General features: G+C 34.7%; 96 protein-coding genes and 4 tRNA genes (2 of these 100 cut by a window edge). 40 read left to right on the top strand and 60 right to left on the bottom strand.

Features of this window, described 5'->3' with window-relative positions; genetic code table 11:
* Positions 1–471, bottom strand: the 5' portion of a protein-coding gene (locus R2Q16_RS10700; protein WP_316736976.1) for a DUF421 domain-containing protein. The gene continues 216 nt to the left of window position 1, outside the view; 471 of the gene's 687 nt are visible here — the first part of the coding sequence; it begins with the start codon at positions 469–471; the stop codon falls past the left edge of the window.
* 133 nt (positions 472–604) lie between these two features.
* Here R2Q16_RS10700 and R2Q16_RS10695 point away from each other — a divergent pair, with 133 nt between their 5' ends.
* The 5 genes from R2Q16_RS10695 to R2Q16_RS10675 all read left to right on the top strand — a co-directional run bounded on the left by R2Q16_RS10695 (position 605) and on the right by R2Q16_RS10675 (position 4152).
* Positions 605–967, top strand: coding sequence for a PleD family two-component system response regulator (locus R2Q16_RS10695; protein ID WP_316736974.1), 363 nt, complete (start codon positions 605–607; stop codon positions 965–967).
* A 5-nt stretch (positions 968–972) separates the two neighbouring features.
* Positions 973–1602 (top strand): hypothetical protein, encoded by a 630-nt coding sequence (locus R2Q16_RS10690; RefSeq protein WP_316736973.1) that lies wholly within the window; start codon positions 973–975, stop codon positions 1600–1602.
* Between the two features lie 147 nt (positions 1603–1749).
* Positions 1750–3123, top strand: a complete 1374-nt coding sequence (locus R2Q16_RS10685) for an exonuclease domain-containing protein (RefSeq protein WP_316736972.1) — start codon at positions 1750–1752, stop codon at positions 3121–3123.
* Positions 3124–3225: 102 nt separating this feature from the next.
* The gene (locus tag R2Q16_RS10680) at positions 3226–3642 is read left to right on the top strand and encodes a VOC family protein (protein ID WP_316736971.1); all 417 of its coding nucleotides are present in this window, start codon (positions 3226–3228) and stop codon (positions 3640–3642) included.
* A 75-nt stretch (positions 3643–3717) separates the two neighbouring features.
* A complete protein-coding gene (locus R2Q16_RS10675; protein ID WP_316736969.1) occupies positions 3718–4152 on the top strand; it encodes an SRPBCC domain-containing protein in 435 nt (144 codons plus the stop codon).
* Positions 4153–4267: 115 nt separating this feature from the next.
* Here the strand turns inward: R2Q16_RS10675 and R2Q16_RS10670 are convergent, their stop codons facing one another.
* Together R2Q16_RS10670 and R2Q16_RS10665 are read right to left on the bottom strand one after the other, a co-directional pair.
* Positions 4268–4708 (bottom strand): NUDIX domain-containing protein, encoded by a 441-nt coding sequence (locus R2Q16_RS10670; protein ID WP_316736968.1) that lies wholly within the window; start codon positions 4706–4708, stop codon positions 4268–4270.
* Entirely contained in the window at positions 4695–5681 is a 987-nt protein-coding gene (locus R2Q16_RS10665) for a cation diffusion facilitator family transporter (protein ID WP_316736967.1), read from the bottom strand. Before R2Q16_RS10665 ends, R2Q16_RS10670 begins: the two co-directional genes overlap by 14 nt.
* Before the next feature lie 111 nt (positions 5682–5792).
* Here R2Q16_RS10665 and R2Q16_RS10660 point away from each other — a divergent pair, with 111 nt between their 5' ends.
* A complete protein-coding gene (locus R2Q16_RS10660) occupies positions 5793–6989 on the top strand; it encodes a pyridoxal phosphate-dependent aminotransferase (RefSeq protein WP_316736965.1) in 1197 nt (398 codons plus the stop codon).
* A 65-nt stretch (positions 6990–7054) separates the two neighbouring features.
* On the opposite strand, the gene R2Q16_RS10655 is transcribed toward R2Q16_RS10660, so the two are convergent.
* Positions 7055–8299 carry an ABC transporter permease gene (locus tag R2Q16_RS10655; RefSeq protein ID WP_316736964.1) on the bottom strand — a complete coding sequence of 415 codons (1245 nt, stop codon included), beginning with the start codon at positions 8297–8299 and terminating at the stop codon, positions 7055–7057.
* A gap of 209 nt (positions 8300–8508) precedes the next feature.
* On the opposite strand from R2Q16_RS10655, the gene queA reads away from it, so the two are divergent.
* Positions 8509–9558, top strand: coding sequence for a tRNA preQ1(34) S-adenosylmethionine ribosyltransferase-isomerase QueA (queA, locus tag R2Q16_RS10650; RefSeq protein WP_316736963.1), 1050 nt, complete (start codon positions 8509–8511; stop codon positions 9556–9558).
* A gap of 69 nt (positions 9559–9627) precedes the next feature.
* Entirely contained in the window at positions 9628–10302 is a 675-nt protein-coding gene (locus R2Q16_RS10645; protein ID WP_316736961.1) for a 2-C-methyl-D-erythritol 4-phosphate cytidylyltransferase, read from the top strand.
* Between the two features lie 21 nt (positions 10303–10323).
* Here R2Q16_RS10645 and R2Q16_RS10640 read toward each other — a convergent pair whose 3' ends face one another.
* The 6 genes from R2Q16_RS10640 to R2Q16_RS10615 form a co-directional block, all read right to left on the bottom strand.
* On the bottom strand, positions 10324–10482 hold the full coding sequence (locus tag R2Q16_RS10640; protein ID WP_316736960.1) for a lmo0937 family membrane protein: 159 nt from the start codon (positions 10480–10482) through the stop codon (positions 10324–10326).
* Between the two features lie 152 nt (positions 10483–10634).
* Entirely contained in the window at positions 10635–10856 is a 222-nt protein-coding gene (locus R2Q16_RS10635; RefSeq protein ID WP_010603503.1) for a DUF2795 domain-containing protein, read from the bottom strand.
* An 85-nt stretch (positions 10857–10941) separates the two neighbouring features.
* Positions 10942–11490, bottom strand: a complete 549-nt coding sequence (locus tag R2Q16_RS10630; RefSeq protein ID WP_316736948.1) for a cob(I)yrinic acid a,c-diamide adenosyltransferase — start codon at positions 11488–11490, stop codon at positions 10942–10944.
* Between the two features lie 81 nt (positions 11491–11571).
* Positions 11572–12330 (bottom strand): ABC transporter ATP-binding protein, encoded by a 759-nt coding sequence (locus R2Q16_RS10625; protein ID WP_316736947.1) that lies wholly within the window; start codon positions 12328–12330, stop codon positions 11572–11574.
* A gap of 66 nt (positions 12331–12396) precedes the next feature.
* Positions 12397–12687 (bottom strand): Asp-tRNA(Asn)/Glu-tRNA(Gln) amidotransferase subunit GatC, encoded by a 291-nt coding sequence (gene gatC, locus R2Q16_RS10620; RefSeq protein ID WP_316736944.1) that lies wholly within the window; start codon positions 12685–12687, stop codon positions 12397–12399.
* Position 12688: 1 nt separating this feature from the next.
* Complete coding sequence (locus R2Q16_RS10615; RefSeq protein WP_316736942.1) at positions 12689–13414, bottom strand: lysophospholipid acyltransferase family protein; 726 nt, start codon at positions 13412–13414, stop codon at positions 12689–12691.
* A 330-nt stretch (positions 13415–13744) separates the two neighbouring features.
* Between R2Q16_RS10615 and trpS the strand changes: the two genes are divergently transcribed.
* The 3 genes from trpS (at position 13745) to kdsB (ending at position 16346) form a co-directional block, all read left to right on the top strand.
* Entirely contained in the window at positions 13745–14743 is a 999-nt protein-coding gene (gene trpS / locus R2Q16_RS10610; RefSeq protein WP_316736939.1) for a tryptophan--tRNA ligase, read from the top strand.
* Positions 14744–14809: 66 nt separating this feature from the next.
* Positions 14810–15424 (top strand): deoxynucleoside kinase, encoded by a 615-nt coding sequence (locus tag R2Q16_RS10605; RefSeq protein WP_316736938.1) that lies wholly within the window; start codon positions 14810–14812, stop codon positions 15422–15424.
* A gap of 142 nt (positions 15425–15566) precedes the next feature.
* On the top strand, positions 15567–16346 hold the full coding sequence (gene kdsB, locus R2Q16_RS10600; protein WP_316736936.1) for a 3-deoxy-manno-octulosonate cytidylyltransferase: 780 nt from the start codon (positions 15567–15569) through the stop codon (positions 16344–16346).
* Between the two features lie 80 nt (positions 16347–16426).
* Here the strand turns inward: kdsB and R2Q16_RS10595 are convergent, their stop codons facing one another.
* On the bottom strand, positions 16427–17377 hold the full coding sequence (locus R2Q16_RS10595; protein WP_316736935.1) for a GNAT family N-acetyltransferase: 951 nt from the start codon (positions 17375–17377) through the stop codon (positions 16427–16429).
* A gap of 87 nt (positions 17378–17464) precedes the next feature.
* Between R2Q16_RS10595 and R2Q16_RS10590 the strand changes: the two genes are divergently transcribed.
* Both R2Q16_RS10590 and R2Q16_RS10585 read left to right on the top strand, forming a co-directional pair.
* A complete protein-coding gene (locus R2Q16_RS10590) occupies positions 17465–18007 on the top strand; it encodes a hypothetical protein (RefSeq protein WP_316736934.1) in 543 nt (180 codons plus the stop codon).
* Between the two features lie 151 nt (positions 18008–18158).
* Entirely contained in the window at positions 18159–18635 is a 477-nt protein-coding gene (locus R2Q16_RS10585; protein ID WP_316736931.1) for a hypothetical protein, read from the top strand.
* Here R2Q16_RS10585 and R2Q16_RS10580 read toward each other — a convergent pair.
* On the bottom strand, positions 18616–19065 hold the full coding sequence (locus R2Q16_RS10580; RefSeq protein WP_316736930.1) for a hypothetical protein: 450 nt from the start codon (positions 19063–19065) through the stop codon (positions 18616–18618). The genes R2Q16_RS10585 and R2Q16_RS10580 overlap by 20 nt on opposite strands.
* Positions 19066–19380: 315 nt before the next feature.
* Between R2Q16_RS10580 and R2Q16_RS10575 the strand changes: the two genes are divergently transcribed.
* The 4 genes from R2Q16_RS10575 to R2Q16_RS10560 all read left to right on the top strand — a co-directional run bounded on the left by R2Q16_RS10575 (position 19381) and on the right by R2Q16_RS10560 (position 27344).
* Entirely contained in the window at positions 19381–20997 is a 1617-nt protein-coding gene (locus tag R2Q16_RS10575) for a CTP synthase (protein ID WP_316736929.1), read from the top strand.
* Between the two features lie 20 nt (positions 20998–21017).
* Entirely contained in the window at positions 21018–22823 is a 1806-nt protein-coding gene (gene yidC, locus R2Q16_RS10570; RefSeq protein WP_316736928.1) for a membrane protein insertase YidC, read from the top strand.
* Between the two features lie 166 nt (positions 22824–22989).
* Positions 22990–25848: a prolyl oligopeptidase family serine peptidase gene (locus R2Q16_RS10565; RefSeq protein WP_316736926.1), complete on the top strand. Its 2859-nt coding sequence runs from the start codon at positions 22990–22992 to the stop codon at positions 25846–25848.
* A 224-nt stretch (positions 25849–26072) separates the two neighbouring features.
* Positions 26073–27344 (top strand): nucleoside recognition domain-containing protein, encoded by a 1272-nt coding sequence (locus R2Q16_RS10560; protein WP_316736925.1) that lies wholly within the window; start codon positions 26073–26075, stop codon positions 27342–27344.
* 127 nt (positions 27345–27471) lie between these two features.
* On the opposite strand, the gene R2Q16_RS10555 is transcribed toward R2Q16_RS10560, so the two are convergent.
* From R2Q16_RS10555 to R2Q16_RS10545, 3 genes are all read right to left on the bottom strand, one after another.
* Entirely contained in the window at positions 27472–27651 is a 180-nt protein-coding gene (locus R2Q16_RS10555) for a hypothetical protein (RefSeq protein ID WP_316736924.1), read from the bottom strand.
* Between the two features lie 163 nt (positions 27652–27814).
* Positions 27815–28375: a PaaI family thioesterase gene (locus R2Q16_RS10550; RefSeq protein ID WP_316736923.1), complete on the bottom strand. Its 561-nt coding sequence runs from the start codon at positions 28373–28375 to the stop codon at positions 27815–27817.
* 190 nt (positions 28376–28565) lie between these two features.
* Positions 28566–31019: a TonB-dependent receptor gene (locus R2Q16_RS10545; RefSeq protein ID WP_316736922.1), complete on the bottom strand. Its 2454-nt coding sequence runs from the start codon at positions 31017–31019 to the stop codon at positions 28566–28568.
* Between the two features lie 265 nt (positions 31020–31284).
* On the opposite strand from R2Q16_RS10545, the gene R2Q16_RS10540 reads away from it, so the two are divergent.
* Positions 31285–31358, top strand: a tRNA-Arg gene (locus R2Q16_RS10540).
* Positions 31359–31876: 518 nt separating this feature from the next.
* On the opposite strand, the gene R2Q16_RS10535 is transcribed toward R2Q16_RS10540, so the two are convergent.
* Positions 31877–32641, bottom strand: a complete 765-nt coding sequence (locus R2Q16_RS10535; RefSeq protein ID WP_316736921.1) for a sensor histidine kinase — start codon at positions 32639–32641, stop codon at positions 31877–31879.
* A gap of 120 nt (positions 32642–32761) precedes the next feature.
* Here R2Q16_RS10535 and R2Q16_RS10530 point away from each other — a divergent pair, with 120 nt between their 5' ends.
* The gene (locus R2Q16_RS10530; RefSeq protein WP_316736920.1) at positions 32762–33424 is read left to right on the top strand and encodes a response regulator transcription factor; all 663 of its coding nucleotides are present in this window, start codon (positions 32762–32764) and stop codon (positions 33422–33424) included.
* On the opposite strand, the gene R2Q16_RS10525 is transcribed toward R2Q16_RS10530, so the two are convergent.
* The 5 genes from R2Q16_RS10525 to R2Q16_RS10505 form a co-directional block, all read right to left on the bottom strand.
* Positions 33421–33654: a hypothetical protein gene (locus tag R2Q16_RS10525; RefSeq protein ID WP_316736919.1), complete on the bottom strand. Its 234-nt coding sequence runs from the start codon at positions 33652–33654 to the stop codon at positions 33421–33423. The two genes, R2Q16_RS10530 and R2Q16_RS10525, sit on opposite strands and share 4 nt — an antisense overlap.
* Before the next feature lie 217 nt (positions 33655–33871).
* Positions 33872–35047, bottom strand: coding sequence for a mannonate dehydratase (uxuA, locus tag R2Q16_RS10520; protein WP_316736918.1), 1176 nt, complete (start codon positions 35045–35047; stop codon positions 33872–33874).
* A gap of 3 nt (positions 35048–35050) precedes the next feature.
* A complete protein-coding gene (locus tag R2Q16_RS10515) occupies positions 35051–35872 on the bottom strand; it encodes an SDR family oxidoreductase (RefSeq protein WP_316736916.1) in 822 nt (273 codons plus the stop codon).
* Positions 35873–35880: 8 nt separating this feature from the next.
* Entirely contained in the window at positions 35881–37359 is a 1479-nt protein-coding gene (locus tag R2Q16_RS10510; RefSeq protein ID WP_316736915.1) for a glycoside hydrolase family 30 protein, read from the bottom strand.
* Between the two features lie 83 nt (positions 37360–37442).
* Entirely contained in the window at positions 37443–39272 is a 1830-nt protein-coding gene (locus R2Q16_RS10505; protein WP_316736913.1) for a glycoside hydrolase family 2 protein, read from the bottom strand.
* 324 nt (positions 39273–39596) lie between these two features.
* On the opposite strand from R2Q16_RS10505, the gene R2Q16_RS10500 reads away from it, so the two are divergent.
* The 5 genes from R2Q16_RS10500 (at position 39597) to R2Q16_RS10480 (ending at position 54756) form a co-directional block, all read left to right on the top strand.
* Complete coding sequence (locus tag R2Q16_RS10500; RefSeq protein WP_316736912.1) at positions 39597–40616, top strand: LacI family DNA-binding transcriptional regulator; 1020 nt, start codon at positions 39597–39599, stop codon at positions 40614–40616.
* Positions 40617–40685: 69 nt separating this feature from the next.
* Positions 40686–41522, top strand: a complete 837-nt coding sequence (locus R2Q16_RS10495; protein ID WP_316736911.1) for an MBL fold metallo-hydrolase — start codon at positions 40686–40688, stop codon at positions 41520–41522.
* Positions 41523–42138: 616 nt separating this feature from the next.
* Positions 42139–48738 carry a polyketide synthase gene (locus tag R2Q16_RS10490; RefSeq protein WP_316736910.1) on the top strand — a complete coding sequence of 2200 codons (6600 nt, stop codon included), beginning with the start codon at positions 42139–42141 and terminating at the stop codon, positions 48736–48738.
* A gap of 25 nt (positions 48739–48763) precedes the next feature.
* Positions 48764–53974, top strand: coding sequence for a non-ribosomal peptide synthetase (locus R2Q16_RS10485; protein WP_316736908.1), 5211 nt, complete (start codon positions 48764–48766; stop codon positions 53972–53974).
* A gap of 98 nt (positions 53975–54072) precedes the next feature.
* Positions 54073–54756: a 4'-phosphopantetheinyl transferase family protein gene (locus R2Q16_RS10480; RefSeq protein ID WP_316736906.1), complete on the top strand. Its 684-nt coding sequence runs from the start codon at positions 54073–54075 to the stop codon at positions 54754–54756.
* Here the strand turns inward: R2Q16_RS10480 and R2Q16_RS10475 are convergent, their stop codons facing one another.
* The 6 genes from R2Q16_RS10475 to R2Q16_RS10450 are packed head-to-tail and all read right to left on the bottom strand — an operon-like array spanning position 54757 to position 60506.
* A complete protein-coding gene (locus R2Q16_RS10475) occupies positions 54757–55923 on the bottom strand; it encodes a glycosyltransferase family 2 protein (protein WP_316736905.1) in 1167 nt (388 codons plus the stop codon).
* Between the two features lie 10 nt (positions 55924–55933).
* On the bottom strand, positions 55934–56848 hold the full coding sequence (locus tag R2Q16_RS10470; RefSeq protein ID WP_316736904.1) for a glycosyltransferase family 2 protein: 915 nt from the start codon (positions 56846–56848) through the stop codon (positions 55934–55936).
* Between the two features lie 18 nt (positions 56849–56866).
* Positions 56867–57295: a hypothetical protein gene (locus R2Q16_RS10465; protein ID WP_316736903.1), complete on the bottom strand. Its 429-nt coding sequence runs from the start codon at positions 57293–57295 to the stop codon at positions 56867–56869.
* Between the two features lies 1 nt (position 57296).
* Complete coding sequence (locus R2Q16_RS10460) at positions 57297–58736, bottom strand: GMC oxidoreductase (RefSeq protein WP_316736902.1); 1440 nt, start codon at positions 58734–58736, stop codon at positions 57297–57299.
* 16 nt (positions 58737–58752) lie between these two features.
* Positions 58753–59796 (bottom strand): UbiA prenyltransferase family protein, encoded by a 1044-nt coding sequence (locus R2Q16_RS10455; RefSeq protein ID WP_316736901.1) that lies wholly within the window; start codon positions 59794–59796, stop codon positions 58753–58755.
* A gap of 11 nt (positions 59797–59807) precedes the next feature.
* Positions 59808–60506, bottom strand: a complete 699-nt coding sequence (locus R2Q16_RS10450; RefSeq protein WP_316736900.1) for an HAD-IA family hydrolase — start codon at positions 60504–60506, stop codon at positions 59808–59810.
* A gap of 46 nt (positions 60507–60552) precedes the next feature.
* Between R2Q16_RS10450 and R2Q16_RS10445 the strand changes: the two genes are divergently transcribed.
* The 3 genes from R2Q16_RS10445 to R2Q16_RS10435 all read left to right on the top strand — a co-directional run bounded on the left by R2Q16_RS10445 (position 60553) and on the right by R2Q16_RS10435 (position 63860).
* Positions 60553–62166 (top strand): glycosyltransferase family 39 protein, encoded by a 1614-nt coding sequence (locus R2Q16_RS10445; protein WP_316736899.1) that lies wholly within the window; start codon positions 60553–60555, stop codon positions 62164–62166.
* Between the two features lie 75 nt (positions 62167–62241).
* Positions 62242–63114, top strand: coding sequence for a beta-1,6-N-acetylglucosaminyltransferase (locus R2Q16_RS10440; protein ID WP_316736898.1), 873 nt, complete (start codon positions 62242–62244; stop codon positions 63112–63114).
* A gap of 23 nt (positions 63115–63137) precedes the next feature.
* Positions 63138–63860, top strand: a complete 723-nt coding sequence (locus R2Q16_RS10435) for a glycosyltransferase family 2 protein (protein ID WP_316736897.1) — start codon at positions 63138–63140, stop codon at positions 63858–63860.
* On the opposite strand, the gene R2Q16_RS10430 is transcribed toward R2Q16_RS10435, so the two are convergent.
* The 4 genes from R2Q16_RS10430 to R2Q16_RS10415 all read right to left on the bottom strand — a co-directional run bounded on the left by R2Q16_RS10430 (position 63861) and on the right by R2Q16_RS10415 (position 67858).
* A complete protein-coding gene (locus tag R2Q16_RS10430) occupies positions 63861–64706 on the bottom strand; it encodes a DUF707 domain-containing protein (RefSeq protein ID WP_316736896.1) in 846 nt (281 codons plus the stop codon). It lies immediately after the preceding gene.
* 266 nt (positions 64707–64972) lie between these two features.
* On the bottom strand, positions 64973–66202 hold the full coding sequence (locus tag R2Q16_RS10425; protein ID WP_316736895.1) for a glycosyltransferase family 1 protein: 1230 nt from the start codon (positions 66200–66202) through the stop codon (positions 64973–64975).
* Between the two features lie 4 nt (positions 66203–66206).
* Positions 66207–67322, bottom strand: a complete 1116-nt coding sequence (locus tag R2Q16_RS10420; protein ID WP_316736894.1) for a DegT/DnrJ/EryC1/StrS family aminotransferase — start codon at positions 67320–67322, stop codon at positions 66207–66209.
* 134 nt (positions 67323–67456) lie between these two features.
* On the bottom strand, positions 67457–67858 hold the full coding sequence (locus R2Q16_RS10415; RefSeq protein WP_316736893.1) for a hypothetical protein: 402 nt from the start codon (positions 67856–67858) through the stop codon (positions 67457–67459).
* A 400-nt stretch (positions 67859–68258) separates the two neighbouring features.
* On the opposite strand from R2Q16_RS10415, the gene R2Q16_RS10410 reads away from it, so the two are divergent.
* A complete protein-coding gene (locus R2Q16_RS10410; protein WP_316736892.1) occupies positions 68259–69566 on the top strand; it encodes a hypothetical protein in 1308 nt (435 codons plus the stop codon).
* 240 nt (positions 69567–69806) lie between these two features.
* Here R2Q16_RS10410 and R2Q16_RS10405 read toward each other — a convergent pair whose 3' ends face one another.
* From R2Q16_RS10405 to R2Q16_RS10395, 3 genes are read right to left on the bottom strand one after another with little or no spacing between them, the layout of a single operon-like run.
* On the bottom strand, positions 69807–71153 hold the full coding sequence (locus R2Q16_RS10405; RefSeq protein ID WP_316736891.1) for a lipopolysaccharide biosynthesis protein: 1347 nt from the start codon (positions 71151–71153) through the stop codon (positions 69807–69809).
* 27 nt (positions 71154–71180) lie between these two features.
* Positions 71181–72863, bottom strand: a complete 1683-nt coding sequence (locus tag R2Q16_RS10400; protein WP_316736890.1) for a GMC family oxidoreductase — start codon at positions 72861–72863, stop codon at positions 71181–71183.
* Between the two features lie 2 nt (positions 72864–72865).
* On the bottom strand, positions 72866–73441 hold the full coding sequence (locus R2Q16_RS10395) for a gluconate 2-dehydrogenase subunit 3 family protein (protein ID WP_316736889.1): 576 nt from the start codon (positions 73439–73441) through the stop codon (positions 72866–72868).
* A gap of 137 nt (positions 73442–73578) precedes the next feature.
* Between R2Q16_RS10395 and R2Q16_RS10390 the strand changes: the two genes are divergently transcribed.
* Positions 73579–74397: a glycosyltransferase family 2 protein gene (locus tag R2Q16_RS10390; RefSeq protein ID WP_316736888.1), complete on the top strand. Its 819-nt coding sequence runs from the start codon at positions 73579–73581 to the stop codon at positions 74395–74397.
* 10 nt (positions 74398–74407) lie between these two features.
* Here the strand turns inward: R2Q16_RS10390 and R2Q16_RS10385 are convergent, their stop codons facing one another.
* The 15 genes from R2Q16_RS10385 to R2Q16_RS10315 all read right to left on the bottom strand — a co-directional run bounded on the left by R2Q16_RS10385 (position 74408) and on the right by R2Q16_RS10315 (position 88405).
* Positions 74408–75523 carry a glycosyltransferase family 4 protein gene (locus tag R2Q16_RS10385; RefSeq protein WP_316736887.1) on the bottom strand — a complete coding sequence of 372 codons (1116 nt, stop codon included), beginning with the start codon at positions 75521–75523 and terminating at the stop codon, positions 74408–74410.
* A 1-nt stretch (position 75524) separates the two neighbouring features.
* Positions 75525–76715 carry a glycosyltransferase gene (locus R2Q16_RS10380; RefSeq protein WP_316736886.1) on the bottom strand — a complete coding sequence of 397 codons (1191 nt, stop codon included), beginning with the start codon at positions 76713–76715 and terminating at the stop codon, positions 75525–75527.
* Between the two features lie 5 nt (positions 76716–76720).
* Positions 76721–77929 (bottom strand): glycosyltransferase, encoded by a 1209-nt coding sequence (locus R2Q16_RS10375; protein ID WP_316736885.1) that lies wholly within the window; start codon positions 77927–77929, stop codon positions 76721–76723.
* A 35-nt stretch (positions 77930–77964) separates the two neighbouring features.
* Positions 77965–78585: an acyltransferase gene (locus tag R2Q16_RS10370; protein ID WP_316736884.1), complete on the bottom strand. Its 621-nt coding sequence runs from the start codon at positions 78583–78585 to the stop codon at positions 77965–77967.
* A gap of 108 nt (positions 78586–78693) precedes the next feature.
* Positions 78694–79977 (bottom strand): O-antigen ligase family protein, encoded by a 1284-nt coding sequence (locus tag R2Q16_RS10365; protein WP_316736883.1) that lies wholly within the window; start codon positions 79975–79977, stop codon positions 78694–78696.
* A 48-nt stretch (positions 79978–80025) separates the two neighbouring features.
* A complete protein-coding gene (locus R2Q16_RS10360) occupies positions 80026–82164 on the bottom strand; it encodes an exopolysaccharide transport family protein (protein WP_316736882.1) in 2139 nt (712 codons plus the stop codon).
* 15 nt (positions 82165–82179) lie between these two features.
* Positions 82180–82860, bottom strand: coding sequence for a TolC family protein (locus R2Q16_RS10355; protein ID WP_316736881.1), 681 nt, complete (start codon positions 82858–82860; stop codon positions 82180–82182).
* Positions 82861–82936: 76 nt separating this feature from the next.
* The gene (locus R2Q16_RS10350; protein ID WP_316736880.1) at positions 82937–84010 is read right to left on the bottom strand and encodes a sugar transferase; all 1074 of its coding nucleotides are present in this window, start codon (positions 84008–84010) and stop codon (positions 82937–82939) included.
* 45 nt (positions 84011–84055) lie between these two features.
* Positions 84056–84451, bottom strand: a complete 396-nt coding sequence (locus R2Q16_RS10345) for a response regulator (protein ID WP_316736879.1) — start codon at positions 84449–84451, stop codon at positions 84056–84058.
* A gap of 469 nt (positions 84452–84920) precedes the next feature.
* Positions 84921–85418, bottom strand: coding sequence for a 2'-5' RNA ligase family protein (locus R2Q16_RS10340; RefSeq protein ID WP_316736878.1), 498 nt, complete (start codon positions 85416–85418; stop codon positions 84921–84923).
* Positions 85419–85420: 2 nt separating this feature from the next.
* Positions 85421–85669: a hypothetical protein gene (locus R2Q16_RS10335; protein WP_316736877.1), complete on the bottom strand. Its 249-nt coding sequence runs from the start codon at positions 85667–85669 to the stop codon at positions 85421–85423.
* A 200-nt stretch (positions 85670–85869) separates the two neighbouring features.
* Positions 85870–85943 (bottom strand) — tRNA-Pro (locus R2Q16_RS10330).
* A 54-nt stretch (positions 85944–85997) separates the two neighbouring features.
* Positions 85998–86071, bottom strand: a tRNA-Pro gene (locus R2Q16_RS10325).
* An 89-nt stretch (positions 86072–86160) separates the two neighbouring features.
* A tRNA-Ser gene (locus R2Q16_RS10320) sits at positions 86161–86247 on the bottom strand.
* 79 nt (positions 86248–86326) lie between these two features.
* On the bottom strand, positions 86327–88405 hold the full coding sequence (locus R2Q16_RS10315) for an HD family phosphohydrolase (RefSeq protein ID WP_410478159.1): 2079 nt from the start codon (positions 88403–88405) through the stop codon (positions 86327–86329).
* Positions 88406–88523: 118 nt separating this feature from the next.
* On the opposite strand from R2Q16_RS10315, the gene R2Q16_RS10310 reads away from it, so the two are divergent.
* The 7 genes from R2Q16_RS10310 to R2Q16_RS10280 all read left to right on the top strand — a co-directional run bounded on the left by R2Q16_RS10310 (position 88524) and on the right by R2Q16_RS10280 (position 95873).
* The gene (locus R2Q16_RS10310; protein ID WP_316736876.1) at positions 88524–89381 is read left to right on the top strand and encodes an SPFH domain-containing protein; all 858 of its coding nucleotides are present in this window, start codon (positions 88524–88526) and stop codon (positions 89379–89381) included.
* 54 nt (positions 89382–89435) lie between these two features.
* Entirely contained in the window at positions 89436–89603 is a 168-nt protein-coding gene (locus R2Q16_RS10305) for an Arc family DNA binding domain-containing protein (protein ID WP_316736875.1), read from the top strand.
* Between the two features lie 123 nt (positions 89604–89726).
* A complete protein-coding gene (locus tag R2Q16_RS10300) occupies positions 89727–90902 on the top strand; it encodes an acetyl-CoA C-acyltransferase (RefSeq protein ID WP_316736874.1) in 1176 nt (391 codons plus the stop codon).
* 7 nt (positions 90903–90909) lie between these two features.
* On the top strand, positions 90910–91803 hold the full coding sequence (locus tag R2Q16_RS10295) for a hypothetical protein (protein ID WP_316736873.1): 894 nt from the start codon (positions 90910–90912) through the stop codon (positions 91801–91803).
* Between the two features lie 147 nt (positions 91804–91950).
* Positions 91951–93510, top strand: a complete 1560-nt coding sequence (locus R2Q16_RS10290; protein ID WP_316736872.1) for a peptide MFS transporter — start codon at positions 91951–91953, stop codon at positions 93508–93510.
* Position 93511: 1 nt separating this feature from the next.
* A complete protein-coding gene (locus R2Q16_RS10285) occupies positions 93512–95014 on the top strand; it encodes a peptide MFS transporter (protein WP_316736871.1) in 1503 nt (500 codons plus the stop codon).
* 130 nt (positions 95015–95144) lie between these two features.
* Positions 95145–95873 carry a polyprenol monophosphomannose synthase gene (locus R2Q16_RS10280; RefSeq protein ID WP_316736870.1) on the top strand — a complete coding sequence of 243 codons (729 nt, stop codon included), beginning with the start codon at positions 95145–95147 and terminating at the stop codon, positions 95871–95873.
* On the opposite strand, the gene R2Q16_RS10275 is transcribed toward R2Q16_RS10280, so the two are convergent.
* The 3 genes from R2Q16_RS10275 to dinB all read right to left on the bottom strand — a co-directional run bounded on the left by R2Q16_RS10275 (position 95874) and on the right by dinB (position 100813).
* Entirely contained in the window at positions 95874–96383 is a 510-nt protein-coding gene (locus R2Q16_RS10275) for a YdeI/OmpD-associated family protein (protein WP_316736869.1), read from the bottom strand.
* Between the two features lie 128 nt (positions 96384–96511).
* Entirely contained in the window at positions 96512–99520 is a 3009-nt protein-coding gene (dnaE, locus tag R2Q16_RS10270; protein ID WP_316736868.1) for a DNA polymerase III subunit alpha, read from the bottom strand.
* The gene (gene dinB, locus R2Q16_RS10265) at positions 99521–100813 is read right to left on the bottom strand and encodes a DNA polymerase IV (protein WP_316736867.1); all 1293 of its coding nucleotides are present in this window, start codon (positions 100811–100813) and stop codon (positions 99521–99523) included.
* A gap of 173 nt (positions 100814–100986) precedes the next feature.
* Here dinB and R2Q16_RS10260 point away from each other — a divergent pair, with 173 nt between their 5' ends.
* Entirely contained in the window at positions 100987–101151 is a 165-nt protein-coding gene (locus tag R2Q16_RS10260; RefSeq protein ID WP_316736866.1) for a hypothetical protein, read from the top strand.
* A 51-nt stretch (positions 101152–101202) separates the two neighbouring features.
* Here the strand turns inward: R2Q16_RS10260 and R2Q16_RS10255 are convergent, their stop codons facing one another.
* From R2Q16_RS10255 to proS, 5 genes are all read right to left on the bottom strand, one after another.
* Complete coding sequence (locus tag R2Q16_RS10255; RefSeq protein ID WP_316736865.1) at positions 101203–101850, bottom strand: response regulator transcription factor; 648 nt, start codon at positions 101848–101850, stop codon at positions 101203–101205.
* A 294-nt stretch (positions 101851–102144) separates the two neighbouring features.
* Positions 102145–102759, bottom strand: a complete 615-nt coding sequence (locus R2Q16_RS10250; RefSeq protein WP_316736864.1) for a Crp/Fnr family transcriptional regulator — start codon at positions 102757–102759, stop codon at positions 102145–102147.
* 118 nt (positions 102760–102877) lie between these two features.
* On the bottom strand, positions 102878–103729 hold the full coding sequence (locus tag R2Q16_RS10245) for a TIGR02757 family protein (RefSeq protein WP_316736863.1): 852 nt from the start codon (positions 103727–103729) through the stop codon (positions 102878–102880).
* Between the two features lie 72 nt (positions 103730–103801).
* Entirely contained in the window at positions 103802–104941 is a 1140-nt protein-coding gene (locus R2Q16_RS10240; protein WP_316736862.1) for a cystathionine gamma-synthase, read from the bottom strand.
* 84 nt (positions 104942–105025) lie between these two features.
* On the bottom strand, positions 105026–106498 hold the full coding sequence (gene proS, locus R2Q16_RS10235) for a proline--tRNA ligase (RefSeq protein ID WP_316736861.1): 1473 nt from the start codon (positions 106496–106498) through the stop codon (positions 105026–105028).
* A gap of 185 nt (positions 106499–106683) precedes the next feature.
* Between proS and R2Q16_RS10230 the strand changes: the two genes are divergently transcribed.
* Positions 106684–107712 carry a hypothetical protein gene (locus R2Q16_RS10230; RefSeq protein WP_316736860.1) on the top strand — a complete coding sequence of 343 codons (1029 nt, stop codon included), beginning with the start codon at positions 106684–106686 and terminating at the stop codon, positions 107710–107712.
* A 27-nt stretch (positions 107713–107739) separates the two neighbouring features.
* Positions 107740–109257: a hypothetical protein gene (locus R2Q16_RS10225; protein WP_316736859.1), complete on the top strand. Its 1518-nt coding sequence runs from the start codon at positions 107740–107742 to the stop codon at positions 109255–109257.
* A 49-nt stretch (positions 109258–109306) separates the two neighbouring features.
* Here R2Q16_RS10225 and R2Q16_RS10220 read toward each other — a convergent pair whose 3' ends face one another.
* From R2Q16_RS10220 to R2Q16_RS10210, 3 genes are all read right to left on the bottom strand, one after another.
* Positions 109307–111709 (bottom strand): hypothetical protein, encoded by a 2403-nt coding sequence (locus R2Q16_RS10220; protein ID WP_316736858.1) that lies wholly within the window; start codon positions 111707–111709, stop codon positions 109307–109309.
* Between the two features lie 56 nt (positions 111710–111765).
* On the bottom strand, positions 111766–113592 hold the full coding sequence (locus R2Q16_RS10215) for a UbiD family decarboxylase (RefSeq protein ID WP_410478158.1): 1827 nt from the start codon (positions 113590–113592) through the stop codon (positions 111766–111768).
* Between the two features lie 94 nt (positions 113593–113686).
* A complete protein-coding gene (locus R2Q16_RS10210; protein WP_316736857.1) occupies positions 113687–114166 on the bottom strand; it encodes a DNA starvation/stationary phase protection protein in 480 nt (159 codons plus the stop codon).
* Positions 114167–114440: 274 nt separating this feature from the next.
* Here R2Q16_RS10210 and R2Q16_RS10205 point away from each other — a divergent pair, with 274 nt between their 5' ends.
* A protein-coding gene (locus R2Q16_RS10205; protein WP_316736856.1) for a LysM peptidoglycan-binding domain-containing protein crosses the window boundary here: on the top strand, positions 114441–115343 show its 5' portion. Its footprint extends 621 nt past the window's final position; 903 of the gene's 1524 nt are visible here — the first part of the coding sequence; its start codon is at positions 114441–114443; its stop codon lies beyond the right edge, outside the window.

Here is a 115343-nt window from a genome sequence, read left to right as displayed (position 1 = left end):
CAACTCCCCTGATGTTTCAATGATCGTTAACTTAACCTGCCCTAAATGGGTAATGTTTTTCTGCCTCAATTCTGAAAAGAATTCATCCTGAGCCAAAGGTTCTTTCTTAAAATTCTCAATAGAAAATTTACCATCCCGAATTAAATACGTTGAAGTCCCTTCAACAATTTTTTCGACTTTTTTGCTCTTTCCAACTAAATATGCTGTTATTTTATAGGCTCCAACAACAATTGCGAAGACAAATATCGCAGAACCCAAACCAACTTCTTTATAAAACATTGGGTCGCCGGCGGCAGAACCTAAACTGATAATGACAACAAGCTCAAAAATAGAAAGTTGCTTCACACCTCTTTTGCCCAATAAACGCAGACTAAATAAAATAATTAGATACATAATAAGTGTTCTAATCATTATTTCGGGGATGAAACTCCAATTTTCATCACCAAGTAGCATTTTTTCAAAATCGGGCATAATTATTTATGTTTTTAAGTAAACCCATTTATTGCAATTAATGTTTAATTCTTATCAAAAAAACGCTTTACTAAAACATTATCAACAAATCATTGTATTAGGATTGTATTTAGCACATTAAAGATAATTTCCCTTGAAAAGAATACTGGTTGTAGATGACGATCCCGATATTTTAGAAGTTTTTCAGCTTGCCTTAGAAGCTGAACATTATAGTGTTTACCCACTTTTATCACCACGTTACATTTTTAAGACCGTTAAAGACTTTAACCCCGATCTAATCATTTTAGATATAATGCTAAATGGCATGGATGGAAGAGCAGTCTTTAAACAATTAAAACTGAATCCCGAGACGGAAAATATTCCTGTTATTATGGCTTCGGCAAGGTACAACGAGAATTACATTACTTCTCAAAAATATCATCCTGATGATTATTTAGAAAAGCCCTTTAACATGAATACCATGCTACAAAAAGTAAATGCCTTAACTCAAAATTAAAATATATGAAATTTAAAATCCCAAGCTTAATTGCAATATGCTTAATAGCTTCTTCTATAAATCTTAAGGCGCAAACCAGCAGACCAGATAAGCTTTACTCTATGAGTGGTATCGGCTTTGCCTTCCCAATGGGCGAAACATCCGACTTCTTAAAACCAAAGTTCTCAACCTCTTTAGGCTTAAACCTTGGTTTAGGCAATGGCGGTTTGTTTTTATATCCGAAGGTAAGTTTACACGCTTTTGCTTTTAACCAGATTACACCAGATGCGGGGTTTAATTACACACTTCAAGACAGCCGTTCTACTACATATCTGCTAAATGTAGCTTTGGGCTATCGTAAGATTGTAGATAAGTGGGCCTTTTATGGCTTTGCTGGTGGCGGCGGTGGTTTTATATTAACACCGCAGGCAGCAGTTAATGCTCAAAGTTTACAGGTTACCATGAGCAATAAATCGAACACAACCGGAATTATCGAAGCTGGCGGAGGTATAGAATACAATTTAGGTGGCGCAGCATTATTTGTAGAAGCAAGTTATATGTACGGAACGGCAAAAATACAAAACCGTACTTTTAACACTGTTCCAATAGCAATCGGTATTAAACCAAATTTGAGTAAGCTTTTGAACAAATTATAATAGCAAAGCATATAAAATATTCAAGCGACTGCGTTTATACGTTAGTCGCTTTTTTATTAGGTTATATTTTAAAAGGCTAAATAAATTATCTTAAAAAGTATTTTATTTACTAATTATTTTAGCATAAATTTGCTTCAAATCAATTCAATGTTATACGCAATTGTCGATATAGAAACTACCGGAGGCCATGCTTCGGCCAATGGGATAACCGAAGTTGCCATCAACATACATGATGGTAATCAAATCGTTGAATCCTTTTCAACATTGATTAATCCTAAGCAACAAATACCAACATACATCACCGCTTTAACAGGTATTGATAACGAAATGATTGCCAATGCCCCTACTTTTGAAGATGTTGCCCTTCAAATTTATCAGCTTTTAAATGATAAGGTTTTCGTAGCACATAACGTAAACTTTGATTATTCTTTCCTCAAACATCACCTAAATTACGCTGGTTACGATTTGCAATGTAGAAAACTTTGCACCGTAAGGATGAGTAGAAAACTTATTCCGGGCAAGCCATCTTACAGTTTAGGCAAGTTGTGTAGCAGCTTAAATATACAGATAGAAAATCGTCACCGTGCAGCTGGAGATGCAAATGCAACCAGTATTTTATTTAACATGCTTTTAGAGGCTGATGATACAGGCGTTATTGCCGAGATGTTAAAGAAAACATCAAAGGAACAGGTTTTACCACCAAACCTCGATAAAGCCGCAATTCTCAAACTCCCAAATAAGCCCGGCGTTTATTATTTTAAAGATAGCAAAGGGAAAATAATTTACGTTGGAAAAGCAAAGGACTTAAAAAAACGCGTCACCAGCCATTTTAGTGGTAACCGACCAAATAAACAACGACAAGATTTCTTAAAAGGCATTTATCATGTAGATTATGTAACCTGTGGAACTGAACTGATGGCTTTAATTCTCGAAGCCAACGAGATTAAACGCTTATGGCCAGAGAATAATCGGGCAATGAAACGTTACGAACATAAATACGATTTATATATTTTCGAAGACCAAAATGGCTATCTGCGCTTAGCAATTGATAAACACAAGAAAAACAATAATACTTTGCAAAGCTTTAATAATTTGCTCGATGGTTATAATTTTTTAAACCTTTTGGTGGAAAAATATCAGCTTTGCGCAAAGTTGTGTTATTTACAGAAAACAATAACAAAATGTGCTGCACACGAAAATGGACAATGTTTTGGCGCTTGCAGCGGTATCGAAACTGTTGCAGTTTATAATAAGCGACTAAACAAAGCATTGGAAGAAATTCAGGAATTGCAACCTACCTTTGCTTTGGTTGATGATGGCAGACAAGATGATGAATTGAGTTGCTTGGTTGTAGAGAAAGGTAAATTTTATGGAATGGGTTATTTTACCGATAAAAATTACTTGGAAGCTGGTTTAGCTCCGCTAAAGAATGACTTACCAACATATCAGTCAAACAGTTACATCCTTAACTTGATATTAAACTATGCAGAACAAAATCCTCAAAAATTATATAAACTGTAGTTTACTATAAATTAATTTGGCTGAAATGACCTTTAATATTTCGTTTTTCACTATTTTAATCAAGCTATTAAGCTTTTAATTTTATAACCAAAATAGAAAATTATGATAAAATCAATCTGGATAAATCTCCCCGTAAAAAATGTCAACAAATCAAAAGACTTTTTTGCGAAACTTGGCTTCGCTCAAAATTTGCAGTACGGCGTTCGTGAAGATTCGGCTTCATTTTTTGTAGGGGAAAACAATCTTGTTCTAATGCTTTTTGAAAAATCATTGTACGAAAGTTTTGCAGATAGTGAAGTCGCACCAAACATTTCAGGTAATGAGGTTTTGTTTTCATTCGATGCTGAAAGCCCTGAAGAAGTAGATGAAATTGCTCAAAAGGTTTTAGATGCTGGCGGAACACTTTATGCTAAACCGGGATATAAAGATGGTTGGATGTATGGTTGCGGTTTTGTTGATTTAGATGGACAACGCTGGAATATCCTTTACATGGATATCAGTAAAATGCCTTTAGGTTAACTCCAATTTGATATTTTTAAAACAAAACGGCTTCACCATTGCTTATTTTATTAAGCGAAATCAAAATTTATTATCATGGATAAGAAACCTTTAATTGTAGAAAGAGTGTACAATGTCCCGGCTATTAAAGTATGGGAAGCAATAACCAACATCAACGAAATCAAAAAATGGTATTTTCAAATAGAAGATTTTAAGGCTAAAGTTGGCTTTAAATTCGACTTTGTTGGCGGTCCGGATGAGGGGCCACATTACTTACATTTATGCGAAGTTACTCAGGTTGAAGATGGTAAAAAATTAGCCTACACCTGGAAGTACGATAACTACCCTGGCAATTCAGAAATTACTTGGGAATTATTTGAAAATGGCGATAAAACAAGATTAACACTTACGCATAATGGTTTAGAAACTTTCGAGGAAAATGGTGAAGATTTTGCCAAAGAAAGTTTTAAAAGCGGCTGGACATATTTCCTTAACGAAGCACTGAAAGGATATTTAGAGCCGAATACATAAGCTGTTGCTTTCGTCATGCTCAGCTTTACTAGGCATCTTAATACCTAAAAAATTTTATTAAGATTATGAAGTATTAAGATGCCTATTCTTTATAACAATGTCACTTCTTTTACCACTAAAACTTTTCCTTTAAGAGTTGAGCTACTGTTTTGTCGGTCTTGAACGTGATATCTTCTATATTTAGGTTTTCGATTTTCACCCACCTAAATGCCTGTAAAATTTCGCCCTCAGCATCAAAATCATAAATCTTTGTTTTAAATGAAAGTGCCAGTGGTGCTGTTTCTTTTACTAAATAATAAATACTAATAACCTGACTGTCATTAAATGATGATTTCTCAAAAAAATCAGTCGTGTAGAAATGAGAAATTACATTAATTTCAGCATTGCACTCTTCCACAAATTCGCGTTTTAATCCATCGATTAACCCTTCCCCAAATTCTAAACCACCACCTGGAAATTTACTAAAACGAAAACCATGTTCTTCTTCATCACTCACTAAAACCTCGTTTTTATGGTTAACCAATAAACCATATACCCTTACATTAAAGTAGCTCATTTTCGAAATGCTTTTTATTTCTGACCACGATTTCAGGTGTCCAGATAATTTCTTTATTAAATGCTTGCTTTCTAACCGGACATTCACTCATATGGCAATAATGGCAACATTCTGGCAAGCATGGGTCGGCATGGATGAAAAGTTCTGCCTTTCTAACTCCACTTTTATTTATCAGTTCGTCAATTTGAGAAATCTCACGGTGTACTTGATTTAAATCGAAATAGTATGGCAAAGTTACATGACAATCAATATGAAACTCTGGCCCGTATTGCTGTGTACGTAGGTTATGTACATCAATCCACGGGTTATGTCTGTTCTTTTGTAAAACCTCAACAACTTCTTCCACCAGGGTAAAATCGCTTTCATCCATTAAACCACCAACCGAGCCACGCGTAAGTTTATAGCCCGAATAAACAATATAAAAGCCTACCAAAACAGAAAGTAAGCTATCCAACCAAATTATATTTGTTATTTGAATAAGAATTAATCCAACAACAATTGCAACACTCGTATAAGTATCTGTTAATAAGTGCTTTCCATCAGCCTGCAATGTAATTGAATGCTCCGCTTTTCCCACCTTTATTAGATACAAACCAACAATCATATTAATAAGTCCGGTTATTCCGATAATTAAAGTACCCTGCAGGAGCTGCCCTACTTCATGTGGATAGATTAAGTTGTATGATGATTTAAAGATGATGATAACACCTGCAATCAGAATCAATATCCCTTCAACAAATACGGAGAAAAACTCAACTTTCCCATGTCCGTAAGGATGGTTTTCATCACGCGGTTGCGTACTTAAATAAATACTATAGAATGCAAAACTGCCCGCAATTACATTTACAATGCTTTCGGCGGCATCGGTTAGTATAGAATTTGAGCTCGTTATAAAATACGCGACAAATTTGGCAAGCATTAGTATAACACTCACCACCAATGATAAAATGATAGCTTTCTTTTTAACTGTCACGGAGATTTTTTTTCAAAAGTACGGTTAATGGAAAAATTAATTGATAAAAAAACTCGTTTTTTAGTGCAGAATAATATTTGGTTTATATATTTGCGCACAAAGTAATTAACCATGAGCATCTTATCAAATAGAATCAATAGCTTATCAGAATCTGCAACCCTTAAAATGACTAAGCTTGGCCGCGAACTTGCAGCTAAAGGCATTAATGTAATCAGTTTAAGCGTTGGTGAACCCGATTTTAATACGCCAGACCACGTTAAAAATGCTGCTAAAACAGCATTAGATGAAAACTTCACTCGTTATTCTCCTGTACCAGGTTATCCGGACTTGCGCCAGGCGATTGTGAATAAGCTTAAAACTGAAAATAATTTAGATTACGATGTTTCTCAAATCGTTGTTTCAACAGGTGCAAAGCAGTCTTTATCAAACGTTATTTTAACTTTAATTAATCCTGGCGACCAGGTTATTATTCCAACGCCTTATTGGGTAAGTTATTCAGAAATGGTAACACTTGCAGAAGGCGAATCTGTTTTTATTGATACTGATTTAGAAAGTAATTTCAAGATTACACCAGAACAATTAGAGGCTGCAATAACGCCGAAATCAAAACTATTCATGTTTTCTTCGCCATGTAACCCAACTGGTTCGGTATATAGCAAAGCAGAACTTGAGGCATTAGTTAAGGTTTTCGAAAAGCATCCAAATATTTATATCCTATCGGATGAAATTTACGAGCACATTAATTTTGTTGATAAACATGAATCTATTGCTCAATTCGATAGCATTAAAGATAGAGTGATAATTGTAAACGGTTTCTCGAAAGCCTTTGCAATGACAGGTTGGAGATTAGGCTACATCGCTGCAAATAAAGAAATTGCTGCTGCTAATGATAAATTGCAAGGACAAACAACATCTGGAACTTGTTCTATTGCCCAAAGAGCGGGTATTGTTGCTTACGAGCAAGGCTTAGAAAGTGTTTTAAAAATGAAAGAAGCCTTTCTTCGTCGCCGTGAACTCGTATATAATTTATTGAACGAGATACCAGGTGTTAAAACCAATTTACCTGATGGCGCATTTTATTTCTTCCCGGAGATAAGTTCTTTCTTTGGTAAAAAAGATGCTGATGGAAACGTAATCAAAGATTCATCAGATTTAGCACTTTACTTACTTAATGTTGGTCATGTTGCAACTGTAGGCGGAGATTCTTTTGGTAATAATAATTACATCCGTTTATCATATGCAGCATCAGACGACAGTTTGGTTGAAGCGCTTAGAAGAATTAAAGAAGCTTTAGGAAAATTAAGCTAAAATAAATTTTACATAAAAAAACCTCGTTAAGCAATTAACGAGGTTTTTTTTATAGCAAAGATTTTTTAACTTCTAATCGCTTCTACAGGGTCTAACCTCGAAGCAGAGTAAGCAGGCCAAAAACCTGAAATTGTACCTATTATCACTGAAATACCAATTCCTAAGGTAATATTATTCAGACCTAAAATAATGTGAAAATCGGTTATTGCTCCAATAGCTAAAGCGAGTAAATAAACTAAAACCAACCCTAATAATCCTCCTAAAATACAAAGCAAAATGGCTTCAAAAATAAACTGAAGAAGAATGAAGTATCGCTTTGCGCCCAATGATTTTTGAATACCTATAATATTAGTACGCTCTTTAACCGAAACGAACATAATATTAGCGATACTGAAACCGCCAACCAAGATTGAAAAGCCTCCAATTACCCAACCGGCCAACTTAACAACATCAAACATTTTATCTAGCTGATTTGATAAAATCGTAGTTTTATTCAATGCAAAATCGTCTTCCTGATTTGGTCGCAATCTATGAATCGACCTCATAACGCCACGTAATTCACTTTCCACTTCTTCTAAAGTTACATTTGATGTGCCACGAACAGTAATCTGCGGGTCGTATCTTTCATTCTGAATATCTAAAATTCCCTTGGCAAAATTTATAGGAATATTTACACTTTTATCTAACGAAGTGCCGAGCATGTCTTCGCCTTCTTTTAGGTATACGCCAATAACCGTAACGCGTCTACCTAAAATTTGAACCTGTTTACCTACAGGATTATCACTACCGAATAAACCGTCGGCAATTTCAGCACCGATTAAACAAACAGGGGTTCCATTATTACTTTCATTTTCGGTAAAATATCGACCGGCTTGCAATTCAAAATTCCATGTTTTATTAAAATCTTGAGAAACTGCAGAAACGCTAATCCCTTCTACAGAACCACTTCTATATTTTATAGTCCGGTTACTGGTAAAAATTTCGAATGTGATTCCATCAGCATTTTCAAGTCGCTCTTTTAATGACTGGAAATCTCTGATTGATGGTTGTGGACGGTTCATGTATTTCCACCAAGGGTAATTATCGCCAAAACTCCAGGGCCATTTTTGCACATATATGGTATTTGAACCCAATTTATCTACACTTGATTGCAGTTTTGCCCTGAAAGTATCAACGCCAGAAAAAACGAAAATGATTACAAAAATACCTATAGTAATCGCCAGCAGCGATAACATTGTACGTAATTTATTTTGTCGTAAAGCATCGAGCGCAAAACGAAAACTTTCACCAATTAGCCTGAAGATTATCATAATTAAGGGTTAGACACAAAGATGTACAAAAGGTTACAGCTATTTAAAACATAAAAATACTTTATTTATAATTTAGGTTGAAAGGTTAAATTGGCACCATACTTAAGAAAAAAATATTAGCTAAAACATAAATAAGTTTATTGCGTTGCTTAAAATACTGAAAAGAAAAATTAAATTCGTATTTTTGCACCTCAAAAAATTCATCAAGAATGAAATTATCACAATTCAAATTTAACTTACCAGAGTCATTAGTTGCCCACAATCCATCTGAAGAACGAGATGAAGCTCGTTTAATGGTTTTGCACAAAGACAGTGGTAAAATTGAGCATAAAATATTTAAAGACGTTTTAGGTTATTTCGACGATAAAGACGTAATGATCTTAAATAACACAAAGGTATTTCCTGCTCGTTTATATGGTAATAAGGAGAAAACTGGTGCTACTATCGAAGTTTTCTTATTAAGAGAATTAAACAAGGAATTACGTTTATGGGATGTTTTAGTAGACCCGGCTCGTAAAATTCGTGTTGGAAATAAATTATACTTCGGTGATGATGATTTATTAGTTGCTGAGGTTGTAGATAACACTACTTCTCGCGGACGAACTATTCGCTTCTTATTCGAAGGTACAGATGAAGAATTTAGAAGAAACGTTGAAATTTTAGGAGAAACTCCACTTCCTAAATACATTAAACGTAAAGCAACTGCAGAAGACAAAGAACGTTATCAAACCATTTTCGCTAAACACGAAGGTGCAGTAGCGGCTCCAACAGCGGGTTTACACTTCAGTCGTGAGTTAATGAAGCGCCTTGAACTTAAAGGTGTTGAATTTGCCGAAGTTACTTTACACGTTGGTTTAGGTACATTCAGAACTGTTGAGGTTGAGGATTTAACCAAACACAAAATGGATTCTGAGCAATTCATCATCGAACCTAAAGATGCTAATATTGTAAATAAAGCGTTAGAGGAAAAAAGAAAAATTTGCGCTGTTGGTACTACGTCAATGCGTGCTATAGAATCTGCAGTTTCAGCTAACAGAACTTTAAAAGCGGCGAATGATTGGACGAGTAAGTTTATCTTCCCTCCGTATGATTTCAGTATTGCAAACTCGATGATTACAAACTTCCATACACCAGAATCTACATTATTAATGATGATTAGTGCTTTTGGTGGTTACGAAAATGTAATGAATGCTTACGAGGTTGCCGTTAAAGAGAAATACAAATTCTACAGCTACGGCGATGCCATGCTAATTATATAGATTCAAGTTTTTAAGTATCAAGTATCAAGAATTTTCTCGATACTTGATACTTAAATCTTGATACTTACAATGAAATACTTCGCAATAATTGTTGCAGGCGGTAGCGGAAACCGGATGCAAACCGAAACCCCAAAACAATTTTTATTGCTTAATAACCTTCCGGTGTTAATGCATACCATAAAGGCATTTGCATCAAGTGAGTTTCAACCGAAAATTCTGGTAGTACTTAATCAACAACAACATTCATATTGGGCTAAACTTTGTCGGGAATTTAATTTTAATGTTCCACATGAAGTGATTGCTGGTGGCTCAGAGCGATTTCACTCCGTAAAAAATGCAATTGACACTATTTCCGAAGAATCGGTAATTTCAATTCACGATGCTGTTCGTCCGGTAATTTCCAAAAAATTGATTGACAAGAGTTTTCAATACGCGTTGGAGCATGGTAATGTAATAGCCGCAATAAAGCCTATTGATAGCATCAGAAAGCAAACTGGAGAAAATACAGAGGCGGTAAATCGAGATGATTTCTTCATGATTCAAACACCGCAGGTTTTCAAATCCGGAATTATAAAAAAAGCTTATAATTTACCTTTTACACATCATTTTACAGATGATGCAAGTGTTGCAGAAGCAAGTGGCATTAAAATAAATTTGATTGAAGGCGAAAGAAATAATATTAAAATAACCTACCCTGCCGATTTAGAAATTGCAGAATGGTTCTTAAAAAAAAATGCCCTCTAAAATAAAGGGCATTTTGATTATTTAGGCTGCTCTGCCAATAATTTTTAGCAAAATTGCGATTACCGCAATCACTAATAATACATGGATGATGTTTCCTACATCGCCAAAGCCATGAAATAAAAATCCTATAACCCAGAGTATAACTAATACCACTGCGACTAAATACAATAAATTTCCCATCGTGTTAATTTTTTTAGTATGTAAATGTTGATGTAATAACAACGACGGAATACTTTTGTTTAAAAATTGTAATTATTTTATTCGATAAGGCTATAAATATTTTTGAGGATTAGCGTAAAAAAAAACTCCCAACTTTCGGTTGGGAGTTTCAATTAATATTCATCTTCATTAAAGAAGAAATCTTCTTTAGTTGGATAATCAGGCCAAATTTCTTCAATAGTTTCATAAGGCTCGCCATCGTCTTCTAATGCCTGTAAGTTTTCAATAACTTCAACAGGAGCACCTGAACGAATGCCATAATCGATCAATTCATCTTTAGTTGCTGGCCATGGTGCATCTTCCAAGTGGGAAGCTAATTCTAGTGTCCAATACATATCTTTTATTCAGTTAATTCTTGTTTCGTAATTATGCGCAAAGTATATTAAAATATTCGAGCAAAACAAACTTATTTTTCAACGATTACACTCTCGGTATCCAAATGTTTTCTTCTGCCTTGAAATCCATATTCAGTTTTCGTGCCAAAACAAATAAATAATCGCTTAAACGATTTAAATAAATGGTTACCTGCTCATTTACAAAGCTATCCTCTGCAAGTTCCACTGTCAGTCGCTCTGCTCGTCTGCAAACACAACGGGCAATATGACAGTACGAAACAACCGTATTTCCGCCAGGCAAAACAAAATGCTTCAATGCTGGCAAAGTTTCATTCATGTCGTCCATCTCTTTTTCGAGCAACTCTATATCATTATTATGCAAATCAGGAATTTTCATTTTAGATTTCTCAGGGTCTGCCGCTAAAGATGCCCCTACTGTAAATAACCTATCCTGAATTTCTTTTAATAATTGCTTCTGATGTGAATCAATATCCTGACACATAATTAAGCCAACATACGAATTTAATTCATCAACGGTTCCGTATGCTTCAATGCGTAAATGATATTTTGGTACCCGAGTGCCTCCAATTAATGAGGTTTGACCTTTATCGCCAGTTTTTGTGTAGATTTTCATTTTGAAAAGTATTAAGTTTTAAGTTGTACGTTTTAAGTATATTCAAAACGTATAACGTATAACTTACAACCTAAAGCTTCTTTAATTTATCTTTTCCCAATCGCTTCCGCTGTCTTTTAAAGCTTGCAAACGCGGAGATACATTTTTAACATCAGTGTTAATGTAATCGTTTTCAATTAAACCATCACGCATACGTACAATTCTGTGCGCATGTTGGGCAATATCTTCCTCGTGTGTTACCAAAATAATGGTATTTCCTTTGCTATGAATTTCTTCGAGCAAACCCATAATTTCGATTGAGGTTTTAGTATCTAAGTTACCGGTAGGCTCATCTGCAAGAATAATTGACGGGTCGTTAATTAAGGCCCGTGCAACGGCTACACGTTGGCGCTGACCACCAGAAAGCTCGTTTGGTTTATGGTCCATACGATTACCTAGACCGACATTTTCTAAAGCTTTTGCAGCTCTTGCATCGCGTTCTTTTTTACTATTGCCTGCATAGATTAATGGCAAAGCCACATTATCCAAGGAAGTTGAGCGTGGTAAAAGATTAAAGGTTTGAAAAACAAAACCAATTTCCTGATTACGAACTTCTGCCAGGGCATCATCCGTCATGTGACTTACATCAGTTCCATTTAAAATATAGCTACCGCTCGATGGTGTGTCTAAACAACCCAAAATATTCATCAATGTAGATTTACCAGAACCTGAAGGGCCCATCAACGCTACAAATTCTCCTTTATTTATATCTAAACTAACAGATTTTAAGGCATGGATAACTTCTGAACCGATAACGTATTTACGACCAATTTCTTTAATGGTGATGAGTGGTTGCGACATAGTTTTTATTTTTTAGACAAGGGCAATGGTCAAGATGTTACAAGCTTTTTGAAATTTCCAATAAATCTATTTCTCAATAATCTTTGGAACCATAAAAAACTCATCGCTATGTTTAGCAGCATTTTTTAAACCATCTGCTGTCGAAATTTCTTGCTTTACAACATCTTCTCGCCAAACATTTGTAGCTTCATTCATATATACCAAAGGTTTAACGTTCGAAGTATCAAGTTCGTTTAGCTTCTCCATAAATGATAAAATCTTATTCATTTCCGGAATTAAGGTTTCAACTTCCTTTTCATTTACATGAATTCGGGCGAGGTCGGCAATTTTTTGTATCGTTTTTTCGTCTAAATTCATTTTACACTAATTTACTTTCTATCAATTTAAAAACCTTTTCTTTTAAAACATCACTATCTAAGTCGTTCAATGTTTGCGTTTCTATAGGTTTGTGGACGTAAATATCGCAAATTCCGGGCTTACTTCCATATTTAGCGCCATCATCCCAATTAATTTTCCAGACATTAGTAATGCTAACCGGAACTAACGGAATGTTTTTCTCTATTGCCAGTCGAAACGGACCGTTTTTAAATTCCCCAAGTTTTGGTGGATAATGGTCATCAATTTTACCTTCTGGGAAGATGACCAGACTCATGCCCTTCTCCAGATTTTCTCCTGCCTTTTTAAAAGCTCTGAAAGCTGAAATTTTACTGTCGCGATTTACAGAAATATCAATTGTGCGAAAGAAAATGCCCAGAATAGGATTATTTAGTAATTCATCTTTTCCCATAAAATGATAATTACCATGACCCATTATGCAGAAAACCATGATATCCAAATTGGAGGTATGATTTGCACAATAAATGTAAGTTTGCTTCGGATTAAGCTTTTGCTCAAAAGTATAAGAGAAAAAAATACCCGATAGCAGACTGCTTAAAAAGCTATTCGCCTTTCTGAAAAAGTTTAAAATACTGTAGTACCTCGGATGGCTTGCCGTTAAATAATATATGGGATAAAATAAAGCGAAGAAAAATAGTATCCAAAAGAGATACCAAACTCTGTGTAACTGCCTTAAAAACTTGGTCATAGCCATCAAAAATATAAATTACTGACATATATTTTCATGCCATAAAACTTTTTTATTTTTAATTTATGAATTTGGGGATTTATACCTAAGTATTTAGCACAAACGGAAGTGTATAAACCCGATAAAAGCGAGCACGAATCCCGATTTAAGCACAGCATTTATTTTTAATTAAGTGCTTGGTTGTTTCACAGGCTTTTTCGGGATGAGTAAAGCGGTTAGCGGGAGCATACACTAATATTGATTGTGCAATTGCTTTTATAAAAAAACTTGCAATATAAATTGACACGATACTATAGATTGATGCCATTTTATTTTTAATTTCGTGCCATTATGAAAGAAACAGTGGTGAGTGGCATTAGGCCAACAGGAAAGCTACATTTAGGAAATTATTTTGGTGCGGTAACCAATTTTGTGAAGATGCAGTACGATTATAACTGCTATTTTTTTATTGCCGATCTTCATTCGTTAACAACTCACCCAACACCTGGCGATTTGCATGGCTATGTACGCCATGTATTAGTAGAATATTTAGCTTGCGGAATTAACCCGGAAGAAACAACAATATATGTACAATCGGATGTTCCGGAAGTTTCCGAACTGTATTTGTACTTAAACATGAATGCTTATTTAGGAGAGCTTGAAAGAAGCGCATCTTTTAAAGAAAAAATAAGAGCAAACCCTGATAATGTTAACGCAGGTTTATTAACCTATCCTACTTTAATGGCGGCAGATATTTTAATTCACCGTGCAACAAAAGTACCGGTTGGAAAAGACCAGGAGCAGCATTTGGAAATGACACGTAATTTCGGGAACAGGTTTAACAGAATGTATAATGCTGATTTCTTTCCGGAATCTTTTGCATTTAATTATGCGGATAACCTGGTTAAAGTTCCAGGCTTAGAGGGAAAAGGTAAAATGAGTAAATCAGATGGCGATGGAAACTGCATTTATTTATCTGATAGCCCGGAAATTATTCGTAAAAAGGTAGCCAGAGCAGTGAGCGATAGCGGACCAACTGAAGAAAATCAGGAAAAACCAGAAGCCATTCAAAACCTTTTCGATTTAATGAAAATTGTTTCTACCGCAGATACAGTTGAACATTTTGATGATTTATATAACAAAATGCAAATTCGTTATGGCGATATGAAGAAACAGTTGGCTGAGGATATGATTGTTTTTAACTCGCCAATTAGAGAACGTATTGAAGAGCTTTCGAAAGATGATTTATACTTGAGACAAGTTGCAAAACACGGTGCTTTAAAGGCCAGAGAGAGCGCTCAAAGAACCATTAAAGAAGTTCGCAACTTAATTGGTTTTAAAAGTTTTTAATTTAGCAAGCTTGAGGTTTTGATTAAAACTAACCTAAGCCTCAACCTTAATTTAATAAAGAAAAGAATGCACATAGCAATTGTAGGAAATATTGGTGCCGGAAAAACAACTTTAACCGGATTATTAGCAAAAAATTATGGTTGGGAAGCACTTTACGAAGCTGTAGATAATAATCCTTATCTGGAGGATTTTTATAGTGATATGAAAAGATGGAGTTTTAACCTTCAGATATATTTCTTGAACAGCCGTTTTCAACAGATAACTGATATCGAGGTAAATAAGCGCAATGTGATTCAGGATAGAACGATTTACGAGGATGCACATATTTTTGCTGAAAACTTGCATGACATGGCTTTAATGACTACCCGCGACCATGATAATTATCGTGCTATTTTCGATAACATCACTTCGTTTATTAAACCACCTGATTTATTGGTTTACCTACGTGCATCCGTTCCTACGCTTGTAAACAACATTCAACGCAGGGGAAGAGAATACGAAGCTGGAATACGTATCGATTATTTATCAAAATTGAACGAAAAATACGAAGCTTGGATTAAAGGTTACAACCTTGGCAAATTATTAATTTTAGATAAGGATAAATTAGATTTCACTAACAATCCGGAAGATTTGGGCAGTGTAATCCAATCTATCGAAGCGGAGATTAACGGATTGTTTTAAAATCTGGAAAGCTGTTTGTTTATTTCTCGTCATTGCGAGGCACGAAGCAATCTCATTTGCATATTTTTACTAAAAATTGCTTCGTGCCTCGCAATGACGGAAGCGTAAAATATTTTTAAAACATCAATCTGTAAACCCTAAGATGAGCAATACAAACCCAGAGTCTCCAGTAAAGGTTATTGGAATAATACCTGCCCGTTTTGCATCCACTCGTTTCCCCGGAAAACCTTTGGTAGATATTGCCGGAAAATCGATGATTCAACGGGTTTACGAGCAAGCCTCTAAAGCAGAAAGTTTATCAAAAGTTGTGATAGCAACCGATGATGAACGTATTGTTGAGGAAGTGAAAAGATTTGGCGGTGAATACGTGATTACGGCATCAACACACCAAAGCGGGACAGATAGATGTGCTGAAGTTATTGAACAAATGCCTGACTTTGATATCGTAATTAATATTCAGGGTGATGAACCTTTTATAGAACCTGCTCAAATCGATTTATTGGCAAGCTGCTTTACCGAAGAAAAAGTACAACTGGCAACGCTAATCAAATCAATTGAAAGTCAGGAAAGTATTTACAATCCAAATAGTCCAAAGGTAGTTATTGATGTTAATGGCAGGGCGATGTATTTTAGTCGCAGTCCGATTCCTTTTATTAGAAATGGTGAGCCCGGCGTTTGGGCCGAAAAACACCAGTTTTATAAACATATTGGAATTTACGGTTATCGAACAGAATCGTTAAAAGAGATTACCAAACTACCACCATCCTCTTTAGAAATTGCCGAAAGTTTAGAACAGCTTCGCTGGATAGAAAATGGCTATTACATTCAAACGAAAGTAACCGATTTGGAAACAGTGGCTATTGATACGCCCGAAGATCTTAAAAAGTTGAATAAATTACTGAAGGCTTTAAAACTGGAGTAAATTATTCGCCACAGATTTACAGATTATTTCTTACCGTTAGCTAAGGCAATTTTTTAATCTATAAATCTGCGGCAAACCCATTACAAAACCAACTCCATCTGAATATTACAGCGTGTGTAAGGCGTTGGCTTACCCACCACCTTTTGAAAACCTAATTTATGATAAAGATTAATTGCAGGTTTTAAAATTGTATTGCTTTCGAGGTATATTTTACCAGCGCCTAAAGATTTAGCCTTTTCGATAATTGCAGTTGCTAATAAAAACCCAATATTTTTCCCTTGAGCCTTTGGTGAAACGGCCATTTTAGCCAGCTCAAAATCATATTCTCCATCATTCATTTTTATCAAAGCACAAACACCCATTGGTTCGTTTTCATAGAGAGCGATTAAAATGTGACCGCCCTTATCTAAAATATAACCTTGCGGATTATCTAATGCCTTGTAATCAGATTCCTCCATTTCAAAATATTGCGAAATCCATTCAACATTTAATGCTTTAAATACCTCGCTATACTTGACGTGGTATTCAACAATTTCGACTTTCTGAGCATCTCGCTCTTTCTTTTTTTCCATCACTCGTCTTAGTAAATTCTTTTGCTCCAGTAAAAATTCCCACTCGCCTATCGCTTCCCAAAGATTATTTTGTGTTTGTGCGGATAAATCCTCAATTGCGGCATCAACATCAATAAGTTGATCCTGAATTTTCTCGGCAATTTTTAAACCTTTTTTAGTTAAAGAGACCGTATTTTTACGGCCATCAACTTTATCTTTTTTATCAGCGAGATAACCTTTCTTACTCATCTCACTAAAAATTTTACTTACAGAAGGATGCGAATGGCCAATTTCCTTTGCCACCTCGGTTACCGTTTTTGACTCTCCATTAATCAGCGCATACAAAACCGGAAACCACTTGGGCTGCATATCAATTTCGTACAGCTGATAAATATTTGCTGCATCCTCTGTTACCCGGTCTGTTAGCATTCTTAACCTGCTACCAATTGCTACCTTACCAACTTTATTAAAGAAACTCATAATTAATTACGTAATCAGTTACGCAAATTTAGATTATTATCTGATTATTCCAAAATTTTATTACTTTAAGGGCATTCAATCTTTTTTATGAAAAAAACAATCTATATATTTATTTGCAGCATTTTAATACTGACAGCCTGCCAGAACGATAATTCTGAGAAGGCATCGGCACTGGAATTTAAAAATGTGAACCAGATTTTAACAAAGTCTTTTTCAAATTTAAATACGCTTGATACTTTTAAAATTGAGCTCACCGGTAAAAAAGCTGCCGATATCATTTTACATTTCACGATAAAAAATAATGAGGGTAAAGAAATATTCAGTGAGGATTTAAAAGGCAAAGATTTAGTAGATAATACTGACCCCAACATAGATTTATCGAAGGAAAAAGCGCAGGTTCTTTATCTTAAAACGATTGCCAATGATTTCTTTGCTGAAGATAACTTTCTCGAGCCAGCCGTAATGCCAGACGATAAGGTTGATAATAATGCGCCGGATAAAGCACTATATGAAGAATTGAAAAAATCTGGCCTAAATGGTTTTAAATATCGTTTAGGCAAGGAAAGCAATCTATACATTGCCTGGAGCGAAAAAGAACAAAAAGTTAAGGTGTATTATAAGTGTTGTTAGACTTAATGTTATACTCCACGAGAGTCATATTGATATTCCCCACAAAACGCTGATAAACAGAATTTTAATTAAAACTATTTTGCTTATGAATGGTTTAATATAAAGAATCTATCATTTAATAATGATGATGTATTTATTTTAAATCATCGCCATGAAAAAAATATTAATATTCCTATTAGTTCTAGGTACAAGCTATTCATTTGCTCAACCTTTAACAAGTACACCGGCAGGCTGTGCGATTACCAATGGTGGTAGATATAGGGTCTATCAAATCGTTACAGCATCTAACAATGGTTTACCCACATATGAAGGTTCAACTCTAGGTGTAAGATATTCTGATTGGACGTTCAGTAATGGAAATGGCATTGATAAGACCAGGTTGCCATGTCTCACCTTAAATACCGGTTCATCAAATAGTTGTTATGTGAAATTAATAGGACCAACTTTCGTGTTGGGCACGAGCACAACCTTTACCGTTAATTCCGGAAGTATTTATCAAGAAAATACCCTTGATGCAAATTTGTTTTTAGGAAGATGTGTTACCGTACCTGTTGATGATTACGCATGGATTCTACTCTCGGTAGCAGGCTGCTCTGGTTTTTTATTCATTAGAAGAATAATTCTTTAATGAAAAAAAAAACAACCAAACCACAACCTATCACCAAAAAAGAAACATAATCATCAATTGGACAATTTATTGTATCTGTCCAATAACCATAATCGCCCCATGTATGCGTAAATGAAGGGGAAGTACCTCTTCGAACATAGCAACCTCCCGCGGCTGTAACAACGAAAGTAAAACATTTGTTTGCCGGCGTTAATTGGTCTATATTCCATTCTGAATAAGGAGCAGCCTGAGATTGGAATGTTGGTTTACCAGAAAAATTTGTTCCTGTATTTTGGTAATATATACGTTGAGCATTACCGCCTGGAGCAGCATTACCATTACCACCTCTGTTTACGTCTCTACAGCCATATTGATTATTTGTTGCTACGAATTGAGCTCTACAAAAAAATGTCAGAAAACAGAACACCCCTATTAAGATGATTTTAATCATAATTTATCAAATTATGGGATGTTAAAAAATAGGGAGCGCAAAAGTAATAGTATTTTTGTATTTCACAAACCGTAAAAATTATGCGCATACCGTTTAATCGATATTACAAAACACTCAAAAGCAATTTAATTTAACTGAATAACTCGAGCAAAAAATATAAAAATCATGTTTCAAACATTTAAATAATTGCATCACAAAGGTTTGCAAACTAAAATAATCTTCACTTATTAGCTTATAAAAGCAACTTATTATTCCTACCTTTGTATCCCGTACAAAAAGCAACATTTATTGCATTTGTTGTTAAAAATCACAATCATGACTAAGTATATTTTTGTTACGGGCGGTGTTACTTCCTCTTTAGGAAAGGGCATCATCTCCGCTTCTTTAGCTAAACTTTTACAAGCACGAGGTTATCGTGTAACCATTCAAAAATTCGATCCGTATATTAATATCGACCCGGGAACTTTAAATCCTTACGAGCACGGCGAATGTTTTGTTACCGAAGATGGCGCTGAAACAGATTTAGACCTTGGTCACTATGAGCGTTTCTTAAATGTTCCAACTTCACAGGCAAATAACATTACCACTGGTCGTATTTACCAAAATGTGATTAACAAAGAACGTAAAGGCGAATATCTTGGTAAAACGGTTCAGGTTGTACCGCACATTACCGATGAAATTAAACGCAACATGCGCATTCTTGGCGAAAGCGGCGAGTTTGATATTGTAATTACCGAGCTTGGTGGAACAGTTGGTGATATTGAATCTTTACCTTTTATCGAGGCAGTTCGTCAGTTTAAATGGGAAGAAGGCAGTTCAAATGCAATTGTAATTCATTTAACCTTAGTACCTTACTTGGCTGCAGCTGGCGAGTTAAAAACAAAACCTACTCAACATTCTGTTAAAGCTCTATTGGAGTACGGTATCCAGCCTGATATTTTGGTTTGCAGAAGCGAACACCACTTAGGTGCTGATTTACGAAAAAAAATCGCACTATTTTGTAACGTTAACATCAATGCGGTAGTCGAATCGATGGATGCATCTACAATTTATGATGTTCCGTTATTGATGCTAAAAGAACAATTAGATAAAACGGTATTATCAAAATTGAAGTTGCCAACTAAAAACGATCCGGACATGGAAAGCTGGAAGGATTTTCTTGGTCGCTTAAAAAACCCAACGGCGGAAGTTAAGATTGGTTTAGTTGGTAAATACGTAGAACTACCTGATGCTTACAAATCAATTATAGAAGCATTTGTACACGCCGGTTCAAAAAATGAATGTAAAGTTAAGGTAGAGTACATTCATTCGGAAAGTATTTTCCCAGATAACGTAAAAGAGAAATTAGGTCATTTACAAGGTGTTTTAGTTGCACCAGGTTTCGGAAGCCGAGGCATCGAAGGAAAAATCGATACCATTAAATATGTTCGTGAAAACAACATCCCTTTCTTCGGTATTTGTTTAGGTATGCAATGTGCGGTTATTGAATATGGACGTAATGTTTTAGGTTTAAAAGGTGCACATACAACAGAAATTGATGCTGAAGCTGCAAATCCGGTAATTAATATGATGGAAGAACAGAAAAGCATTGTAAACATGGGTGGTACCATGCGTTTAGGTTCTTATCCTTGCGATATTAAGAAAGGAACAAAAGCATTCGCAATTTACGGCAAGCAACACATTAACGAGCGCCATCGCCATCGTTATGAGTTTAACAACGATTATTTAAAGCAATACGAAGAAGCAGGAATGATTGCTTCAGGCATAAATCCTCAAACAAACTTAGTAGAGATTGTTGAGCTTAAAAATCACCCTTTCTTTGTTGGCGGACAATTTCACCCGGAATTAAAATCAACAGTAGCAAATCCTCACCCACTTTTTGTTAAATTTGTGGCCGCTGCAATGGAGTATGCTAAGAAGAAAACAAATTAACAGCAGCATAAAAACAAATAATGGATAGAAATACCTTTACAGGATTATTCCTGATTATGATCATTTTGGCAGGATCATTCTACTTCTTTAAACCAAGTGAAGCAGAATTAAAAAAGGCCAAAGAAACAGAACAATTAGATTCTCTTAAGAAAGCTGGTGCTGTTGTCGCAGCAAAAGATACGGCTAAAAATACGGTGACCTCTACCCCTGCGGTTGATTCATTAGCATTAAAAGGTCCTTTTGGAACTGCTTTGAATGGTACACAAGCCAACACGGTATTAGAAAACGAAAAGCTAATACTTACTTTAAGCAATAAAGGTGGTAAAATATCTTCGGTAGAAATTAAAGGACAAAAAACCTTTGACGGCAAGCCTTCTATTTTATTTCAGGGCGATGCAAATAAATTTGGCTTGAGCCTTAATGCTGCTGGTAAAGTTATCAATACTAACGATTTATACTTTACTCCAACAAAGGCTGGCAATACAATTACCATGCGTGCTGATTATGGCGCAAATGCATATGTAGAGTTTGTTTATGATTTAAAAGCCGGAAGCAATAAAGTTAACTTCAATGTTAATTTAGTTGGTTTGCAACAAGTAATTGCTGGTAATACGATAAACCTTAACTGGGATACCACCTTATTACAGCAAGAAAAATCGCTTGAAAGTGAGCACCGTTACTCTGCACCATATTACAAATATTTAGATGGCGATGTTAACCATTTAAGTGTTTCTAAAGATGAAAAAGAAGAACTTACAAAAGGCAAAATCCAATGGGTTTCCTTTAAACAGCACTTTTTCTCGGCTTCATTAATTTCTAAACAAGCTTTTGATAAAGCTACTTTAGAGGTTAAGGTTCCAACAACTCCTGGATTAGTTAAAAACTATAGTGCAAGCATGCAATTGCCTTATACACATCAGGCAAACCAGGTTTACGAAATGGAATTCTATTTCGGAACAAATAAGTTTTCAGAACTAAAAGCTCAAGGTTACGATTTAGAGCAACAAGTTGACATGGGTTATTGGCCGTTAAAATACATTAACCGTTTCATCGTATTGCCTGTATTTAACTTCTTAAATAGCTTTGGCTGGAACTACGGTTTAATCATTCTTGTATTAACCATTTTATTAAAAGTGGCTTTATCACCATTAACTTACAAGTCATATTTATCAATGGCTAAAATGAGGGTTTTAAAACCTGAAATGGATGAAATTAAAGAAAAAGTAGGTGAAGATAATCCAACTTTAGTTCAACAGGAATATTTAAAGCTGTACAAAAAGGCTGGTGTAAACCCACTTGGCGGATGTTTGCCAATGGTTTTACAGTTACCCTTAGTAATGGCTTTCTTCTTCTTCTTCCCTAACTTATTTGAGTTAAGACAAGAAAGTTTCCTTTGGATGACGGATTTATCAACTTATGATGAATTTATCCGTTTCGGCTTCAAACTACCATTTATTGGCGACCACTTAAGTTTAATGTGTGTATTGATGACCATCTCTACCTTAATTATGACTTATTTTAACAACCAGGTTTCTGGTGCAACAGGTCAGATGAAATACATTGGCTACATTATGCCAATCATTTTCTTAGGGGTATTAAATAGCTATCCGGCAGGTTTGAACTATTACTATTTCTTAGCCAACTTAATGACTTTCGGACAGCAGTTCTTAATCCGTAAAATGGTTGATGATGATAAAATCCATGCTTTAATTCAACAAAATAAAGCTAGACCAGCTGATGAGAAAAAGAAAAAATCTAAATTCCAACAACGTTTAGATGATTACATGCGTCAGCAACAACAAGTTCAACAAAAAGGAAAGAAATAATTATTCCTAAAATTAATAAAACAGCCCGATTGCTTAATTGCTATCGGGCTGTTTGCTTTATAAATAGTTAAATATTGTAATATTTGGCGTACATCTTTCTTATTAAGGCAAAAATTTGCAATTTTTAGAAATTGAAATCTCAACCAACAAATTAATTATTCATAAAATGCAAAAAAGACTAACGATATTTTTACTTTTCGTTGCCGGCTTTACTTACGCACAAAAAAAACCTTTAGATCATAAAGTATATGATACATGGGAAGCTGTAGGCACAAAACAATTATCAAACAATGGCCAGTTGGCGTTGTATAGTGTTTTACAACAAGAAGGTGATGCAACATTATACATCACTAATTTGAAAAGCAACTCGAAATTAACCATCCCGAGAGCTTCATTAGGGCAATTTAGCAACGATTCTAAATTTGCTGCATTCTTAATAAAACCAGCATATAAAGATTTACGTCAGGCTAAGATAAAGAAAACAAAACCTGATGCGATGCCAAAAGATACTTTGGGGATTGCCAATTTAACCACAAATGCAATTACTAAAGTGGCCCGCGTTAAATCATTTAAATTTCCTGAAGATGGAACAGGCTTTTTAGCTTATCAATTAGATAAATTAGATACAGCAAAAAAGGCAAGTCCAACTGCTCCAAAAAAAGATTCGGACTTCGATTTTGCGGATGATGAACCAGCAGGCGGCGCTAAAAAAGATGAAGGAACAGATTTAATTGTTAGAAATCTTTTAACAGGAACAGAACAAACCTACAAATTTGTAACAGAATACGCCTTTAGTAAAGATGGTAAACAGTTAGTTTTCGCTTCTAGCGGTTCTAAAAAAGATAAAGCTGCGCCACAAGGTGTTTTCTTATTAAACACGGAAAAAGGCACTTTAAAATCACTTATCAAAGGAAAGGGTACTTTCAAAGGATTTACATTTGATGAGGAAAGTGAACACCTGGCTTTTGTTGGAGAACAAAGTCCTGAGAAGCAAGAGGTGAAAGACTATAACGTTTATTACAATTCTTTATCATTAGATACCGCACAAACTATTGTAGATTTTGATATGCCAGGTTTACCTGCAAAATGGTCTGTTAGTGGCGATGGAAGAGTTTCATTTAGTAAAGATGGTAAAAAATTATTCTTCGGCATTGCACCAATAAAAAAGGCAAAAGATACCACAATAGTTGATTTTGAAGTTGCAAAAGTTGACGTATGGAATTACAAAGACGATTATTTACAACCAATGCAATTAAGAAACGCGGATAGAGACGGTAAAAAAAGTTTTCTATCGGTAATTGATGTGTACAGCAGCGACCCGAAAGTGATTCCGCTTACGGATTTAAAATTACCAGATGCAAATCTGATTAAGGAAGGTGATGCTGATTATGTTTTGGCTTCAACAGATTTCGGCAGAAGAATCGAATCGCAATGGAGTGGTTCAACAACCAGAGATTATTATTTAGTAAACACCAAAACGGGTGAACGTAAAAAAATAATCGATAAGTTAAATGGCAATGCAATGGCATCACCAGGCGGAAATTATGTAATTTATTTTGATGAAAATACCTCAAACTGGTTTACGTATAACATTGCTTCAGGCAAAGTTGTACAGCTAAATACGGGTTTAACCGTTAAGTTCGCTGATGAAGAAAACGATGTACCGGATAATCCAAGAGCTTATGGTGTTGCAACCTGGACTGAAGATGATAAAGCGGTTCTGATTAACGATAGATATGACATCTGGTCGTTTTCACCAGATGGAAAATCTCAACCGAAAAACATTACCAATAATTTTGGTCGCCAAAATAAAATCACCCTACGTTACCACAAAACACAACAAGACAATCGTTTCGAGCGTGGTGTAGATAACAAATTTGTAAAAGCAAACGAATTAGTTTGGTTAGATGGTTTCAACACCCTAACTAAAGAAAATGGTTTTTACCGTAAGAATGTTGGCACTGTTAAAAACCCAGATTTGGTTGTGATGGGCAAAAACAAATACTCAAATCTGTTAAAAGCTAAAGATGCTGACGCTTACATTTTCGATAAAGGAAACTATGTAGAATCGCCAAATATATATGTTACTACTGATTTTAAAACGGAAAATAAGTTAACCAATACTAACCCGCAGCAGCAGAATTACAACTGGGGAACAGCAGAATTGGTAAAATGGACTACACCAAAAGGTTATCAATCAGAAGGTATTTTATACAAACCGGAGAATTTTGACTCGGCCAAAAAATATCCGATGATTGTATATTTCTACGAGAAATTATCTGATGGATTATATGGCTATCAAGCGCCTGCGCCTACTCCATCACGTTTAAATATTTCATTCTTCGTAAGTAATGGCTATTTAGTTTTCGCACCAGATATTTCTTATACAACGGGTCACCCGGGACAATCTGCAGTAGAATTTATCAATTCTGGTGTAGAAAGTTTGAAGAAAAATGCTTGGGTTGATGGTACGAAAATTGGTATTCAAGGACAAAGTTGGGGAGGTTACCAGGTTGCCTATTTAATTACGCAAAATGATATGTATGCCGCAGCGTGGGCTGGTGCGCCGGTAGTTAACATGACTTCAGCTTATGGCGGTATTCGTTGGGAAAGTGGTATGAATCGTCAGTTTCAATATGAAAAAACACAAAGCCGTATTGGCGCTACACTTTGGGAGAAACCTGAGCTTTACACAGAAAACTCACCGTTATTTATGTTCCCTAAAGTGAATACACCTGTTGTGGTGATGGCTAACGATGCTGATGGCGCTGTGCCTTGGTATCAGGGTATTGAAATGTTTACAGGCTTGCGTCGATTAGGTAAACCAGTGTGGATGTTAAACTACAATGGTGAAGCGCATAATTTGGTTCAACGCCAAAACCGTAAAGATATTCAGATTAGAGAACAACAGTTTTTTGATTATTACTTAAAAGGCGCAAAAGCACCAGCCTGGATGACAAGTGGTGTACCAGCAACTGAAAAAGGAAAAACCTGGGGTTTTGAATTGACAGACGACAAACCTTAGTTGAAAGTGTAAAGCTGAAAGACTAAAGCTGAAAGACCAAAGCTGAAAGTTTAAAGTTAAAAGCTCAAAATAGAAATCCGTAGTTGGAAGCATTGCTCCCACTGCGGATTTTTTTATTATACAATCTAAATATCTCGATGTAAGTTTCTTGTGAAACCACTTTTCCTCGATTATGTTTCTTGAGAAAAAAAATCTATTTTCACCTAACAAACTAAACAACACAAATGGCATTAAGTAGAATTTGGTCGGCATTTATAATTATTGCAATTGTTGTAGCAGCCGTTAAATGTTTCTTTTTCGGGCAAAGTGATATCTTTAACTGGATGGTGGTTGGAAAGGCTGATGATGCCGCAAACCCGCTTAAGCTTGATGGAATTATTGAGACCTGTTGGGTTTCGGTAGAATTGTGTTTTAAATTAGTTGGGATTTTAGCTTTGTTTATGGGTTTCATGAGCATTGCAGAAAAAGCTGGCGGTATTCGTTTATTATCGCGTATTGTTGGTCCATTTTTCTCAAAACTATTCCCTGAAATCCCAAAAGGACATCCTTCTATGGGGCATATGATAATGAACTTTTCGGCTAATTTATTAGGCTTAGATAATGCAGCAACGCCATTTGGATTAAAAGCAATGGAGAGCTTGCAAGAACTGAATCCGAGCAAGGATACAGCCTCAAACTCACAAATCATGTTTCTTTGTCTGCATGCTGCAGGTTTAAGTTTAATCCCCGTTAGCGTTATTGCTATCCGGGCATCACAAAATGCTTCAAACCCAACTGATATTTTTATCCCATGCTTAATTGTCACCTTTGTAGGTACAATTGCGGCCATGCTAATTGTCTCGTTCAAGCAAAAAATAAACTTGTTACAGCCTGTCGTTATTGCATGGATTTTTGGCCTTTCAGCAATAATTGCGGCCTTAGTGCTTTACATCACTTCATTAGATGCAAATGGCATAAAGTCATTTTCAGGAATGTTAAGCAACGGATTAATTCTATTGGTGTTCCTGCTCATCATTTTAGGCGCTGTTTACAAAAAAATTGATGTATTCGATGCTTTTATCGAAGGTGCAAAAAATGGCTTTGAAACCGCGATCAAAATTATTCCTTACTTAGTTGGTATGTTGGTTGCAATAAGTATGCTGCGTACAAGCGGTACTTTTGATGTTGTGATTAGCGGAATTAAAACACTTTTTGCTTATTTAGGCGCTGATACCAGATTTGTTGAAGGTTTGCCAACAGCTTTAATCAGACCATTAAGTGGTGGTGCCGCCCGAGGAATGATGGTGAGTACTATGGAAACTTACGGAGCAGATTCTTTCGCCAGCCGCTTATCTGGAATTTTTCAAGGCGCATCTGATACAACCTTTTATGTTATTGCGGTTTACTTTGGTTCTGTAAGTATAAAAAATACAAGGTATGCTATTGGTGCAATGTTACTGGCCGATTTGGTTGGCGTTTGTACCGCTATTGGATTAGCTTATCTTTTCTTTGGATAAAATTTATCGGCAGACAAAAATATCAAAAACTCGTAATTCCCGTGAAAACGGGAATCCTAATAAAATTGTTATAAATATTCAACTAAAGCATTAAGATGCCCAGTCAAGCTGTATGATGAAAACCTATTTAAGAAACTTGTGGAGTTATCGAAATTCTGCTAATGATTTCATCAAGCGCATCAGCTTCGATTGCGATATTTTTAGAAGCGCACCATTTTTCACTTTTGTTATCTAACCAGATACAAAAAGAATGATAACCATCTAAAACAACGGCATAAGTTTCATGAAAGTCGTCTTGTATTCGCATGCAGAAGCCTTTAAAACTTTTGCCTCGAACAATAAATTGCAGAGTTGAATAATTTTCTAACATGGCTCATTATATTTTAGGTTAATTTACAACATCGAGATAAGGAGAATGTTTTGTTAATTTAAAGGAATTAATAAGTTTTCCTAAAACCTTTAAGAATAGCTTAACCTATGTTTAACATATTCGAATAACCTTTAGCTATTAATCTGTTTTTTGATGGCAAAAATACTTCACATTGAAGGTTTAAAATCGTTCTCCCCTTTTTTACAATTGATGTTTCTGCTAAAACTTCATCCCCTTCACTGGCTGGCGCAAAATAATCGATATAGTTATTAACGGTAGTATAACGCTCGTTTAAACCCATTGTAAAAACCGTTGCCCCAATTAAATCATCAATAATTCCGGCAGTAACGCCACCATGCAAAATTTGAAAGGGATTTGTCATCTCTTTTCTCACTACATATTTACATACCAAAATTCCATATTCGGCTTTAACCAAAACCGGCGCCAGCCAATTCATATAGTTTGATGGCGAATTTGAAATTACATCCCCTACAGATTTACGCAAAAAATCAAGTCTTTGCTCACTTAACGATTGTTCCATATTTAAAGATACATAAAATGGAGGATGAGAAGAGACTCCTGTTTCGGCTATCATTGGGCGAAGACCTACTTTAAAAGATTTCTCCGCTACGGTCGAAATGACGGATAGTTTTACCTGCATTAATTTTATTTAGCCTAACCTTGCCATTTAAACCCGACAGTAGCGAAAATCCTTTTTGTTAATCTTTCGTTCGAATTCCTGTACCTGCCGTCATTTCGAGCGAAGTCGAGAAATCTTTGTCACTCGTTAATATACTATGCTTGGTATGTTGCGTAGCGCCTTTTAGATTGAAATGACCTTCGCGTTTACCTTAAAACGGAACTATTACTTTAAAACTAAAATTCCTGCCCATATTGTAAATACCGCTTCTGCCATTTGGCGAATTAGTATAATATTCAAAATACTTCAATCTATTTAAATGCGCTTGGTAGGCCACATTAAAAATATTATCGCATTGAATAAATAAATCCATAAGTGTTTTATTCGATTTCGATTTAATTCCAGTTCCAATTCCTGCATTTATAAGTGTATAAGCCGCCGTGAAAGTTTCAGTATCATCTAATGCATAAAACTTATTTTGATTGGCAGCAATGGCTGCATCGACCTTAAAATACGGCTTACTAAAAATTCCATGTTCATTCGTAGCGGTTAATTTAAGTTCAGATCGGATTTGCAATGGTGGAATAAATGGCAAATATTTAGCTTCGTCTCCGTGTTGATTTAATAAATCCTGATTTTTATTCAGTCCAACAACATAGGCAATACTGTTATTAAAGCTTAGCCATTTTAAATTGGCAGGATGAATATTCAGTGCGAACTCAGCACCATAAAGCCGGGCTTTTGATTGCTGATATTGATAAGTTAAATTTCCCGGAACCACGACAACCGGATTTCCATTATCATCCGTTAACCTCGATTGATAGATGTAATTCTGAATATCGTTATTAAATACTTCCATGCTTATATCAGCATCCTTCAAATAAGCAATGAAACCTAAATCTTGTTGTAAGTTAAATTCTGGCTTAAAATTACGGTTACCAAGGTAAACGATATGTGCGCCCGGGTCTAAACCGTTCGAGCCAATTTCTGTAATGTTCGGGGCACGATAACCTCTGGCAATATTCGCTTTAATTAAAAATCGCTCGCTAATGTTATAGGTTAGGCCTAAACTTCCCGAAAGTCCATAATAGTCTTTTTTAAAGTAAGGAAACTGAAGGTCTGCACCAGTTGTATTGCCTTCCACCTTTTCTCCAAAACCCGTCTGCGGATTTGTACCCACATAAAAATTAGTCCAGCTGATGTTTCGCCTATCCAATCTAATGCCTCCTGATAAATCGACTTTACCGAAACTTTTTTTGGCGAAATAGAAAGCACCAATATCGAACAAATCGTAATCAGGAATCGGGAAATCGGTTGCATCCTTACTCCTATTGCCTTGCAACATCCCATTAACGCCAATTGTACTCTCGATAGCTCCAAAATTTGGCAAATTGTACTTTACATCATAATTTAAAGTATTTAAAACCACATATAAACCAGCCTGCCCCGGCACAGTTGGGTGGTTATATTCACGCCGCACACTTTGTTGCCCGCCAATCAGAAAGTTCAAATCGCTGTTTGCAAATTTTACCTGGCTCGAATTGTAAAACCTGAAATGTTGAATATGCTGATGTAATGGATTTATATTATAACTTGTTAACTGGTTTTCAGCAACAATCGGACGGTTTTTAATGTCGTCGCCATCGTCTAGAATCTGCCGGGTAAATTTCCTGCTCAAAGAATCACGACTACCATCCGGAATTTCCATTAAATTATCATAGTAGGTTATTGCTGTTTTAGAAAAGCCCCATTTTTTATCCAGCTTTGCTGAAGCCGATAGATTCAATTCTCGAAATGCGGTACCATAAACATAACCATCAACTTTATTGTAATAATTGTGAGCAGCTTTACCAGTCGCTCTGAAACTGTATTTCCAATCATTTTTGGCATAGTTTAAGCCTAATGATGTGCCAATCATACCGTTGTTGGTTTGATAATTGGTGGTCACATCTCCTTTGAGCTTGCCCTCCTGAATATCTATGTTTCCTGGAATCATGTTAATTACACCCGCAAGCGCATCAGAGCCATAAGTTAAACTTGCCGGACCTTTCACTACTTCTGCCCTGCTAATGCCATATTCATCCACTTCAATACCGTGCTCGTCTCCCCATTGCTGACCTTCCTGCCTTAACCCATCATATAAAGTTAAAACCCGATTATAGCCAAGCCCCCTGATAAATGGCTTTGAAACATTCGGACCCGTTGTAACAGCCGAAACACCGGGAATGCCTTTTACAATGGCATCAATTAGGTTGGTATTTACGTTTTGGTCCATATTGCTTTTACTGAGCACAGCAATTGGTACCGGGCTTTTACGCAATTCAGTAGCCCGATTAACACCAGTTATCACGACATCGTTAAGTGTTGAGGTATTTTGCTGCAGTTCAATTGAAATGGTTGTATCAGATTTCAAATCAATTTTAATTCGTTGTGATTGATAGCCAACGGCAGAAAATAATAATTGATGATGACCAGGCTTAAGTTCATCTAACTGAAATTGCCCAAGTGTATTTGTTTTAATAACTTTTTTTAAGGCTGGTAACTGAACAGTAATACCTTCAAGTGGGATGCCATTACCACGCACCAAACCATCTATTTTTTGAGCATAGCTGATGAATGACAGTAATGAAATTGATGTTATAATGATTAGGGACTTTATGGGCATAATATTTATCTAAATATATTTTTAGACAAATCTAAATTTAAATTTAAATAAATCAAATTATTATTTTTTATCTGCATAAACTATGCTTGATAAATTGCTTCAGTGCGGTTCAGGCTAATAATCGTAGCATTTGAGTAAAAAACACATGCCCATTTGAAAATTAATAGACTAATTATTAAAGAGTTAAATTTTTGATTAGATTTTCTTCAAATATATTTCTCCTTATTCGGAAGAACTTCTATATTTGCACACACAAAAAAAATGGGCCTCGGTAGCTCAGTTGGATAGAGCAACGGTTTTCTAAACCGTGGGTCAGGGGTTCGAATCCCTTCCGGGGTACAAAAAAAGGCTTTCAGTGAAAACTGGAAGCCTTTTTTAATTTCTACAGATTATCTTTATTGATAAGTTGATAATTCTATCACAATAAGTCCCCTCTGGTTTATTGTTCCAACGGTTCAATAAAACCTTTTTGAAAACACAGATCTCCAGACCTAACTCGCTTTCTACATTATCATTATCTTAAGTCTTTTTTCTTTTTAGGCTTTATTGACCAATTCGCTCAAACCAATTTATTCAAATAAGTCATTTCTTTTCACTACACTTTGACTAACTGTACTACCACGAGTATAAAAGAATGATAATAAATTCGCTTTAGCGCCGGGGTTTGTGCGGCTTCAAGCCAACGGTTTCCCGAACAGCTCCCGAAGAAGTGTCGAAGCGAAGCAGAATAAAACAGGAATAAATTGATTTGGATGTCTTTTCCTTATATAGCTATACAGGCTATTGATTTAGTTTTAAGCTAACTATACACCCAAATTTGATAATTCTTTGTACACTATACAAGTTGAAGTCAATTGCTAATTAACATTAGCCATAACCTTCGCCAGGGGTACTTTAATTAGCACATTTGTTTCTTTATTGTTTTCTATACTGATACTGCCACTCAAACGCTCAATGCGTTCTTTAACGTTATTTAAACCCATTGCATTTGGTTTGTTTATATCCAAAGTAAAGCCAATGCCGTTATCTTTTATCTTAAAACAGATAAATTCAGCTTCTAAGGTAATGATGAGGTAGATTTGCTTGGCTTTTGAGTGTTTCAACGAATTGTGTATTAATTCCTTTATCAATAAGTAAACATTTCTTTTAACAAAATTACTGATTTCGATTACAGGAATAACCCTCGGAATACTCACTTTAAAAGAAATACCTGAATGGGCCAATAGCTTTCTGGATTGTTCACAGATAAAATCTATTAAGCTTTCGAGTTTATCTCCATCCAGATTTAAATTCCAGGTAACCTCAATAATTTTCTCATTAAGCTCGTTCATCATTTTGTAAATCTGATGAATCTCTTCTGTATTTGTTCCTTTTTTAAGGGCCAGTTCACAATATAACTTTAAGGCGGAAAGATTAGGCCCGATTTCATCATGCAACTCTACACTAAACCTTTTTCGCTCTGCGTAAAGGCAATCTTCCTTTATAGAATCTATCAGTTTTATTTGCTTTTTATTGAAAATCTGATTGAAAACGTAATATTCTATTAACAAAATACAACAAATTAATATCGTTAATGCACACCAGGTTACAGGCGTAAACGCTATGATTGATGAGGCTTTCAATTTGCTAAAATCATTACAAAATATCTTAAAAAATTTCTTCCATAAATGTAGTATTAAAAATGCAAAATTATAGTGTTTTGTTTAATTATTTTATATATTTATTCTACAAAATTTTAGCTTATGATATCTATTTCTATAGTTGAAGACCACGAAAAATATCGTGATGCTTTGGTTTCTGCCATTAACCAGAATAGGTTATTTAAAATCTGTAGTGTATATACTAATGCGGAAGATGCAATCGCAAATTTAAGCAAGCATGCGCCAGACATTGTGATACTGGATATTAAATTGAAATCGCTATCGGGAATAGATATTATAACCCAGACAAAGGCTCATTTACCATCAACACAGTTTTTGATGTGTACAGGATATCAAAACAATGAACATGTATTTAATGCCTTAAAGGCCGGTGCTTCCGGATATATTGTGAAAAGTGCAAGTCACTCTGAAATTCAAGATGCAATTATTGAGCTTTATAATGGGGGCGCACCTATGAGCCCATACATTGCAAGAAAAGTCATCAATATGCTGCATCAAAAAACCGATCTAAACAGGTTCGGCTTAAGCCAACGGGAGCTTGAAGTATTATCTTTGTTGAGTGAGGGGCTTTTGTATAAGGAAATTTCAGATAAATTAAACATCAGCCAAAATACGGTAAAGAACCATTGCAAGAACATATATAAGCGCCTTCATGTTCAAAATAAGATTGAAGCGCTAAATAAATTTTCACAATATAATCTGAGCAATCATTTAGGTGAGGAAAGCCTTACCGTTTCAAATTAAGCGTCTTCACCATTCCAAACATCATCATCGGCATGCTTAATTTCATCATGGCTGCCAGTTAGCGAATGAATTTCTTCATGATGGTAATTTCTTTCCGGATTTTCAGGAAGCATATCCTCATTATCTGTAGGATGTTTTCTTAAATGCTCGGGCTTTTTTACTTCCGGTAAATCATCGTGGATAACCGAGGGTTTTAAGATTTTCTTGGTAGGATTGTTATATGCTTTCATAATTATTTAAATTAACTGAACAAGCAAAATTTTGTTAGACTGAAATTATCTGCCTTATCCTTTATATTAACAAAGTTAAAGCTTAGGTGTTTCAAACATTAAGTTTTCTCGTCATTCCCGCAAAGGCGGGAATTCTAAAGCATCTACAAATCGCTTTAGGATTACCAATTAAATTGAGCATGACGACCGTTCATTTTAAAACAGTCGTTTTAAAAACTTAATAATTCCCGGTAACTCCGACTTCGAGACCACGCAATTCAGCCAAACCACGCAAACGCCCAATTGCAGAATAACCTGGATTGGTTTGTTTAGCTAAATCATCTAACATTTGGTGACCATGGTCGGGGCGGAAGGGAATCGATTTATCACGAAGTGCGTTTTCATCAGATAAGGCCTTCATAATTTCGTACATATTTACATCGCCGCCCAAATGGTCAGCCTCGTAGAAACTACCATCTTCATCTTTAGTTACATTGCGTAAATGTGCAAAATAAACCCTTTCCTTAACCACATCGAAGATTTCTAAAGCATTATTATCAACACCAGCGCCTAAAGAACCGGTACAAAAACATACACCATTAAAAGGTTTATCTACGTTTTGAAGAATATAATTAAAATCATCGATGGTACTGGCAATTCTTGGTAAACCCAAAATCGGGTAAGGCGGATCATCCGGATGTATCGTCATTCTAATCCCCTCGCTTTCGCAAACATCAGCGATAGCGGAAAGAAAATAAACTAAATTTTCTCTAAGGCCATTGAAACCAATTTTTTTGTATTCACTGATGCTGTTTCTAAGCGTTTCCAACTCGATTTCCTTTTCATTTGGAATGCCCATTAAAACATTAATTCTCAAATCATCAAGCTGCTGCTCATTTAAAGTTTTAAATTTTGCTTCGGCACGTTCTAAAACTGATTTCGGATAATCCGCATCTGCGCCTGCCCTTTTCAAAATATACAAATCGAAAACAGCTAAATCAATCCAGTTAAAATATAAAGCTTTAGAGCCATCGGTCATTTCTAAATCCAACTGCGTCCTGGTCCAATCCAACACAGGCATAAAGTTGTAGCATATAATTTTAATGCCACATTGCGCCAGATTTTTTAATGAAGTTTTATAATTTTCGATGTATTTATCGGCATCTGCCCTGCGGGTTTTAATGGCCTCATGTACCGGAACACTTTCGACCACCGACCAGGTCAAGCCTGCATTTTCAATAATGGCTTTGCGCTCCAGAATATCTTCTACAGGCCAGATTTCGCCATGCGGTACATGATGCAAGGCTGTAACAATTCCAGTTGCACCGGCTTGTTTAACATCTTGTAATGAAACCGGGTCGTTTGGACCATACCAACGCCAGGTTTGCTCTAATTTTTTATATTTTTTTTCCATAAATTATACTCCAGAATAAGCACAAAACCCACCATCAACCGTTAAACTTTCTCCATTAACAAATTTTGATGCATCGCTAAGCAGGTAAATCAAAGCGCCAATCAGTTCATCAGGATTTCCGAATCTTTTAAAAGGTGTTTTATAGATAATAGCCTCACCCCTGGCCGTTAAACTACCATCCTCATTTGTTAAAAGCTGGCGGTTTTGGTTGGTTATAAAAAAGCCGGGCACAATTGCATTCATGCGTAATTTTTCGCCATAACGATTGGCCAATTCTACAGCCATCCACTTTGTGTAACTTTCGATAGCAGATTTTGCTAATGAATAGCCCAAAACCCTTGTAATGACTTGAGCTGCTGAAACAGAAGAAATATTTACAATACTGCCGCCCTGTTTTGCAAGTGCTTTGCCGAATATTTGAGTGGGCAGAATTGTGCCGAATAAGTTCAAATCAAAAGCCTGCTTTAATGCATCAATATTCAATTCGAAAATATCTTTACCAGGTTGAACAACGGCCTCTGCTACATTTCCACCTGCAGCATTGACCAAGGCATCTATTTTCCCGAATTCTGCAATAATTTTAGCATTGGCATTGCGCAAATCTTCTTCATTAAGAACATCAGCGATGATGTAAATGGCCTTGCCCCCGTTTTTAGTAACCTCATCAACTCTTAAGCGAGCAACCTCTTCATTTCTGCCAACTACTACGATTGTTGCTCCGGCATCTGCAAGTCCATTTACGAATGCTTCACCTAAAACGCCCGTTGCCCCGGTTACCACGACAACTTTATCCTTAAGGGAAAATAAATTTAATTTTTCCGACATGATGCTGATTAATCAATTACTAATGTAGTGATGGAACGAGGCAAACTTGTAGTGGTTGCTGCCTGACCTTTAATCCACAAACTATATTTTAATTTTTCGTCGGACTGATTCATGACAACAACAGCAATTTTACCGTCTGTATTGATAAAGGCAGTCGTTTGTAATTTGTCGCGACTAGAAGCTGAACCAATTCTTTTTGCACCCGGGCGGATGAATTTAGAAAAATGTCCCATGTAGTAAAAAGCATTGGTATAAATCAATTTGTCGGATTTAGTATCGGCATGCACAGGTGCGAAGCAGAAATTCCCAACATGGTTCGGACCGCCATTTTCATCTAAAAGGATGTTCCAATCTGTCCAGGCAGCCGTTCCGCTATTGAAATCATTAATCATCGAATAGCCGTATCTTTCACCTAAAGTCCAGTCGTCTAATTTATTCACATCATATTTCTCTTTACAACCTTCAGTAAAAATTAATGCCTTATCAGGAAAAGCTTCGTGTGTTTGTTTTACATTTCCAAACTGCATTTCGCTACCCGTCCAGGTTTCATACCAATGAAAACCAATGCCCCAAACATATTTGGCGGCATCTTTATCATTTAAAATTGTAGTTGCTCTTTGAAATATTTGGTCACGGTTATGATCCCAGGCAATTAACTTTTTGGATGATAAACCAGATTTTTGCAAAGTTGGACCTAAGAAATTTTTAATAAAATCTCTTTCTTCTTCTGCCGTATATACACAAGATTCCCATTTTTGCTTGGCCATTGGTTCGTTTTGAACACTTAAGCCCCAAATTGGAATACCAATTGATTCGTAAGTTTTAATAAATTTCACATAGTGATTTGCCCAACTCTGGCGATAAGCCGGAAGCAAATGACCACCTTGTAGCATGCTGTTATTATCTTTCATCCAGGCTGGTGGCGACCACGGACTTACATATAGCGGCAATTTCCCGCCTGCAGCATTAATTGCCTTTCTAATTAAAGGAATTTTAAATTGCTCATCATGTGCTACACTGAAGGTTTTTAGTTCTTTATCATTATCCTGAACATAGGTATAACTACCGCTTGAAAAATCACAGCTAGCAATATTTGTGCGTGCTAAGGTATAGCCAATTCCGCTAGTTGGGTTGTAATATTTTTCTAATAGCTCTTCTTGATTTTTCTTTGAAAGCTTTGCAAACGTTTCTGCTGAAGCGTCTGTTAACGCACCCCCAATACCTACCAATGTTTGGAATTTTAGCGTTGGGTCTATAAAAATACAAGGCTCTGTTTCAAAGGGTTGCTTATTCGTAGTAAAACTTAAGGTTTCCGTTTTACGGATTCGATAATCAGAATTTTGAGCTGTAACGTAAACGGAAACTTTCTTATTTGCTGCACTGTAAGTTTGTGGTGCTTTGGCAATTTGTTTTGTTGCTTTTTTAGTTTGAGCTGTAGCAGAAAATGCTGTAGCCAAAATTAAAATTAAGCCTAGGTTATTTTTCATTTTATATTGCTGTTAATTATTTGGTTTTAAAAGGTCTGGTGTTACGACCGAATTACGGCGCCACCAATTTGGCTTAATTTTTTTTATTTATATTTTGCTTGCATTTGATCGTAAAATCCTTTCAAAACATAAAAAGCTTTCTTACGCTTTCCGGTTTCGCTAATTAAACCCTTTCTATTCCAAAAGTTTTGATAAACCGGGTGCTGTCTTCTTGGCGAGCGGAAATCAGCTAAAATCCATGGCGTCATTCCACGGAGGGCGGCAATTTTGCTCAGCATTGTAATTTGATTTTTATACAAGGCTTCCTGATATTCCTCACTCCAGCGGGTATTTTCATCAGCGTGAAAACCTGCTAAAGCGTCGCCACCAAATTCGGTTACCACCACAGGTTTTTTATATTTTATGTTGAAATCATATTTCGTGATTTCGCCAGGTGTACCACCAAAATACCAACCGGCGTATTCATTAAAACTTACCAAATCAATTTTCTCGCCTAAAGGGTCATTTAAAATCATGGTATTTCCTTCTCTATGAACTTCTAAAGCCGCAGCAATAAGTCTGGTATCGTCCAATGTTCTTGCGGTTTCGGCAAGGTTACTCATAAAATTCAAACGGGCATCACTTAAAGGCGTTTCATTTCCTATTGACCATACAATTACACTTGCTCTGTTTTTATCACGCAGAATTAAATCGGTTAGTTGTTGTTTGGCGTTTGCATAAGTAACCGGGTTTTCCCAACTAATGGTCCAATAAACCGGAACTTCTGCCCAAACCAACAAACCCATTTCATCAGCCAAACGAAGCATTTCTTCATTGTGCGGATAATGCGCCAGGCGGACGTAATTACAGTTTAAATCTTTTGCCCACTGCAACATCATACGCATATCGCCCTCACTTCTTAACCTTCCGGCAAGCAATGGGTTTTCATCGTGAAGGGAAATCCCTCTTAAAAAAACAGATTTTCCATTAAGCATAATACTATCACCCAGAACTTCTATCGTTCTGAAACCAATCTTATCTTCAATGGTTTCGTTTGCCGATTTTATGCTAACTGAATACAGTTTTGGATTTTCAGGCGACCAAAGATTTAGGTTATTCCAAACAAACTGGTCGGTGATTTTACCTTCATTATCGGTTTTATATTTTTTTTCGAGGTTGAGTTCCGGAATTGAAACCGAAACATCTTGTCCAGAAAATGAATCGGCAAGTTTTAAATTGAAGTTGATTAAATTTTTGCTCCCTTTTTCAAGCTGAAGCTTATAATCGCTAATAAAATGCTCGGGCAGTTCGGCTAGGTAAACATCCCGGGTAATGCCGCCGTAATTCCACCAATCGGTATTTACTGTTGGGATTTCATCTTGTTTACGCACATTATCTGCCTTCACAACCAAAGAATTATTTCCAGCTTTTAACTTTCCGGTCACATCAAACTGGAAAGGCGTAAAACCACCTTTGTGAACGCCTAATTTTTTCCCGTTTAGGTAAACATGGGCTTCGTAATTTACCGCAGCGAAATAAATTAAGTAACGCTTATTTTTCTCTGGTTGTGCATTGAATTTTTTACGCAACCACACGGTTCCTTCATAAAGTTCTAGTTTTTCGGATTGAGAATTCCAATCGCCGGGAACATTCATTTGCGGCGAACCATCAAAATTATATTCAATTAATTCTGATTTATCTTTTTGTTCCCTATCATCAAAGAAACCACCTGTTGCTGTTTTAGATTGGTCGAATGGTTGATGCCGATAATCGTAAAAACCATTTTCATATGGGTCTATAATGTAGTCCCATTTACCATTTAAGCTTTGAATTTTGCGGGCCTGAATGTTTTGAATGGAGTTTTGCTGGGCATAACTAACAATGTAAAAAAGCGAAAAGCAGATTAAAAGTACTCTAACTTTAAAATTTGGCATAATCAATTTAAATTTTACGAACTATCTTTTCCAAACAATGATAATTCTAAGGATAAAACAACAAATCTGTTAAAATCGGTGCATCCTATTACCGATATAGTAATCCGGATAAACTATTCAAATATATTGATTTATTATTTGTGGGGCTATTTACAGTCAAAGCAAATGGTTTTGGTTAGCTAAATTTTAATGAAAGCGAATGTAGAAAACCAAGTCATATAAAACCCAATGCCCGCTAAAAAAACACATTAAAATTTGATGTGATTGTGTTTCAAACGTTTGAAATAATTTACTTTTTTTCTTAACTATGCATAGCAGAAGGAAATGAAGATGAACAATAGCCCTATTACATTAAAATTTTTGGCTGAAAAGCTAAAAATGTCAGTTTCAACGGTATCAAAAGCATTAAATAATTATCCTACGATAAATGAATACACCAAAAAGCGTGTTCAGGAAATGGCGAAAGAACTTCATTTCACCCCAAATAAATCTGCAATAAATCTTAAAGAGCGTAAATCCAGAATTATTGGCATCATCTTACCCAACTTACTCGACCATTTTTTTACCAGAAGCATTTATGGTGTTGAGCAATTTGCAATGGAGAATGGCTATAATGTAATCATTGGGCAATCTCAGGATGATTTGGAAAAAGAAATTCAACTGGCCAACATGCTTTTAAAAAGTAGAGTTGATGGATTAATAGTTGCCATTTCAAAAAACACACAAGACTTTTCGCATTTCGACCAATTTGAAGGCATTGGTACGCCGGTTGTGTATTATACCCGCAACCCAAGTTTCAATTTAAAATGTCATAAAGTTTTAGGCGATACCTTTCAAGGCTGTTACCAGGCAACGAAATTTTTAATCGAAAGAGGCCATAAAAAAATAGCCTATCTGGGCGGCCCGAAAATGAATAATTTTACGCATGACCGATTTAATGGTTACATAAATGCATTAAAAGACCACAATGTTCCTTTTAATGCAGATTTTGTAGCTTATACCGATTTCGATAAAGAAAATACCATTTCCGCCATACAAAAATTATTCAAAGACAACGAAAACACACCAACAGCGCTGGTTGCTTTTAAGGAACCGATTTTATTTGATGCAATTAAATACCTCCGAAGCATTAACCATCCAAAAGTTAGTGAAATTGAATGTATTGGTTTTGGGAACAGTTCTTTCATCAATTACCTCGATTTACCTCCTATTGCCTCTATTGAAGAAAATCCTGAATCTGTAGGGGAAAATGCAATGAAGCTACTTCTAAAGCTAATTAACAAAGAAATCGATATTGAAAATTATCAAAAGATAATGGTTGCTTCTAAATTAGTGGTGCACTAAACTCCGTTAAATTTTCGGTGGATAAAATTCTTTGCCAGACATTTTAAATTGCCTTACCTTGCAAGGTAAATGGCATTATACTTTTCTTCTATAAATTCTGGCAGCAATGGAAATTGTTATTACATCGGCAACGAAACGGAAGCCGTATTAATCGATGTTGGCATTTCTTGTAAGGAACTTGAAAAAAGAATGTATAGGTTGGGGCTGGATGTTAGAAAAGTTAAAGCAATTTTCATCTCTCACGAACATAGCGACCATATTAAAGGGCTTGCAGTATTTTCCAAAAAATATAGCTTACCAGTATACATTACGCCGAATACTTTAATCAACAGCAGGTTGGTTTTAGATACAAATAGAACTTTTTCTTTCGTACACCAGCAAACGATAAAAGTTGGCAGCTTAAATATCCTGGCTTTTTCAAAACATCATGATGCTGCCGATCCTTTTAGTTTTACCATAGAATATAAGAATACCAGAGTTGGCGTTTTTACAGATATTGGTAGTGTTTGCGACAGGTTAATTACGCAGTTTAAAAGTTGCCACGCGGCATTTCTTGAAGCAAATTACGATACTCAAATGCTACAGAATGGAAGTTATCCATATCATTTAAAGCGAAGAATAACCAGCGGTAAAGGTCACCTTTCAAATGCAGAAGCTTTAAATCTATTTACAAAATATAAATCGGCTGGCATGAGCCATCTTTTATTAAGCCATTTATCAAAAGATAATAATTGTCCCGAATTAGTAGAGCAACTTTTTAAAGCCGTTGCAGATAAAACATTTGTTGCGGTTGCTTCACGTTATCACGAAAGTGAGGTTTATTTCGCAAGTAATGCGCTTTGCAGTGAAGAAAAATACAGTTTTAATCCCCTGCTCCACCAGCCCGAGCAACTTAATTTATTTTAAAAATACCAATATTTTAGTATTGTTTAACCGTTCCTATTTTAGGAGGTTTGTATTGTTACTAAATCAACGGGACGATTTAAATTAACGCATGAAAGAGATTAATTAATTTTAATCTCTTTTTTTAAAACAAATTATTTTGTTGTTGGTTATATATAAACTTCATAAATAGTTTGTTTGGTTTATTGGGGCTTATGGATTTAAGCCCCTTTCTCATTTGTACCAACATTAAACAATTATATTTTCATATATTTGGAATGTGCAAGTATTTGCATAACCAGATAAAAAACCGCAGTTAGCTTGATATACAAATAAACTAATTGTAAAAAATTACCCTATTTAAAGCAACTTAAACTGTAATTGATTAAGAAGCAAAAATTTAAGTCAACAACTCTCAAATCATGACTGAAAGCTCAAAAAAAAATGAGCATAGAAAAATAAACTTTTTTCATGCTCCGCCTTTAAAAGATTCCTCATTAAATCTTAATGATGTTTTGTGGTTAAAACCATGCTTAATTTTTACCCCCTTAACTCCTTAAAGTTTTACACTAATCTTAATCGTATTTAAAAGTTTTAGATATATATTTAATCCGTCATAACTAATTACCTGCACTCTACCATGAGTAACACAATAACAAATATATTTTCTAATCAGGTTCGAAACTACCCTGAGAGAATTGCTATTGTTTTCGAGAATACAAAAATCACATATAACGATTTAGATCAACTTTCTACCCGAATTGCAAACCACTTAATATCGTTTGGTATTGGTGCAAATAGTATCGTACCGGTTTGTTTAAACAAATCGGTTGATATGGCTATTGCAATATTGGCAATTTTAAAATCTGGTGCTGCATATGTTCCGATAGACCCGGAATTCCCTGCTAACAGGATAAAATTTATGCTGGAAGATACGGCTGCATCAGTTGTTATTTCAGATAATGTTTCATCTCACTTTTTAGCTGCTGCGCAGGATAAAATAATAATAAATGCATCTGATAATTGGACAGAATCTCTAAATTTTCCTGAACACCTAGATGTTTCAACGGTACAGCCTGAAAATCTGGCCTATATCATTTATACTTCCGGCTCTACTGGTAAACCTAAAGGTGTACTAATTAAGCATAGAAATCTTATTGATTACTTTGAGGGACTGGAAAAAAGCTTATCGATTTCAAAGTGCAATACATTTGCTATCGGCGCAACTTTGGCTACGGATTTAGGAAATACCATTCTATTCGGTGCGCTGTTATATGGCAAAACACTGCATCTATTTACTAAAGAAAATTTTAATAATGTAGATTACATTCATCATTATTTCAATGAACATGAAATAGATTTTCTGAAAATCGTACCCTCGCACTGGAAATCATTAAGTTTGAACGGACTGGAACTTCTCCCAAAAAAAATACTGATGTTTGGTGGAGAAGCGCTGTACACCTCTCTTATAAAGAAAATAATTGAAAACCCAGAACGATCTTATCAAATCGTAAACCATTATGGTCCTACTGAAACTACAATTGGAAAATTAATCCATTTAGTAAAAAAGGATATAGGTTATGGTCATATCATACCAATTGGAAAGGCGTTTACTGATGCCCGTTTACACATTTTAGACGAAAATGGCATTCCTGTACAAGATGGTTTACAGGGAGAATTACACATCGGTGGTTCGGGATTGGCTACTGGCTATTTGAACAGACCAGATTTAACCAATGAACGCTTTATTGCCGATACTATAAGTAATGATGGCAATGAAAGATTGTATAAAACCGGCGATTTAGTAAAAAAACTGGCAGATGGCAATATCGAATATCTTGGTAGAATTGATGACCAGGTAAAAATTAGAGGTTACCGTATTGAGTTAGGCGAGATTGAAAACATACTTCAAAAGGCGCCAAATGTTAAGCAAGGTGTTGTTTTAGCTAAAGATGCCGGAGAAGGCGACAAAAGATTAATTGCATATGTTGTAACCGAAGGTACTTATGATAAGAAAGCTATTATCAGCTTTCTGGAAAGCAAACTTCCATCATTTATGGTGCCGCAGTTATTGGTTCAGCTTAAGGAGATACCATTTACTTTAAATGGAAAAATTGATAAGAAAGCACTACCAGATCCGGATGCTTCTACTCTTTTAACAAATCAGTATTATGCTCCAAACTATGAAACAGAAACACAAATTTCTGAAATTTGGAAAGCGGTTTTAAATGTACAAAGAGTTGGTATTGAGGATAATTTCTTTGAGCTTGGAGGCAATTCCTTATTGGCGCAAAAATCTATAGCTTTATTGAAAGAACGCTTCGGTTTAGCACTACAAGTAACCAAAATATACCAATTCCCTAAAATTATAGATTTGGCTGCCTTTTTAGATGGCAGAAATAAAACCAGGAGCAACAAGAAAAAAACAACGCGTAGAAATAATTCTGATGTTGCTATAATTGGCATGTCTGGTCGTTTTCCGGGAGCTGATACCATCGAAGAACTTTGGAAAAATCTAAAAGAGGGTAAGGAAACCACACGCTTTTTTACTGATGACGAGCTTGACCCAAGCATTCCATCAAACGTAAAAAATGATGCTGACTATGTTAAAGCGAGAGGGATAATCGAAAATGTTGCCGATTTTGATGCTTCGTTTTTTGGCATAACGCCAAAATTAGCCGAACTGATGGATCCGCAGCAACGTATATTCCTAGAGATTGCCTGGGAAACCTTGGAAAAAACAGGTTATGTACCTGATAAATATGATGGCACAATTGGTGTTTTTGCCGGTGTAAGGGTAAATACTTATTACGCAAATAATGTTGTATCCAATTCAGAATTAATACAAAATGCCGGGAAATTTCAAGTGGTAACCGTTAATGATAAGGACTATGTAGCAACCAGAACAGCATATACCTTAAATCTTAAAGGTCCTGCTGTAAATGTTCAGTCGGCATGTTCAACTTCATTATTAGCAGTTGCACAAGCTGTACAAAGTATAAGAAGTGGACAATGCGAAATGGCATTAGCAGGTGGTGCAACCATTAATGCTCCAGTAAATGTTGGGCATTTATATGAAGAGGGTGCAATGCTGAGTAACGATGGGCATTGCAGGCCATTCGATGCCAAAGCGGAAGGTACTGTATTTAGTGACGGCGCAGGTGTTGTACTTTTGAAAGATAAAGAGGAAGCCATTAAAGATGGAGATGTAATTTTCGGCATCATTAAAGGCATCGGCATAAATAATGATGGCGGAAATAAAGGGAGCTTTACTGCCCCAAGCGCAGAAGGACAAGCCGCTGCAATTTCTATGGCAATTGAAGACGCAGGCGTTAATCCTGCCGATATAACTTATATCGAATCGCATGGAACAGCTACTCCATTGGGTGATCCAATAGAGATTGAAGGATTAAATATTGCATTCGGTAATCAAAATAAAAAACAATATTGTGCTATTGGTTCTGTTAAGAGCAACTTTGGCCATCTTACCTGTGCAGCTGGTGTTACCGGATTAATTAAAGCAAGTTTAGCCTTACACTACAAGCAAATTCCGGCTTCCATAAATTACGCAAAACCAAACCCAAACATCGACTTCGAGAACAGTCCCTTTGTCGTTAATTCAACATTTAAAGATTGGGATATTGATGGCAAAAGAATTGCTGGCGTTAGTTCTTTCGGCGTGGGTGGTACAAATGTTCATGTTGTTTTAGAAGAATATGAAAATGTAGAAAAGTTAAGTTCCGAATCAAAATCGCTTCAACTTTTAACCTGGTCGGCCAAGAATGAAAAGAGTTTGAATAATTATGGTCAAAAACTCAGCGATTATTTTAAACAACCTAAAGATAATGCTTTTGCTGATGTAGCTTATACTTTAAACAATTTCAAACATAATTTTAATCACAGAAGTTTCGCTGTTGCAAAAGATGGTATTGAATTCATTGAACAGATTAATAATGCTTCAGGATTAATTAATCAAACGAAAAAAAATACAAAAACCATTAGAGAAGTGGTCTTCATGTTCCCAGGTCAGGGTTCCCAATTCCTGAACATGGGAAAAGCATTATATGAAAATGAATCCATCTTTAGAAATGCAATGGATGAATGTAATGCTTTGTTAAAACTTGAAATAAATGAAGATTTGCTATCGATTATTTACCCGGAGGAAGTTAGTGATGCTGCAGAAAACAAGCTAAAAAACACAAAGTATAGCCAACCTGCCCTATTTATGTTAGGTTATTCTTTAGCAAAACTGTGGATGAGTTGGGGTGTTTATCCTTCTGCATTTATTGGGCACAGCATCGGAGAATTTGTTGCGGCATACTTTGCAGGCATACTAAACCTTCAGGATGCTTTGAAAATTATCTCGACAAGAGGTAGATTAATGAGTGAACTACCTGGTGGTAGTATGCTTTCGGTTAGAGCAAAACTTGAAGATATCCAGAACATATTACCAAAGAAAATTTCTGTAGCTGCAATTAATTCTGCTGAGTTATTAGTTTTAGCAGGTGAAACTTCTGCTGTCGACTCATTTTCTGAAAAATTAAATGAATTAGAGATTCCAAACAAATTATTACAAACCAGCCACGCTTTTCATTCGTCTATGATGGATGCTGTTGTTGAGCTTTTTAAAGAATCTTTAAAAGAAATTAAGTTAAACAAACCATCAATTGCAATATATTCAACTGTAACAGGTACAATATTAACCGACGAAAATGCAGTTGATGTTGGCTATTGGGCAAATCACTTAAGAGCAACTGTTAATTTCGAAAAGGCTGCTAAAAAGCTTATTGAAGAAAATGGTGAAAAAGCATTTATTGAAATTGGCCCTGGTAATGCAACAAGCACTTTTATCCGCCAGCAACCTTTACAAAAAAATGGTGTAATTATTACTTCATTAGATTTCCCTAAAACAAATCAAACAGCGTATCACTCTATTTTAAAAGCAGTTGGTAACTTATGGCTTAACGGATTTGATTTTAATTGGACGCTTTTTTATCGCGAAGAGGATAGAATTAAAGTTTACGATTTGCCTACCTACGCCTTTAACAAATCGCGTCATTGGGTAGAGCCAATTCAATTTACAAATGTGAGTACAAATACAACCATCCCTTATATACAAAACACTAATATTGAACAAAATAAACCTTTACCAATAATGAGAAAGCAGGCATTGATTAAGCAAGTGAAAGATATTTTGGAAGATGCATCAGGCATTGAAATGAATAATGCTACTCCAGATATGACCTTTATAGAAATTGGTTTAGATTCATTATTACTCACTCAGGTTGCACTAATTTTAAAGAAACAATTTTCTTTACCAATCACATTTAGGCAATTGAACGAGGAGTTTGGCACATTAGATTTGCTTACAAATTATCTTGATGCGAACCTACCAGCGGATGCGATAACAGTTGCACCAGAACAACCTGCCCAATTGCAAACTCAAAGTTTTCAAAACCATAATCCTGTTTCATTTAATCAACCCATTTCAAATAATACAATTGTTAATGGTTCTGCTTTGGATTTAATTGGCCAGCAACTACAACTTTTGGGTATGCAGATTTCTCTATTGCAAAATAACCAAAGTCAGGTTGTTCAAAATAATATTCAGCCAAATGTTGTGGCACAGGCACCAAAGCCAAGTGCACCAGCCGAAGTTAAACCAACATCAGATTTAACGCCTGAAGAGGAAATCGAAATTAAAAAACCTTTCGGTGCCGCAGCTAGAATTGAAAAGCAATCGGCTGCCTTAAATGATACGCAAGCTAAATATTTGGCTGATTTGACTAAAAGGTATAACGAGAAAACGAAGTCAAGTAAAAGCTACACACAAGAACATCGTCCGCACATGGCCGACCCAAGGGTTGTGTCAGGTTTTAAGCCTGCAACAAAGGAACTTGTTTATTCGATTGTTATCAATAAATCGAAAGGAAGTCGTGTTTGGGATATCGATGGTAACGAATATATCGATGCGTTGAACGGTTTTGGTTCAAATATGTTGGGTTACCAGCCAGATGTAATTAAAAATGCATTAATCGACCAAATTGAGAAAGGCTATGAAATTGGCCCTCAGCATGAGCTTGCGGGTGAAGTTTCCAAATTAATTTGCGAGTTTACTAATTTTGATAGAGCTGGGTTATGCAATACAGGCTCTGAAGCCGTTTTAGGCGCAATGCGTATAGCCCGTACGGTTACCGGACGTTCTACAATCGTTGCTTTTACAGGTTCTTATCATGGTATTACCGATGAGGTAATTGTTAGAGGAAGTAAAAAATTAAAAACCTTCCCTGCAGCACCGGGTATTATGCCAGAGGCGGTTCAAAACATGCTGATTTTAGATTATGGCACTGAAGAATCTTTAAGAATTATCGAAGAGAGAGCGAATGAAATAGCTGCCGTTTTAGTAGAGCCGGTTCAAAGCCGTAGAGCAGATTTCCAACCTATAGATTTCCTAAAAAAACTAAGAAAAATAACTGAAGACGCTGAAACTGTATTAATTTTTGATGAGGTAATCTCCGGCTTTAGATTTCATCCGGCAGGCGTACAAGGTTTATTTGGCATACAGGCCGATTTAGGCACATATGGAAAAGTTGCCGGAGGTGGTATTTCTATCGGAATTATCGCTGGTAAAAAGAAATATATGGATGCACTTGATGGCGGTTTTTGGCAATTTGGTGACGATTCCATTCCAGAAGTTGGAGTTACTTATTTCGCAGGAACTTTTGTTAGGCATCCCCTAGCCTTGGCAACCGCTAAAGCATCTTTAAATTATCTTAAAGAAATGGGTCCTCAGCTGCAAGAAAATTTAAATGCAAATGGAACTTATATTGCAAATACAATTAATGCGCTTTGCAGACGATTAAATGTACCTATGTACGTTGCACAATTTGGATCGTTGTGGAGAATAAAATTTATTGAGGAATATCCTTACACCGAATTATTTTTTACACTGATGCGCCTAAAAGGCATCCATGTTTTAGAGGGTTTTGCCTGCTTTTTAACAACTGCACATTCAAATAGCGACATCAATCAAATTGTTAAATGCTTTGAAGAAAGTTTAATTGAATTAAGAGAAGTTGGATTTATTCCTGAATATATTCATCCAGAACAGGAAAATGTTTTGGAAGACTTAAATCAACCACCAGCTCCAAATGCAAGGTTAGGAAAAGACAAAGATGGTAACCCGGCCTGGTTTGTAAAAGATGAAACAAACCCAGGTAAATACCTTCAAGTAAATTAATCTCCCAGAATAAAAACAAAACATTATGCCAAGCTTTACTCCAGTTGATTTTGACCCGTTTGGGGAGGTAAAGAGAATTGAAAAAATTACTGCCACGAATGAGCCGCAAAGAGAAATTTGGCTCTCTTGCATTATTGGTGGTGTGGATGCAAATCTATCCTATAATGAATCTGTTTCGCTTGAAATTAAAGGTGAATTAGATTTTGATGCTCTTAGCAAAGCGATACAAGACCTAGTTTTACGCCATGAGGCATTACGTTCAACCATCAGTCCGAATGGAGAATCGCTAATAATTTATAAAGACTTACCAGTTGATTTTAATTTAGTCGACATCTGTAATTTAGATGCATCTGCGCAAAAAGCATATTTAAAATCTTTTGTTAGAGAGGCTCTTGATAATCCACTTGATTTATATGAAGGACCACTTTTTAAAGTTTATTTACATAAATTAAATTCTACTGAACACTTTTTTACCATCGTTAAACACCATGCCATAGGCGATGGTTGGTCTACAGGTGTGATATTGGAAGATTTAAGTAAAATGTATAACGCTTACAGCAAAGGCGAAACATTGGTTTTAAATCGCCCTGCACAAATAAGTGATTATGCATTAGCTCAAGCTAAATTCAAAAAATCTGCTGATTTTATCGAAACTGAAAATTTCTGGCTTGATGTTTTTAAGGATAACGTTCCGGTAGTAGATTTACAAACAGATTATCCTCGTCAATCGCCCAGAACTTACAAGGGAAACCGCATCGACTATCCCCTATCAAAAGATTTTGTGAATCAAATCAAAGCCATTGGAGCTAAGGCGGGCTGTAGTTTGGTTACTACGTTGCTTTCTGCGTTTGAGGTTTTCCTATATCAAAAAACCAGTCAAAAAGATATCGTTGTAGGTCTACCGTCATCGGGTCAGTCGGCTACAGAATTATACGATTTGGTTGGTCACTGTGTTAATTTGCTTCCATTAAAAACCACCATCAATACTGAAAAATCCTTTTTTGATTATTTAAAGAAACGCAAGGGCGAAGTTTTGGATGCTTATGATCATCAAAGGTTAACTTTTGGCGAACTAATTAAAAAGCTATACATCCCAAGAGACCCATCGCGAATTACTTTAGTTCCGGTAGTTTTTAACATTGATATGGGCATGGATAATTCCGTTCGGTTTGATGGACTGGATTACAAACTTATCAGTAACCCAAGGGCTTATGAAAATTTCGAGATATTCTTAAATGCAACCGGTTCAAAAGATGGATTAATATTAGAATGGTCTTACAATTCGGGGCTTTTTAAAGCAGAAACGATTGAAACATTCAACAAAGAATTTAATCAGCTTTTAGAAAAAATTGTTGCTAATTCAACTTCGAGTATTGCAGAACTTACCGGAAAACAAAGTGTTTACATTGAACCTGCTGAAGAAGTTTTTATCGATGAAAATGAAACGGTTAATACATTAATTGCACAAGCCGTAGCAACGTACTCAGCTAAAACAGCTTTAAGTTTTAATCACATAAAACTTAGCTATAAACAGCTTGATGAGCAAGTTAATCAGCTTGCGGCTTATCTTCATGAAAAAGGAATAACAACCGGTGATATTGTCGCAATCTCTATGGAACGCTCTACAGAAATGTTAATTTCTTTATTGGCGATACTTAAAACCGGTGCTACATATTTACCACTAGATCCTGAATATCCATTAGATAGAATAGAATTCATGCTTGAAGATTCAGCAGCTAAAATGCTTCTGGTTTCTGACGAATTCAAAAATAAATACCAAAGTAAAGCAGAAGAAATTGCCATTAATAAAGTTTGGCCAAATCTTCAATCTTATTCAAAAAGCTTTCAAAATAAGGAGATTAAAGGAAGCGATTTAGCCTATATTCTGTACACTTCTGGTTCTACCGGCAAACCGAAAGGTGTTAAAATTACGCATCGTAATTTGGCAAATTTTCTAATTAGTATGAGGACTTTGCCTGGTATCAAGGAAACCGACAGATTACTCGCCATCACTACTATATCATTTGATATTGCTGGTTTAGAGCTTTATTTACCATTAATTTCGGGTGCAGAATTGGTTTTGGCAAGCACTGAAGCCACGAAGGATGGTCGTATTCTCTTACAACTTTTGGAAGATGAGCAGATCAGCATTATGCAAGCCACACCATCAACCTGGCAGATGATACTGGATTCGGGATGGAATACAAGGTTCAATCTAAAAATACTTTCTGGTGGAGAAGCCTTACCTAAAGATTTAGCTACGAAGTTACTCAGCTTATCAACCGAGCTTTGGAATATGTATGGCCCTACCGAAACCACAATTTGGTCAACCATTAAGAAAATTAAGGCTGATAATAAAGTTTTATCAATCGGCCACCCAATAAATAATACCCAAGTCTATATTATAGATGAGAACGGAAAAGCCTTGCCAGATAATGAAATTGGAGAGATTTACATTGGTGGAGATGGCGTTGCCGAAGGCTATCTAAACAGAGCTGATTTAACTTCTGAAAAATTTGTTGCCGATACATTTAGCAATAAATCTGGCAAAACGGTTTATAGAACAGGTGATTTGGGTAAAGTGCTCGATAATGGAGAAATTCAGTGTTTAGGACGAATAGATCATCAGGTAAAAATTCGTGGACATAGAATTGAACTAGGAGAAATTGAATCTATTATTTCAAAACAAGATGGTGTAAAACAAGCGGTAGTTTTGGCTCGTGAAGATGTACCAATGGATAAACGCTTAATTGCTTACATTACACTTGAAGATAGAAAAGGACTTACAAACGAGCATCCATCCTGGCGGGAGCACTGGGATACTATTTATACAACTGGTGCAGAAGATAAAAAAGATCTTGATATTTCTGAACAAAATATTGATGGTACACTATTAGAAAATTTAGAGAATAGTGAAGAACTAAAAAAACAACTTGCTGAGTGGCTTGAAACATCAGTAAGTAGAATAAAGGAGCAAAAAGCTCAGCGAATTTATGAAATTGGTAGCGGCGCAGGACAAATATTGTATGAATTAGCGCCTGAAACTGAATACTATATCGCTACAGATTATGCTCAGGCTGCAATAGATAACATTAACCTGCACATAAATGCTGAACCTGAAAAATGGAACAATGTAAAAGCATTCGCAACCCCGGCAGATGATTTTTCGGCTATTGGAGACACACCTGTTGATTTAGTGTTGATTCATAGTGTTGCGCAATATTTTGCAAATGCTGATTACCTTTTGGATGTTATTAAACAATCTATCAAATCAATTACTAATGGTGGTTGCATTTTTATTGGTGATATGCAAGGCAAAAATTCTTTGCAGATGTGCCATGCTATAGATCATTTACCAAGAGATGCTGATTCAAACACGATTGAGATATTCAAGGAAATTGTAGATAACAGAATTAGAATTGAGGAAGAGTTTGTTGCAGACCCGGCATTTTTCTATGCATTACCTAAACTTTTTCCAGAAATAAGTGGTGTTGATGTCCAGTTAAGGAGAGGCCATTCTATAAATGAAACTACTAAATACCATTACGACGTTTGGCTTTATGTAAATCAAGCAGTAAAAACTGTTAAATCTGATTTAACAAAAAATTGGGATGAGGTTAAACAACTTACTGAGCTTGAGCAAATTTTAACTCAAAACCTGAGCTCTGTTATCGAAATTAAGAACATTTTAAATTCCAGAACTGCAAAAGATTTAACGCTTCTAAAATTAATGGATTTTGCTGACCCAGAAATGCTTATTTCAGAAGTAAAATCGAAAATAGCATCGGTAAATGAAGGTTTGCATCCTAATTTATTTTGGGATTTGGGAAATAAATTGAATTACAACGCACATGTAAGATGGACAACCGATGGAACTGACGGTCTTTTTGATGTGATTTTCATTCCTAAATCTGAGAATTTAATTATTCCAGAATTTGCATCTCCTGAGGAATTAAAGAAAAATATTTACGAGTTTGCCAGAACACCAATATCTGGCAACGAAATTCACCTTTCAAAAGAAATTGTTGAAACCTGGAAAATTAATTTGAACGAACATTTGCCAGCATACATGATTCCGGAAGAATTTATTGCATTAAAGAGTTTTCCTTTAACACCTAATGCAAAAATTGATAGAAAAGCTTTACCAAAACCAGCTTTAAGAAAAATTGCAAAAAATACGGAATCAACGTCAAGAACACTTTCAATAAATGAAATCTTAGTTTCAGATATCTGGAAAGAGATTTTAGGCATTGATAACTTGAAAGCTGATGATGATTTCTTTGAATTAGGTGGACACTCTTTGTTGGCTGTAAAAGTTATGGTTGCCATCGAAAAATCGACAGGTAAAAGACTTCCTTTAGCTACGCTCTTCAATAATTCTACCATTGAGAAACTAGCAAGGCAACTCTCAGATGAAAAACCTGAATTTTGTTGGGATGCCTTGGTGCCTATAAAAACAAAAGGGAGCAAAACGCCTATATTTTTAATTCATGGTGGTGGTTTAAACATTTTGCTGTTTAAATCAATCAGCAATTATTTTGATGATGATCAACCTGTTTACGGCTTGCAAGCTTTGGGTTTAAATCATCCAACGGATGTACCACAAACTATGAATGAGATTGCCAAACGCTATGTTAAAGAAATTCTAGAAGTTTACCCAAATGGCCCATATGCGATTGCAGGATATTCTTTAGGTGGCTTTATCGCCTTTGAAATTGCCAAGGAACTGAAATCATTAGGCAAGGAAATTAAATTATTGGGTGTTATGGATACTTATGCAGGAAATAACGAAATAATTGAAGATAAGGCTAATCATTTGTTTAAAAAAGTTAAACGTCAGTTCCATAAAGTGCCATTTTTCGCAAAATCTTTCATAAATAATCCGAAAGAGGCTATGGAATATCAGTTAGCAGTTACGAAAAACAGAATTGAGAAAATTAAGACCAATAATGTAGTAACTAAAGATGTTTTAACGGAATATGAAGCTGAAATTTACAAAAACTATAATACCGCACACAACAATTATTTATTGGAGCCAGCAGATTTAAAAGTAACTTTATTCAGAGTAGCTAAGAGATTATATTATCTTGATGATTTGGTGTATTTAGGTTGGGGTAAATTTGCTAAACAAGGCGTTGAGGTACACGAAATACCTGGCGACCATAAAACATTTTTATTTCCACCAAACGATAAAGCATTTGCCGAAATACTTCAGAAAAAGCTTAATTCTATATAGTTTACCATTATACATCCATCATTTGAAACACTAAGTAATCTTTTTATTAATTAAAGATTGCTTAGTATTTTACACTTAAAATTTAATATTGCCAGTAGATGCAGAATTTTGTTAGCAATATAATTTGGGAAACAGCCAATTGGAAATGGGATTTGAATAAAATACACGTTTTCAAAATTAATGTAGCTGAGAAATTTAAAGATATTTCTACCGAGTACAATGCTATTTTATCGGATGCTGAACTTTTAAAATCATCTAAATATCTTCACAACAACGATAAAGAAAGATACATAACAAGCAAATATTTTTTAAGATTAATACTTGCCCAATTCACGGAGATTGCACCCACAGATTTGGAATTTAGCTTCCATAACAATAAAAAACCCAAATTAAATGGAATTGAATTTAATGTTTCGCATAGCGGAAATTTAATTTTGATAACAATTAGCAGCAAACCAATAGGAGTTGATATTGAATCCATTAACAGAGCTTTTGATTTTGAATCGTTATTGGAAATCTGTTTTCATCCGGAGGAAATAAAATATTTATCAAATAATAATCTTGATACCTTTTACACTTTCTGGACTAGAAAAGAGGCACTTTTAAAAGCCACCGGCGAAGGTTTAATTGACAATTTAGAATCTATAGATACCACTAAGAAATCGGACTTACGCAAGAATTATAATTACTATTGGAAAACTTTTTCTCTTGAAGAAAATTACATCGCAAGCATTGCATATCAGCCAACTGAAGAAGATCAATTTAAATTTTGGCAGATTTAATTACTTTCTTTTAGATTTTTCCCAAGCTGCACTTTGGTTTTTTCCAAGGTATCTAAAAATCCCGGCGATAACCGCATAGTTCATCACACAGAAATAATAAGGGATAAAAAACACCTTTATTTTAATGTTTTTGCTTTCAAAAAACCAACCGGCTAAACTTAGTATATAAAATAGAATTTGTGCTATCAACAGCCCTTTGTAAAGCAATAAACCTGTTTGTGCAACAATGAATATGTTTAACAGAAATGCTGCGATTAACAAGAATGGCGTAACCGTCCATCTTAATACTCTATGGGAAATGTATTGGAAAGTTAGAATAGGGTAGTAAAAAGGATTAGCCGCCTTTTTTAACCTCAATGTAGATTGTAATCCGCCAGCTGCAATTCTAATTTTGCGTTTTAATTCTTCTTTTGTGTTGGCTGATGCCGTTTCCATTGCGTAAGCTTCAGCTTCGTATGCGATTATATAGCCATTCTCGGCAATCCTCATGGCAATCATATGGTCGTCAATAATTGAATCTGATTCAACAGGTTGATACAATTTCGCCCGAATACTAAAGAGCTCTCCCGCGGCGCCAACGTTCGAATATAATTCATAATCCCACTTTTTAAGGTAAGACTCGTATTTCCAGTAAAACCCCTCGCCAGCCGAGCTTGCATCTGCAAGTTCTTCAACCATAATGCGCTTTTCTCCGGCTACCGCTCCAACTTTTTCATTTTGGTAATGTTTTACCAGCGCTTTAATTGCCTGCTGATTTAAAAAAGTATTCGCATCAGTAAAAACAATAATATCATTTAATACCTGCGGAATAGCTCGTTTAATTGCAGCCATTTTACCTGTTCTGGCATTTTCATGCATTAACTGTATTTGGCTGTATGGCTTAATTTTATCAGGTGTTGCATCAGATGAGCCATCCGTAATAAATATAATTTGTAATTTTTCCTTTGGATAATCTAATTCAAGTGTGTTCTTTATTTTTTCTTCGATAATATCGGCTTCATTATATGCAGCAACTAAAATTGTAACTGTTGGTAGTTCGGCATCATTGCTAAACACTTTCTTTTTAACAAAAAGCTTCTTAATTCTAACTAAAAAAAAGAGCAGAAAACCATACCCTACGAAAGTATAAACAACAATAAATATTGAAATCCAGAAAGTTATAATCATTGATAGAAATTTAAATTTTAATACCGAGCGTTTTGCTGTCTGTTTTATTTGTGAAATTCCAGACTAAACCTTTAAAAACCCATTTTACAAGGTCTTTTCTTCCTTTAAGAAGATAAGTTATAATTCGCTTGCTACAGGCTATAAAAATATAATAAATGCTAAACAAAAAGGTATTTAAAAACCCAGTATTTCTACGGATGAAGAGCATTCTGTTTCTTGTCATGAAGTAAGTTTTGATAACGCTTTCTTTACCAACACTCATAGATTCTTTATGGTAAATTTTAGTTTGGCCAGTAAACCATATTTTTTTACCCGATTTTTTGAATTTTTCGCACCAATCTAATTCTTCGTAATAAAGGAAAAATTCATCGGCCATTAAACCTGCAGTTTGTAAATCACTTCTGCGGCACATCATCGCTGCACCGTGGCAGAAACCTGTGGCTCTGCTATCATTATCAAATTGTCCGGTATTTGTTTCCATACTACCGATTCCAGAATTTCTACAGGTTAGATAATTCATTTCAGTAAAACCTGCGTACTGGATAACATTTGGTTCATCGTAATATAAAATAAGTGGAGAAAGCAGCCCAATTTCGGAGTTTTGTTCCAGCTCGCTAACCATTGTATCGATAAAACCTTCCGTTATTTCGGTATCATTATTTAATAACAGAAGATAATCGCCCGTAGCTACAGAAATGCCCAAATTATTACCGCCTGCAAAACCTAAATTCTTATCAGAACGGATATACTTTAAGGCTGGAAATATTGATTTGTATTCTGCTTCATGTTGCAGAACGCTCCCATTATCAACAAAGATTAATTCAACTTTATAATGATTTGAAGGATGCGATAAAACAGACTTTAAAAAATCTATGTTAACCTGATGCTGGTTAAAATTAACTGTTATTATCGATACCGAATTCATGTATTTTGAAAAAAGTGATTATGGATTTGCAACTAAGTTAGGTGGATAGAGTGTATAAGCAAAGGGATTTGGTACCGGACTTTTATACGGACTATAAAAACCTAAGTATTTAACGGGTTTACTTTCGTCCATTTTATTGATAAAAAAATCAGTAGATAGTAGAAAATATTTAATAAGCTCTTTAAGCATATTTGATTTTTCCCAGTTTAACTTTAGATAATACATGGTTTTCCATTTCATTCTTGTTACCGCGTCATTACTGTTGTGAAAGTAATCATTTACATATTGCTCAACAATTCCATTTTCTAGTTTTAAATAATTTAGCTCTCTTTTAATTAGCAATACTGCATATTTACTAACGGAACCGCTAATGTAATAGATGGATGTTGGTATTAATAAACTCCCGGCGGCAATGCCTGCAAACGTTAAAAACTTTCTTCTTTTCATATTAAAAAGATTTATCAGCGGCATACAACGACATGGCCGAAAGCGTTAAGGTTGGATTAGATGCACTATAAGTTGTAAATGCACCAGCGCCCAGTACAAACAGGTTTCTAAACTTATGATGAATCATATTTTTATCCACAACGCCCAAGTTAGGGTCTGAACTCATTCTGGTTCCACCAATAATATGCCCTTCATTAGGAAATGGAGATAGATATTCCAATTTCTCTACTGGTAAACAAGAAAGTATTGATGGTAATTTTTGCTTCATATTCTCAATGGCCCTCAATGTGTAAGGCGATCTTTCCACATGGTGAACATCTGGTACTAGTTTATTAGAAGTGTTACTGACATGGTTTACATCTAAAGGAACATCTTCAAATAACAATCTTATACTCGCAATATTTAGGTATTTACCTCTTTCTAACCGAATGTAATATGGTGCATTACTTACTTCCATTAAACAAGCGGCAAAATCTTTTCGATGTTCGCCATCATAAAGCATATAACCGTTTGCGTTTACCCAGGTGCTTCCGCCCACATTACTCATGCCATCCAAATAAATTAGTACCTGCATGCCAAGCTGTTCACCAACACCCTTTCCAAGCATTCGAGTTTTATCACCTGCGTTTAATAATATGTTAGAATTGAAAAACGGGTTTGCGCCAAGTGCAACAACCTCACCAGATACAGTTTGCTCTTTTCCATCCTGAATAAAACATACTTTTTTTACTACATCATTATCGATAATAAGATTGTGAACTTGCGCACCGTAAACCAACTCGACACGTTCATCATTATAAACACCAATGTTGGAGTTTTCTATAGTAAATTTTGCATTAACAGGGCAGGTATCGCAAGTGCTCGAAGTCATGCATCTGTTTCTACCAACTGTTGCCCTACTTGCTCTAGCCGTTGGCTGGCTAATATATTGATTACCGTAGGTTTTATGTAAAACTTTATCAACCAAACTAAATTCATGTGCAGGTAATGGATAACTTCCATTTCTGGGGAATGGGGTACCTTCCGGACCCGATACATGCATCAAATCTTCAGTTTCATAATAGTAAGGATCTAAATCATCGTAATCAATTGGCCAATCTTGTTCTATACCATACAGAGATTTCATTTTAAAATCTGACGGCATGAAGCGAGGTGTACAACCCCACCAGCAATTAGAACAGCCGCCCAAGCCCGTTGTAAAAGGCCATTTTTTATACGGGCTTATATTATTTATAGCCTTTTCCCAAGGTTCTTCAAATTTTTGATATTCAGATTTTTCGCCACGCTTGGCTTTAAGCCTTTCATCATGTGGATAAAAATGACCTCGCTCCAAAACAAGAACTTTTTTATCTCCAGATGCTTTAGATAAGTATTTTTTAAGAAAAAAAGTAGAGGCAAAACCAGTACCAACAACAACTAAATCATAGGAATCTCTCTTCATTGCTTAATAGTTAAGCCTAATAATTGTTCGCATTTTTTAAAAACCAATGCAACCATGGGATATCTACAAACATTAAAACACATAACAATATTGTAAATAATATCAGGTAAACCATAAACCATTTTCTGGTGTACAGTTTTTCCGAACCTTGAACAGGCGAATCATCAAGTAAACCAATTTTTAAATACCATGAAAACAAAAGCGCAAAAAATGGAAAACTTACCAAAAGTTCAATTCTATCTTTAACTAAAAATATCCCCATAAAAAAGGCACACGTAATTGCATAAAAAAACATTGATACTAAAAGGCTATTCTCCGTGTAAAACTTGAATGATTTTCTATATAATCCGGCAATTTGTGGGTTGTCAATTAATCTGAATTCGGCAAAACGTTTGGTGGCCATTAAAAATGCACCACCCATCCAGTATGCAATAATTATACTCACCGGCGGAAAGGTATTTATCCAGTTCAAATCCCATTTGCTATCTGGAACACCTAAAGCCGGACTAAAAATAAACCAACCTGCCGCAAAGCGTATAGGATTATTAACAGATTCGCTTAGAACATCCAAGAAAACTCGGTCTTTACTTCTGAATGGTTTTACATTATAAATAATGCCCATAAAAAGCAGAAAGGCTGCAACAGAAAAGAATTTAATCGAAACTAAGAATGCAAGGCATAATCCTATGGCAGCCAGTATTGCATATTCTGTATAAACAATAGCCGGATTTACTATAGATACAACAGACGACCGCTTATTTTTTAAGGGATGAAATTTATCAAAGCCTGCATCAAGATATTCGTTTATGACATAATTTGCTGAGGCAATTAAGCATATACTTACAATGCCAACTATAATTTTAAAGACTAAGCCAGAGTTAAATGGGGTATGAAAAATTGATAGTGCAAATAGCATTCCTGGAACCATAAAAAGGTTTTTAACCCAGTTATCTGGTCTGGCGATTGCAATATATTCTTTAATTGATGCTGGTTTAAGCTCTTTTGGGGATGAATTATCCGATGACAGGGGATCATCGGGTAATATTATTCTGTCTATCATAATTTTAGCACCTAACTTTCATTAAGTATTTTTTTTGAGAGTATTTTGTAGAAATTGTTTTTTGCTTCGTTTTTGTTTATTATTAAATAAGGTATTCCTGCATTTCTTGCACAAGCTCCATCTAATTCATCTCTATCGCCTATAAAAAGAACTGTAGATTTATCTGCGATTTTAAATTCATCAAGAATATAATTTATTGCCTTAGGAATAGGTTTCATGGCATTAATATTCAAATCTGTTGAGCTTACTATTAAATCAGCGTCTAAATTCATGCTAACTAATTTTTCATTTGCATCATAATCAGAATAGATTGCCTTTTTGATGTTTTGTTTGTTAAGCGAATCAAAGGTTTCTTTAACGCCTGGATATACGCAAGCTTCCAGGTATTTATTGGGAAAATTGAAAATCCATTTATCAATTACACTTCTTACTCTTTCAATCGGTAACTTCAATTTATCTGCGCACCACTCGTATTGTTTATCATTCAAATTGGGCGCTTCAAAACCAGCCTTTGTTTCGCGTTCTAATCTAAATTGATGTATTATAAGTAAATCTTTTATTTTCCAAGGTCTCAAAAAATAATAACCAATTAATGATTTTAACATCTTTTTTCTCAACTTTGATTGATCATACAATGTGCCGTCTACATCAAAAACAACAAGCTTTACATTCCTAAAAGGTGTACAATTCACACTAATCAATTTATTCAAGTAAAATTATTAAAAAATCCGATATTGCGAATACTTAGTTCTAAAAATGTACCCCATTCAATCTAAAGAAATTCATTCAAAAACTGCTATATATCTTTTAATTGGTATTGGAATATTAATCCGATTGTTTCATTTTTTTTATAATCGTTCGCTTTGGATGGATGAGGTTTATCTATCAACGAGCATTGTAAAAATGAAATTAGCTGATTTGATAAGTTCGCCATTATACTACCAGCAAAAAGCACCGATAGGTTTCCTATTTGTTGTAAAAATAATAACCACTATTTTCGGAGATAGAGAAACTGCGCTTAGATTAATTCCTTTAATTTCAGGAATTATTTCGATGTTTCTATTTATACCGATTTCCAAATATTTTTTGAAAGGTTTTGCACCTTTACTAGCTTTAGGAATTTTATGCCTATCTCCTGCCCTCGTATATCATAGCGTAGAAATTAAGCAATATTCTACAGAATTGCTTGGTACTATGTTATCACTTTATTTTTATATTAAGCTAAAGGATAAAAAAGAAATAAAAAGCCTAATAATTTGGGGATTAGCCGGAGCTATAATTTTATGGTTTTCTTACTCATCGATATTTATTCTGGCTGGCATTGGAATAGCTTTAAGTTTAAATTATTTATTGCAAAAAGAATGGAAAGCTTTGGGGCTTACTTTAATCCCATCTTTTATCTGGTTGGCAAGTTTCATTATCAATTACGTTTTATTTACACATAAGCATGCAGAATCTGAATGGATAGCGTATTGGTTTAGAGCATATCATAATTTTATGCCATTACCGCCAAAATCAATTTCCGATTTAAAATGGTTTGCAGTAAACATTTACAGAATGCTTGATTACCCATTGGGGTTACTCTGGAATTTCATACACATATCTTCAAATCAAACCATCAGCATGATTTTGAAGATGCCATTTTTGCCAATATTATTTTTATTTACTGGAATATATACTACAGTAAATAAAAATTTTACGGAAATGTTAATTCTATCGTTACCAATTCTATTAATGTTTTTAGCCTCAGGGTTAGAACTTTATCCGCTAACCGAACGCTTTTGGGTGTTCATTTCACCAATCTTTATTATAATAATTGCAGAAGGATATAATTTTATTTGTACTTTCTTTAATTCAAAAAAAATTAAGATTGTGCTGATAGCGTTAATACTTATTGGTCCCCTAATTCTATCGGTACAAAGCATTTTAGAGCCTCAAACGTTTTTTGTCCATAAGAAATCTTTCCAAAGGGAAGCATTAGAATATCTGAATAATCAATATCAGAATGGAGATGCAGTGTATATCTATTGGAATAATTTGCCAGGTTATAGATTATATAAAGAAATATATCACTATAAGTTTGAAGGTATTGAAGGCAGTGACCAACGTAAGAACTCAACAAATTATGAGAATTACTTTCATAATCTGAGAAATGATTTTATAAAATTCAAAAACAAAAAAAGGGTTTGGGTGGTTTTTAATTCACAGTTTTTAACAGATATTGGCGATAAAATTGATGAGCCAAAATGGTACTACAATAAGAATTCAAGTCCAAATCAACATTTAATAAACGAACTGGTAAAACAATATGTTGTAAGAAAAAAACACATAACAAAAGATGTTACTGTACTTTTATTAGAACCTAAATAAAAAACTGTAGTTTTATAACTGGTTAAAATGCAAACCCAATGTTCTTAGTTTACCATCAACTATACCTTATTTAATATGCGCATTGCTCATATCATTGTAGCTCACAAAAATCCTGATCAATTACAAAGATTGATAAAAAGACTCGAACATAATAATTTTGACATTTTTATCCATCTTGATAAAAAAACAGACATCACTCCATTTAAAAAATTGGAGCAATTAAAAAATGTTACGTTCATAAAAAACAGAATGAAATGTAGCTGGGGAGGAAATAATTTTCTCATCGGCATCTTCAATTCAATTAGAGAAGTTCTTTCAAACAACAAAGAGTACGATTTTATTAATTTAATTAGTGGACAAGATTATCCAATACAATCTGCAGATGTAATTTATAATTTCTTTAAAGATAGAAAGGGTTACAATTTTATTTCTTACGAAGAAGACCAAAATTCTGAATGGTTAAAATTGGCCGCCATGAGATACGAAAAATACCATTTGACTGATTTCGATTTCAAAGGTAAACATCTATTTGAAAGAGCTTTAAATATTGTAGCACCCAAAAGAAAGTTTCCCACCAGTTATAAATTATATGGAGGCCCGAAAGCTACTTGGTGGACAATTACAGGTGAATGTGCTGTAAAAATTACAGAATTAATGTCTACAAACGATAAGCTAAATAATTTTTTAAAATATTGTTGGGGAGCAGATGAATTGATAATTCCAACATTAGTAATGCATACATCTGATAAATCTAAAGTAGTGAATAACAACTTAAGATATATAGATTGGTCGGAAGGAAATGCACATCCAAAAATGCTAAAATCAAGTGATTTTGATAAAATTATCAATTCAAAAAATATCTTTGCAAGAAAATTCGATTCAGAAATTGACGATGCTGTATTAAATGAAATTGATAGCGCCGATTTTCAGATAGAACTTCCCCGGTAAATAAGCATCTAAAAAGCATCCCAATGAAAATTAGTGTATTAACTCCCTCGTACAACTCTGCTCAGTACATTAGAAGAGCAATAGAAAGTGTAATCTCTCAAAATTATGACAATTATGAACATATTGTTGTTGATGGTGGTTCCAAAGATGGTACTGTTGAAATCCTGAAGGAATTTCCTCAAGTAAAATATATTTCTGAAAAGGATAAAGGGCAATCAGACGCTATGAACAAAGCTTTTAGCATGAGTAGCGGAGAAATTATTGTATACTTAAACGCTGATGATGAGTTTTTACCACTTGCATTCAGCAAAATAATTGCTGCGTTTGAGCAAAATACGCAGGCAGATATGGTTGTCGGAAATTTAATTTACAAAACCGAAGATGAAAGCATAATACGAAATCCGTCATGCAAATATCGAGATATAATACTGTATTGGCTAAACGCTTTCCCAAATAACCCAGTAAGTTATTTTTATAAAAGAAAAGTGCAGAATAACATTGGCAAATTCCCTATAGATGATCATTTTGCTATGGATATTTGGTTTTTATTAAAAGCATACAAAAACAATAAAATCATAAAAATTGAAGAAACATTAGGGATTTTTCATTCAGACGGAACAAATAAAACTGCTATTGCGGATACAGGATACCACCTTCATAAAACTGTTAAGAACCATTTAATTAAAGATAATCCATTGATGTTGATTTATTTTTATTTTAAATTCTTCCGAGACAAAAAGCGATAACTATCTATTGAGCTTCAATCGGATTCTGGAGCTTAAATCATAATCCCTAATTTTACGGGATAGTGTTGACATTAGCTGATTGAGGTAATTTGAAATTTTATACACCTTATTCTTCTTAACATGTAATTTCTTCAATCTTCCGTATTCTACATAATTTTGAAGTTTAGCCCCATACTTATTTGTAATTTCTACCCACTCCTGACGAGGATCGACCCCAAGTTTTTTATAAAGTTCACCTCCTCCTACTGGCAAAGTATGCTTCATTTGCAGATCGTCAAATACAATCATTTTACTTTCTGAATAATTAAGCAATCTAGACCAGACAGAATCTATCCCCCAACTAGAAAGTGTACCAGTAAAAGTGGGTAAGCATAATAATAAGGTTGTTCTGTCAAATAATGGAGCCATAACCTCAATTTGCCCAACATACCTTAAAAAACAATGATTATTTAATTTAAAAATTGGCCAAGAACAGTACGAATCGCTTGATAGCGAGGCTTGAGAAACACTTGCATTGAATGCTTTACTCAAGTTAAACATTCGGTTTATCTCTAAAGTTTCAATTTCAATATCATCATCCAAAAAATAAAAGTACTCGTATTCAGAAATCCACTCGGGTTTAATCTCCGTTAGTAATTTGTGAAGCATCAGATACTTGAAATCTTTCAAATGAAAAAAATAATCAACGTGCTCGTAGAGCTTTGGATTATCAATATTTTCATGATAGAACATTAAGCATATATCAAAATCTCTATTTTGATTATCCTTTAACCACGAACTATTAAAGAGGTAAGATTTATTACCGCATGGCGCAATAACAATATTTTTTTTAGGCAATCTATTCATTCAATGACAGTAATTATTACTAATTCATATTTTATGCAATTATCTTATAAATAACATATAAAATAGGTTGCCAGAATGACCTAACGATAAGTATGCGTAAGGAGTTATAGAGAATACCTAACGCATTTAAAATTCAAGAATTCAATCGGGACAATTAATTACAATATACAATAAAGTATCAGCTTACAAAAATATTTAACATTTAAAGCCATTCATATATAGAATTACTTTAAATGTTCTGTGTAATTAATTGATTTTTTTAGGTTTTATTCAATTCTGAAATCAGTTCCAAATAGTTTTCGAATAGACACCAATTTAGTAAATGCTTCCTCAATTTTAGCGAGAGAATTTAATAATGTAGAAGAATTATGCTCTGTATTTTTTTTATCTGCAATATTATCAAAAGTTGAATTTAAGGCTGCGAAAATATTATCTACATCATATGGATTGATATAAATTGCATAGTCACCCAAGGTTTCTCTATGTCCTGGCATGTCAGTACAAATTACCTGACAATTTAGTGCTTTAGCTTCTAGTGGAGGCATATTTGTCGGGCCAATAACCGTTGGCATAACCAATGATATTGCATTTTTATAAAACACATTTAATTCCTGGTTGGTTACGAAGCCTCCAAAAATAATGTTGTCATTAAGGTTTAAATCATTAACAAGTTGTTTTATATATTTTAAATTTCCTTTATCACCTCCAGGCAGTAAAAGCTTAACCTCTGGGCTCTCCTTTTGAAATTTTTGAAATGCCATAATAAGGCTATAATGGTTCTTGTGCGACCAAAATTGTGCAGGATATAGAAAAAACTTGTTCGTTTTTATATTAAACTTATCCAAGACTTGTTTTTCAGTATCACCATCTATAACCAATTTGGTAATATTGCCGGCAAACATGGGAATTACAAATACACGCTCAGGGTTTATTTGTTTGTAATGACATAGTTCATTTTTTCCAGCTTCCGATTCACAAAATATCGCAAATGCCTTCTGAAGATAACGGTCATAGTACATTTCACGCATCTCATATTCACCATCAAAAGTTACTTCGGGCAACATAAAGCTACTCTTGTGACCAATATCCCAATGTGTAACTATCGTAGGAAAATTCAAATCTTTGTAAAAAGGTGTGAGCGCATACAAAACATCGATTTTATTTTCAATTAATTTTGCTTTCAACTCCTCGTTAAACCGTTTTGTGTAAGAAAATTGTATTTTATCTGATAAAGGAAAATAACTAATACCTTTAATTGACGCTAACTTATTTATCCAAAATAAGAACTTGTTATTGCTTCTCATTATTTTTTCAATATCGAGAAGAAAACTATTATCAGGAGCACTTTTATCTAAAGAATCACCAAGCGCAACAAAAGCAAATTCAAGATTATCACTGAAATTATAATCTGCTATACCTTCTACCAAAGTATTGTAGTAAGAGTGGCTTCCACCCTCTTCCTTTTTATAATTTTCTAGTAAAATTCCAACTCTCATACACTTAAAATTGATTTTTTATCACTTCCACAACTCTAATCAAATCAGCCTCAGATATTCCCAAACCTGAAGGTAAGTAGAATCCATTCCTTGCAAGTCTTTCTGCATTAGGATAGGATTCATTCTCGAAAAAACCCATTTTTTTAAACACAGGTTGTTCGTGCATGCACCAAAAAAATGGGCGGGTAGCTATTTTATTTTCAGCTAATACAGCTACTAATTTTTCCTTATCGGCTTCGGTTGGAGCTAACAATCCAAATATCCAATAAATATTATCGGCATATTCTACTTTTGGATTTGGAAGTTCAAAACCTTTATCCTTCAAAAAGCTAAGATTATCAGCATAAAATTTTCCGATTTTTCTTTTCTTTTCTAAAAAAGAATTTATTTGTTCAAGCTGCGCTAAACCTAATGCCGCCTGTAAATTAGTCATCCTGTAATTCCACCCAATTTCATTATGTATAAAACGTGGGCCATTAGGTTCAAAACAAAGGTTTCTTAGTTTTTTACAACGTTCGGCAACTTCAACATCGTTGGTTAATATCATGCCACCCTCGCCAGTGGTGATGTGTTTATTTGGGTAAAAGCTAAAGATAGATACATTTCCAAATGAGCCACATTTTTTGCCATTATAGGTTTGACCATGCATTTCTGCAGCATCTTCAATAATTTTTAAATTATGTTTTTTGGCAAGCTCAATTACCGGATTCATATCAACAGGTAAACCGTAGATATGGACAACCAGAATGGCTTTTGTTTTTGAGGTAATCTTCGCTTCAATCTGGTTTACATCCATATTCCAGGTGTCCAAATCGCTCTCTACAAGTACTGGAGTTGCTCCAGCAGTTACTATAGATTGTGCCGGAGAGATGATAGTAAATGTTGGGATGATAACTTCATCCCCTTCGCCAATATTTAAGGCTTTAACGGCAATATCTAACGCAGCAGAACCATTACTAACAGCAATGCCGTATGATGTGCCAATATATTCAGCAAATTTATCTTCAAATTCTTTAATAAATGGACCTTCACTACTAATCCAGCCAGTAGTGATGCATTCGGTTACATATTTTAGTTCATTACCTTCTAGCAATGGAACATTTACGGGAATAAAATTCATAGGTGTATAATTTAGAGCTAAAATAAGGTGATTCGAAATAGTTTGCATAAAACTATTCAAATTAACTTTATTAAAATATAAATAGATGTGATATTTTAGAGAGGATGCTTTGGTTATGAAAGTTAGAAAAGCGCCTAGGCTTTAAATCTTATTTTATCTTCTTCGCCTGCATATGGGCCTTGTTTAACCTCAATCATCTCAGAATCTTCAAGCATTTCGAAACCATGTCCACCATCAGCCAATAAAATAACATCGCCTGTTTCAACAATTCTTTGTTCTAAATAATTTTGGTCCTGATCATAAAAATTAACCAACACTTTTCCCTTTTTTACATATAAAACTTCTTGGGTGAGGGTAACTTTACGCTCCACTAAACGGTGTACGTGAGGGTCTATAACATATCCTTTTTTACGATTCATATAACCCAGTTGCTGAGAAAAATCATCAGGAGTAAAGAAGGCAATGCCTTCTTTCTTATAGTTAGCTCTTATAATAACAGCTAAAAGTTTTTCTTGGAATTCAATTTTTTCAATCATGTTTTGAGAGCGATTATCCTTATCTTTTTTACAAAGTAAGTGTTAAAACAATTAGTATTAAAATTTCTTTAAGGTAATTTTTTTGAGATAATATAATACACACTTAAAAAAGGATTCCAAATGGTTATAACTATCGCATATGGAGGAAGAATAGACCCTTTAACTCCTATTTGTTTGTCATTAAAAAGTCATTTATGTTAAAATTAACATTTTAAATTCTGACCGAATTTTGCTTAAGAAATTGCATTTAATTATCTTGCAGGCAATTAATTAGATTTTATCCCTATAATTGAAGTGTTAAGAAAAATATTTTTTTTTATTCCAATGTATAATACTTATTACAATTGTCGTTTTAGGAGCAACAAACAATTAATCATTTTATATTAAAACAGACAGAGTAATGAGAAAGTATTTAATGGCAAATTTCGTCCTATGCCTAATTATCGTTTTTAGCACAGCTTGTAAAAAAAACAGGTACCGTAATCAGGTGAGTCCTGAACCAGTTGTGGTAACACCGACGCCCTCTCCTACTAACCCTCCAGTACAAACAACACCTTCATATGAGGTAGGGACGGGGTCTGGAGACCTTTCAATTGATGGGAAATCTTTAGATTTGACAACAATTAAGTTAATTAAAGTTAAAGCTGGTACGTACAAATCTATTACAATTAGAAACATAACAGGTACAGCAGCAAGCCCAATTAATGTAAAAAATAATGGACTTGTTAAAGTAACAGAGGTAATGCTTACGAGTAATTTAGCCTATGTTAATATTGCTGGCGACAATGATGCTGCTTTAACATATGGATTTTCTTTTGAGAATATTTCATTCAGAGCCATTAAGTTAGAAGGCAAAATGAGCGGCGTTACATTGAAAAGTATGAACTTTAAAAATGTAAATGACTATTGTATTGCCGGAGAAAATAATAACGGAGCTGGCTTGAAATATGATGGAACAGCTAATACTAGAACTGATGGCTTTAAGATTTTAAACTGCTCATTTGATAATGCTGGCGCCATAGTTTTTGGTGGCAATTTGAATAAAGATACCGGTGAAGATTCAGGTTTTTTCAAAGATTTAGAAATTGCTTACAATACCTTCCAAAATACAGAGTCAGGAACGGTTTGCTCTTTTTCTAATGTTCAGGATTATAACATACACCACAATGTTGTTAACAATTTAAATAATACCAATAACAATCATAATGGTATTTTTTACATGCAGGGTAATGGAAAATTCCACGACAATAAATTAACTAACTACCAAGGAAACGCAATTAGAATGTGGGTTTATTCTAGAGGCTCATCACCGGCAACTGTAGAAATTTACAATAATATTTGCTACAACACTCGTAAATATGGAGCTTTTGAGTTACAAGGTTTCGATAGATATATTGTTTCTGGTAAAACTACGTTTGTTAATGCTAAGGTTTACAATAATACTGTTGGTAAAATGAATACAAATAAAGATTGGCAAGGACAAGTTTTGGATTTGTATAACTACGGAGGCAATTTAGAGTTCTATAACAACTTGGGTTTTGATTTATACAATAACAATGCAGCAGTTACTACCATGATTAATAACATGAGTGACGTTAAAATCATCAAGCAAGAAAACAATAAGTATTCTGCCAAATACTCAGATGTTGTTAGCGATTTAACCAAATTTGTTACAGTATTCACTGGTCTTGGTGCATCAGGTATCTAAAACAAATAAATTATAACATAAAAAAGTCCAGGGTTATTTTAAATAGCTCTGGACTTTCTTTTATACTTTGAAGAATCGTAAACACTAACGGTTTAGTGTTTCATAATTAATATCTTCCAAAATACCGGATGTAGTCTTATCTTAATGAGAAAGACTTCTGTTAGCGTTAAATATAATATCGTTATTTAAATGAATAGACACACTTATATTGTTTAAATCTATAAGTGAATGTTTGATTAATTAACCTAAAAGCCTTTGCTTTTGCTCTTTATACAACAGAATTAACTCTTTAAAACCAGTGCTAAAAATCCCAAAGAAACTGAATTTATAAAAGTCATTCAAAGGTTTATATGTCATGTAAATAGCAATCAATGTTGGTACAATTGATGCCAAGGCAATTGAATACACAGAGTGATATATCCAAACCCCGATAAATATTGCGGCCACATTACTTATCACCATAATGATAATTTTATAGAAATTAATTTTTGGTAAGTGAATCACATCTACACCTATTGCAAAAAAGCGATCGGCAGGATATAGTAATGATAGAACTATAAATATTCTAAACAAATTTGGAGCAGCATTTGACACATAATTTTTTCCTCCAACGAGCTGAATAAACGGTTCGGCAAAGATTAGTGAAATAATCACAATCGGCACAAGTGCAACAGTAAGCATTCCTATAAACTTCTTTAATGTATGAATCATCCCTTCTTTATCTCCTTGATTATAACTGGTAGAAAGCAAAGGCATACCACTTGTTATAAGACTTAGTAACGGAATTTCTACTACCTGTATCAGTTTTCCTCCTAAATTATACATAGCTAGCGCCGCAGGGCCTATTAAATAATTGATAATAAATGTATTTGTAATTCCGAATAAATTTGTACTAATATTTGTACCCATGCTATATTTCCCAAAATGGAAGAGTTCCTTTATTGTATTTCTGCTTGCAGAAAATATTGTTGAAACCATTGTCCAACCTAAAACAAGTACCATAATACTTGCAAATAAATTTGAGGCAGCGTAAGCATATATTAGGGTAATTAATGTTAATTTTTTTAATATGAAAAGTGTAAATACAAATACCGTATACGCACCTTGATTAAATATTCTTAGCCACAACATTCTATCAAATCTCTTTTGAGCCTGCACAAAGCAATCACTCATAAACCAAGGTAATGTTGCTGTTGAAATAACTGCAAAATGTTTTAAAATTAGCGATACTCCAGTATTAGATACATGATTAGAAATGAAATAAGTAACTATGTTAGCCGCAAAAAATAAGACAGCAATTATTACGGCCAATAACCAAGCTGAACCAGCAATCTCTCTACCACGCTCTGGTGTAGTTCCCGCAAAAAACTTTATAATGGTAATTGTTAAAAATCCGGCCCTTAAATTATCGATTAAACCCAAAACACTCAGAAAAATTATAAAGAACCCCATATCAACGTCCGATAGTGTTCTATATACTAAGGATAAAGTAATCATTCCAAACGCAGCCATTAAACCATTCGCCATAAGCGACTGGAAATGCATGTTTTTAAATATGGAAAATATTTGCTTTATAGTATTAATCATTAAGGATATTATTAATGGTTTTTAAAATTAAAGATTGCCATTTTTGATCTCGTTGACAGCAAAATCGCAAGCTCTGGCTGTAAGCGCCATGTAAGTTAAAGATGGATTTTGACACGCAGAAGATGCCATACAACTACCATCAGTAATAAAAACATTTTTCACGGCATGCATTTGGTTAAATTTATTCAAAACTGAGGTTTTAGGATCATTACCCATTCTCGCAGTTCCCATCTCATGTATGGTTGAGCCACCTGGTTTGCGATAATTAAACGATGAAACATTGGTAAAGCCAGCATCAGATAGCATTTCTTTACAGGTTTCTTGAATATCTTTCATCATATTCTCTTCGTTAGTTTTGAAAGAAAAATTAACTTTTATTATAGGTAATCCCCATTTATCTTTCTTTTCTGCATCAAGAGAAACTTGATTATCTGGGTATGGCAAACACTCTCCCCATCCCGCCATCCAAACGGTCCACGAGCCAGGTTTTGTAAGCTTATTTTTGAAATCTTTACCAAATCCAGGTTCGTCCTGCAAATCTTGCCATCCTTGCCTTTCCCCATCTCCCTGAATATTATAACCCCGGCTAAAATCTAAGTTTTCGTTATGTTTAATATTTCTATATCTAGGGATTAAAAAACCACAAGGTCTTCTTCCTTTATAATATTTATCTTTAAATCCATCGAAAGTTCCGTAGGCCCCTGCAGAGCTATGATGATCCATTAAGTTCCGGCCTAATTGTTCGCTATCGTTTCCAAATCCATTAGGAAATCGCTTAGATTTAGAATTTAATAATATTGCGGCTGTTGCGATAGTTGATGCATTTATAAAAATTATCTTCGATCTAAAAATTAATTTTTCACCAGTTTCCCCGTCAATAACTAAAACTCCCGCAGCTTTTTCAGTACGCTCATCATACAGTATCTCGGCAACAATTGAAAATGGCCTCAATGTTAAATTTCCAGTTTGTTCGGCAATTGGGATGGTAGCACTGTTGCTACTAAAATAACCACCATATGGGCACCCCATATTACACATGTTGCGGTTTAGGCATGGGCCTCTGCCATTCCACCCTTTTGATAAATTAGCAACTCTCGCAATTGTTAAAACCTTACCCTTTGGTTTAATTTTATCTCTTAAATGATTTTCAACACAATTTAATGGCATTGCAGGAAGAAATTTTCCATCGGGAAGTTGCGGTAAATTTTCACTCTGCCCACTTACCCCAACAAAAGATTCTACATAATCGTACCACTTTTCTAAATCTTTATAGCGAATTGGCCAATCTACGCCAACCCCATCTTTTTTATTTGCCTCAAAATCTAAATCACTCCATCTATAACATTGTCTTCCCCAGGTTAAAGAACGACCACCCACTTGATAACCCCTGAACCAATTAAAAGGTTTTTCCTGAATATAAGGTTGTTCCTTATCGCCTACAAAAAAATGACTTACAGCCGGATTACTTACCAAGCTTTTAACTGGTTCATTTTCAACATCAGTGGTTGTATTGTAGTAGCCATTCTTATATTGCCAAGGATGAAGTGTAGCCGTAGAGTAATCTATAATATGCTTAACATTCCTGCCTCGTTCTAAAAGTAATGTTTTAAGACCTTTTTTACAGAGTTCCATTGCAGCCCAACCGCCACTTATTCCTGAGCCAATAACTATTGCATCATAGATATTTTCCGTTTTAATTCGATTATCCATAATTATTTTGTTGCCCAAGATTTTTGATTCAATTGCAATGGTATACACGGCTCATAATTCACAGGAACTTCATCATAATTAAGCCCCTGAGTTGCGCCTAATTCAGATTGGCAATACCCCTGTACAGTAAGTTCTTTTAACTTAGAAAAAAAGGTAGTACCAAACATTTTGTTATTAATTTTATTTAAAATTTTCAAACTGTAAGTATTCTGCTCTTCAAAATATGCCAAAATATTAAATCTTTCTGTGCTATTACACTGAGAAAATGGTTTTTTATAGTTTTTTATAGTATATTCTTCTACATATCTCAAACCGTAAATAAACTTATTTTGCTCAACCTTAGGCGTACAATTACTAATTACGTTGATAATGAATTGTGCAACTCCAGCCTGTTTAGCACCCGGAGTATCGGTTTCAGGAATAATTGTATCAGCTAAATCAGCTATCAATTCTTTAAAACTTGCCAATTTAGCAGGATCAAAATCATGGTGTAGATAAAACCATTTGTAGACAGAAAAAGAAGAAGCACCTAGAAGACTTAAAGCTAGAATACTTTTTATGGAGGTTCGTCTTTTCAATTTGAGAGATACTAAAAGCAAGTAAAGATAAATATTATATCAAATAATTTATTGATAATTGAGAGTATTATTCTTTTTATTTATCACTTTAACATTTTTGGTATATATTTATAAAATCATACACAATACGCCGTTAAATGAGACCTGTTTTCATACCTTCTAATATTGAAAAATATAATAAAACTTCCGATTTTTTAGCTTCAGAGATACCCGGTATAGTTAGCAGATTTCAAAAATTGTATAGTGAAAATCCAGATATCTCCATCGTTATCCCTGCGTATAATGAAGAAGCCAACATTCTAAAAACATTGTTTGCCTTATCAAACACTAAAACAAAATATAGTGTAGAAGTTGTTGTGGTAAATAATAATTCAAAAGATAAAACCGAAGAACTTATAAAAGCTTGTGGTGTAATTTGTGTAAACGAAAGCAGACAAGGCATAACAATTGCCCGTAACTCGGGCCTGGCGGTAGCCAAAGGAACATATATTATAAATGCTGATGCAGATACCATTTACCCGGAATTATGGGTGGATAGTATGATAGACCCACTTCATAATAATGAAAAGGTTGCATTAACCTATGGGCGGTTTTCATTTATACCCGAAAAAACATCCCGATTATTATATTTCATCTACGAGTATCTTTCTGATTTTAATAAATTGATTATTAAAAAGTATAAGGAAGAAGCTTTAAATGTTTATGGTTTTAATTCTGCTTGCCGTAGAGAACAATGTATTAGCGTTGATGGTTTCACTCATCCTCCAGGCACAAATGAAGACGGTTGGCTGGCAATGAAATTACGAAACGCAGGTTTTGGAAATTTACACTGGGTTACGAACAAGGAAAGTATTGTTTGGACTGGAGACAGACGAATAATTATCGATGGCGGCATTTACAAATCAACATTCGATAGATTTTTCAAGTACTTCAATTTTAAGCATATTAAAAAATAACCTTAACCCATTATATAAATTCCTGATATACCTGCTCGATTTTTTTTGTCATCAAACCAACGTTGAATTTCTCTTTAACTGTATTTTCTGCAGCTAAGCCAAGTTTTTCACTCAAATCTTTATCTGCTGCTAACAAAGTGATGGCATCAGCAATTCCTTTTACATCATTGGGCTCAATCAATAATCCATTAGAATTGTGAACGATTAAATCTGTAATTCCATCAATATTTGAAGCAACAATTGTTTTGCGCATAGACATCGCTTCTAACAAGGCAATCGGCAAGCCTTCCCATAAAGATGGAAGGCAGAAAATATCTACCGCACTTAAAATTTCAGGTATATCACTTCTAAAATCAACGAAAATAATATGTTGCTCTAAGTTTAATTCCTTTGCCAGCGCCAACATATCTGCTTTAAGGTCGCCATCTCCAACAATTAAAAATTTTAAATTTTCTTTGTTATTTATGGCATCAATAGCTTTTAAAAATGTTAAAGGCGATTTTTGATGTGTAATTCTGGCAATGTAACCAACCAAAGTTACCTCTTTCGAAATCTGAAACTCCGAACGAATATTTTTAAATTCCTTATCAGGATTAAATTTATCTCTGTTAATGCCATTGGCAATAACAACTGCATTTTTCATTGGAAATTTACCTTTTCCTTCTACCAAATTGCTTTGAGATACACAAATAGTTTTATTAGCAACATTTACTAAAAACCGTTCGCTGGCACTTCTTATAAATTTAACTGCTGGATTTTGGTCTGGATGAAATGACCATCCATGAACCGTATAGAGCAATGGAATTTTCAGAGATTTTGCACTAAAAAAGGTATTTGAGTTTGCCCGAGTACCGTGTGCATGAATTAAATCAATTTTTTGCGCTGAAATTAGTTGCTTCACTTCATTCCAAATGGTAAAATTGAAAGGCTTTTCGGTGTTGATTACAAATGTTGCAAATCCATCGGCCTTTAACTTATCTACCATTGGCCCTTCGGTAAAAGAAAGTATAACCGATTCGTATTTTTCCTTGTCGAGTTGGTTTACTAAATCAAGTACATGCGTTTCTCCCCCTCCAACTTTCCCTTGTCTAATTGCATGCAGAATTCTCTTTTTTTCGATGGCCATCTTAATATTTTTCTTTATTTATTTCATCAATGCTACTATCATAATAATGAACAGTAGCTGTTGAAATTTCATTAGCTCTCTTCGCTTTAAATAATGATAATACCTGCAAAAACATAAAAGCAGGAACCTTTACTAATGCCTTATAAATAACCATAGGTGCTTTAAAATATTGGAGTGAAATTAAAAATATTGAGAAAAAGCACACCAAGGCACCAAGCCAGAAATAAAGCATATTAGGTTGAAAAAAAATATCCACAACCATACAAGCTAAAGATAAGCCCGCAATGATAAACAATGGTGGTCTTGAAAACACCAATCCGCATAAAAACTGATTCCAGTTTAAGGTAAAAATCCCTTTAAATATAAGTTGCACACCTTTACCTGCATGCTTAAACCAGGTATTAATCCAACGGGCACGTTGCTTTACCAATTGCTGCGACTTAGAGGTCTTTTCATCGTAAACAATAGCTTTTTCGGCAAAGGCTATTCTTTTATTACGATTAAGGATTTCCATCTGCAAAACTTTATCAAAACCTGCGCCTTCAATAAGTAATTTATCTAAACATTCTATATAAAATGAAGTTGTAAAGGCCATTCCAGAACCTGCAAGTGATGCAGATGAACCGCTATCGAACAATAATTTTCTATCAATAAAACGATAATAAATATCACCGGCTTCATCTAAGCAAGCATAGGCCGTATTTAAGTTTTTAGCTTTTCTAACCCCTTGAACAGCCAGAAAATCCTTCTCGAAGAAAACATTCAGTTCGTTTAAATATTCACTATCTACCAGATTATCGCTATCAATAATTGTTAAGATATCATGCGACCTCACAAATCGTTCGATAGCATAAAAATGAGATTTTGTATTACCAGAAAGTACCTCTTCCGGTCTTAGTAAAATCACTTTATCACTATTAAAATTTAAATCAGAAATATCGCAATTATCGGCAACCACATAAACCATATAGTTTTTGTAGTTCAGATTTAAAATAGATTTTACAACGCCTGGCAATAATGTTGTTTGCTGATAAGCAGTAACAATAATCGCGTAATCGTACTTATCAGCAACAGGCACATTATGATAAACTGTACGTTTTACTAAATGAGTTAAAAACAATAAAACAGGTAAAACCAAATTAAAACCTACAATGATTTGTACTATGATTGAAATAGTATATAGCGTATTCATTTAATTTATTTGTTGTTTTCTACTGTATTAATGGCATTGTAAATATCCTTTACGCTATTTTCCCAGGTATGTTCTAGAGCAAAACTGCGTCTTTTTTGTTGTAAATCAATTGAGTTTTCTGCTAAAGCCTGTTCAATCATCAATACATAATCCTCTTTATTTTCGGCTAGATAAACAAAATCAGCAAAGGTTTCCATTGCTTTTGTTGCGGTTGCAATTACTGGTTTTCCAACGGCTAAATATTCATCGATTTTGCGGGGATAATTTCCAATCGTTACTAAATTCACCAATTGAGGGTTGATGCAAACATCAAAAATGTTGATATAATCTGGCAGACTATCAATTGGTTTTATACCCGTAAAAACAACATTTTCTATCTGGTGTAATTTACTTTGCTTAAACGCTTCATCCTCTGGCCCCACTAAAACTATAGTCCATTCGGGTTTTGAAATGGCAATGTGTGCAATAATTTCAATATCCAGGCGGATGCTTTGTAAAGCACCAACATAACCAATTATTGGTTTTCGGCAATTTGCAAGTTCAGGTATATATTTTTTCACGGCTTGCTCGTAAAAAATATCTAAATCGCAGCCTTGCCCAACATAAAAAGAATTTGGATTATATTTTTTGCAATACTCTGCAAGAAAAGTAGAATTGGCAACACATAAATCATTTTTGGCAATTAATTCCGGCTCCAATTGTTCGCCATGTTTTTTCCAATAATCAACACCTATCATGTAATCCCTCGAATAATAAATACTTAAGGCAGGCTTTAAAAAATCATTCAAATAAAAAGCCTTAAACATTTCATTATCATTGAAAAGAATAACATTTTTGAAGCCTAAAGATTTAATGGCCTTTTGTATAGATTTAGATAGCTTTTTATTGTTAAAGCGATTTAAAAGATTAAACACTTTTGTACTTCCAATCCAGTTAATAGATTCCACCATACAATCAGGATAAAGATTCCAAAGATTATCTTGAACGGCTAACAATCCTTCTGCCCTTCCTTTAATTACTTCTAATCTTTTTCGAGTTTTATTATCGTTTTTAGACCTGTAAAGTGTAATTCTATCTAAAGGAGAATTTACGTATAAAACCCTATTATACTTGCTTAACTCTAAAGCAATATTTTTACAATTGCTACCAATTTCGGTATCCCAGGGTTGTTGCCCAACAATAATAACATCTCTACCTTTTAAAATATCACTCATACCAATCTATCCTATCTAATTATTAAGTTAAAGTTTTAGTATGTAACTTTCTCCCAAACCGATAGCTCGTGATTATATTTTTTAATAACTTTTGCAGGGTTACCAACTGCAATTGAAAATTCTGGGATATCTTTCGTTACTACACTTCCTGCTCCAATTATAGAGTGTTTTCCTAATGTTACGCCTGCTGTTATAACACAATTTGCACCTATCCAAACATCATCAGATATTTCGATTTGTTTACAAACAACTTTTTGAAAGGCAGGAGAAACCGTTACATCTTCATAGCCATGATTAAGACCGGATACGACAATATTTTGTGCAAACATTACATTGCTGCCAATATGTACAGGACCAATTACAACACAGCCCATACCAATAATAGTCTTGTTTCCAATAATAACATCACCAACCCCATTGTTTACAGTAGCGAAATCTTCCACTACAGAATTATGTCCTAAATCAAATTTATTAAAGGGAAAAACGTCTAATCTCGTGCTCCGCCTAACAATAGATTTTTTGCCTCTTTTGTGTTTAAATGGATTTACAAACCATTTAACCCATAGTCGAGGTCGGTTATCATTAGCTGGAATAAGCATAGATAAAGCCATGCTCTTTAACTTAGGATTAGATTTTATTTTTGCAACAATAGACATAATGATTAATTATTATCTGCTTCCTTATTCATGTATTTAAGGCCTTTAACAACTCCTAAAATAAAGAAAAGTGCAGCTGGCAATCCAAATATTTCGTATGGCATAATCTTAAGCTTCTGCTAATATTTTTTTATCCTGTAATTCTTGATCAAGTTTTGGCATTAAATAAATAAATGCTATCGACGCGTAAACAATAATTGTAGAAGGCATGGTATTAATAACTTCATTACCATAGCTACACATTAATATACCTGCAAAGCCAGAAGCCAAGGCTATTGCCTTTATTTTTAACCCTTCATCCCGTATTCGCCAAACAATTGCACAACATTTACCCAAAAGAAAAGTCATAATTGAAATCCATATGGTAAATCCAACAATGCCATACATTATCCAAACCTTAACCCAATAACTATCTGGTTGTACTTTAGATAAAAATTTATCAGGGTTGTATTCCATACCATTCGCTCCGGTTACCCCTAAGCCTCCACCAAAGGGTAAACTACTCATATATTCTCTTAAAATCCTTTGAGAATTCATCCTCACAATTAGGGATGGATCATTAGGATCTAAAGCAGATCGGAATCTGTAAATAGAATAATTACCACTTCCTATTGATGTAAATTTTAAGAAGCAGAGGAAAAGAACAGCAACAGCTCCTCCAACCATCAGAACTTTAAATTTCTTACTCAAAATTATTGCAAAGAAAGCACCTGGCAAAAGTGCAAAAAAAGCGCCCCTTGTACCGGAAATAAGCATACCATAAATCATCAACCCTGAACAGCAAAGTAAAATAATTTTGGTTTTCATTTTAACTGGCCCTAACGCAAGTATTAATGCGAAAAGACCAATATGTGCTTGCGAAGCACCAAACTGACCTGCTTCAGAATAGAAAGAAAACACCCTGAGTCTGCCCCACAGCATATGGGTTACATCTGCACCTGCTGCTAAAAACCTCCTGTCTCCCGGCGATAAACCAATATGTAACTGTCTTACACCATTTAATGCTGCAATTGTTGAGAACAATAATACAATAAAAATAAACCTGTCTAATTGTTCATTCTTATCGAATATTAATAAACAAACCATAACAATTAGCAAAGGATATTCTGCTGCACTACGAATTTCTTTCAACCACCCAATTACATTTGCTCCGGCTGGGTTTGCAACCTCCACTAAACTAATAACAAACCACAAAAGAAATAGATATACCACATCATTATTTAGCAATTTCCACCTGTCACGCGGTACAGTAATAATTGCAGCTATTAATGTAATATATAAACCTACTTCAATTAATATACCTACAGGAAAGTTCAGACTTAACTCTCTTGCCAGCAACCAATAAATAAAGCAGTATACTAATAAACCATAAAATATAACTCTGGCAGCCATTCTATATCAGATGTAACGAAAATTAAGACTATATTTTTTTTTCAAAAATTACTTTTGAAATTGAGTTTTATTTAAAACCCAACCTAAAAACCCTGGCAACTTTTTAATATAATCAATAAATTCCTTGTCTGTATCCTGTATTGATTTACCGTATTCAAAAACTGCAATATTTTTCTCGGTGAACAATAACCATTCTTTTGCAATATTGATGTCGTGTAAACTATTTACATCAATTATTATCAAATCAAATTCTTCTCTTAAAACATCAAAACCAGCCTTTAAGCTCTTAATACTCTGCATTTCAAGTAAAGAGTTTCTGGCGGTATTTTTATTCATAATTGTAATCAAATCTTCAGTATGAATTTCCTTTTTAATTAAGAAAGTTTGAAAATTTTGGCTTACAACTAATGCTTTACTTTCAGATTTTACAACTGGAGCTTCATCGGCAATTAGTAAGATTTTTTTACCCGTCATTGCAAATGCATAAGCTAAACTATAGGCAATAAAGGTTTTACCTTCGCCAGCTAACAAACTTGTAATTCCTAAAATTTTACTGCCATCTTCATCCATTTTGTTATTTACCTCAAAACGTAAAGAGCGCAGCATATCACGATAAATTTCATAGTTTGCGTTATCGTTTTTATCATTCCAAATTTCTCGAACACTTCTCTCATTACCTTCAATCTTATTTAGCAAGCCTACAACATTAGATTTTGTTGCAGAAGCAAGCTGATTTGAAGTGATAATCTTATTATCGAGAAAAAACACTGTGAAAACAAAGCCTAGACAAATGAAAAAACTGCCAAATCCTGCGCCAGCTACATACATTATCTTTTTAGACGGCTCTGGATTGCCTGGTAAGCCTAACTGATCTATCTTCAACTGCAAACCAGAAATTCTACCAGCCTCATTTTGATGATATTGATCCAAGGTAGTCATGTACTCCTTGGTCGCTAGGTCAGCCTCTCTTTGATAATTCTGAATATCTGCATCATAAGGTACCATACTACTATATCTGGCTCTTAAAACAGATAGCTGTTGTTCAACACTATTAATACTGGCTTTAGCTTGTGCTAACTGCAATTCAAGCCCTGTTTTTTGATTTGATAAGGTTTGCTTTGAAGCTCGAGGGTCGAAAACATTCTCGTCTTCATTTTTATTGCTTTTTTCTTGGATGATTTTTGTTAATGAATCGACTCTTGCCTGGTCTGATGGTTTAAAACCATTTCCAACCCAATCACTTGTAGCGGCTTCTCTCTCCCTTTTTAACCTTACAATTTCTCTGTTATCAGCCCTGTTACTACCAACAATTGACGGATCATTTCCTCTAAATTTGCTTTCAAGAACAGATAAAGCTCCCTGCGTAGATTGAATCGTACGAATTAAGTCTGCCCTTTGTCCTTCATAATTAGTGATTTGAGCATAAACAGTAGCAGATTGTTCATTTAAATTCAAAACACCCTTGTTTCTTTTAAATGCCGCCAACGAATTATTTTTTGAGTTCATCACAGATTCCTTCTGTTTTAGTATAGAATCTAGAAGTCCCATTGAAGTATTTTGATTCACAGCAATTTCACCACTATAATTCGTAATAAAATCCGAAGCAAATGTATTTACCAGATAAGCAGATAAATCTGGGTTTTCAGAAATATATTCAATATTAATATAATCACTATTATCAGTATGAGAGATATCAATTTTTTTTCTCAAAACCTCTTCACCATAACCCATTGATTCAATGAGGTCGTACATTTTGTATTTCCCTTTGTTATCGGCTAAGGTAAGAATAGATTTTGTAGCTAATTTTTCTTTAAAAAGATTTATCAATTGAGCTTTTTCGCTGCTATTTAATGAATCTAGTTTCTCGCTATAAGGCCTGAAACGTTTAGCCGGATTTTCAAGATCGTGCAACATCAAGTTATAGGAAAGTAAGTTGATGTTTTTCTTCATCTTAAACTTTTCTATAATATTGCTAAACTGCTGGCTTACTTGAAAGAAATCGGTATTCTCACTGGTTATAACTTTCTTCGATGGATCTAGTAAACCTGTAGAAATCTGAACCTCAGAACTATACTCCTTTGGTAAATTTTGAACTAAAAAATAGGTGATTATAATTGCAACAATGGGTACTAAGATAAGTACCCATTTATATTTTCCAATTACTTTTAGGAATGATTTAATATCCATGCAATATTTTGATGTTTATTTTACGTCTGTTAGCTTCATACCAATAATTTCCTCTAAAGAATCTTTTGCTTTTAGAAATGTTGATTCTGCCTGGATTTTACCTTGAAAAGCGGTAAATTGATTGATTCTTGATTGATTATATAAATCAATTGTAACCTCACTTTTTTCAAATTTGTTTCTTAAACTCTCTGACACACCTTTGTTTTCTTGAGCCATTTGAGTAGACAATTTAACCATGTTTATCGCCTGAATATAATCATAATAGCGTTTTTTTACTTCAACACCTATTGCCAGGTTATATTCTTGAGCAAGCAAATCAGCAATCTTTGCATCTGCTTTTGCTTTTTTAGCCATAAATGGTTTCTGTAAAAAATTACCAAGGTTAAAGTTTATACCAAATTGAAATCCATTAACATTATATGGATTTAATGGATCTAAAACAGCTCTATCTTGCGGACGATAAAAATATGAGCCACTGAAAATATCTAAATAAGAAAGTGCAGCCATCGGAACAGCCGTTTGCGCACCAACTTTTTGTAGGTCAAAAATTTTCTTTCTGGGAAAATTCTGTTTAGCTAGTTCAATATATTTTTCTAAATCAGAATATTTGATTTCAGGAATGATTGTTTCTTGTGCAGCAGCATTAATACTGAAAAATAGCAAGAAACCAAGCGTAATTTTTTTTAGAGTTTTCATTAATTATAGGGTTGTTTATAGTTTTTTTATTTAAGTATTGATTTTGGGATGAAATAAAAAACGCATAAATATACAATTAAACTTCTTCCTTTTGAATTAGTGCGGGAAAAGTTTTAATAATTATTTTAATATCAAGAAAAATACTATAGTTTTCGGAATAAAAATTATCTAATTCTTTGCGTTCCAATTCCGACATATCCTTTTTCCCACGCTTACTAATTTGCCAAAGACCGGTTAATCCAGCGGGACCTAAAAACCGTGTAGACCATTCATCAGTTGTTAAATTTTCTGCCTCATACAAGGGTAAAGGCCTATTTCCAACTATCGACATATTACCTGTAAGAATATTAAGCAATTGAGGCAGTTCATCCAAACTGGTTTTTCTTAAGAAAGACCCAAACTTTGTAATTCTCGGATCATTTTTAAATTTAACAAAAGTACTTTTAGAATCATTACAACCAGATGTTGTTGAGTATTGGTTTAAGTGTGCCATTGTTTGGAGCATTTTATCTGCATCCTTGTGCATAGTTCGAAACTTATAAAAATCAAAAATACGATAACCAGCGCCTACACGCTTACTTTTATAAATGATAACACCATTTGATTCGAGCTTAATAATACAACTGATGAGCAAAAACAGTGGAGAAAGCAAAATCAACGCAATACCCGAAACCAGTAAATCAAAAATTCTCTTTGACATGGGGATTTTATATCGCCCGCTAATTTTCTCAGGTAAATCGGCTATTGTAGGTTTTATAAGTTTAAATTTAACCAAAAAATTAATTCTGGTTTTGAGGTTATGAATTTGAAATGGATAAGTATAATAATCATCCACTTTAAACTCTAGCGCCATTCTCCTCCTATCCTTATCATCACTAATTCCTATTAAAATAATAATTAGCCCTTTTAGAAAAGGATGGTTACGAATGTATCGAACTTGCTTAAAGCAATCGTCATTTTCATCGGCCTCGATAATAATTACATCAGGTATATTTAGTAGCGGTTCGTTATCTAAATAATGTTTAAAATCTTCCAGATAAGTTATGTTTAGGTACTGGTTAAGTTCATCCTGAATTAAGCTTTTAAGCAAATGTCCGAAATAAACAATCTTGGTATTAATTTGTGAAGGGTTAATCGTAGATATTAACATGAGCGAAAATTTTGTAATATAATGCTGTAAATGGGATAACAGCTCCTAGGCTATTAAATGCTGAATATTTGACTTAAGAACTAAAGGATTGAAAGGCTTCCCCATGTAACCTTCAACTTTGAATGAAAATGATTGAACAACACTTTCCAGATTTTCGTTGCCCGAGATGATGATGACAGGGGTATTACCGTAATAACCACTCGCTTTCAGGTTTTTAATAAAACTAGTTCCATCAATATGTGGCATATTCAAACTTGAAATAATCAAATCCGGATCATTACCATCTGATAGCCACTGAAATGCATTAATTGCATTCGTCCTAATGGTTAAATCGTAGTCCGGTGCTAAAATATAAGCCAAAAGCTTCAATATATTCAACTCACTATCCACAATAAGTATTTTCTTCCTAATACTTATTGCCGTCAATTTTCTGCCAATCATAATTTGAGGAGATTTAGGAAATCTAACATCGAAAGCTACAGGCTTGATAAGACACAAAATCTATCGAATATTTATGTATCAAAAGACTATAAATTCGTCTAATAAAATTGACACTTCGTGTGTTTTTTATCAATAGCCCATTAGGGCTATACAGAAAGGAGCTAAGCTTATATTAATATGTTTAAAACGAGTAATTAAATAATAAAATGATTTAAATAGCAGAACAATTTTAATATAAAACAAGCAATTATAATTTGCTGAGGGTTTATTTTATCATCCAATAAATTGTTATTTAAAACCTCAATTAAATCTAAGATTCCCAAATGCTGATAATTGCCTAAATACTAATATCAAATCCAAAGATGAATCATAGACCAAGTTTGGATAAGTATTTTAAGCGTACTAAGCTGCTATTCCAAGTGCTGAAATATCAAAATGCTTTTGGCTGAATAAAAATTAACACGCCGCTTTAAGGTTGCAATTCTTCAAAAGGGAAAAACTTTAGATGCGCCCAAGGTCCACCTAAGTAACTCCATAAATCTAAACCCAATCCTTTAATTTTAAATGGTTGAAAATTTTGCTGTAGTTGCTCAAGTAAAGCTTTTGCTTCGTCCGGTTCTACTTTGTTTTGTATGGTAATGTGTGGCCTGAAACCCTGCTTATCCTGCGGTATTAATATAGCTTTGAAACGATTGACGAGTTTGTCATGCAATTTATTTAGCACATCACTTTCAACCTGATAAGCCACCCCCCTACCCAAAAACTTAAATCCGGAAACTTCGAGGAAGAATGATTGTACCTTAATTTCATCTAGCGTTTGAATGGTATCCTTATGCTCTGATAGTTTATGGAAGAGTGTTAAATGAGCATTTAAGAAATTCCTTTCTGGAGGGAAATAGGTTAATCGCTGTGCATCAAAAAATGCTTGTGCCTCATTATCTAGTCGTAATGTTAATATGTAACTCAAGCCTAGATAATGTTTGTAGGATGCTTTAACTCTATTGCTTCAGCAAGCAAATCGAGCAATTCCTTTGCTATTCTACCCGGATTTTGGCAAAGATGTAAATGATTTTGGCTATCAGGTTTGAAAGAAACAACTAAAATTCCGTTTTGAAAAACATTGTATTTACAGGTTTCGCCGTCACGATATGGATACTCGATTACTTGAAACCGTTGTAAAGGTTTATCATCCCCCAAATTAATTATGTAATTTTCCATACCATGATTCATTTAAACTGTAAAACATATTCACGAACACAAAGTTTCAATTTGGCAGGCATTGTTCACAAAAATATTTGAGTATGTACACTACATTCTACTAAAGCTTAATTATAAAATAAATTTCTAGGGAAATACAAGATAGTGCAAACGAAAAAAGAGGCTTTAGCCTCTTTTTTCAAATTTAACATTTTTTTTTGTCGGGATGGCAGGATTCGAACCTACGACCTCCTGCTCCCAAAGCAGGCGCGATACCGGGCTACGCTACATCCCGAACATTGGTATCACCATTACGATCCTTTTTACTAAAGTGGAATCAAACTTTTTGTCGGGGTGGCAGGATTCGAACCTACGACCTCCTGCTCCCAAAGCAGGCGCGATACCGGGCTACGCTACACCCCGAACTTGGTATCTGCTTCCCTTTATTGCAAAGGGTGGCAAAGTAACGGTTTTAAAATGATAATTCCGATTATTTCACCAATTTAATTTCGCGGAGAGGGCGGGATTCGAACCCGCGGTACCGTTACCAGTACGACAGTTTAGCAAACTGTTCCTTTCGGCCTCTCAGGCACCTCTCCGTTTTCCTTTCAACTTGTCATACCGACCTTGTTTTGAGGTCTGCAAATATAGTAAAACAAGTTATTCCACAAAAAAAAATTATAAAACTTGTTGATAATCTATGCGTACATGATAGATACTCATCAGCATCGTCTTGAAAATCAATTTGATAGTTTCTATATCTTTTAATGTTAAATCGCAATTATCTAACTGATTTTGCTCCAATTTGTAGTTAATTATTCGTTCAACCAGATCATTTATGCTCTGAGCATCGGGATTTTTAAGCGATCTTGACGCAGCTTCGACAGAATCTGCTAACATTAGCACACCAGTTTCTTTACTGAAAGGGATTGGACCCGGATATCTAAAAATGTTTTCATCGACAAATTTTTCGGGTGAATTCTTTAAAAAGGACTGATAAAAATAATCGACGCGAGTATTTCCATGATGCGTTCTAATAAAATCAATGATTGCTTCGGGCATTTGATTTTTTCTTAGAATCTCAATGCCTTTATGAACATGCTGAATAATTATCTGTGCGCTTTGCTCGTACGGAAGTTTATCATGCGGGCTTACCGCTGTATTTTGGTTTTCGATGAAATATTGAGGATTATCTACCTTACCAATGTCATGATATAAAGCTCCTGCCCTAACGAGTACCGAATTCCCGCCTATCTTAAATATGGCAGCCTCAGCTAAATTTGCCACTTGCAAGGAGTGCTGAAAGGTTCCGGGAGCCTTAAATGCGAGCTCTCGCAGTAATTTATTATTGGTATTGGTTAATTCGATCAATGCAACATCTGATGTAATACCAAACACGCGTTCGAAAATATAAATTAATGGATAAGCTAATAAGGATAATAAAACGCTGAATATAAAGGGCAGAAAATTTATCCACTGAATTTCGCTGAAAGAACCTTCACGCAATAAAGCAATACCCACAAATGAAACGAAATATGCAGACAGAATGAATAATGCCGAAACCAGAAAACGTTCTCTTTTTACAAAATTTTTGATGCTAAATATAGCAACCATACCTGCTGTAACTTGATAAAAAACAAATTCAAAACTATTTGCAACAAAGAAACCAGCGATTAAAATAACCAACATATGCAGGTAGAGCGCCAGTCGGGTATCGAATAAAATACGGATGATAATGGGTACTACGCAAAACGGAATGTAATATAAACTGGCGATGTTCATTTTTAATGCCCAGGTTAAAGAGAGCAACATTCCAGTTGTTACAATTAGGATTAACGAAAGCTGTCGATTATCGGAAAAAATATCCCTTCTAAAAAGAAAAAGAAACGACATTAATATTGTAAGTACAAAACTAACTAAAACCACCTGCCCCAGATAAACCAGTGTTCTGCTACCAATTGTTTTGGTTTGCGCATCGTACGTAGCCTTATAGGACTCTAGCTTTTGATAAATTTCATCATCGATAATATCGCTTTTGGCAACAATGAGTTCACCCTTTTGCACCATACCTTTAGTAGTTGATACATTATTTACAGTATTATCCCTTATAATTTCAGTTAACCTTTCGCTAAAGATCAAGTTTGGCGTGATGTGATCTTCCGCAAGATTATCAACTAAATCTTGAATAACCTGATTAGTAAGCTTAAAATTTTGCTTGAAATAAAGCAGCGCACTTTCTGCTGTGTAAACATCTTGGGTATTGTGTAGTTTGGATATATTGTTATCGAGCAAAGAAAAGTCATAATTTTTTCCTACCGTTTGATGTTTTACATTTAATCCGATTATTCCTTTAGCGTAAAGATTATCGAGCAACTTATAAGAAGAATTTCGGTACGAAAGTTTTTCCTTTTCATCTAACCCGGTCGAACGCCATTTAATATCGAACTCATTTAAATAAGCTTCCAGTGCATCTTTCCTAATATCATTATCAAATTGATAGACAGGTAAAATATCACGTAAGGCATCCTTTTTATCAGAATTTATTTGCGGATTGGTTTTAAGTATCGCAAAAGGAAAAGGAGAAATCAAATCCTTATTCATCCAAACTTTGCCTTTTTCAAATTCGTATCTAAAACGGGGTTGTTTGGGTAGGAATAGTGTAATGATGAAAACCGTAATCACCATCATTAAATATTTAAAGCTTGATGAATACTTACGATAAAGGATTTTATGTGAATTTTTCTTGATTTTAGCCAAAACGCTGCATTTATGATGTTGTCAAAAATAACATTTTTATCTAATATACATTTTACTGATTTTGTTTGCAATTACCAACATTTATATTTTAATTTATGATATCAAATTAATATCAATTATGTATCAAGAAAAAATCATTAACCCACCATCGGGTTATTTAACATTCGCATTATTTTTAGCGCTTTTAGGTGCCGCTGTCTTCTGTTTTGTTACGGAACGATTTATTTGGGGAGGAAGCTTATTGGCTTTTAATTTCTTTCTGGTATTACCCGGATTAATTATTAACAATCCCAACGAATCGAAGGTGTTAACGCTTTTCGGTAAATACGTTGGCACGGTAAAAACCGATGGTTTCTTTTGGGTAAACCCATTAACTAGCAAACGTAAAGTATCTTTAAGAGCAAATAATTTAAACGGCCAGCAATTAAAGGTAAACGATAAATTAGGTAATCCAATTGAAATTGCCGCTGTTGTTGTTTGGAAAGTCAACGAAACAGCTAAAGCTATTTTTTCAGTAGAAAATTATATGCAATACGTTACCATACAAAGTGAGGCTGCAGTGAGGCATCTGGCAAATATATTTCCTTACGACCATGCCGAAGGGGAAGAAGACAGTATCACTCTAAAAGATGGAGCTGAAAAAGTAAGCGAACTTTTAGAAAATGAGCTGAACGAAAGATTATCGAGAGCGGGTATTGAAGTTTTAGAAGCCCGTATCTCTCACTTGGCATATGCTCCGGAAATTGCAAGTGCTATGTTGCAACGACAGCAAGCTACTGCTGTAATTTCTGCAAGAAAATTAATTGTTGAAGGCGCTGTAGGAATGGTTGAGATGGCTTTGGAAAAATTATCAGAAAAAGATATTGTTAATTTAGATGAAGAATGTAAAGCAGCAATGGTTAGTAATTTATTAGTTGTATTGTGCGGCGATAGAAATGTGCAACCTGTTGTAAACACCGGAACGTTATATAATTAACATCATTATATAATGGCAAATTATTTAAATAATTAAGGCTAAGCAAATTTTGAAATGACAGAGAAAGATAAAAAAGCTTTTGTATTGAGAATAAATCCGGCATTATTAAAGGATGTTGAAACTTGGGCGGCCGAGGAATTTAGAAGCATCAATGGGCAAATTGAATTTTTACTTACACAAGCATTAAAATCGAGACGAAAAGGCAAGATTAAGGAAGAATAAGCTTAAAGGTTTGGGGAATTGTTTAATTGTTTAATTGTTATCGTAAAATCATTCAAAACTCAATAGCTAATATTAAAAATCCATAACTTAGCGGCCTAACCAAAATTCATAAAATAATTTTAAATGAGAGAAGTTGTAATAGTTTCGGCTGTAAGAACGCCTATAGGAAGTTTCGGTGGCACATTAGCTCAATTTTCTGCACCTCAACTTGGAGGTTTTGCAATTAAGGCAGCTATTGAAAGAGCAGGATTAAATACCTCGCAAATTCAAGAAGTTTACATGGGTAATGTACTATCGGCTAATATTGGTCAGGCGCCGGCAACACAAGCCGCTAAGTTTGCTGGATTGCCAGATTTACCTGCAACAACCATTAATAAGGTTTGTGCATCGGGCACTAAAGCCATCATGCTAGCCGCTCAAAGTATCGCCAATGGCGACAATGATATTATAGTTGCAGGAGGGATGGAAAGTATGAGTAATGTTCCTTACTATTTAGATAAAGCAAGAAATGGATATAGATTAGGCCACGGACAAATTACGGATGGTTTAGTGAAAGACGGCCTTTGGGATGTTTATAACGATTACCACATGGGCTCAGCAGCTGAATTATGCGCAACAGATTGTAACATAAGTAGAGAGGATCAGGATAACTTTGCGATAGAATCATATAAAAAAGCGCAAGCGGCACAATCTGCCGGAAAGTTTAATTCTGAAATTGTAAGTATTGAAGTGAAAGACAGAAAAGGTGAAGTTTCGGTAATTGATACTGATGATGAGCCAACTGCAGTTAAATTTGATAAAATTACGTCATTAAAACCTGTTTTCAAGAAAGATGGAACGGTTACGGCAGCAAATGCATCAACCTTAAACGATGGAGCTGCTGCTTTAATTTTGATGAGTGCTGAAAAAGCAAATGAATTAAATATTAAGCCCTTAGCAAAAATAATCAGCTTTGCTGATGCACAACAAGCGCCAGAATGGTTTACTACTGCACCTTCAAAAGCAATTCCGCTCGCACTGAAAAAGGCCAATCTTGAAGTTAATGAAGTTGATTTTTTTGAAATTAACGAAGCTTTTTCTGTTGTTTCAATTGCAAATAATCAATTATTAAACCTTGATGAAAGCTTAGTAAATGTTAATGGTGGAGCAGTTTCACTTGGGCATCCACTTGGCGCATCAGGTGCACGTATCGTTGTTACACTCTTATCGGTTTTAGCCCAAAATAATGGTAAAATTGGCGTTGCCGGAATTTGCAATGGTGGCGGTGGTGCAAGTGCATTAGTTATCGAAAAACTATAATATCGTAATGAAAAACATCAAATTCTATTTCCTGATTTTAATCTGCCTGCATGCATCTTTAGTTTCAGCGCAGCAAAACACAAATAAGCTTGATGTTTTTCAAGATAGTTTGATTAGCATTTCAAAAGCGATTTATGCAACTCAAAGCGATGAAGTTAAAACAGCATCGAACGGAAAGTTTGTTAAAACCTTGGTTGAAGCACTAAAAGAACCGAATTCGTTTAATTATCCATTCGATTCACTAAAAAATGTTTCGGTAGTAAAATCTGCCGATCAGGTTTTTAGAATCATCTCCTGGTATTTACCTTTTGAAAATGGAACTTATCGGTATTTCGGCACCATACAAATGAATAACAGAGGTGCTTTAAAGCTTTACCCACTTATAGATCAAACTGAGAATATTACTGATCCGAATACCATTACTAATAACCAAAAGTGGTATGGCGCACGTTATTACGAAATTATTCCAGTATCTGCTTCAGGCAAATTACCTTATTATATTTTGTTAGGATGGAAAGGCAACACAACTGAATCAACCAAAAAAGTAATCGAAATTTTATCTTTTGACAGAGACAATGTAAATTTCGGAATGCCTGTATTCGATGGCAAAGAATTAAAGGGTAAAAACCGGGTAATTTTCGAGTACAACAAACAAAATGCAATGATTTTGAAAACAGATAAAAACGCTGGTCTAATTGTATTTGACCACCTTGCTCCTTTCGACCCTGAAATGGTTGGAAGATTTCAATTTTATGGCTCGGATGGGAATACCGATGCCTTTAAAGTTATCGGAGGAAGATTAAGGCTTCAAGAAAACATTGTTATTAATAATGAGGCCAATGCAAATGATGCATTATATGCCGACCCAAGCAAAAATGTAAAACCAATCAGAAAATTTTAATACAACATTAAATCATAACGTATTCATTACTTTACAGATAAGTTAAAAATTTGTTAGAGTGGCCTCCTCTCGCTATATTGCGCCTTATTGAACTAACTTTACAACACACAAATTCTGAATTCATAAACCAAAACAAACAAATGTTTTATGCAAACATCCATTGAAACCAAAGACGATTTCTTTAGCAGTAAAGTATTAGGCCATCCGGCCGGGCTTTTTGTGCTTTTTTTTACGGAAATGTGGGAAAGATTTTCGTATTACGGTATGCGTGCACTACTTGTTTTATTCCTTACATCATCCATCGCTTCAGGTGGTTGGGAGTGGACAAAAGCTGATGCACTTTCACTATACGGCACTTACACAATGGGCGTTTACCTCACTCCAGTTTTAGGTGGTTTAATTGCTGATAGATTATTGGGCTACCGTTGGGCGGTAATTTTAGGTGCCCTAATTATGACGATAGGTCATGCAAGTATGGCCATAGAAACACCTCTTTTCTTATACATTGGATTGGGTTGTTTAATGGTTGGAAATGGTTTGTTCAAACCGAACATGACTTCAATAGTTTCAAAGATCTATAAAGATCATCCTGAAAAGAAAGATGGTGCATATTCTATATTTTATATGGGTGTAAATGCTGGAGCTTTTTTAGGTATAATGATTTGTGGCTACATCGGCGAAAAAATTTCTTGGAGCTGGGGTTTTGGACTAGCCGGTATATTTATGTTTTTAGGAATGCTTCAATTCTATTTTACAAAAGGCATATTTGGTAGCATTGGTTTATTGCCAAAAGAAGAGAAAAGGTTACAACAAGCTGAAACTAACGTTACATCTCAAATTAAGGAAGAAAAAGTTCCTGCTAACATTACCAGAGATAGATTAATCGTTGTATTTATTTTTTCAATTTTTACTGTTTTCTTTTGGGCAGCCTTTGAACAAGCCGGTGGAAGTATGACTATTTTTGCCAAAGAAAACACGACCAGAATTTTAACCGGCAGTGCAGGTTTAACATTTAAAATTGTTGATGCGTTATTAACCATTGTTCCGCTAGGAATTATCTCCTATGTTTTATTTAAGCTATTCTCACAAACCATTGCAAAATATAAACTAGGGAATTTAATTCTGGCAACTAGCTTTATTATTATTTGGGGTATTGTATTATGGAAAGTTGAACGTGAATTTTCGGCAAATACAACAGAGATTGCAGCATCGTGGTTCAATATACTTAACTCATTATTTATCATCTGCTTTGCACCGGTTTTTTCTAAATGGTGGGAAAGTAAATACAACCTCCCAGGTTCGTTAAAATTCGGTTTAGGCTTAACCTTATTGGGTATTGGTTTTGGCTTTTTAGCCTACGGTTCAACCGCAATTACATCACCAGAAATAAAAGTAAGCATGGCTTGGCTAGTATTAGCCTATTTATTCCACACCCTTGGCGAACTTTGTATTTCTCCGGTAGGCTTATCTTACGTAAGTAAATTAGTACCTGCAAAATGGATTGGTTTCATGTTTGGTGTATACTATCTATTCTTGGCGATGGGTAACAAATTGGCTGGCGTATCTGGCAGTATGATTGAAGAAATCACTCAAAAATATAGCTTAACAACATTCTTTTTAATCTTTACAATTGTGCCTATTTCTGCAGGTATATTAATTGCAGTCTTACATCCAGTGGTTAAAAAATTAATGCATGGCGTAAAATAAAATGGAAATAGCTACAGAAAAAACACCTTCTATTGAAACCTTAGAAGCGATACAAAATTTTGAAGGTAAATATCCAAAACAACTTTGGCATTTATCTTTGGTAGAAATGTGGGAACGTTTCTGTTTTTACGGAATGCGTGGTGTACTTGCATTTTTTATGGTCGACCAGTTAGGTTTAACAGACCAAAAATCTAATTTGCAATACGGCGCAATCCAGGCCTTTGTATATGCTTTTACCTTTATTGGTGGTATTTTCGCGGATAAAATTTTGGGCTTTAGAAAATCACTTTTTTGGGGTGGTTCTTTAATGATTATCGGAAATCTTATCCTTGCATTTTCTCCTCACGATTTATTTTATGTTGGCATAACGCTATCAATTATTGGTACAGGTTTCTTTAAACCAAATATATCATCAATGGTTGGCGAACTTTACCACGAAAAAGATAACAGAAGAGATGCTGGTTACGGTTTGTTTTACGCTGGTATAAATGTTGGCGGATTATTAGGCGGTGCAATGTGTATTTATCTTGGAAAATACGTTTCATGGCATTTATGTTTCCTTTCGGCAGCTGTAGTGATGATGATTGGCTTAGGCACATTTATCTTTACTAAAAAATATTTAGGTCCGATTGGTAATTCGCCACTTTTACATTTAGAAAAAACAAAGCAAAAAACCTACGAAATAGCTACTTACATCGGCTCTTTACTGTGTATTCCATTAATTTTTATAATGGTAAGAAATACAGCTTACACTGATTATTTTATGTACACAATTGGTATAGTTGCTTTAGTTTATTTCTTTTACGAACTACTTACCATAAAAGAAATTAAAGCCAGATATAAATTATTGGCAGCCTTTATTTTTATATTCTGCTATTTCGTATTTATGGCAATTTCAGAGCAAAGTGGCGGTTCACTTTCACTATTTGCTAAAGACAACCTAAATCATAATTTATTATTTTTTTCAGTCGATCCTAACGTAATCAACAATAGCGTAAATTCATTCTTTGTTATCGTTTTTAGTCCTTTAGTTGGTTTATTATGGATTGGAATGCACAGGAGAAAAATTGAACCAAACACAGTAATTAAATTTGGATTAGGTTTTGTTTTGCTTGCTGTAAGTTTTTATGTTTTTTATGCAACCAGATTTTTTGCAAACGAACAAGGGATAAGCTCGTTAAACATTTTTACCCTCGCCTATTTATTGCTAACGCTTGGTGAACTTTGCATTGGCCCGATAGGCATGTCAATCATTACAAAACTATCTCCTAAAAGGATGTTTGGAATGATGATGGGTATGTGGTTTTTATTCAGTGCATTCGGCCAGCTTGCTGCCGGTAAACTTGGAGCAGAAATGTCGAGCATTGAAAATGCATCCTTAATGACAAAATTAACATCGTATACAGAAGGTTACAAATCACTAGCTTTATACTCACTAATTGCGGGATTATTTTTAATCATCTTCTCTCAACTGATTAAAAAATTAATGCAAGAAGTTAAATAAAACATTTTTAACACATTTTAACCCGTATCAATAACCTTGATACGGGTTTTTAATTTAAAAATATTTACTTTCGCCACTTCAAAAGCTGAAAGAAATTAAACTTAAGGTTTACAATAAATAAAAGATATACGTGTCAGACAGTTTAGTTATCATACCAACTTATAACGAAAAGGAAAATATTGAAAAAATTATCCGAAAGGTATTTTCATTAACCCAACCTTTTCACGTTCTTATTATAGATGATGGCTCGCCAGATGGTACTGCTGATATTGTAAAATCTTTGCAAAAAGAGTACGAAGGCCATTTATTTATTGAAGAACGCTCTGGTAAACTAGGTTTGGGTACTGCTTATATTTATGGTTTTAATTGGGCGCTACAAAAAGAATATAATTATATTTTTGAGATGGATGCTGATTTTTCACACAATCCTGATGATTTAATTCGTTTGCGCGAAGCTTGTATTAATGGAGCAGATTTAGCTGTAGGCTCTAGGTATGTTAAAGGTGTAAATGTTGTAAACTGGCCAATGGGCAGAGTTTTAATGTCGTATTTTGCATCAATGTATGTGAGGTTAATTACAAGGATTAACATACAGGATGCAACCGCTGGTTTTAAATGTTACAGAAAGGTAGTGCTTGAAACCATTCCATTAAACAAGATTAAATTTGTTGGTTACGCGTTCCAAATTGAGATGAAATTTACAGCGATTAAATATGGTTTTAATGTTGTGGAAGTGCCAATTATCTTTACAGATAGAACCGAAGGGACTTCTAAAATGAGTACCAGAATTTTCAGGGAAGCCTTTATTGGAGTAATACAAATGAAAGTTTGGAGTTGGTTTAGGAGCTATAAACGATAATTATTTGTCTTTCCTGCTTTCTCTAATCATTGTTCCGTAATCTTGATTTTTATCCATTGCATTAATGGTTAATACTAATCTTTTTGTTCTAGTTTCTTCTGTTTTAGCTTCGTTAATCCATTTTATGAAATAATTTTGGTGAGACTTGGCAAGTTTCAAAAAATTATCTAAAAGATGTATTTCTTCTGATAGGCACAATTCCAAATCTTCAGGTATTTCAACTTTAAAATTTTTATCTTCCTCGAGGTAAATTTCTACAATTGCACCTGCCTCCTTTTTAAGTTTTTTCCTAAGCTCACTTTTAAGGGCGATAATAAAATCACCTGCTCCCGTGGGCGTAGTTGCCATTCCGCTTATTTCAACATTATCTATTTTACCTTTAACCCTAAACGAAACCTTGCAATCGGGCTTTATTTTATCGGCAATTACATTTGGAAGGAAAATGTAACTCCAACCTGTTTTATCGCCCATTTTTTCAAAACGTTCTATTTCGGCCTTAAGGTGAATCATAGATTAAATATACAAGCAACAATTTTCAATTAACAAATATATAATTAGGTAATAATAAGATTTATAGAAAATGTAAAAATTGATGCCCCTTTCTTTCTAAACACATACCATAATTTCAATACTATATTTTAATTTACAGCCACCGGATTCATATGTATATCCAACTTGGCAAATTTTAAAACCTCAATACTTTGAAAACCAAAATCTTCAACAACTTTACCTAAAATTAAATAACAGCCTTTTCCTTTAAATGGATACATGGGCGTTGTATTCGGAAAATGTGTGGTATCAAAAAAATCTCCGTTTTTATCCAAAAAAGTTCCGAACCACATTTTAGTATTTTTAATGGTGTGTACCGTTTTTTCGCAAACATAATTACCAACCATTTTTATCGTTTTTCCTACGTTTTTATGCAAATCGGCCGCAGCAATATTTCCCCGATAATTTGTTTTTAGGAAATCGAACATGTTAAAATTTAGTGGAAAGCCCAGTAATTCAAGCTCGGCGTAAGCATCTTCAATTTTAGAATTTTCTAAAGATGGTAAATGGTAAGTTTTCTGCTGAATATCAAATAACTCAGCATGATTAATTTTCTTTTGCTTGTGCCCCAAATATGTGTGAACATCCCAAAGTAATGTCTTTTTATCTTTACCTGTAAATCTCAATGCACCTAATCGAATTAACAATATAGCTTGTTCTAAGGTTATTTGTGTACGCTTTACAAATTGCTCCAAGTTCAAATAAGCGCCATTTTTTCTTCGTTCTTCAGGGATAAGTTCGATGAATTTATTTTCCAATCCCAGCACACCGATGAAACCTAAATAAGCATCGTTTCCTTTAATATTAACAGTAGCATCGCTACGATTTACACAAGGCAAATGCACATTTGCACCCGTTCTTTGAAGTTCGTGTACGTAAACCCAACGGGTATAAAAACCACCATAATTATTCAATACTGCAACCATAAACTCCTTAGGATAATAGGTTTTAAGAAACAGACTTTGATAACTTTCTACAGCAAAAGATGCAGAGTGTGCTTTGGAAAAACTGTAACCGGCAAAGGATGAAATTTGTCGCCAAACCTCCTTTATCAATTCCTCTGAATGACCTTTAGCCTTAGCTGAAGTAAAAAACTTATTTACCAACTCATCAAACGCGAGTTTAGAACGATACTTACCACTCATGGCTTTACGTAAAACATCAGAATCAGCTAAATCCAACCCGGCAAAGTAATGGCAAACCTTAATCACATCTTCTTGGTAAACCATTACACCGTAGGTTTCTTTTAGCTGTTCTTTCATCTCTTCGCACAAATACTCAACTTTTTCGGGCGCATGGTAGCGCTCAATAAAAGCTTTCATCATACCCGAACTTGCAACCCCGGGACGAATGATGGAACTGGCCGCCACTAAGGTTAAATAGTTTTCGCATTTTAGCTTTTTTAGCAACTGGCGCATTGCGGGAGATTCTATATAAAAACAGCCGATTGGTTGCCCTTCTTTTAAAATTTGATTGAGCTTAACATCCTCTTTGAAAGTTTTGAAATCATGAATATCTACAAAATCGCCTCGGTTTTCTTCTATTAAGCGAACTGCTTCTCTAATGTGCCCAATTCCTCGCTGACTTAAAATATCAAACTTTTCATAGCCAATAAGTTCTGCTTCGTACATATCCCATTGTACGGTTGGATAGCCTTTTGGCGGCATATCTAAAGCAGTATAATAAGTAATTGGTTGTTCAGAAATTAAAATTCCACCTGCGTGGATGGAACGTTGATTAGGCATTTTTTGCATCATTTGATGCACAAGTTTTATTTTTTGATAGATGGGATTTTTAGAGTTTATCCACTCTTTTGTCGGGTCGCTAAAACTATCGATTTCATCCTTTGCTAAACCTAAAACTTTACCAATTTCGCGGATAATGGCCCTATCTTTAAAAGTACTCATGGTACCTAAAAAAGCAACGTGTCCTTTGGGATATTTTTTAAAAATATATTGTTGAATTGTTTCGCGTTCATCCCAGGCAAAATCAATATCAAAATCGGGCGGACTTGTTCTCTTTTCATGCAAAAAGCGTTCGAAATATAAATCCAAATCGATTGGGTCAACATCGGTAATACGTAAACAATAGGCTACAATACTATTAGCGCCCGAACCTCGCCCAACATGGTAAAATTTACACTTGCCCATTGCATATCGAACAATATCAAAAGTGATTAAAAAGTAAGCAGAATATTTTTTAAAAGCTATAATCCTCAGCTCTTTCTCCAATCTTTCCAGAGCAACTTTATTATCATTTCCATATCGATAATTAAGGCCTTTTAATGCCAATCGCCTTAATAAGGCTACATCCGACTCTTCGCCTTTGGTATAATAAAACTTATTTTTCGATTGTATTTTTGGCTCGAAATATTCAGATAAGTCGCAATTATCAATTAATTTTTGCGTGTTTTCAATGATGAATGGATAGCTGTCAAAATGATTTTTAAGCTCATCTTCTGAAATTAGCGTTTCATCTTTTAAACATTTAAATTCATCAGGTACTTTAGTTAAAAGCGTGTTCAAATCAATTGCCCGCATGTACTCGTGCAAGCGATGCGAAACCTTACCCGAAACGGTTACTGGATGCCAAACCACCAGTTTACTTTTTTGCTTTTGTAATTGATGTTTATAGAGATGATTTAATTGAGAATGACGAATGCCAACAAACTCATTTTCGGCTAAAACATAAGTAAATTCCTTTTTAAACGGGTAAATAATAAATACATTTTTAAATTGAGGAGCTTTGCCCGGAAGTGGAATATCATAAATGTTATGATAACTCAAAAACTCATTCAGCTCCCTCATTCCATCCTTATTTTTCGCAATCCCAAAATAAAGCAGAATATTATCCTTTCTAAATTCTATTCCGGCAAGTGGTTTTATCTCATAAGGAATGTTCCCTTTTTGTATTTCGTCTGCTTTCTTATAAAAGCGTTGATTAGTGCATGTTCTGATAAATTCGATAGCGCCAGTAGAATTATTAATATCGGTTAGTACAAGCTGATGGATATTTAGACTGCGAGCCTGGGCTATAATTGCAGCAATATCCATTACGCCATATTTTAAGCTATATGAGGAATGAACATTCAAAAACATTTACTTGTCGGTTAGTTTATTTACCTGAGAAACGTCAGAATTAATGAAAGTTCTGATTCTTGATTTTTTCTTTTCTTCTTCTTGCTCTACTTTCTTTTTTAAACGTGGATTATATTTAACAGTTCTACCATTTTTGTCTTTTTCAGGTTGCTTTATAATGCAAGCTTTCACAACCGATTCTACCCCATAACTCTTTCTAACTTTATCCATCGCCTGGTACAAATCATATTCTTCTTCGGACGTATGATAAAGACCAATTTGCTCGAAACCGCTAACCAAATGAGATAATTTTACACCAATTAACCGTAGCATCATTCGTTTGCTGTAAACTTTTTTAAATAAATCGTGAGCCTTAGCAATCAAAAAGGAATCTAAAGAAGTATATGGAATTCGAGCTTGTTGTGTTACCGTTTCGAAATTAGAATAGCGGATGGTTACGGTTATACAGGCGGTTAATTTTTGCTGGCTGCGTAATTCGAAAGTTAAATTGGTAACCATTCCGGTAAGTATGGCTTTCATCTTATTGATGTCCATACTATCGTTTTCAAAGGTAGTTTGTGTACCTATCGATTTTCGCTCACGGTAAGGAACTACGGGCGATAAATCTATACCATTTGCCTTTTGCCACAAGTTAATACCATTATCACCAAGTATTTTATACATCAATTCCTGAGGAATTTGAGCCAATGTCTCTATTTTCCTCACCCCCATTTCACTAAGTTTTTTATACGTTGCATGACCAATTCCTGGTATTTTATGCACTGATAAGGGATTTAAAAAAGGTCGGACTTGTGGAAAAGGAATTTCTAATTCTCCGTTTGGTTTGCACTCGTTAGTAACTACTTTAGCAACCGTTTTATTCACAGATAAGCCAAAAGAAATTGGCAAGCGAGTTTCTTTAATTATGGTTTGACGCAATTCGGAAGCAAATTTCATGCAACCAAAAAACTTGTCCATTCCCGTCATATCGATATAATGTTCATCAATGCTTGCTTTTTCGAATAAAGGGACGCGTTGAGCTATAATTTCAGTAATCTGATGCGATGCTTCTGAATATTCTTCCATATTACCTCTAAGAAATACTGCTTGCGGACACAATAACCTGGCCGTTCTACCAGGCATTGCAGCATGAACGCCAAACTTCCGAGCTTCGTAACTGCAAGAAGTAACTACTCCTCTATCAGAACCTCCGCCAACAATAATCGGTTTCCCAATTAAATCAGGCTTTTTTCGTAATTCCACTGAAACAAAAAAAGCATCCTGATCCATATGTATAATACTCTTCTCTTGCATGGCTTATCTCCTTTACAAAACAAATTTAAACTAAAAATATTAGTAATTTAAAATACTTAGCTTCTATTTTATCAACATTTTACTAACAATTTTAGCTTTAAATTCTAAAACCTTTAGCATTCAATAGTGTTATTTACACTGATAGATTTGTTCATAACTTAAACTTTGGAACCATGGAAAACGACAAAAAAAAGAAATCATCAGGCACATCAAAAGAAAAAGCAAGTTTCGACCAAAATGGAAAAGGTACATCAGAAAAATTTGGCCAAGCTGGTGAAACACCAAATGAATCGGGAAAGGAAGGTGCAGGAACCTCAAGCAAGCTGAAAGATAAATAAAAAAGGAGCTGCAAAAAGCAACTCCTTTAATATGATTGTGAATTTTGTATACTACTTTTCGTATATGCTCATTTTTTCAGCAAGTTCTATAATGCTCTTAATTTTAAGCTTTTGAAACAGGCGTAATTTATAAGTACTTACCGTTCCCATTTGTAAGTTTAGCTGATTAGAAATTTCTAAAACACCAACGCCTTTGGTTAGCAATTCGGCAACTTCTAGTTCCCTGCCCGATAGTTTTGTGAAAGGATTATCAGCATCGTTACCTAAAATGCTGTTGAACATATTTTCTTTGACATTTCTGCTCGAATAACGGCTGCCTGCTAAAATTGTGGTAATGGCGGTAATGATTTCAGATTCTTCAGCATTTTTGGTTAAATAACCAGATGCACCAGCCTTTAGATAAGGAACTGCATAAATGTTTTCGTTGAGAGATGAAAAAACTAAAATTTTAGCATTTGGTTGGATGGTTTTAATTTGCTCGATTACCTTCAGGTTATTCCCGCCTGGCAAATTAACATCTATTATGATTAAACTCGGAGATTTTTCAATCTCAACAAGTGCTTGCTCCATTGTAGAAGCATTCAGAATTTGAACTCCCGTCCAAAAATCTGATATAAGGTTCCTCAAACCACGGCGAATAATTTCGTGGTCATCAGCAATAAGTACTGAGAGGGTACTTACAGTATTTTTCGTTTTCATTGTTTGGAATATTGGGATGGTTTAGTTACAATATTTAACGTGATAGAGATAGAATTTAGTATTGAGAAATAGACTATTTAATTATTTGGTTTGTATTTGTAAATGTACATATTTTTATTGTTTATGTGAAAGAATTTATCATACCAATCATGTCTTAATGCAGTTATAACAACCGAAACAAATTGATTTTTGTCAAAAAAACGACAATTATTTCAAAAACAAGACTGTTGAGTAATTTTAAGTACAATTTTGCTATTTAAATCACTAAAAGGATATATAATTACACAGTAAATACTAAATTTTAGCACGAATTCGACTTAATGTTTCTAACCTAATTGCTAAAAAAGAGGCAATATATTTCAAAGAAACTCTATTTATCAGATCGGGAAACGTAACTAAAAACCTTTTATATCTTTTCTCCGCTGATGATATTCTACATAAATAGGCTCGTTCTTCTGCTGATCGGTAGTAAAGTTCCATCATTTTTCGTCCAACTATATTAGCCTCGGTATAATTTTCGTACAAATATTCGGATAGTGTATGCGGAATTGCTATCAACTCTACATCTTCCAAGGCTTGCAAATATTCTTCTGATTCTCCATCAAGCCAAAGATTTCTAATTGTACCCACAACTTCATTCTCTTTCGAAATCCAAGTTGTAATTTCTGTTTTTTCATCTTTGATAAATCCCCTCACAATTCCCTTAATAATTAGAAAAAGGTGTTCATTTTTATCCAGAGGAGAAATTAGAAATTTATTCTTTTTGAAGGAAACAGGAAATGTATGCTGATTGAGTTGCGCTTCGATTTCTGCATTTAGCGGATGTATTTTTTTGAACACAGCAATAACCGGAGAAACATTGTTGTATTTTTTCCACCTATCTTTTTCAGATAAATCAGCAGCAATCATAAGTTATTTTACAGGATGAAATGGTTCGATTATGTTACGAACGGTTTATATCGTAAGTATAATAAGTTTGGATTAAATAATGAAGTTTATTTTCAGATTTAACAATATTTTCAATTGTTTATAAAACTTTCTCAACGCCCAAACCAAATAAAGCAAAATCATATTTAACCGGATCGACTGCGTCAAAAGTTTTCAAATTATCGGTCAGTTCGATTGCGGTAAGCCAATCGGTTTGTTTGCGATGGATTAAATTCAAATATCGTCCGACTCTATCTACATGAACATCACATGGGCAAATTAAATCTTTTGGTTTCAAAATTTCCCAAATACCGAAATCGACACCATTTTTATCTTGCCGAACCATCCATCTTAAAAACATATTTAATCTCTTACAAGTAGATTTTTGTAGCGGTGAAGAAATGTGCTTTTTAGTTCTATACGGATAATCGTCAAGTGAGAAAAAATAACTTCTGAAATAGTTTAAAGCCTGTTCGATAGTAAAATTCAAATTTTGTATAAAGCAATTTTCTGACAATAAATCCATTTTTTCAGATGGGACATCAGTTGATAGATAATCGTTAAGAAATAAATTTTGTGTTGGAACAAAGGCCATTTCAAGACTATCAAACTGCCTGTAGTGAGATTTAAAGAAATCAATGAAATACAGCAAATCAGTATCATTAAAAGTTCTGTGTTTGAAATTCAACAACCGTTTCAAATCGTTATCGCTGTGGTTTAGAACAAAATCATGTGGCGCATAATCCATTCTATTTAACAATTCCTTACATTTATTGATGATTGTTTTTCGCTGCCCCCAAGCTAAAATTGCAGCAAAAAAACCACTTATTTCGATATCTTGTTTTTTGGTAAACAAATGAGGGATACAGATTGGATCATTTTCAATAAAACCTGGCTGATTATATTGCGCTACCTTCGCATCGAGAAAGTTTTTGACGTCTAAAAAATCCATTCTATTTGATTAAAAAAAATCCGGTAACTGAGATAAAAACTCAATCACCGGATTTAAGAAAATATTTATCAATTATTTCAGTGCGTTTTCTAAATCTTCCAACAAATCATCAATATCTTCAACACCAACGCTTAAACGCAATAAATTATCGGTTACACCAACTTTTTCACGTTCTTCTTTTGGTATAGAGCCATGAGTCATTGTTGCAGGATGGTTGATTAAAGATTCTACTCCTCCTAAAGATTCAGCTAAAGTAAATACTTTAAAATTCGAAGAAATTCTAAACGTTTCCTGCAAATCAGCATCTTTTAAGGTAATCGAAATCATACCACCAAAACCACGCATTTGTTTTTTGGCAACCTCGTAATTTGGATGGTCTTCAAAACCCGGCCAATAAATTTTATCAACTTTTGGATGATTTTTTAGATAATGTGCAATTTTCTCTCCGTTTTCGCAATGTGCTTTCATGCGAAGGTGAAGCGTTTTTATCCCTCTTAGAACCAAAAATGAATCTTGTGGACCTGGGGTTGCGCCACAAGCATTATAAATAAACCAAAGGTCTTTATATAACTGCTCGTTGCTGGTAACTAAAGCACCCATTACAACGTCAGAGTGGCCACCAATATATTTCGTAACGGAGTGCATTACAATATCTGCACCTAAATCGATAGGATTTTGCAAATATGGAGATGCAAATGTATTATCAACAGTAAGGATAAGATTTTTTTCTTTAGTAATCTTTGCTACACCTTCAATATCAATAATTTGCATTGTAGGATTTGTAGGTGTTTCTATCCAAACCAATTTGGTTTTATCGTTAATATACGGAAGCATGTTTTCCGGTTTCGATAAATCAAGAAAATGAAACTTTATGCCATATTTGGTGAAAATTTTTGTGAAAATCCTGTAAGAACCACCGTATAAATCGTTCCCCGTAATCACTTCATCACCAGGTTGTAACAATTTTAAAACAGCATCGGTGGCACCCATTCCGCTTGAGAAAGCTAAACCATATTTAGCGTTTTCCAAAGCAGCGAGACAATCTTCCAAAGCTTTACGTGTTGGATTTGTTCCTCTTGAGTACTCGTAACCTTTATTGTCTCCCGGCGATTTTTGCCAGTAAGTAGAAGTTTGGTAAATTGGTGTCATCACCGCACCAGTTGTTGGGTCAGGCTCTTGACCTGCATGTATAGCTTTTGTTCCGAATTTCATTATTGTAGTATCAAGATATAAGTATTAACTATTAAGACTAGCGTTATTTAATCAAAAATCATAAATCTAGATTCTAAAATCTATCTAATATGCTCTTGCAAATAATACGCGTTGTGTTGATGGTTTCCCTGAATAGATACAAATACCATCTTCCAACTTATTATCTAACGGAATACAACGGATTGTAGCCTTAGTTTCTTCTTTTATTTTTTGTTCTGTTTCTGGAGTTCCATCCCAGTGCGCTGAAATAAAACCTGCTTTATCATCAAGAAGTGCTTTAAACTCTTCGTAACTATTGGCTTCGGTAATGTGTTCATCGCGATAAGCCAAAGCTTTATCAAACATGGCTTGTTGTATTTCTTCTAAAAGTTTAGCAATATAAATATCTAAACCTTCTTGCGGTACAGTTTGCTTTGTCTTGGTATCTCTACGGGCGATTTCTACCGTTTTATTCTCAATATCACGTCCACCAATTGCAATACGTACCGGCACACCTTTCATTTCATAATCTGCGAATTTAAAACCTGGGCGTTGCGTATCTCTGTCATCATATTTAACTGAAATACCGAAGCCTTTTAAGCGCATACTTAATTCATTTACGTAAGCAGTTATTTTAGCTAAATCCTCATCACTCTTATAAATTGGAACGATTACAACCTGTATTGGAGCCAATTTTGGAGGGACAACTAATCCAGAATCATCACTATGTGCCATAATTAGTGCGCCCATTAAACGTGTTGATACACCCCAAGAAGTTGCCCAAACATGATCTAGTTTTCCATCTTTTCCTGTGAATTTAACATCAAAAGCTTTAGCAAAATTTTGTCCTAAGAAGTGTGATGTTCCAGCCTGTAAAGCTTTTCCATCCTGCATTAAAGCTTCAATACAGTAAGTATCCAAAGCACCTGCAAATCTTTCGTTAGGTGATTTACGACCTCTAACAACAGGCACAGCCAACCAATTTTCAACAAAATCGGCATAAATATGAAGCATGCGTTCTGTTTCTTCAATTGCCTCTTCTGATGTAGCGTGAGCGGTGTGACCTTCTTGCCATAAAAATTCTGCTGTACGAAGAAATAATCTCGTGCGCATTTCCCAACGAACAACATTTGCCCATTGATTGATAAGAATTGGCAAATCTCTGTAAGATTGAATCCAACCTTTGTAAGTATTCCAAATGATGGTTTCAGAAGTTGGACGAACAATTAACTCTTCTTCCAATTTAGCAGTTTCATCAACAACAATATTTCCGTTACCATCATTTTTTAAACGATAATGTGTTACTACTGCACATTCTGTCGCAAAACCCTCAACGTGAGAAGCCTCCTTAGAAAAAAATGACTTTGGTATGAACAACGGAAAATAAGCATTTTGGTGACCTGTATCTTTAAACATTTTATCTAAAACTGCCTGCATTTTCTCCCAGATTGCGTAGCCATTAGGCTTAATCACCATACAGCCACGTACCGCAGAATGCTCCGCCAAGTCAGCTTTTATAACAATATCATTGTACCATTGTGAGTAATCAGCTTCTCTGCTTGTAATTTCTTTGCTCATATTATGTATTTGGAACGTAAATTGTGTGTTAAATAATGTGAAATTAAGCTACAAATTTATAAATTTATGCCTACAAAACGATTTTTGAAACCGTGCATTAATTTTTATTGTTAATTAATTGACTTACAATTTTCACAAATACCATCGTTTATTAAGTTTAACACACACAACTAAATATAAACACAATGAAACCAATTAAATTTTTACCCATTGTTATGATAGCAGCCGCTGGGTTGGTTGCATCATGCTCTACATCAAAATTGGCTCAAAATTCTTCGGCTGATGATGATGTTTACAACACTGTGGCCAAGGCCAGAGAAGTTGAATATCGGGCACCAGCACCTCAACAGCAACAACAACAGTATGCGCAAGGTGATCAGGATTATGATGAATATTACGGAACCAGTAACCCTTACTACGATATGGATTATTCTTCAAGGATAAATCGTTTTCATAACGGCTCTAGTTTTAGAGGTTACTATGATCCTTACTATGATAATTTTGCTTACGGAAATAACTTCGGTTATGGTACAAGTTATGGCGTAACCAACTATATCGGTTACGGTGGCATGGGCTGGAACAATGGTTTTGGCCTTGGCTGGGGCGGCGGCTGGTATGGTGGCGGTTGGGGCTACGGAAGCATCTGGAACAATCCTTATAACTTCGGCAACTTTGGTTACAATCCTTACTGGGGATGGAATTCTGGCTGGGGCTGGGGTATGAACTCTTACTACGATCGTTTTGGCTGGGGTAACGGTTGGTACGGCGGTGGCGGTTGGTTTGGTGTAGGTGGTGGCTATTATGGCGGCGGATGGGGAGGCTCGTTTGCAAACGGCAATAGCAGACCAAGACCAAACAGAGATGGCGATAACCGTGGTTCTTATGGAAATAACGGCTCGAGAGCTCCAATAAGCGGAGGTAATTACGGCAGACCAAACGTTTCTACGAATAATTCTGGTCGTCCGGAAAGATGGTCGAACGGAAATAATGGCTCAACTATAAATAATGGTCAAAACGGACGTACAAGCACCAGACCATCTCGTGATAATAGCTACACAAGACCACAAATTCAACAATCGCAACCACAACCACAAAGCAGACCAGATCGTGGAAGTTATTCTCCTCCTCCATCATCTTCAGGAAGCAGCGGTGGTGGTAGTTCAAGTGGTGGCGGCGGCGGTGGCGGCAGACCAACAAGAGGCGGCGGTAGATAATTATAACACAATCACACAATTTATAAGATGAAACTAAGATCAATTTTTATTGCGGCAGGAATAGTTCTTGCCAGCAATTCTTTATATGCTCAATACACTAGTGATGTGTTACGTTTTTCACAACCAGAACAAGGAACAACAGCGAGGTTCAAAGGTTTAGGTGGCGCACAAACGGCTCTTGGTGGAGACATTAGTTCTCTATCTGGCAATCCGGCTGGTTTAGGTTTTTTCACTAAATCTGAATTTACATTTACACCTGAGTTTAACAATTTTAAAGTTGGCTCAGAATATTTAAATAATAATCAATCTGATAAAAAGAGTAAAGCTGGCATAAACCAAGTTGGATTAGTGTTTTACTCTCCTACAAACAAAGCAAAAGGCTCGAGCCTAAATGATGGATGGGTGAGTGTTAATTTTGGAGTTGGTTATAACAAAACCAATAATTTCAACCAAAACATTTCATACGGTGGCAGAAATGTATCAAGTTCGATGGCTGATTATTTTGCAAACATTGCTGGTAATACAGCAACAACGAGTTTAGCTGCTGGTTCGTTAGAAAAAATGGCTTATGATAATTTTCTAATTGAATATGACCCTGCAGGATATTTCCCTACAACTGCTTTGAATAATAACCAGCAAAATATAATTACACGTTCAGGTTCTCAGTCTGAAGTTAATCTCGGCATGGCGGGGAATTATGGCAATAAGTTGTATTTAGGTTTATCATTAGGATTAACAAATATTAATTATCATTCGGATATAGCCTTTACGGAAACCGGAAATAATTTAACTTTTGCTGGTCAAGATCCTACTTTCTTAAACGGAACTTATAGCTTTAATTACAATTCTATTCAGCAAACCAGAGGTAATGGTATTAATGCGAAATTAGGCGTAATCTACAAACCAGTAAATGAATTAAGATTAGGTTTAAGTTTTGTAACGCCAACCTGGTACAGTTTGACAGATAATTTCTCAGAGAATTTGAATACCAGATTCAGAAGAGCTGATGGTACAAATATTCCTGAATACACAAATCCTTTATCAAATTACAATTCAGAATATAGCTTGAGGACACCTTATAGAGTTAATGGTGGTGTAGCTTACATTTTTGGAAATAGTGGTTTAATAACTGCAGATGCTGAATATGTTGATTATAGTAGCATTCATTTTTCATCTAATTTCTCAAATGAAACAATAAGCACAAACCGTGATATTGCAGCATTATATAAGGGTAATTTTAACTACAGAGCTGGTGTTGAATTTAAACTGGTTAATCAATTTATGGTTAGAGGCGGATATTCATATGCTGGTTCTCCGTACAAAAATCTAGATTTCACTACTCAATCTTATAGTGGTGGTTTAGGGTATCGTTTTGACAATTATTATTTGGATGTTACTTACAGACATATGAAATGGGATTCTACAAATGCTCCATATACAATATCTTCAGATTACCCTGATTATAGCTTTACAGGAGCCGGTCCTAATGCAAATTTGAAAAACACTGCGGATAACGTATTTTTAACTTTTGGTGTTAGATTTTAAATAAAATACTTTTTGAATGAATGGAAGTCCTGACGAAAATCAGGACTTTTTATTTTGTAATGCTAATTAGTTTCTCACCGTAAATAGGTCCGTTTTGCGTAACGCCCTGAATTATAATTCTAAAATCGCCAGTTAAATCACCTGTGGTAAATGTTAGCGAAGTTTTATCTTTACTATTTATAAAGATTTGGTAATTCCAATAAATGGTAGCAAAATTTATGGGTTCATTTATATTCTTGATATCAGAAACATAAAACTCCTTTGCCATTTCGATGCTATTGAGCACGAGGAAATTAGGATTAACCTTTGTTTCCATACAACCTGCATAAGTTACTATCCGTCCATTTGATGGATAATTTTTTCCTTTAATAGGCAAGGTTCCAAACGAATGATTATTGCAATTTAAAAATCCATATGAACAAACATAATCTCCACATTCATTTCTACCAATTGCAGATTGAAAATTAGTAGAATTATCTTTTGATTTGTTTATGGTTACTTCTTTAAGTTTTATGCCAGCTAAAGCTGAAATATTTTCGGTTGCCGACAACACACTGAACTTATTTATGCTATTACTATAATTAAGTTGGCTCAATACAGATTTTATTTCATCGAAAGGATCATTAATTTTAACTGTATAATCTGCAAAGTTTTTATTTCCAAGACTAAACCAAATTTTCTTTGTTGGCTCTGCAATTAAGGCTTGGTACGGCAAAACAAATTGTCCGGTACTATCCGTATTAATCAAATTTACATTGGCACCTGAAATTGCACTAAGTTCAAGCGGTATTTTTAAGGGTTTTTTACCTTTTGTTATTGCTCCAAAATACTCAATTGAAGAAATATCATGTTTAACAAAATCATCTTTCCTTTGAGGCCATTTGTACCTTCTCCATCCTTTTATCAATAAAATATCCTCTAAATAACCTGTATCGTTAAACTTTAATCCCGTTGAATTTGCTGGTAATTGCACAAGATTATTTTCGAGATAATTATAATCTACAATATTCTTTTTATTAGAAAGACTAATTCTATTTTCTTGTACAACAGCTATGGAAACCAAGCCATTATTTAAAATTTCGCCCTTCGGGAGCATTTCAATATCGAGCTTAACACTATCTCTGGTAGAGTATTGGTTTTTATCCGTAAGAAGATTAAGATTTTCAATTTCATCATAATGGGCAAAAAATATACGTTCGGCAATTGGAAGGTACATGCTATCAAGCAAGGTTGCTGTATTTAATCCCCTCGGAACCGAATCTAACTTAAGTAAAACATTTACTTGCTTTTTTGGAGACAGTTTTAGTTCGGTTATTGAATATAAATTTTCATAATTATGAATAACCAAATGCGCAACTGTATTCATGTTACTTTCTATCGAAAGTCTGAGTTCGTTATTCCCAATTGCGGAGGCAAATTTTATGTTTGTACCATTTTTCAAACTTGATGGAAATTGATATTCGCCAAAAAGACCATCATCTTTAATAAGTTTAATTGAATACTTTAGATTTTCCTTTGGCGATATGTAGAATTGCCCCATACCATATGAATTCGAAGCAATTGTATCCAAAATCTTATCACCAGCAAATAAAATAGCTTTTACGCTCATCATAGAACCTTCAGAATCTTTAACCTCCCACCCTATTTTATTTTCAATTTCTGAAACCAAATAACCGCCTTCGGGATAAAAATTAACCTGATACCGATGTGAAGTTTGAACTGGTAATTCGATTTTTTGAAAGCGAGTATACTTATCTTTTCGAATTGTAACAGAAATCAGATTATTCTTATCCGTAATTTTTCCTGTCGGATAATCAATCATAACCTCGCCAATAATGCTCGTTTTAGCTTTACCTTTTAGTATGAAATTGTTATCACGACCAACAGTGTAAATAACTTCTGCATCGGGGATAAAACGATTATCGCTTGTAAGCGCCTTTAACAAAACCGTTCCGTTTCCAGTTTTTTCATCATTAGTTTTAAATATTGACAGACTAGCCTTAAGCGGGTTAACCGTAGTTGATTTAATTACTATTGGTTGAACAAATTCTACATCTGGCTTGCCATTGAGTTTTACATTTGTATGTGCTACAAACCTGTAATTTCCGCTTTGGATAGAATCTGGCAAAACCAAACTTCCGAATGCAAAGCCCTTATCAATTAGAAATTTATTTTGCTGCACAACTGAGCTATCGGCATCATTTATCAATGATAGATATAAGGTTGTATAGTGATTTAAATCTGTAACAGTTTTAAGCAAATAGCCAGTTAACCAAACCTGGTCATTATTGGTGTAAACGTTTTTATCAAAGTGTACAAATAGAATTGATGATTTATGCCGCAGGCCATAATGTTCTAAAAGATTTGCAACACTATCTGCTTTATTTACTTGCGCATGCAATTTTATCGAACAGACGATAATTATTACAAAAGCTAGTATTTTTTTAAGCATAGAACAATTGGTCATCGCTTAAAAATGAGCATATTATTTCAAAAATTCAAGCTAAATTACGCCATACAAAGCACACCTTTTTGTCTCATTTTATCAATTTTGGTTTCTACGGATGCATCTTTTATTAATTCTGGCGCATGGTGCGGCTTTTTACGGGCATCGACAATCATCGAACCTTTACAACCCCAGTGCTTATCTATTGTAAAATCATTAATACCATAAATATCGGCCGCGGGATTACTTCTGGTAAAAGCAACCCAAACCAGATTGTTGATATTGGCTGCTGTAAATTCAGCATCATCGCAAAGTACAATAAGTGGCAAGCCCGATAAATCCTGATCAATTAAAGCCATATTAAGCTTAGCGATTTCTGCGGCAGTTTTTTCCGGGTTTAGATAGGCCTCAGTTTGTATAGCTAAAACACCAGCCATTGCTACTTTTGGATTTGAAAAACCATCAGCCAAAGTAATATCAGGAATTGTATTCCATAAGCTTCTTTTCTTATCACCAGCTGCAGCAATTACAACTTTCGAACCGCTGTTTAATCCAGCACCACTGTAATCTAGCGTATCAATTGTGGTATTTGTGTAGAAATGCAGGTCGGTTTTCAAGTCAACACGTTCCAGGATATGTTGAATAAATTCGCCAATATGATGTGTACTCAAAGCTTCATTATCTTCTCTGGCTGCAATAAAAAGATATTTAGCCAGGCTTAATTGATTTTTGCCTAAAATGTGATTAGCTATCGTTAGAATTTCCTGCGGTTTGCGTTCCTTTAAATAAGGGGTGTACCGCTCGCTTCCGATAGCAAAAAGCAACGGATGTACGCCTGCCGCATCAACAGCATGAACTTCTTTTAAACCATGAATCTCTTGAGGAATTGCAGAACCTGTTATTTCATGAATCAAAGCACCAAAACTTGTATCTTCTTGCGGTGGCCGACCTACAACCGTAAACGACCAGATTGCATCTTTTTTATGATAAACGTTATGCACTTTCATCAGCGGAAAAGGATGCGTTAAACTGTAATACCCTAAATGGTCACCAAAAGGTCCTTCGGGCTTATTTTCGTTCGGGTAAACTGTTCCAGTGATAATAAAATCAGCATCTGCTGAAATGCAAAAGCCTTCATCATCGTAAAAATACCTGAATCTTCTTCCGCCTAAAGCACCGGCAAAAGTCATCTCTGATAAGCCCTCTGGTAATGGCATAACCGCTGAAAGTGGATGAGATGGCGGTCCACCGACGAAAATACTTACTTTAAGTGGTAAACCTAAAGCGTTCGCTTTTGATTGATGCACACCAATACCACGATGAATTTGATAGTGAAGTCCGATTTCTTTATCCTGAATATAATCATTACCAGCAAGCTGAATTCTGTACATTCCTAAGTTGGCATTTAAAACGCCCGGCTTATCAACATCTTCGGTGTAAACTTGTGGCATGGTAATAAAGGGACCACCATCCATTGGCCAGTTTACAATTTGAGGTAATTTACTAATGTCTGTTTTTAAAAAATTTCGTTTCGCAGATGGCGTTTTTAATGGCAAAGCAGAAAGCGCAGTTAGAGCAGTTCCGGCATATTTAAATGGCTTTTTAAGTGCTTTCATCGGGTCTGAACGTAGGCCGACTAATTGTTGCACTTTAGGCAAAGTATCTCTGAAAATAAATTTCGAGCGTTCTAATGTTCCAAATAAATTAGATATGGCTGGAAAAGGGCTTCCTTTAACTTTCTCGAATAAAATTGCTGGTCCATTATTTTCGTAAATCCGCAAATGAATAGCTGCCATTTCTAAATAAGGATCAACCTCATCTTTTATTCTCAATAAATGACCATGCTTTTCGAGATCGGTAATGCATTCTGCTAAACTTTTATATGCCATGCCCAAAGATAAATGCTGCAAAACAAAAAAGCCACAGATAAACAGATTTAATATATAACCTGTTAATCTATGGCTTTTTAAAATAGAATAAATTTTATTTCTTACCTGCAAATGAACGAAGCATCCAGGTATTTTTCTCTTTGAATTGCATAAAGCGATTTACCATATCGTTCGAACCATCATCGCCTGCCTTTGCAGTTTCGTCCAATAATTGGCGTTCGATATCAATTAATGTAGCCATATCTTGCAAAATCTCATCAACCATATCCAAATCTTTCATTCCGATCGTATCAACTTCTTTAATTTGCGATTCTTTAATATAATCAGCAAAACGACTGTGCGGTGGTTTTCCTAAAGTTAAAACACGTTCTGCAATTTCATCAATAGTTAATTGTGCATTGGTATAAAGCTCTTCGAACTTTATGTGCAAAGTAAAAAAGTTTTGGCCTTTAATATTCCAATGGCAACCTCTTAACTTTTGATAGTGGATATGGTAATTAGCCAGATAATCGTTTAAAAGGTCAACCACAGGTTTTACTTCCTTTTCATTTAAGCTTATTTCTTTAGCGTCCATTTTTTAATTTGTTTTTAATATGTCTTTCTAACAAACAAATAATCTAAAAGTTTCGGCGAAAAGTTAATTTAAACAATACTGTAATTATATGTTCGTTTAATAGTGATGATTGTACTAAATACTACAATTAACACACAACAAAATTTGATAAATATCAAGGTAGAATCGTATCAAAATCATATTAGAAGCCACAAAAAAATCACATTTTTAGTTAATCGGTTTTATATATTATTCGTATAATTGCTACCCCTCATAAAAATTTAGATAAAAATAAATGTATAAAATAGGCTTAACCGCACTGCTTTTGCTTGCATTAAATGCGTCAAATGTTAAGGCAAATCATATAACCATCGATTCTATAGGTGTAGAAAACAGTAACGGAAAAAAATTAATTGTTCATCAAACGGCTGCAAAAGATACCTATTACTCAATCGGAAGACGATACAATGTTCCGCCAAAAGATATTATGGCTTACAATGATAACAAATACCTACAGATAGGTGTAATTGTTAAAGTGCCAACAAATATTCCATTCGCTAATTCTACTGCTTCAACTCCTACTCAAACTACCGCAAGTAATACTACTGAACATACTGTTGTTGCAAAAGATAACTTGAATATGCTTGCAGAAAAGTATGGCACAACGGTAAACGAATTAAAATCAATAAACAATCTTTCTACGATTAATTTAAGAATTGGTCAGGTTTTAAAAATTCCGGTTAAAAATACCGAAACACCAGTTCAAACGAATAATGTTCCTGTAGTTAAAAAAGAAACACCCATTGCGGCTCCAGAAACCGTTAATCCAGCTAGCGAAACCTTAATTGAGCATGAAGTTAAGCCGAAAGAATTTTTAGGAAAAATTGCCGAAAAATATGGAACTACCGTTGAGGATATTAAGAAAGCAAACAATTTAACAGGAAATAATTTACGCATTGGGCAAAAGCTAAAAATCCCGGCAACTAAAAATATTGATGAAAACAAGGTTGTAACAACTGCCGAAACTGCTTCAACACAAACAACTCCGGCGAGTAAAGATGCTGTTGGTACGCATACTGTAAAACAAGGTGAAAGCATTTTCAATATTGCCAAACAATATGGAATTACCGCTTACCAAATCCGTAAAACAAATAATCTTGAGGATAACAATTTATCAACCGGTCAGATTTTAAAAATC

It is taken from the genome of Pedobacter aquatilis (assembly GCF_032678425.1).
Lineage (GTDB): Bacteria > Bacteroidota > Bacteroidia > Sphingobacteriales > Sphingobacteriaceae > Pedobacter > Pedobacter aquatilis_B.
This window is presented reverse-complemented; position numbering and strand designations above follow the sequence as displayed.

Excerpts from the sequence above, each read along its gene's own strand:
- R2Q16_RS10690 (WP_316736973.1), top strand. The coding sequence starts at position 973 with ATGAAATTTAAAATCCCAAGCTTAATTGCAATATGCTTAATAGCTTCT.
- R2Q16_RS10685 (WP_316736972.1), top strand. The coding sequence starts at position 1,750 with ATGTTATACGCAATTGTCGATATAGAAACTACCGGAGGCCATGCTTCG.
- R2Q16_RS10680 (WP_316736971.1), top strand. The coding sequence starts at position 3,226 with ATGATAAAATCAATCTGGATAAATCTCCCCGTAAAAAATGTCAACAAA.
- R2Q16_RS10675 (WP_316736969.1), top strand. The coding sequence starts at position 3,718 with ATGGATAAGAAACCTTTAATTGTAGAAAGAGTGTACAATGTCCCGGCT.
- R2Q16_RS10670 (WP_316736968.1), bottom strand. The coding sequence starts at position 4,708 with ATGAGCTACTTTAATGTAAGGGTATATGGTTTATTGGTTAACCATAAA.
- R2Q16_RS10660 (WP_316736965.1), top strand. The coding sequence starts at position 5,793 with ATGAGCATCTTATCAAATAGAATCAATAGCTTATCAGAATCTGCAACC.
- R2Q16_RS10655 (WP_316736964.1), bottom strand. The coding sequence starts at position 8,299 with ATGATAATCTTCAGGCTAATTGGTGAAAGTTTTCGTTTTGCGCTCGAT.
- queA (WP_316736963.1), top strand. The coding sequence starts at position 8,509 with ATGAAATTATCACAATTCAAATTTAACTTACCAGAGTCATTAGTTGCC.
- R2Q16_RS10645 (WP_316736961.1), top strand. The coding sequence starts at position 9,628 with ATGAAATACTTCGCAATAATTGTTGCAGGCGGTAGCGGAAACCGGATG.
- R2Q16_RS10640 (WP_316736960.1), bottom strand. The coding sequence starts at position 10,482 with ATGGGAAATTTATTGTATTTAGTCGCAGTGGTATTAGTTATACTCTGG.
- R2Q16_RS10635 (WP_010603503.1), bottom strand. The coding sequence starts at position 10,856 with ATGTATTGGACACTAGAATTAGCTTCCCACTTGGAAGATGCACCATGG.
- R2Q16_RS10630 (WP_316736948.1), bottom strand. The coding sequence starts at position 11,490 with ATGAAAATCTACACAAAAACTGGCGATAAAGGTCAAACCTCATTAATT.
- R2Q16_RS10625 (WP_316736947.1), bottom strand. The coding sequence starts at position 12,330 with ATGTCGCAACCACTCATCACCATTAAAGAAATTGGTCGTAAATACGTT.
- gatC (WP_316736944.1), bottom strand. The coding sequence starts at position 12,687 with ATGAATTTAGACGAAAAAACGATACAAAAAATTGCCGACCTCGCCCGA.
- R2Q16_RS10615 (WP_316736942.1), bottom strand. The coding sequence starts at position 13,414 with ATGACCAAGTTTTTAAGGCAGTTACACAGAGTTTGGTATCTCTTTTGG.
- trpS (WP_316736939.1), top strand. The coding sequence starts at position 13,745 with ATGAAAGAAACAGTGGTGAGTGGCATTAGGCCAACAGGAAAGCTACAT.
- R2Q16_RS10605 (WP_316736938.1), top strand. The coding sequence starts at position 14,810 with ATGCACATAGCAATTGTAGGAAATATTGGTGCCGGAAAAACAACTTTA.
- kdsB (WP_316736936.1), top strand. The coding sequence starts at position 15,567 with ATGAGCAATACAAACCCAGAGTCTCCAGTAAAGGTTATTGGAATAATA.
- R2Q16_RS10595 (WP_316736935.1), bottom strand. The coding sequence starts at position 17,377 with ATGAGTTTCTTTAATAAAGTTGGTAAGGTAGCAATTGGTAGCAGGTTA.
- R2Q16_RS10590 (WP_316736934.1), top strand. The coding sequence starts at position 17,465 with ATGAAAAAAACAATCTATATATTTATTTGCAGCATTTTAATACTGACA.
- R2Q16_RS10585 (WP_316736931.1), top strand. The coding sequence starts at position 18,159 with ATGAAAAAAATATTAATATTCCTATTAGTTCTAGGTACAAGCTATTCA.
- R2Q16_RS10580 (WP_316736930.1), bottom strand. The coding sequence starts at position 19,065 with ATGATTAAAATCATCTTAATAGGGGTGTTCTGTTTTCTGACATTTTTT.
- R2Q16_RS10575 (WP_316736929.1), top strand. The coding sequence starts at position 19,381 with ATGACTAAGTATATTTTTGTTACGGGCGGTGTTACTTCCTCTTTAGGA.
- yidC (WP_316736928.1), top strand. The coding sequence starts at position 21,018 with ATGGATAGAAATACCTTTACAGGATTATTCCTGATTATGATCATTTTG.
- R2Q16_RS10565 (WP_316736926.1), top strand. The coding sequence starts at position 22,990 with ATGCAAAAAAGACTAACGATATTTTTACTTTTCGTTGCCGGCTTTACT.
- R2Q16_RS10560 (WP_316736925.1), top strand. The coding sequence starts at position 26,073 with ATGGCATTAAGTAGAATTTGGTCGGCATTTATAATTATTGCAATTGTT.
- R2Q16_RS10555 (WP_316736924.1), bottom strand. The coding sequence starts at position 27,651 with ATGCGAATACAAGACGACTTTCATGAAACTTATGCCGTTGTTTTAGAT.
- R2Q16_RS10550 (WP_316736923.1), bottom strand. The coding sequence starts at position 28,375 with ATGCAGGTAAAACTATCCGTCATTTCGACCGTAGCGGAGAAATCTTTT.
- R2Q16_RS10545 (WP_316736922.1), bottom strand. The coding sequence starts at position 31,019 with ATGCCCATAAAGTCCCTAATCATTATAACATCAATTTCATTACTGTCA.
- R2Q16_RS10530 (WP_316736920.1), top strand. The coding sequence starts at position 32,762 with ATGATATCTATTTCTATAGTTGAAGACCACGAAAAATATCGTGATGCT.
- R2Q16_RS10525 (WP_316736919.1), bottom strand. The coding sequence starts at position 33,654 with ATGAAAGCATATAACAATCCTACCAAGAAAATCTTAAAACCCTCGGTT.
- uxuA (WP_316736918.1), bottom strand. The coding sequence starts at position 35,047 with ATGGAAAAAAAATATAAAAAATTAGAGCAAACCTGGCGTTGGTATGGT.
- R2Q16_RS10515 (WP_316736916.1), bottom strand. The coding sequence starts at position 35,872 with ATGTCGGAAAAATTAAATTTATTTTCCCTTAAGGATAAAGTTGTCGTG.
- R2Q16_RS10510 (WP_316736915.1), bottom strand. The coding sequence starts at position 37,359 with ATGAAAAATAACCTAGGCTTAATTTTAATTTTGGCTACAGCATTTTCT.
- R2Q16_RS10505 (WP_316736913.1), bottom strand. The coding sequence starts at position 39,272 with ATGCCAAATTTTAAAGTTAGAGTACTTTTAATCTGCTTTTCGCTTTTT.
- R2Q16_RS10500 (WP_316736912.1), top strand. The coding sequence starts at position 39,597 with ATGAAGATGAACAATAGCCCTATTACATTAAAATTTTTGGCTGAAAAG.
- R2Q16_RS10495 (WP_316736911.1), top strand. The coding sequence starts at position 40,686 with ATGGCATTATACTTTTCTTCTATAAATTCTGGCAGCAATGGAAATTGT.
- R2Q16_RS10490 (WP_316736910.1), top strand. The coding sequence starts at position 42,139 with ATGAGTAACACAATAACAAATATATTTTCTAATCAGGTTCGAAACTAC.
- R2Q16_RS10485 (WP_316736908.1), top strand. The coding sequence starts at position 48,764 with ATGCCAAGCTTTACTCCAGTTGATTTTGACCCGTTTGGGGAGGTAAAG.
- R2Q16_RS10480 (WP_316736906.1), top strand. The coding sequence starts at position 54,073 with ATGCAGAATTTTGTTAGCAATATAATTTGGGAAACAGCCAATTGGAAA.
- R2Q16_RS10475 (WP_316736905.1), bottom strand. The coding sequence starts at position 55,923 with ATGATTATAACTTTCTGGATTTCAATATTTATTGTTGTTTATACTTTC.
- R2Q16_RS10470 (WP_316736904.1), bottom strand. The coding sequence starts at position 56,848 with ATGAATTCGGTATCGATAATAACAGTTAATTTTAACCAGCATCAGGTT.
- R2Q16_RS10465 (WP_316736903.1), bottom strand. The coding sequence starts at position 57,295 with ATGAAAAGAAGAAAGTTTTTAACGTTTGCAGGCATTGCCGCCGGGAGT.
- R2Q16_RS10460 (WP_316736902.1), bottom strand. The coding sequence starts at position 58,736 with ATGAAGAGAGATTCCTATGATTTAGTTGTTGTTGGTACTGGTTTTGCC.
- R2Q16_RS10455 (WP_316736901.1), bottom strand. The coding sequence starts at position 59,796 with ATGATAGACAGAATAATATTACCCGATGATCCCCTGTCATCGGATAAT.
- R2Q16_RS10445 (WP_316736899.1), top strand. The coding sequence starts at position 60,553 with ATGTACCCCATTCAATCTAAAGAAATTCATTCAAAAACTGCTATATAT.
- R2Q16_RS10440 (WP_316736898.1), top strand. The coding sequence starts at position 62,242 with ATGCGCATTGCTCATATCATTGTAGCTCACAAAAATCCTGATCAATTA.
- R2Q16_RS10435 (WP_316736897.1), top strand. The coding sequence starts at position 63,138 with ATGAAAATTAGTGTATTAACTCCCTCGTACAACTCTGCTCAGTACATT.
- R2Q16_RS10430 (WP_316736896.1), bottom strand. The coding sequence starts at position 64,706 with ATGAATAGATTGCCTAAAAAAAATATTGTTATTGCGCCATGCGGTAAT.
- R2Q16_RS10425 (WP_316736895.1), bottom strand. The coding sequence starts at position 66,202 with ATGAGAGTTGGAATTTTACTAGAAAATTATAAAAAGGAAGAGGGTGGA.
- R2Q16_RS10420 (WP_316736894.1), bottom strand. The coding sequence starts at position 67,322 with ATGAATTTTATTCCCGTAAATGTTCCATTGCTAGAAGGTAATGAACTA.
- R2Q16_RS10415 (WP_316736893.1), bottom strand. The coding sequence starts at position 67,858 with ATGATTGAAAAAATTGAATTCCAAGAAAAACTTTTAGCTGTTATTATA.
- R2Q16_RS10410 (WP_316736892.1), top strand. The coding sequence starts at position 68,259 with ATGAGAAAGTATTTAATGGCAAATTTCGTCCTATGCCTAATTATCGTT.
- R2Q16_RS10405 (WP_316736891.1), bottom strand. The coding sequence starts at position 71,153 with ATGATTAATACTATAAAGCAAATATTTTCCATATTTAAAAACATGCAT.
- R2Q16_RS10400 (WP_316736890.1), bottom strand. The coding sequence starts at position 72,863 with ATGGATAATCGAATTAAAACGGAAAATATCTATGATGCAATAGTTATT.
- R2Q16_RS10390 (WP_316736888.1), top strand. The coding sequence starts at position 73,579 with ATGAGACCTGTTTTCATACCTTCTAATATTGAAAAATATAATAAAACT.
- R2Q16_RS10385 (WP_316736887.1), bottom strand. The coding sequence starts at position 75,523 with ATGGCCATCGAAAAAAAGAGAATTCTGCATGCAATTAGACAAGGGAAA.
- R2Q16_RS10380 (WP_316736886.1), bottom strand. The coding sequence starts at position 76,715 with ATGAATACGCTATATACTATTTCAATCATAGTACAAATCATTGTAGGT.
- R2Q16_RS10375 (WP_316736885.1), bottom strand. The coding sequence starts at position 77,929 with ATGAGTGATATTTTAAAAGGTAGAGATGTTATTATTGTTGGGCAACAA.
- R2Q16_RS10370 (WP_316736884.1), bottom strand. The coding sequence starts at position 78,585 with ATGTCTATTGTTGCAAAAATAAAATCTAATCCTAAGTTAAAGAGCATG.
- R2Q16_RS10365 (WP_316736883.1), bottom strand. The coding sequence starts at position 79,977 with ATGGCTGCCAGAGTTATATTTTATGGTTTATTAGTATACTGCTTTATT.
- R2Q16_RS10360 (WP_316736882.1), bottom strand. The coding sequence starts at position 82,164 with ATGGATATTAAATCATTCCTAAAAGTAATTGGAAAATATAAATGGGTA.
- R2Q16_RS10355 (WP_316736881.1), bottom strand. The coding sequence starts at position 82,860 with ATGAAAACTCTAAAAAAAATTACGCTTGGTTTCTTGCTATTTTTCAGT.
- R2Q16_RS10350 (WP_316736880.1), bottom strand. The coding sequence starts at position 84,010 with ATGTTAATATCTACGATTAACCCTTCACAAATTAATACCAAGATTGTT.
- R2Q16_RS10345 (WP_316736879.1), bottom strand. The coding sequence starts at position 84,451 with ATGATTGGCAGAAAATTGACGGCAATAAGTATTAGGAAGAAAATACTT.
- R2Q16_RS10335 (WP_316736877.1), bottom strand. The coding sequence starts at position 85,669 with ATGGAAAATTACATAATTAATTTGGGGGATGATAAACCTTTACAACGG.
- R2Q16_RS10310 (WP_316736876.1), top strand. The coding sequence starts at position 88,524 with ATGTATCAAGAAAAAATCATTAACCCACCATCGGGTTATTTAACATTC.
- R2Q16_RS10305 (WP_316736875.1), top strand. The coding sequence starts at position 89,436 with ATGACAGAGAAAGATAAAAAAGCTTTTGTATTGAGAATAAATCCGGCA.
- R2Q16_RS10300 (WP_316736874.1), top strand. The coding sequence starts at position 89,727 with ATGAGAGAAGTTGTAATAGTTTCGGCTGTAAGAACGCCTATAGGAAGT.
- R2Q16_RS10295 (WP_316736873.1), top strand. The coding sequence starts at position 90,910 with ATGAAAAACATCAAATTCTATTTCCTGATTTTAATCTGCCTGCATGCA.
- R2Q16_RS10290 (WP_316736872.1), top strand. The coding sequence starts at position 91,951 with ATGCAAACATCCATTGAAACCAAAGACGATTTCTTTAGCAGTAAAGTA.
- R2Q16_RS10285 (WP_316736871.1), top strand. The coding sequence starts at position 93,512 with ATGGAAATAGCTACAGAAAAAACACCTTCTATTGAAACCTTAGAAGCG.
- R2Q16_RS10275 (WP_316736869.1), bottom strand. The coding sequence starts at position 96,383 with ATGATTCACCTTAAGGCCGAAATAGAACGTTTTGAAAAAATGGGCGAT.
- dnaE (WP_316736868.1), bottom strand. The coding sequence starts at position 99,520 with ATGTTTTTGAATGTTCATTCCTCATATAGCTTAAAATATGGCGTAATG.
- dinB (WP_316736867.1), bottom strand. The coding sequence starts at position 100,813 with ATGCAAGAGAAGAGTATTATACATATGGATCAGGATGCTTTTTTTGTT.
- R2Q16_RS10260 (WP_316736866.1), top strand. The coding sequence starts at position 100,987 with ATGGAAAACGACAAAAAAAAGAAATCATCAGGCACATCAAAAGAAAAA.
- R2Q16_RS10255 (WP_316736865.1), bottom strand. The coding sequence starts at position 101,850 with ATGAAAACGAAAAATACTGTAAGTACCCTCTCAGTACTTATTGCTGAT.
- R2Q16_RS10250 (WP_316736864.1), bottom strand. The coding sequence starts at position 102,759 with ATGATTGCTGCTGATTTATCTGAAAAAGATAGGTGGAAAAAATACAAC.
- R2Q16_RS10245 (WP_316736863.1), bottom strand. The coding sequence starts at position 103,729 with ATGGATTTTTTAGACGTCAAAAACTTTCTCGATGCGAAGGTAGCGCAA.
- R2Q16_RS10240 (WP_316736862.1), bottom strand. The coding sequence starts at position 104,941 with ATGAAATTCGGAACAAAAGCTATACATGCAGGTCAAGAGCCTGACCCA.
- proS (WP_316736861.1), bottom strand. The coding sequence starts at position 106,498 with ATGAGCAAAGAAATTACAAGCAGAGAAGCTGATTACTCACAATGGTAC.
- R2Q16_RS10230 (WP_316736860.1), top strand. The coding sequence starts at position 106,684 with ATGAAACCAATTAAATTTTTACCCATTGTTATGATAGCAGCCGCTGGG.
- R2Q16_RS10225 (WP_316736859.1), top strand. The coding sequence starts at position 107,740 with ATGAAACTAAGATCAATTTTTATTGCGGCAGGAATAGTTCTTGCCAGC.
- R2Q16_RS10220 (WP_316736858.1), bottom strand. The coding sequence starts at position 111,709 with ATGCTTAAAAAAATACTAGCTTTTGTAATAATTATCGTCTGTTCGATA.
- R2Q16_RS10215 (WP_410478158.1), bottom strand. The coding sequence starts at position 113,592 with ATGGCATATAAAAGTTTAGCAGAATGCATTACCGATCTCGAAAAGCAT.
- R2Q16_RS10210 (WP_316736857.1), bottom strand. The coding sequence starts at position 114,166 with ATGGACGCTAAAGAAATAAGCTTAAATGAAAAGGAAGTAAAACCTGTG.